100 protein-coding genes and 1 pseudogene (1 of these 101 only partly in view) are annotated in these 113,865 nt (G+C 67.2%); 40 read left to right on the top strand and 61 right to left on the bottom strand.

Features of this window, described 5'->3' with window-relative positions:
* The 8 genes and pseudogenes from AC3FJ6_RS21685 to AC3FJ6_RS21650 form a co-directional block, all read left to right on the top strand.
* Positions 1-1,208: the 3' portion of an efflux transporter outer membrane subunit gene (locus tag AC3FJ6_RS21685; RefSeq protein ID WP_153948801.1), read on the top strand. Its footprint begins 277 nt before the window's first position; 1,208 of the gene's 1,485 nt are visible here — the last part of the coding sequence; its start codon lies off the left edge, out of view; the stop codon is at positions 1,206-1,208.
* 148 nt (positions 1,209-1,356) lie between these two features.
* Positions 1,357-1,752, top strand: coding sequence for a hypothetical protein (locus tag AC3FJ6_RS21680; RefSeq protein ID WP_488773688.1), 396 nt, complete (start codon positions 1,357-1,359; stop codon positions 1,750-1,752).
* A 40-nt stretch (positions 1,753-1,792) separates the two neighbouring features.
* Positions 1,793-2,254, top strand: a complete 462-nt coding sequence (locus AC3FJ6_RS21675; RefSeq protein ID WP_488773687.1) for a DUF2127 domain-containing protein — start codon at positions 1,793-1,795, stop codon at positions 2,252-2,254.
* Positions 2,255-2,371: 117 nt separating this feature from the next.
* Positions 2,372-2,662, top strand: coding sequence for an antibiotic biosynthesis monooxygenase family protein (locus AC3FJ6_RS21670; RefSeq protein ID WP_488773686.1), 291 nt, complete (start codon positions 2,372-2,374; stop codon positions 2,660-2,662).
* Between the two features lie 69 nt (positions 2,663-2,731).
* Complete coding sequence (locus tag AC3FJ6_RS21665; RefSeq protein WP_400396852.1) at positions 2,732-3,370, top strand: CDP-alcohol phosphatidyltransferase family protein; 639 nt, start codon at positions 2,732-2,734, stop codon at positions 3,368-3,370.
* Between the two features lie 113 nt (positions 3,371-3,483).
* On the top strand, positions 3,484-4,998 hold the full coding sequence (locus tag AC3FJ6_RS21660; RefSeq protein ID WP_488773685.1) for a DUF1254 domain-containing protein: 1,515 nt from the start codon (positions 3,484-3,486) through the stop codon (positions 4,996-4,998).
* Between the two features lie 129 nt (positions 4,999-5,127).
* Positions 5,128-6,243, top strand: coding sequence for an NADH:flavin oxidoreductase/NADH oxidase (locus tag AC3FJ6_RS21655; RefSeq protein WP_488773684.1), 1,116 nt, complete (start codon positions 5,128-5,130; stop codon positions 6,241-6,243).
* Positions 6,244-6,417: 174 nt separating this feature from the next.
* Positions 6,418-7,461 (top strand): annotated as a pseudogene (locus AC3FJ6_RS21650) (MFS transporter); the annotation flags it as partial.
* A gap of 245 nt (positions 7,462-7,706) precedes the next feature.
* On the opposite strand, the gene AC3FJ6_RS21645 reads toward AC3FJ6_RS21650, so the two are convergent.
* Positions 7,707-8,189, bottom strand: coding sequence for a cupin domain-containing protein (locus tag AC3FJ6_RS21645; protein ID WP_488773683.1), 483 nt, complete (start codon positions 8,187-8,189; stop codon positions 7,707-7,709).
* 349 nt (positions 8,190-8,538) lie between these two features.
* Here AC3FJ6_RS21645 and AC3FJ6_RS21640 point away from each other — a divergent pair, with 349 nt between their 5' ends.
* Positions 8,539-8,706 carry a hypothetical protein gene (locus AC3FJ6_RS21640; protein WP_194946553.1) on the top strand — a complete coding sequence of 56 codons (168 nt, stop codon included), beginning with the start codon at positions 8,539-8,541 and terminating at the stop codon, positions 8,704-8,706.
* Between the two features lie 88 nt (positions 8,707-8,794).
* Here AC3FJ6_RS21640 and AC3FJ6_RS21635 read toward each other — a convergent pair whose 3' ends face one another.
* The 11 genes from AC3FJ6_RS21635 to AC3FJ6_RS21585 all read right to left on the bottom strand — a co-directional run bounded on the left by AC3FJ6_RS21635 (position 8,795) and on the right by AC3FJ6_RS21585 (position 20,426).
* Positions 8,795-10,246: an aldehyde dehydrogenase family protein gene (locus tag AC3FJ6_RS21635; protein WP_488773682.1), complete on the bottom strand. Its 1,452-nt coding sequence runs from the start codon at positions 10,244-10,246 to the stop codon at positions 8,795-8,797.
* Positions 10,247-10,476: 230 nt separating this feature from the next.
* Complete coding sequence (locus AC3FJ6_RS21630; RefSeq protein WP_488773681.1) at positions 10,477-12,234, bottom strand: ATP-binding response regulator; 1,758 nt, start codon at positions 12,232-12,234, stop codon at positions 10,477-10,479.
* A 35-nt stretch (positions 12,235-12,269) separates the two neighbouring features.
* Entirely contained in the window at positions 12,270-12,926 is a 657-nt protein-coding gene (locus tag AC3FJ6_RS21625) for a response regulator (RefSeq protein WP_488773680.1), read from the bottom strand.
* A 279-nt stretch (positions 12,927-13,205) separates the two neighbouring features.
* Positions 13,206-13,901, bottom strand: coding sequence for a dipeptidase PepE (pepE, locus tag AC3FJ6_RS21620; RefSeq protein WP_488773679.1), 696 nt, complete (start codon positions 13,899-13,901; stop codon positions 13,206-13,208).
* A gap of 111 nt (positions 13,902-14,012) precedes the next feature.
* Entirely contained in the window at positions 14,013-14,867 is an 855-nt protein-coding gene (locus AC3FJ6_RS21615) for a phosphodiesterase (RefSeq protein WP_488773678.1), read from the bottom strand.
* Positions 14,864-15,922, bottom strand: coding sequence for an ABC transporter ATP-binding protein (locus AC3FJ6_RS21610; protein WP_488773677.1), 1,059 nt, complete (start codon positions 15,920-15,922; stop codon positions 14,864-14,866). The genes AC3FJ6_RS21615 and AC3FJ6_RS21610 overlap by 4 nt, the downstream gene beginning before the upstream one ends.
* Positions 15,915-16,817 (bottom strand): ABC transporter permease, encoded by a 903-nt coding sequence (locus AC3FJ6_RS21605; protein ID WP_488773676.1) that lies wholly within the window; start codon positions 16,815-16,817, stop codon positions 15,915-15,917. The genes AC3FJ6_RS21610 and AC3FJ6_RS21605 overlap by 8 nt, the downstream gene beginning before the upstream one ends.
* 10 nt (positions 16,818-16,827) lie before the next feature.
* Positions 16,828-17,646, bottom strand: coding sequence for an ABC transporter permease (locus AC3FJ6_RS21600; protein ID WP_153948816.1), 819 nt, complete (start codon positions 17,644-17,646; stop codon positions 16,828-16,830).
* Positions 17,647-17,668: 22 nt separating this feature from the next.
* Complete coding sequence (locus AC3FJ6_RS21595) at positions 17,669-18,703, bottom strand: ABC transporter substrate-binding protein (RefSeq protein ID WP_488773675.1); 1,035 nt, start codon at positions 18,701-18,703, stop codon at positions 17,669-17,671.
* A gap of 47 nt (positions 18,704-18,750) precedes the next feature.
* The gene (locus AC3FJ6_RS21590) at positions 18,751-19,839 is read right to left on the bottom strand and encodes a substrate-binding domain-containing protein (protein WP_488773674.1); all 1,089 of its coding nucleotides are present in this window, start codon (positions 19,837-19,839) and stop codon (positions 18,751-18,753) included.
* A 203-nt stretch (positions 19,840-20,042) separates the two neighbouring features.
* Complete coding sequence (locus AC3FJ6_RS21585) at positions 20,043-20,426, bottom strand: nuclear transport factor 2 family protein (protein WP_066730839.1); 384 nt, start codon at positions 20,424-20,426, stop codon at positions 20,043-20,045.
* A 237-nt stretch (positions 20,427-20,663) separates the two neighbouring features.
* On the opposite strand from AC3FJ6_RS21585, the gene AC3FJ6_RS21580 reads away from it, so the two are divergent.
* The gene (locus tag AC3FJ6_RS21580; RefSeq protein WP_488773673.1) at positions 20,664-22,262 is read left to right on the top strand and encodes a DUF1800 domain-containing protein; all 1,599 of its coding nucleotides are present in this window, start codon (positions 20,664-20,666) and stop codon (positions 22,260-22,262) included.
* 36 nt (positions 22,263-22,298) lie between these two features.
* Entirely contained in the window at positions 22,299-23,603 is a 1,305-nt protein-coding gene (locus AC3FJ6_RS21575) for a DUF1501 domain-containing protein (protein ID WP_488773672.1), read from the top strand.
* Between the two features lie 18 nt (positions 23,604-23,621).
* Here the strand turns inward: AC3FJ6_RS21575 and AC3FJ6_RS21570 are convergent, their stop codons facing one another.
* Entirely contained in the window at positions 23,622-24,593 is a 972-nt protein-coding gene (locus tag AC3FJ6_RS21570; protein ID WP_488773671.1) for a bifunctional helix-turn-helix transcriptional regulator/GNAT family N-acetyltransferase, read from the bottom strand.
* 231 nt (positions 24,594-24,824) lie between these two features.
* Between AC3FJ6_RS21570 and AC3FJ6_RS21565 the strand changes: the two genes are divergently transcribed.
* Entirely contained in the window at positions 24,825-25,616 is a 792-nt protein-coding gene (locus tag AC3FJ6_RS21565; RefSeq protein WP_488773670.1) for an EAL domain-containing protein, read from the top strand.
* A gap of 65 nt (positions 25,617-25,681) precedes the next feature.
* Here AC3FJ6_RS21565 and AC3FJ6_RS21560 read toward each other — a convergent pair whose 3' ends face one another.
* The gene (locus tag AC3FJ6_RS21560) at positions 25,682-28,162 is read right to left on the bottom strand and encodes a penicillin-binding protein 1A (protein WP_488773669.1); all 2,481 of its coding nucleotides are present in this window, start codon (positions 28,160-28,162) and stop codon (positions 25,682-25,684) included.
* Positions 28,163-28,480: 318 nt separating this feature from the next.
* Here AC3FJ6_RS21560 and AC3FJ6_RS21555 point away from each other — a divergent pair, with 318 nt between their 5' ends.
* The gene (locus tag AC3FJ6_RS21555) at positions 28,481-29,560 is read left to right on the top strand and encodes a porin (RefSeq protein WP_488773668.1); all 1,080 of its coding nucleotides are present in this window, start codon (positions 28,481-28,483) and stop codon (positions 29,558-29,560) included.
* 117 nt (positions 29,561-29,677) lie between these two features.
* Here the strand turns inward: AC3FJ6_RS21555 and AC3FJ6_RS21550 are convergent, their stop codons facing one another.
* Positions 29,678-30,010 (bottom strand): hypothetical protein, encoded by a 333-nt coding sequence (locus tag AC3FJ6_RS21550; protein ID WP_488773667.1) that lies wholly within the window; start codon positions 30,008-30,010, stop codon positions 29,678-29,680.
* A gap of 817 nt (positions 30,011-30,827) precedes the next feature.
* On the opposite strand from AC3FJ6_RS21550, the gene katG reads away from it, so the two are divergent.
* Positions 30,828-33,038: a catalase/peroxidase HPI gene (gene katG, locus AC3FJ6_RS21545; protein WP_488773745.1), complete on the top strand. Its 2,211-nt coding sequence runs from the start codon at positions 30,828-30,830 to the stop codon at positions 33,036-33,038.
* A 146-nt stretch (positions 33,039-33,184) separates the two neighbouring features.
* Complete coding sequence (locus tag AC3FJ6_RS21540) at positions 33,185-33,364, top strand: hypothetical protein (RefSeq protein WP_153948055.1); 180 nt, start codon at positions 33,185-33,187, stop codon at positions 33,362-33,364.
* Here the strand turns inward: AC3FJ6_RS21540 and AC3FJ6_RS21535 are convergent.
* From AC3FJ6_RS21535 to AC3FJ6_RS21520, 4 genes are read right to left on the bottom strand one after another with little or no spacing between them, the layout of a single operon-like run.
* Entirely contained in the window at positions 33,361-34,071 is a 711-nt protein-coding gene (locus AC3FJ6_RS21535) for a DUF2459 domain-containing protein (protein ID WP_488773666.1), read from the bottom strand. The genes AC3FJ6_RS21540 and AC3FJ6_RS21535 overlap by 4 nt on opposite strands.
* Entirely contained in the window at positions 34,068-35,258 is a 1,191-nt protein-coding gene (chrA, locus tag AC3FJ6_RS21530) for a chromate efflux transporter (protein WP_488773665.1), read from the bottom strand. Before chrA ends, AC3FJ6_RS21535 begins: the two co-directional genes overlap by 4 nt.
* A complete protein-coding gene (locus tag AC3FJ6_RS21525) occupies positions 35,255-36,640 on the bottom strand; it encodes an ATP-binding protein (RefSeq protein ID WP_488773664.1) in 1,386 nt (461 codons plus the stop codon). Before AC3FJ6_RS21525 ends, chrA begins: the two co-directional genes overlap by 4 nt.
* Positions 36,637-37,356: a response regulator gene (locus AC3FJ6_RS21520; RefSeq protein WP_488773663.1), complete on the bottom strand. Its 720-nt coding sequence runs from the start codon at positions 37,354-37,356 to the stop codon at positions 36,637-36,639. Before AC3FJ6_RS21520 ends, AC3FJ6_RS21525 begins: the two co-directional genes overlap by 4 nt.
* Before the next feature lie 220 nt (positions 37,357-37,576).
* Between AC3FJ6_RS21520 and AC3FJ6_RS21515 the strand changes: the two genes are divergently transcribed.
* The 4 genes from AC3FJ6_RS21515 to mdtD all read left to right on the top strand — a co-directional run bounded on the left by AC3FJ6_RS21515 (position 37,577) and on the right by mdtD (position 44,268).
* Positions 37,577-39,340 (top strand): glycosyltransferase family 39 protein, encoded by a 1,764-nt coding sequence (locus AC3FJ6_RS21515; protein ID WP_488773662.1) that lies wholly within the window; start codon positions 37,577-37,579, stop codon positions 39,338-39,340.
* A 70-nt stretch (positions 39,341-39,410) separates the two neighbouring features.
* Entirely contained in the window at positions 39,411-40,469 is a 1,059-nt protein-coding gene (locus AC3FJ6_RS21510) for a bifunctional UDP-4-keto-pentose/UDP-xylose synthase (RefSeq protein WP_488773661.1), read from the top strand.
* Between the two features lie 142 nt (positions 40,470-40,611).
* Complete coding sequence (locus AC3FJ6_RS21505; protein ID WP_488773660.1) at positions 40,612-42,729, top strand: TonB-dependent receptor family protein; 2,118 nt, start codon at positions 40,612-40,614, stop codon at positions 42,727-42,729.
* A gap of 132 nt (positions 42,730-42,861) precedes the next feature.
* Complete coding sequence (mdtD, locus tag AC3FJ6_RS21500) at positions 42,862-44,268, top strand: multidrug transporter subunit MdtD (protein ID WP_488773659.1); 1,407 nt, start codon at positions 42,862-42,864, stop codon at positions 44,266-44,268.
* 100 nt (positions 44,269-44,368) lie between these two features.
* Here the strand turns inward: mdtD and AC3FJ6_RS21495 are convergent, their stop codons facing one another.
* The 9 genes from AC3FJ6_RS21495 to AC3FJ6_RS21455 form a co-directional block, all read right to left on the bottom strand.
* Positions 44,369-45,337, bottom strand: coding sequence for a threo-3-hydroxy-L-aspartate ammonia-lyase (locus tag AC3FJ6_RS21495; RefSeq protein WP_488773658.1), 969 nt, complete (start codon positions 45,335-45,337; stop codon positions 44,369-44,371).
* Positions 45,338-45,385: 48 nt separating this feature from the next.
* Entirely contained in the window at positions 45,386-46,363 is a 978-nt protein-coding gene (locus AC3FJ6_RS21490; protein WP_488773657.1) for an ornithine cyclodeaminase family protein, read from the bottom strand.
* Positions 46,353-46,979, bottom strand: coding sequence for a helix-turn-helix transcriptional regulator (locus AC3FJ6_RS21485; RefSeq protein ID WP_153948046.1), 627 nt, complete (start codon positions 46,977-46,979; stop codon positions 46,353-46,355). The genes AC3FJ6_RS21490 and AC3FJ6_RS21485 overlap by 11 nt, the downstream gene beginning before the upstream one ends.
* 152 nt (positions 46,980-47,131) lie before the next feature.
* Positions 47,132-49,879: a molybdopterin-dependent oxidoreductase gene (locus AC3FJ6_RS21480; protein WP_488773656.1), complete on the bottom strand. Its 2,748-nt coding sequence runs from the start codon at positions 49,877-49,879 to the stop codon at positions 47,132-47,134.
* Between the two features lie 46 nt (positions 49,880-49,925).
* Positions 49,926-51,185, bottom strand: a complete 1,260-nt coding sequence (locus AC3FJ6_RS21475) for an NAD(P)/FAD-dependent oxidoreductase (RefSeq protein WP_488773655.1) — start codon at positions 51,183-51,185, stop codon at positions 49,926-49,928.
* An 89-nt stretch (positions 51,186-51,274) separates the two neighbouring features.
* Positions 51,275-51,673, bottom strand: coding sequence for a nitrite reductase small subunit NirD (gene nirD, locus AC3FJ6_RS21470; RefSeq protein WP_488773654.1), 399 nt, complete (start codon positions 51,671-51,673; stop codon positions 51,275-51,277).
* A 15-nt stretch (positions 51,674-51,688) separates the two neighbouring features.
* Complete coding sequence (nirB, locus tag AC3FJ6_RS21465; RefSeq protein WP_488773653.1) at positions 51,689-54,250, bottom strand: nitrite reductase large subunit NirB; 2,562 nt, start codon at positions 54,248-54,250, stop codon at positions 51,689-51,691.
* Positions 54,251-54,297: 47 nt separating this feature from the next.
* A complete protein-coding gene (locus AC3FJ6_RS21460) occupies positions 54,298-55,611 on the bottom strand; it encodes an MFS transporter (RefSeq protein ID WP_488773652.1) in 1,314 nt (437 codons plus the stop codon).
* A gap of 336 nt (positions 55,612-55,947) precedes the next feature.
* Positions 55,948-56,433 (bottom strand): winged helix-turn-helix transcriptional regulator, encoded by a 486-nt coding sequence (locus AC3FJ6_RS21455; protein WP_488773651.1) that lies wholly within the window; start codon positions 56,431-56,433, stop codon positions 55,948-55,950.
* Positions 56,434-56,521: 88 nt separating this feature from the next.
* Between AC3FJ6_RS21455 and AC3FJ6_RS21450 the strand changes: the two genes are divergently transcribed.
* The gene (locus AC3FJ6_RS21450; RefSeq protein WP_488773650.1) at positions 56,522-57,145 is read left to right on the top strand and encodes a GNAT family N-acetyltransferase; all 624 of its coding nucleotides are present in this window, start codon (positions 56,522-56,524) and stop codon (positions 57,143-57,145) included.
* A 35-nt stretch (positions 57,146-57,180) separates the two neighbouring features.
* Here the strand turns inward: AC3FJ6_RS21450 and AC3FJ6_RS21445 are convergent, their stop codons facing one another.
* The gene (locus AC3FJ6_RS21445) at positions 57,181-58,047 is read right to left on the bottom strand and encodes an EamA family transporter (protein ID WP_488773649.1); all 867 of its coding nucleotides are present in this window, start codon (positions 58,045-58,047) and stop codon (positions 57,181-57,183) included.
* A gap of 205 nt (positions 58,048-58,252) precedes the next feature.
* Between AC3FJ6_RS21445 and AC3FJ6_RS21440 the strand changes: the two genes are divergently transcribed.
* Complete coding sequence (locus tag AC3FJ6_RS21440) at positions 58,253-58,972, top strand: SDR family NAD(P)-dependent oxidoreductase (RefSeq protein WP_488773648.1); 720 nt, start codon at positions 58,253-58,255, stop codon at positions 58,970-58,972.
* A gap of 14 nt (positions 58,973-58,986) precedes the next feature.
* Here AC3FJ6_RS21440 and AC3FJ6_RS21435 read toward each other — a convergent pair whose 3' ends face one another.
* The 6 genes from AC3FJ6_RS21435 to acpA all read right to left on the bottom strand — a co-directional run bounded on the left by AC3FJ6_RS21435 (position 58,987) and on the right by acpA (position 65,563).
* Positions 58,987-59,382: a type II toxin-antitoxin system VapC family toxin gene (locus AC3FJ6_RS21435; protein WP_488773647.1), complete on the bottom strand. Its 396-nt coding sequence runs from the start codon at positions 59,380-59,382 to the stop codon at positions 58,987-58,989.
* Positions 59,379-59,813 (bottom strand): hypothetical protein, encoded by a 435-nt coding sequence (locus AC3FJ6_RS21430; protein WP_488773646.1) that lies wholly within the window; start codon positions 59,811-59,813, stop codon positions 59,379-59,381. Before AC3FJ6_RS21430 ends, AC3FJ6_RS21435 begins: the two co-directional genes overlap by 4 nt.
* A gap of 126 nt (positions 59,814-59,939) precedes the next feature.
* Entirely contained in the window at positions 59,940-61,247 is a 1,308-nt protein-coding gene (locus AC3FJ6_RS21425) for a type II toxin-antitoxin system HipA family toxin (RefSeq protein ID WP_488773645.1), read from the bottom strand.
* On the bottom strand, positions 61,244-61,537 hold the full coding sequence (locus tag AC3FJ6_RS21420) for a helix-turn-helix domain-containing protein (RefSeq protein ID WP_488773644.1): 294 nt from the start codon (positions 61,535-61,537) through the stop codon (positions 61,244-61,246). The genes AC3FJ6_RS21425 and AC3FJ6_RS21420 overlap by 4 nt, the downstream gene beginning before the upstream one ends.
* Before the next feature lie 311 nt (positions 61,538-61,848).
* Positions 61,849-63,279 (bottom strand): MFS transporter, encoded by a 1,431-nt coding sequence (locus AC3FJ6_RS21415; protein ID WP_488773744.1) that lies wholly within the window; start codon positions 63,277-63,279, stop codon positions 61,849-61,851.
* Between the two features lie 160 nt (positions 63,280-63,439).
* The gene (gene acpA / locus AC3FJ6_RS21410) at positions 63,440-65,563 is read right to left on the bottom strand and encodes an acid phosphatase (RefSeq protein WP_488773643.1); all 2,124 of its coding nucleotides are present in this window, start codon (positions 65,561-65,563) and stop codon (positions 63,440-63,442) included.
* A gap of 252 nt (positions 65,564-65,815) precedes the next feature.
* On the opposite strand from acpA, the gene AC3FJ6_RS21405 reads away from it, so the two are divergent.
* Positions 65,816-67,171 (top strand): cytochrome-c peroxidase, encoded by a 1,356-nt coding sequence (locus AC3FJ6_RS21405; RefSeq protein ID WP_488773642.1) that lies wholly within the window; start codon positions 65,816-65,818, stop codon positions 67,169-67,171.
* Between the two features lie 67 nt (positions 67,172-67,238).
* Here AC3FJ6_RS21405 and AC3FJ6_RS21400 read toward each other — a convergent pair whose 3' ends face one another.
* From AC3FJ6_RS21400 to AC3FJ6_RS21380, 5 genes are all read right to left on the bottom strand, one after another.
* On the bottom strand, positions 67,239-67,463 hold the full coding sequence (locus AC3FJ6_RS21400; RefSeq protein WP_249641007.1) for a hypothetical protein: 225 nt from the start codon (positions 67,461-67,463) through the stop codon (positions 67,239-67,241).
* A gap of 292 nt (positions 67,464-67,755) precedes the next feature.
* Positions 67,756-69,345 (bottom strand): gamma-glutamyltransferase, encoded by a 1,590-nt coding sequence (gene ggt, locus AC3FJ6_RS21395; protein WP_488773641.1) that lies wholly within the window; start codon positions 69,343-69,345, stop codon positions 67,756-67,758.
* Positions 69,342-71,954 carry a branched-chain amino acid ABC transporter ATP-binding protein/permease gene (locus AC3FJ6_RS21390; protein ID WP_488773640.1) on the bottom strand — a complete coding sequence of 871 codons (2,613 nt, stop codon included), beginning with the start codon at positions 71,952-71,954 and terminating at the stop codon, positions 69,342-69,344. The genes ggt and AC3FJ6_RS21390 overlap by 4 nt, the downstream gene beginning before the upstream one ends.
* Positions 71,951-72,829, bottom strand: coding sequence for a branched-chain amino acid ABC transporter permease (locus AC3FJ6_RS21385; protein WP_153948031.1), 879 nt, complete (start codon positions 72,827-72,829; stop codon positions 71,951-71,953). Before AC3FJ6_RS21385 ends, AC3FJ6_RS21390 begins: the two co-directional genes overlap by 4 nt.
* 80 nt (positions 72,830-72,909) lie before the next feature.
* Positions 72,910-74,085 (bottom strand): ABC transporter substrate-binding protein, encoded by a 1,176-nt coding sequence (locus AC3FJ6_RS21380; RefSeq protein WP_488773639.1) that lies wholly within the window; start codon positions 74,083-74,085, stop codon positions 72,910-72,912.
* A 235-nt stretch (positions 74,086-74,320) separates the two neighbouring features.
* Between AC3FJ6_RS21380 and AC3FJ6_RS21375 the strand changes: the two genes are divergently transcribed.
* From AC3FJ6_RS21375 to AC3FJ6_RS21365, 3 genes are read left to right on the top strand one after another with little or no spacing between them, the layout of a single operon-like run.
* Positions 74,321-75,304 (top strand): polysaccharide deacetylase family protein, encoded by a 984-nt coding sequence (locus AC3FJ6_RS21375; RefSeq protein ID WP_488773638.1) that lies wholly within the window; start codon positions 74,321-74,323, stop codon positions 75,302-75,304.
* Between the two features lie 31 nt (positions 75,305-75,335).
* A complete protein-coding gene (locus tag AC3FJ6_RS21370) occupies positions 75,336-76,109 on the top strand; it encodes a GntR family transcriptional regulator (RefSeq protein WP_488773637.1) in 774 nt (257 codons plus the stop codon).
* Between the two features lie 21 nt (positions 76,110-76,130).
* Entirely contained in the window at positions 76,131-76,766 is a 636-nt protein-coding gene (locus tag AC3FJ6_RS21365; protein WP_488773635.1) for a flavin reductase family protein, read from the top strand.
* Positions 76,767-76,809: 43 nt separating this feature from the next.
* Here AC3FJ6_RS21365 and AC3FJ6_RS21360 read toward each other — a convergent pair whose 3' ends face one another.
* A complete protein-coding gene (locus tag AC3FJ6_RS21360) occupies positions 76,810-77,412 on the bottom strand; it encodes a helix-turn-helix domain-containing protein (RefSeq protein ID WP_488773634.1) in 603 nt (200 codons plus the stop codon).
* A 98-nt stretch (positions 77,413-77,510) separates the two neighbouring features.
* Between AC3FJ6_RS21360 and kbl the strand changes: the two genes are divergently transcribed.
* Together kbl and AC3FJ6_RS21350 are read left to right on the top strand one after the other, a co-directional pair.
* The gene (gene kbl / locus AC3FJ6_RS21355) at positions 77,511-78,713 is read left to right on the top strand and encodes a glycine C-acetyltransferase (protein ID WP_488773633.1); all 1,203 of its coding nucleotides are present in this window, start codon (positions 77,511-77,513) and stop codon (positions 78,711-78,713) included.
* The gene (locus AC3FJ6_RS21350; RefSeq protein WP_488773632.1) at positions 78,710-79,711 is read left to right on the top strand and encodes an L-threonine 3-dehydrogenase; all 1,002 of its coding nucleotides are present in this window, start codon (positions 78,710-78,712) and stop codon (positions 79,709-79,711) included. Before kbl ends, AC3FJ6_RS21350 begins: the two co-directional genes overlap by 4 nt.
* 13 nt (positions 79,712-79,724) lie before the next feature.
* Here the strand turns inward: AC3FJ6_RS21350 and AC3FJ6_RS21345 are convergent, their stop codons facing one another.
* The 12 genes from AC3FJ6_RS21345 to AC3FJ6_RS21290 form a co-directional block, all read right to left on the bottom strand.
* Positions 79,725-80,210, bottom strand: a complete 486-nt coding sequence (locus tag AC3FJ6_RS21345) for a type II secretion system protein (RefSeq protein WP_488773631.1) — start codon at positions 80,208-80,210, stop codon at positions 79,725-79,727.
* Positions 80,185-80,604, bottom strand: a complete 420-nt coding sequence (locus tag AC3FJ6_RS21340) for a type II secretion system protein (RefSeq protein ID WP_488773630.1) — start codon at positions 80,602-80,604, stop codon at positions 80,185-80,187. Before AC3FJ6_RS21340 ends, AC3FJ6_RS21345 begins: the two co-directional genes overlap by 26 nt.
* A complete protein-coding gene (locus AC3FJ6_RS21335; protein ID WP_488773629.1) occupies positions 80,605-81,111 on the bottom strand; it encodes a type II secretion system protein in 507 nt (168 codons plus the stop codon).
* Positions 81,108-82,928: a secretin N-terminal domain-containing protein gene (locus AC3FJ6_RS21330; RefSeq protein ID WP_488773628.1), complete on the bottom strand. Its 1,821-nt coding sequence runs from the start codon at positions 82,926-82,928 to the stop codon at positions 81,108-81,110. The genes AC3FJ6_RS21335 and AC3FJ6_RS21330 overlap by 4 nt, the downstream gene beginning before the upstream one ends.
* 27 nt (positions 82,929-82,955) lie before the next feature.
* Positions 82,956-83,483 carry a hypothetical protein gene (locus AC3FJ6_RS21325; protein WP_488773627.1) on the bottom strand — a complete coding sequence of 176 codons (528 nt, stop codon included), beginning with the start codon at positions 83,481-83,483 and terminating at the stop codon, positions 82,956-82,958.
* On the bottom strand, positions 83,480-84,001 hold the full coding sequence (locus tag AC3FJ6_RS21320; protein ID WP_488773626.1) for a hypothetical protein: 522 nt from the start codon (positions 83,999-84,001) through the stop codon (positions 83,480-83,482). Before AC3FJ6_RS21320 ends, AC3FJ6_RS21325 begins: the two co-directional genes overlap by 4 nt.
* Complete coding sequence (locus tag AC3FJ6_RS21315) at positions 83,998-84,516, bottom strand: hypothetical protein (RefSeq protein ID WP_488773625.1); 519 nt, start codon at positions 84,514-84,516, stop codon at positions 83,998-84,000. The genes AC3FJ6_RS21320 and AC3FJ6_RS21315 overlap by 4 nt, the downstream gene beginning before the upstream one ends.
* Entirely contained in the window at positions 84,513-85,283 is a 771-nt protein-coding gene (locus AC3FJ6_RS21310; RefSeq protein ID WP_488773624.1) for a hypothetical protein, read from the bottom strand. The genes AC3FJ6_RS21315 and AC3FJ6_RS21310 overlap by 4 nt, the downstream gene beginning before the upstream one ends.
* Complete coding sequence (locus tag AC3FJ6_RS21305; RefSeq protein WP_488773623.1) at positions 85,264-86,961, bottom strand: GspE/PulE family protein; 1,698 nt, start codon at positions 86,959-86,961, stop codon at positions 85,264-85,266. The genes AC3FJ6_RS21310 and AC3FJ6_RS21305 overlap by 20 nt, the downstream gene beginning before the upstream one ends.
* Positions 86,958-88,136 carry a type II secretion system F family protein gene (locus tag AC3FJ6_RS21300; RefSeq protein ID WP_488773622.1) on the bottom strand — a complete coding sequence of 393 codons (1,179 nt, stop codon included), beginning with the start codon at positions 88,134-88,136 and terminating at the stop codon, positions 86,958-86,960. Before AC3FJ6_RS21300 ends, AC3FJ6_RS21305 begins: the two co-directional genes overlap by 4 nt.
* Before the next feature lie 9 nt (positions 88,137-88,145).
* Complete coding sequence (gene gspG, locus AC3FJ6_RS21295; protein WP_488773621.1) at positions 88,146-88,586, bottom strand: type II secretion system major pseudopilin GspG; 441 nt, start codon at positions 88,584-88,586, stop codon at positions 88,146-88,148.
* A 107-nt stretch (positions 88,587-88,693) separates the two neighbouring features.
* Positions 88,694-91,444: a glycoside hydrolase family 18 protein gene (locus tag AC3FJ6_RS21290; RefSeq protein WP_488773620.1), complete on the bottom strand. Its 2,751-nt coding sequence runs from the start codon at positions 91,442-91,444 to the stop codon at positions 88,694-88,696.
* A gap of 268 nt (positions 91,445-91,712) precedes the next feature.
* Between AC3FJ6_RS21290 and AC3FJ6_RS21285 the strand changes: the two genes are divergently transcribed.
* From AC3FJ6_RS21285 to msuE, 7 genes are all read left to right on the top strand, one after another.
* A complete protein-coding gene (locus tag AC3FJ6_RS21285; protein ID WP_153948012.1) occupies positions 91,713-92,177 on the top strand; it encodes a MarR family winged helix-turn-helix transcriptional regulator in 465 nt (154 codons plus the stop codon).
* Between the two features lie 5 nt (positions 92,178-92,182).
* Positions 92,183-94,159, top strand: coding sequence for an FUSC family protein (locus tag AC3FJ6_RS21280; RefSeq protein WP_488773619.1), 1,977 nt, complete (start codon positions 92,183-92,185; stop codon positions 94,157-94,159).
* The gene (locus AC3FJ6_RS21275; protein WP_066740578.1) at positions 94,159-94,368 is read left to right on the top strand and encodes a DUF1656 domain-containing protein; all 210 of its coding nucleotides are present in this window, start codon (positions 94,159-94,161) and stop codon (positions 94,366-94,368) included. Before AC3FJ6_RS21280 ends, AC3FJ6_RS21275 begins: the two co-directional genes overlap by 1 nt.
* Positions 94,365-95,339 (top strand): efflux RND transporter periplasmic adaptor subunit, encoded by a 975-nt coding sequence (locus tag AC3FJ6_RS21270; protein WP_488773618.1) that lies wholly within the window; start codon positions 94,365-94,367, stop codon positions 95,337-95,339. The genes AC3FJ6_RS21275 and AC3FJ6_RS21270 overlap by 4 nt, the downstream gene beginning before the upstream one ends.
* Positions 95,336-96,829, top strand: coding sequence for an efflux transporter outer membrane subunit (locus AC3FJ6_RS21265; protein WP_488773617.1), 1,494 nt, complete (start codon positions 95,336-95,338; stop codon positions 96,827-96,829). Before AC3FJ6_RS21270 ends, AC3FJ6_RS21265 begins: the two co-directional genes overlap by 4 nt.
* 122 nt (positions 96,830-96,951) lie before the next feature.
* Positions 96,952-97,710, top strand: coding sequence for a MetQ/NlpA family ABC transporter substrate-binding protein (locus tag AC3FJ6_RS21260; protein WP_228770933.1), 759 nt, complete (start codon positions 96,952-96,954; stop codon positions 97,708-97,710).
* Positions 97,711-97,906: 196 nt separating this feature from the next.
* Positions 97,907-98,470, top strand: a complete 564-nt coding sequence (msuE, locus tag AC3FJ6_RS21255) for an FMN reductase (protein ID WP_488773616.1) — start codon at positions 97,907-97,909, stop codon at positions 98,468-98,470.
* A gap of 12 nt (positions 98,471-98,482) precedes the next feature.
* On the opposite strand, the gene AC3FJ6_RS21250 is transcribed toward msuE, so the two are convergent.
* The 5 genes from AC3FJ6_RS21250 to AC3FJ6_RS21230 all read right to left on the bottom strand — a co-directional run bounded on the left by AC3FJ6_RS21250 (position 98,483) and on the right by AC3FJ6_RS21230 (position 104,545).
* Positions 98,483-99,958, bottom strand: coding sequence for an amidase (locus tag AC3FJ6_RS21250; protein WP_488773615.1), 1,476 nt, complete (start codon positions 99,956-99,958; stop codon positions 98,483-98,485).
* 165 nt (positions 99,959-100,123) lie between these two features.
* Complete coding sequence (fghA, locus tag AC3FJ6_RS21245; protein ID WP_488773614.1) at positions 100,124-100,972, bottom strand: S-formylglutathione hydrolase; 849 nt, start codon at positions 100,970-100,972, stop codon at positions 100,124-100,126.
* A gap of 11 nt (positions 100,973-100,983) precedes the next feature.
* Positions 100,984-102,090, bottom strand: a complete 1,107-nt coding sequence (locus AC3FJ6_RS21240; RefSeq protein WP_488773613.1) for an S-(hydroxymethyl)glutathione dehydrogenase/class III alcohol dehydrogenase — start codon at positions 102,088-102,090, stop codon at positions 100,984-100,986.
* A gap of 124 nt (positions 102,091-102,214) precedes the next feature.
* A complete protein-coding gene (locus AC3FJ6_RS21235) occupies positions 102,215-103,594 on the bottom strand; it encodes an NTP/NDP exchange transporter (RefSeq protein WP_488773612.1) in 1,380 nt (459 codons plus the stop codon).
* A 27-nt stretch (positions 103,595-103,621) separates the two neighbouring features.
* Positions 103,622-104,545 carry an aldo/keto reductase gene (locus tag AC3FJ6_RS21230; RefSeq protein WP_488773611.1) on the bottom strand — a complete coding sequence of 308 codons (924 nt, stop codon included), beginning with the start codon at positions 104,543-104,545 and terminating at the stop codon, positions 103,622-103,624.
* Positions 104,546-104,797: 252 nt separating this feature from the next.
* Between AC3FJ6_RS21230 and AC3FJ6_RS21225 the strand changes: the two genes are divergently transcribed.
* The 5 genes from AC3FJ6_RS21225 to AC3FJ6_RS21205 all read left to right on the top strand — a co-directional run bounded on the left by AC3FJ6_RS21225 (position 104,798) and on the right by AC3FJ6_RS21205 (position 108,727).
* The gene (locus AC3FJ6_RS21225; protein ID WP_488773743.1) at positions 104,798-105,664 is read left to right on the top strand and encodes a branched-chain amino acid ABC transporter permease; all 867 of its coding nucleotides are present in this window, start codon (positions 104,798-104,800) and stop codon (positions 105,662-105,664) included.
* A complete protein-coding gene (locus AC3FJ6_RS21220) occupies positions 105,661-106,650 on the top strand; it encodes a branched-chain amino acid ABC transporter permease (protein ID WP_488773610.1) in 990 nt (329 codons plus the stop codon). The genes AC3FJ6_RS21225 and AC3FJ6_RS21220 overlap by 4 nt, the downstream gene beginning before the upstream one ends.
* Positions 106,647-107,399 (top strand): ABC transporter ATP-binding protein, encoded by a 753-nt coding sequence (locus AC3FJ6_RS21215; protein ID WP_488773609.1) that lies wholly within the window; start codon positions 106,647-106,649, stop codon positions 107,397-107,399. Before AC3FJ6_RS21220 ends, AC3FJ6_RS21215 begins: the two co-directional genes overlap by 4 nt.
* On the top strand, positions 107,392-108,111 hold the full coding sequence (locus tag AC3FJ6_RS21210; protein WP_488773608.1) for an ABC transporter ATP-binding protein: 720 nt from the start codon (positions 107,392-107,394) through the stop codon (positions 108,109-108,111). Before AC3FJ6_RS21215 ends, AC3FJ6_RS21210 begins: the two co-directional genes overlap by 8 nt.
* 115 nt (positions 108,112-108,226) lie before the next feature.
* Complete coding sequence (locus AC3FJ6_RS21205; protein ID WP_488773607.1) at positions 108,227-108,727, top strand: GNAT family N-acetyltransferase; 501 nt, start codon at positions 108,227-108,229, stop codon at positions 108,725-108,727.
* 41 nt (positions 108,728-108,768) lie between these two features.
* Here AC3FJ6_RS21205 and AC3FJ6_RS21200 read toward each other — a convergent pair whose 3' ends face one another.
* From AC3FJ6_RS21200 to AC3FJ6_RS21190, 3 genes are all read right to left on the bottom strand, one after another.
* Complete coding sequence (locus AC3FJ6_RS21200) at positions 108,769-109,092, bottom strand: c-type cytochrome (RefSeq protein ID WP_488773606.1); 324 nt, start codon at positions 109,090-109,092, stop codon at positions 108,769-108,771.
* A complete protein-coding gene (locus AC3FJ6_RS21195; RefSeq protein ID WP_488773604.1) occupies positions 109,089-110,348 on the bottom strand; it encodes a PQQ-dependent sugar dehydrogenase in 1,260 nt (419 codons plus the stop codon). The genes AC3FJ6_RS21200 and AC3FJ6_RS21195 overlap by 4 nt, the downstream gene beginning before the upstream one ends.
* Positions 110,349-110,500: 152 nt before the next feature.
* Entirely contained in the window at positions 110,501-111,682 is a 1,182-nt protein-coding gene (locus AC3FJ6_RS21190; RefSeq protein WP_488773603.1) for an ABC transporter substrate-binding protein, read from the bottom strand.
* A gap of 397 nt (positions 111,683-112,079) precedes the next feature.
* Between AC3FJ6_RS21190 and AC3FJ6_RS21185 the strand changes: the two genes are divergently transcribed.
* Positions 112,080-113,865, top strand: a 1,786-nt coding sequence (locus tag AC3FJ6_RS21185) for a phospholipase D-like domain-containing protein (RefSeq protein WP_488773602.1), incomplete at its 3' end; no start/stop codon positions are given.

Here is a 113,865-nt window from a genome sequence, read left to right as displayed (position 1 = left end):
CCGCAGCCGCAGCCCGCCTGAAGCAGGCGCGGGCGTTCACGGGCGCCACCGAGGCGGACATGTATCCGCAGCTGAGCGCGGGCTTCGACCCGACGCGTACGCAGCCGTCGGCCGCGTCGCAGGGCCTGCCCGATGGCACCCGCGTGTCGCCGCAGACCGTGTACAAGGCGCGACTGTTCGCCAACTACGAGCTCGACCTGTTCGGTCGCGTGGCCAGCAGCGTGAACGCTGCCCGCGCCGAAGAGAAGGGCGCAGAGGACCTGTACCGCTCGGTGCAGCTCGCGTTGCAGGCCGATGTGGCGCAGGCTTACTTTGCCCTGCGTACGCTCGACAGCGACCGTGAGCTGCTGAACGCGACGATCAAGTTGCGAGAGGATTCGCTGTCGCTGCTGCGCAAACGTTACGAGGCGGGCGAGACGACCGACCTGGACCCGGCCCGCGCCGAATCGGAACTGGGCACGGCGCGTGCCGACCTGGCCAGCATCGAGCGTCGCCGTGCCAATCAGGAGCATGCGTTGGCGGTGCTGACCGGCGTGGCCCCGTCGCAGTTCGGGCTGGCCGCCAGGCCGTTCGACACGGCGCCGGTGGCGGTGCCGGCGGGGCTGCCGTCGGAACTGCTGGAGCGCCGGCCCGACATCGCTGCGGCGGAGCGCCAGATGGCGGCCGCCAATGCGCGGATCGGCATTGCAAAGGCCGCGTTCTTCCCGCGCATTTCGCTGACGGCGCTGTTCGGCTTCGAGTCTTCGGACCTGTCGAACCTGTTCAAGTGGTCGTCGCGGACATGGATGCTCGGGCCGCTGGTGGGCACGACGGTGGCGCAAACCATCTTTGACGGTGGCCGCAACAGCTCGAACCTGGCCGGCGCCCGCGCCGCCCACGAGGAAAGCGTGGCGCGCTACCAGCAGACCGTGCTGGTGGCCTTCCGCGAGGTCGAAGACAGCCTGGCCGATGTGCGCTGGCTCAGCCAGCAGGCCACGGCGCTCGATGGCGCACTGGCTGGCGCCCGGCGTGCCCAGCGCATTTCGCGCAGCCGCTACGACGCGGGCGCCGTCGATTACCTGACGGTGATCGACGCGGACCGCACCGTGCTGCAATCGCAGCGCGATGCCAACGCGGTGGCCGGCCTGCGCGCGGCGGCGACGGTGGCGCTGGTGCGCAGCCTGGGCGGCGGCTGGGGCCCGTTGCCGGAGGCGGTGGCGAAGAACTGAGGCAGGTTCGCCTGCCGCCGTGGTGCCCACCCTCTCTCGCAAGCGGGAGAGGGTGGGCATCACAATCGGTCACAAACATTGCTGGCGCGATGTTTCCAGGTCACTACACTGGAAAGATCGCGCCAGTTCTGTTTTAGGGAGGGCCGATATGCGATTCCTTCGCCGGATGGCCGTCGCGATTGTCCTGCTCGGCACCTTGCTGCCCGTCGTCTGTGGCGCGCAGACCGTCACCGGCTCCATCGCCGTCGGCGGCTCGGCACGGGTGAAAGGGCCGGCCACGGTGAACGGCACCCTGAGCGTGGACGGCCATGTCTACGCCAACGGCCCGCTGACCGCTGCGTGGTTCGCGACGCCCGGCCGCGGGTATCCGCCGCCGATGGAGCGGTCGCTGCTCAAGGTCTTTCATGGGCCGTTGACCGTGCAGGGATCGATGGTGGTGCACGGCGATCTCTATGTCGACGGCCCGCTGACGGTGAACGGGCCGCTAGAAGCCGGCGGCGGCATCGATGCCAACGGGCCGATGGTGGAGCGTCAGGCACGTTGATGTTGCACAATGGCGACTTCGCTGATTTTCACGACCCGTCATGGCGCACGTCAGCCAAGGAATTGGCCTCAAGAGCATTGCCCTGTTCGAAGCCGCCAAGGGCGCCCTGGTGATCCTGGCCGGGCTGGGCCTGGTGGCGTTGCTGCACGCCGACGCCCAGGCGCTGGCCGAAGCCATTGTCGGCCGCTTCCACCTGAATCCGGCCAGCCACTATCCGAAGGTCTTCCTGGCACTGCTGTCGCATCCCAGCGACGGCCGGCTGTGGGCCATCGGCGGATCGGCCGCGGTGTACGCGCTGATGCGCTTCGCCGAGGCCTACGGACTGTGGTTTGGGCGTGCCTGGGGTAACTGGCTTGGCGTCTGGTCCGGCGGGATCTACATTCCGGTGGAAGTGTACGAGGCCGTGCGGCATCCCACGTGGATCCATGTGGGGCTGGCGGTGGCCAACGCGCTGGTGGTGGTCTACCTGGTGCAAAGCCTGGCGCGCCGCACGGTCAAGTAAGCCGGGCGGCTCAAATCTGCTAAGGTAGACACGCGATGCCGCGCGCCTGGCGTGCGGCCGCCCTGCCACGCGGTGCTGTCAGACAGCCACCGATATCAACCGCCCTAGAGACCCATCATGATTCACGAAATTGCACAGATCACGATCAAGCCCGGCATGGAAGCGCAGTTCGAGGCCAACGTGGCCAAGGCCAAGCCGCTGTTCCTGCGGTCCAGGGGCTGCCATGGCCTGAATCTGCAGCGGTCGATCGAACAGCCGTCGCAGTACGCGCTGGTGGTGGCCTGGGACACCGTGGAAGACCATATGGTCCATTTCCGCGAGTCGGACGAATTCCAGCAATGGCGCACCCTGGTCAGCGACTGCTTTGCCGCGCCGCCGGCCGTCCATCACGTCAACACGGTGCTCTGAGCGGCCCCGATCGCGACTGACCGCCCACGCACGTGACGCAGGCGCCGATGCGCCAAAGGAGCCCGCCGCATGTCGACCCCTCAGCAGCGCCCCCGGCATTTTTCGATGCTGCGCGACCTGCAGCTGGCGGATTTCTTCACGCTGGCCAATGCGGCATGCGGCATGGGCTCGGTGTTCTACGCGATGTATTTCGTTGCCGAGCCGTCGCTCAGGCATTTCTATATCGCGGCGGCGCTGGCGCCGGCCGCGTTTATCTTCGATGTGCTGGACGGCCGCATCGCCCGCTGGCGCCACGCCCATTCGGCGCTGGGCCGTGAGCTGGATTCTCTGTCGGACATCATCTCGTTCGGCGTCGGCCCGGCCACCCTGGCTTTCGCCGCCGGCATGCGCGGCGGCTGGGACCTGGCGGCGCTGATCTACTTCGTCTGCTGCGGCGTCAGCCGCCTGGCCCGCTTCAACGTCACGGCCGAGACCCTGGCCGAAGGCTCGGCCCTGGGCAAGGTCAAATACTTCGAAGGCACGCCCATTCCCACCAGCGTGGTACTCACCGGCATCCTGGCCTGGTGCGCCTCGCATGGGCTGATCGGCGATGCCCTGCCTGCGGGCGCGATGGCCATCGGCCCGGGCACGTTCCACCCGATGTCGCTGCTGTTCGTGCTGAGCGGCTCGCTGATGATCAGCAAGACGCTGCGGATTCCGAAGTTCTGAACAGGCGATTTCGCATCGAAATCTTTTAGATCGGCTGCGAAGACTTTGAATCGACGGCTTGAGGCGGCTGCGCTATGTTCGGCGCGTATCCGAACCCTCGAGGAGCCGTTTTCATGCCGAATTCCGTTGCCATCAGGCTGGGCAGCCTTGCGCTGCTTGCCGCCGGGCTTGCCGGTTGTGCGTCGCAGGCACCGTCTTCCTACAAGATGACCACGCCGATCCCGCCGGAGATCACCACGCCGGCGTCGGTCGATACCCGCATTGGCAGGCTGGAGTTTTTCGACGGTGTGCCGACGGCCGCGACGGCCCAGAAGGTCTTCGACAACATCGATTTCGCGCGCGGGGTCGAGGCGTTCCTGAATGGCGTGCCCGGGGCGTCGATGGTGGCCATCCGCACCGGCTTGCGCAGCGTGGGCGCGGTGGACAGCACCGTGGGCGTGTACGAGCAGCTGATGGATTCGAAGTCGATCTACCTGACGCCAAACAGCGAGACCATCTACTTCTGGAACTGGATGGATCTCAAGGACGGCCCGGTGGTGGTGGAAACCCCGCCGAACATCCTCGGCGTGGTCGACGATTTCTGGTTCCGCTATGTCACGGACATGGGCAACGCGGGGCCGGACAAGGGCAAGGGCGGCAAGTACCTGTTCGTGCCGCCCGGCTACACGGGCCAGCTGCCGGCCAGCGGCTACTACATCGTCAAAAGTCCAACGTACGGCAACCTGCTGTTCGGCCGGGCGTTCATGCAGCATGGCGACCCGCGTCCCGGCGTGGCCAGCCTGAAGGCCGGGCTCAGGGTCTACCGGCTGGCTGACGCGGCGCGCCCGCCGGAGACGAAGTTCATCAACCTGTCGGGCAAGGTCATGAACACGGTCCATGCCAACAACTTCCGGTTCTATGAAGAGGTCAACCAGATCATCCAGGAAGAGCCGGCCGGCGCGTACGGCCCCGACATGACCGGCATCTTCACGGCCATCGGCATGCAGAAGGGCAAGCCGTTCGCGCCCGATGCACGCATGAAGCAGATCCTGACCGACAGTGTGGCGGTGGGCAACGCAACGGCCCGTGCCATCGACTTCCGCAATCGTGACCCGCGTACGCTGATCTTCCAGGACCGCCGCTGGACCACGCCGTTCATCGGCGGCAGCTATGAATGGCTGGACAACGGCGCCCGCAATTTCGACGCGCGCACGCTGTTCTTCTACGCCGCCACGATCGACACGCCGGCGATGGCCGTGGCGATGCCGGGCATCGGCTCGCAGTACGCGGCATCGAACCTCGACGCCGCCGGCACCCCGCTGGATGGGGCCAAGACCTATCGGCTGCACGTGCCGCCCAACGTGCCGGTCAAGGACTTCTGGTCGGTGGTGGTGTACGACACGCAGACCCGCTCGATGCTGCAGACGGACCAGCAGTTCCCGAGCCTGTCCAGCGAGAAGTCGCTGGTCAAGAATGCCGACGGCTCCGCCGACCTGTACTTCGGTCCGCAGCCGCCAGCCGGCAAGCAGGCCAACTGGATCCAGACCATTCCGGGCAAGAGCTGGTTCACGATCTTCCGGCTCTACGGCCCGCTGCAGCCGTGGTTCGACAAGCAGTGGAAGCTCGACGACATCGTCGAGGCCTCGTGAACCCGGGCTGACAAGGCGGGAAAATCCACGATGGAGGCGGGGTCAGCAAGGTTTGCGGGCGGCGTCTACAATCCCCGGACGTTGCCCGCTCCCGCGCAGGGAGCCCCCTGGAATCCAAGGAAACTCCCCATGCCTCATCTCTTCGATCCGTACCAGATCGGCAATCTTGCGCTCGCCAACCGCATCGCCATTGCGCCCATGTGCCAGTACTCGGCGGAAGCGGGCTCGGCCACCGACTGGCACATGATCCACCTGGGCAGCCTGGCGCTGTCCGGTGCGGGCCTGATGATCGTGGAGGCCACGGCGGTGTCGCCGGAAGGCCGGATCTCGCCGGCCGACCTGGGCCTCTACAGCGATGCCAACGAAGCGGCGCTGGGCCGCGTGCTCGATGCGGTGCGCCGCTATTCGCCGATTGCCGTGGCGGTGCAGCTGGGCCACGCGGGCCGCAAGGCGTCCAGCCAGGCCCCGTGGGATGGCGGCGCGCAGATTCGTCCCGATGCCCCGACCGGCTGGCAGACCGTGGCGCCGTCGGCCGTTCCCCATGCCGCGGACGAGGTGCCGCCCACGGCGCTCGACCGCGCCGGCATGCAGAAGATCCGCGACGATTTCGTGGCCGCGGCAAAACGTGCGGCACGGATCGGCGTGCAGGGCATCGAGGTACACGGTGCGCATGGCTACCTGCTGCACCAGTTCCTGTCGCCGATCGCCAACCACCGCACCGACGAATACGGCGGCAGCCTGGAGAACCGCATGCGGTTTCCGCTGGAAGTGTTCGACGCCGTGCGCGAGGCGTTTCCGGCCGAGCATCCGGTGTGGATGCGTGTGTCGGCCACCGACTGGGTGCCGAACGGCTGGGATATCGACGGCACGATTGCGTTGTCGCAGGCGCTCAAGGCGCGCGGCTGCGCGGCCGTGCATGTGAGCACCGGCGGCGTGTCGCCGCAGCAGGCCATCAAGCTGGGGCCGGGCTACCAGGTGCCCTATGCCCAGCGCGTAAAGGCCGAAGTGGGCCTGCCGACGCTGGCCGTGGGCCTGATCACCGAACCGGAGCAGGCCGAGGCGATCATCGCCAATAACGAGGCCGACATGATCTCGATTGCGCGCGCCATGCTGTATGACCCGCGCTGGCCGTGGCATGCGGCGGCAAAGCTTGGCGCGCAGGTCGATGCGCCGAAGCAGTACTGGCGCTCGCAGCCGCGCGGGCTGGAGCACCTGTTCCGCAGCGCGCATTTCGGGCAGCGGTAAGCGCCACGCGGCGCGGGGCGAGGGGTCCCCGAGGTGTCCCCGAGGTGTCCCCGAGGTGTCCCCGAGGTGTCCCTTTCGCGAGGTTCGGCGCAGGAATCGCGAAAGCCGGCGGCTTCGGCATCCGGCAGACTACGGTGTTCAGAAGACCAACAACGAACCCGGGGGAGACACCCAATGAACACCGAGCTTTCGCCAGCGCCGACGGCTGAAAACGCCACCGAGGCACCCCAGGCCGCCCAGGCGGCCACCGATAACCACCCGCTGCGTGTGGTCCTGCTGCTCAATGTCGGCCACGCGCTGGACCACCTGTTCCTGCTGATCTTTGCCACGGCGGTGGGCACCATCGCTTCGGAATTCGGGTTCGCCCGCTGGGAAGACCTGATGCCTTACGGCGTGGGCGCGTTCTTCCTGTTTGGGCTCGGCTCGGTGCCTTCGGGCCGCCTGGGCGACATGTGGGGGCGCCGCCAGATGATGCTGGTGTTCTTCTTCGGGCTGGGCGTGGCGGCGCTGCTGACCGCGCTGGCGCAGGGCCCATGGCAACTGGCGGGCGGGCTGGCCCTGATTGGCCTGTTTGCGTCGATCTATCACCCGGTGGGCATTCCGATGCTCGTGCAGCGCGCGAGCCGGCCCGGTTCGGCCATCGGGCTCAACGGCCTCGCCGGCAACCTTGGCGTGGCCGGCGCCGCGCTGCTCACGGGGTTTCTGGTCCAGGCATTGGGCTGGCGGGCGGCGTTTGCCGTGCCCGGCGTCATCGCCATCATCTGCGGATTTGCCTTTGCGTGGCTCTGCGCGCCGCAAGGGCCGGCGCCGGGCCGCAGCCGCAAGCCGCCGCAGGTGGTCTTGCCGCCCCGGCTGCTGGCCCGGGCGCTGGTCGTGATGACGGCGGCCGCCGTGACCGGCAGCCTGCTGTTCAACTTCACCACCAATGGCAACACCCAGTTCCTCACCGAGCGGTTCGACGGGCGGATCGACGACCCGGTCATGATCGGCCTGCTGCTGGCCGTGATCTATGCGCTGGCGTCGTTCACGCAGGTGATCGTCGGCAAGCTGATCGACACGGTGCCGCTCAAGCGGCTGTACCTGGGCCTGGTGCTGGCGCAGATCCCCTGGCTGGTCCTTGCCGCCCATGCGCAGGGATGGTGGCTGTTCGTGGCGCTGCTGGGCGCCATGGTGTGCATCTTCGGCAGCATCCCGTTCACCGACGCGATGATCGTGCGCTACGTCGATGACAGCGTGCGATCGCGTGTCGCCGGCATGCGGCTGGCCGTGTCGTTCGGCATCAGCTCGCTCTGGCAGTGTGGCTGCTTGGCCCGGTGGTCAAGGCGTCGAGCTTTGCCTCGCTGTTTCTGGCGATGGCCTGCATCGCCGCCTGTACCGCGCTGGTGGTGCTGCTGCTGCCCGGCGAAGCCGCCGCAGGGCAGGGCGAGGCCCGCCGTTGATCCGGGCCCGGACCTGATCCGCTGTCAGGGCAGCAGGTGGGTATCGTTCGGGGCCTGCGGTGGCAGCTTGATGGCCAGCGACCGGAACTCGCCGCTGGTCGCGATCGAGCCTGCGTGCGCCGCACCTTTCGGAATGATGATGAGGTCGCCGGGCCCCACCTGGTGCTGTTCGTTGCCAAGCCAGAAGGTGCCGGTGCCCGCAATCACATACTGGATCTCGTCGGCGCTGGTGTGATAGTGCTTGGGCACATTGCCCGACTGCACGGCAATCGTGCCGCTTGGCGTGTTCACCAGCCCCTTGCTGCGTAGCGTGCCCATGTTGGGCACCTGCGGGCCGATGTCGTCGTTGCTCATCGCAGCCAGGTTCTTGATGATCTGCGGCGTCAGCGCGGACGGCGGCGTCTGCGCGTGGGCCAGCGGCAAGTCCACGTGAGCCGTCAGGAACCCGGCGGCAAACGTGGCAACGAAAGCGGCCGGGACGGCGGCAAGCACGGCAAGTCGATGCATGGTTGTCTCCCTTTCTTGTATTGGCGGTCATGGCACTGCGGCAACGCGGCTCGCCTGCCATGCCGCGCAGCATTGTCTCACCGGGATCGGCATCCCGCGCCAGGGTCCGGGCATCGGGACTTTCCTCCTTGACTTCCGCAGCCGGGCAAGGCGGTACCGGTATCGCCCGCAATCCCGCGCTGCAGCATCGTTCAAACGCCAATAACGAAGGGATTACCATGATTGCCGCGCCCCATCGATGGCGCGACCATCGGCGCAAATAGATTGCAGTGGGCAGTACCCGGGCGCCCCGAAAGCACGCCCGTCATCACAGAAGTAGTCGAAGAACGAACTCTGGGAGACACCAACCATGCAAGTCTATGACGGGCTCGTTTTTGCCTGCGCCATGATCCTTGTCTGCATGTACGCCTATCTGGGCGTGCAGTCGCAGAGCCTTGCGCTGAAATACGTGTCGCCAGCCATCGTGGGCGCATTGACGCTCGTGTATGCGCTGCTGCCGATGCGCATGATCGGCTGATCGCCGCCGCGCAAATGAAAACCCCGCCAGGCCTTGGCGGGGCATGCGCCGTTGCGCCGGCCGCCGTGGCGGCCATGTCCGTTGACGCCTAGCGCAGCGACAACCAGATCGCCTTCGGTTCCGTGAAGTTCTCGATGGCGGCGTCGCCATGTTCGCGCCCCAGGCCGGAGTCTCCCGCGCCGCCCCACGGCAGGCGCACGTCGGTGTACCCATAGGTGTTGATCCAGACCGTCCCGGCACGCAGCTCGCCGGCCACCTTGTGTACGCGCTGAATGTCCGCGCTCCACACGCCGGCGGCCAGGCTGAACGCGGTGCCGTTGGCAATGCGCACGGCGTCTTCCTCATCGTCGAACGGGATCACGCTGGCCACCGGGCCGAAGATCTCCTCCTGCGAAATGCGCATCTCGTGCGCCACGTTGGCAAACACGGTGGGCTCGACAAAGAAGCCGCGCTCGCCCACGCGCACGCCGCCCGTTACCGCGCTGGCGCCTTCCTGCCTGCCGATGGCGACGTAGTCGAGCACGGTCTTCATCTGCGCGGCCGATACCACCGGCCCCATGGTGGTGTCGGGTGCAGCCGGGTCGCCCACGCGGATGGCGCGGGCGCGCGCGGACAGCCGCTCCACCACCTCGTCATACACCTGGCGCTGCGCCAGGATGCGAGAGCCGGCCGAGCACACCTGCCCCGCGTTGAAGAAGATGCCCGAGGCGGCCGCGCGCGTGGCGGCGTCCAGGTTGGCATCGGCAAAGATCACGTTGGCCGACTTGCCGCCCAGTTCCAGCGTCACGCGCTTGAAGTTGGCCGCCGCGCCCTGCATGATGCCGCGGCCCACGCCGGGCGATCCGGTAAAGGTCACCTTGTCGATGCCCGGGTGCGCGACCATGGCGTTGCCCACCACGCTGCCCTTGCCGGTCACGACGTTGAACACGCCGGGCGGCACGCCCGCTTCGAGGGCCAGTTCGGCCACCCGCAGCGCGGTCAGCGGCGTGATCTCGGCGGGCTTCACGATCAGCGTGCAGCCGCAGGCCAGCGCCGGGGCGATCTTCCACATGCCGATCATCAGCGGGAAATTCCACGGCACGATGGCGGCTACCACGCCCACGGGTTCGCGCACCGTATAGGTCAGCGCGTCAGGGCGGGCCGGGATCACGCTGCCGTGGATCTTGTCGCACCAGCCCGCGTAGTAGCGCACCGTGTCGATCACGGCCGGCATGTCCTGGCGGCGTACGGAGGCCAGCGGCTTGCCGGCGTCCTGGCTTTCCAGCGTCACCAGTTCCTCGGCATGGGTTTCGAGCAGGTCGGCAAAGCGGTTCAGGATGCGTGCGCGGTCTGCCGCGCGCATGCCCGCCCAGCCTTTCAACGCCGTGCGGGCGGCCTTCACCGCGGTATCCACGTCGGCGGCGCTGCCTTGCGCCACCAGCGCAATGGGCGCTTCAGTGGCCGGATTGATGTCGGTGGAATACTCGCCAGTGCCGGGCGGCAGGCGCTTGCCGTCGATCAGCAGGTCATGCCGGGGCAGGTCGGGGCGTGAGGCGGTCATAACAGGCTCCTCGCTTGTGTCGTGGTTCTGGAATGACGGGCGCGGTGGCCGAAGCATCACAACAATCAGCCCGCTTTGTTTCTGGAGTGTGGGCGGGCGTCAGACCTAAGTCCAATTAATAGGAATGATTCATTCATACGATTAATGCATGAATGACGGATGTGCTTATCGTCCGGCGCCATGCCATCAGGTGTGCGAGCGCCCCCCAGCAGCGTGGCAGCCCGGCGCTTTCAGCCGGCGTCGTTGAGCAGGGCGCCGATGGCGGCGTGCAGTTCGCCCGGCACCACGGGCTTGTGCAGCAGGGCGGTGCCGCCGGCGTGGACGTTGCGCAGGCGATCGGCGGCAGTGTCGCCCGTGATGACGATGGCGGGCAGGTCGCGGCCCGTGCGCTCGCGGATGGCGGCAATCGCCTCCAGTCCCGTGCGGTGGCCGCGCAGGCGATAGTCGGCCAGGATCAGGTCCGGCGCGAATTCCGCAAGCAAGGCCAGCGCCTCTTCCTCGGTTTCGGCGGCGCGGTTCGGGCAGTTCCAGACCGTGAGCAGGCCGGACATGGCCTCGCGGATGGCCGGATCGTCGTCGATCACCAGCACGCGCAGCCCATCCAGCCGCGTGGCGGCACCGGGCAGGATCGATTCCTCGGGCGCCGTCCACGCCAGTGGCAGGCGCAGGCGGAACACCGAGCCCCGGTCCGGTACCGATGCCAGCGTCACCGAGGTGTGCATCGTCCTCGCCAGGCCGTCCACGATGGCCAGCCCCAGGCCCAGCCCCTTGCGCTGGTCGCGCTCGGGATTCCCCAGCTGATGGAACTCGCGGAAGATCGCCCGATGCTGGGTGGCCGGAATGCCGATGCCGGTATCCCAGACTTCGATCGACATATGGAAGCGCCGCTTGCGACACGCCACCAGCACGCCGCCCGTGCGCGTATAGCGGATGGCGTTGGCGATCAGGTTGCGCAGGATCAGTTCGGTCAGGGTGGGATCGCCAAAGGCTGTGGCCGTGGTATCGCGCGTGCGATAGACCAGTCCGCGCGCGTTGGCCTGCGGGGCGAACTCGTTTTCGAGCTTGTGCAGCAGCGGCTGTAGCCGGAAGGGCCGGGGCCGCGGCGTGACCACGCCGGCATCGAGCTTGGAAAAATCGAGCAGCGTGTTCAGCATTTCGCGCGCCGCGCCGGACGATGCCTCGATATGGTCCAGAAGCTGGCGCTGCCGCGCGTCCAGCGGCGTGCGGCCCAGCGACACCAGGAACAGCCCCAGCGCATGCAGCGGCTGGCGCAGGTCGTGGCTGGCCGACGCCAGGAACACCGATTTGGCCCGGTTGGCCTGCTCGGCCTCGCGCTGGGCCTGGCCGGCGCGCGCGGTCTGGTCGCGCAACTGCGAGATCAGCTCGACGTTCTCGAAGCGCAGCGTCAGCGAATGCCGCGCCATGCGGGAGTAGTTGCGCGCGAATACGATCAGCACGAACAGGTACAGTGGGGTGGCCAGGAACATCGGCAGGTAGGCGATATCGTGCGTGACGATGAAGGCCGCCCAGACCGGCACGATGGCCGGGATGAAAAAGCCCACCGCCACAGGCAGGCAAGCCGAGAACACGGCCAGCGCCGCCGCGCTCATGCCGGCAATCAGCGACAGCACGCAGATCACCACGGCGGGCGAGCGGATATCGAGATAGAGCCAGCCCGCCAGCCCCCACAGGCTGCCGATCAGCACCAGCATCGCGGTCATGCCGCGCGCATACAGGCCGGAGCGCGCCTCGGTCAGCCGGTCGCGCATGGCCAACCGGCCAAAGTGGGCGGCGGCGCAGACGACCGCCATCGCCGCTGCCCACGGCAGCGCGCCGGGGTGGCCATCGGTCAGCGACAGCCCGGTGCCCAGGATGATCGCCGCCAGCGCACAGCCCAGCATGGCCATGCCGAAGCTCTGGTCGATCAGCTCCATCTGCGCGGACAGCAGCCGCGGCTCGTCGTAGTGCGGAAGGAAGGGCAACGCCATGGTCGCGCGGCGGGCGGGGCGGGTCGAGATGGCGGTCAGCGATGCGTCTGCACTAGCCCGCGGCGCTGCGCTTCGAGGATGGCCTCCACGCGGCTGACCACGCCAAGGTGGTCGAGGATGGCCGCCACGTGCACGCGCACGGTGTTTTCGGACAGCCCCAGGTGGTAGGCAATGACCTTGTTCGATCGCCCCAGGCTCAATTGCGTCAGCACCTCCAGCTGGCGCGGCGTGAGCTGGCTCGGTTCATAGGCCGGGCCATCGCCGGCGGCGGGGCGGCCCGCGCCGGGGCCATAGCCGCTGCCATCGGCCGGGAAATGCGTGCCGCCCGACAGGCAACTGGCGATGGCGCGTTCGATGTCCACCGCATCGGCAGATTTCGGCAGGAAGCCGGCGATCTCGCGCCGCGATTCGGCCGGGATGGCGTCGATATGCGACGTGCCAGAGACGATCAGGATGCGCGCCGCGGCAAAGTGCCGGCGCAGCACCTTGATGCCTTCGATGCCGTTCAGGCCCGGCATCTGGATATCCAGCAGCAGGATGTCCACGGGCTGGCTGGCGTGGGCCTGCACGGCCTCCATGACCGATCCGGCCTCGATGATCGACGCCACGCTGGGGCTGTCGGCCAGCAGCAGCTTGAGCCCCGTGCGAAACAGGGTGTGGTCATCGATCAGCAGGAGTCGGGCACGCGACATGGAAACACGCACAAAGTGCAGGGGGCGACATGGGGATCGATTGGACTGGATTCGACGCGCGTTGTCCATCGCCAGCATTGGGGGCGCGCCGGGGGGGACGCCGGCGCCAGCCATGCCATGGATACCGGCCTCTAGTCCGGAAAGATTATTGGCAGCGTAGTGGTGCGATGCCAGCATGTTGCCGTGGACGAATTCCGCGACTTGTCCATACCACTTCTGATACCCGCTCCTCCCGGCTGCGGGTATTTTTTTGTCCGCATCCGGGCCCCGCGGCCGGCGTCAGACCGGGATCGACAGCGGCCCGGCCGTCACGTCCCAGGTCGTGGCATCGAGGAACCAGCGCGCCGCATGTGGACCATGCAGCACGTGGAGATCGCCCGACACACGCACCCAGTCGCCTTCGGGCAGGCCCAGCACCGGGGTATCCGGCGACAGCGTGGTGAATTCGGCCAGCCGCTGGTCGCGTGTCTCGCCCCGGAAGCCTTCGATTTCCAGGTTGTAGTAGTGCGGGTTGATCTGGAACGGCACCAGCCCGAGCGCGTCGAAGCCGCCCGGGTCCACCACCGGCATGTCGTTGGTCGTGCGGATGGTCGGCGTGGCCAGGTTGGACCCGGCGCTCCAGCCGATATAGCGCGCGGCGCCGCTGCGCACGCGGGCGGCCATCGGCGCCAGAAGGCCTTGCTGGCGCAGCACCTGCAGCAGGCGGAAGGTATTGCCGCCGCCCACCACGATCAACGTGGCGGCGTTGACCGCAGCCAGCGTATCGGCCTGCTCGTGCAGCGACCGTACCGCGATGCCGACCCGCGCGAAGGCCTCGCGTACCTGTGCGGCGTAGCTGTCCCAGTCGCGCGTCACGCCCGCGTAAGGCACGAACAGGGCGTCGGTACGGCCATCGGCCAGTTCGGCGATGGCGTGGGCAGCGTGAACGAGGTAGCCCTCGTCCGAGGTCGAGTTGCTGAGCAGAAGCAGGTCCATGTCGGGGTGTCGCGGAGTTCCGCCTTGCGGAACATCGGTCCATAAATCAAAAGAAACCGACAATGGTACGCCAATGGCAGCGGCACGCGCACCGGGCGTGTGCCGCTGCCGTCAGTCGATCAGCTTGCCGTCCGCGTCGAAGAACGGGTGCCGCGCCCCGTGGTCGCCAATGGCCGCCAGATGCGTGACCAGGCCGTGTTGCGGATGCCACCAGTGCAGCAGGTAGCCCGGCGGCTCCATGCGGAAGCACGACGGCGCTTGGGGGGCCAGGTCCAGCGCCACCTGGTGCGCCGGGCCGGGCGCGGTCATGGCGATGGTGCCGCCAAAGCGGCGCGTGATCTGCCGGTGCAGATGGCCGCAGATGACGCGTTCCACCTGCGGATGCCGGGCGATGACCGCTTCCAGGGCCGCCGCGTTGTCCAGCCCCTGCACGTCCATGTGGCCGATGCCGGTATGGAACGGCGGATGGTGCAGCATGACCAGCGTGGGTTGCTGGGGCGCGGCGGACAGCGCGGCATCGAGCCAGGCCAGCCCGTCGGGCTCGGCACGGCCTCCCGGCTTGCCGGGCACGGTGCAGTCCAAGCCCACCAGCCGCAGCGGGCCGGCATCGATGGCGTAGTGCACCGGCGCCTCGCCGTTGCCGTTGGCAAACAGATAGTCGTGATCGGCAAATACGCTGCGCAGCGACGTGCGGTGGTCGTGGTTGCCGGGCAGCAGCTTTACGGGCATCGGCAGGCGCTGCAGGATGTCGCGCAGGAAGCGGTATTCGTGGATATCGCCGAAGTCGACCAGGTCGCCGGTGACCACCACCAGATCGGGCAGTTGCGGGGCCGCCAGCAGCGTGTCGATGGCCGCGTGCAGCGCGCCGGCAGTGTCCACCATGCGGTAGGACAGCTTGCCGCCGGCCTTGATGTGCAGATCGGTCAGTTGCGCCACCAGGTAGGGCGCCGGGTTTGCGAGGGTCATACGGCTTGGCCAAGCGTGATCAGGTGTTGGGTGTCGATGCGCAGGCCCACGCGCGTGCCGGCCGCCCAGGCATCGCGCCGGGCGGTATCGACGATCAGCGGCGCGGTGGCGCCCACGTCCACCAGCAGGCGGGTGTGGTTGCCTAGGAACAGCGCCGTGACGACCGTGCCTTCCACATGTGCATCGTCGGCGTGCACCAGCGCCACGTCCTCGGGCCGGAACATCAGGCGCGCGGTCGCGGTCGTCGGCGCATCGTCGGGCGGCCCCATCGGCACGGTGCCGCCGGGCACGCGCCAGCGGCCTGCCTCGGCCGTGCCCGGCAGGTGGTTCATGGTGCCGATGAAGTCGGCCACGAACGCGTTGGCCGGGGCGCGGTAGATGTCCTGCGGCGTGCCGGCCTGGGCAATACGGCCCTTGTCCATCACGATGATGCGGTCGCCCAGCGCCATGGCCTCGGCCTGGTCGTGCGTGACGTACACGGCGGTGATATGCAGGCTGCGCAGCAGCTGGTTGATATCGGCACGCAGCGCATCGCGCAGCTTGGCATCGAGCGCGGTCAGCGGCTCGTCCAGCAGCAGCACGCGCGGCTGCACGGCGATGGCACGCGCCAGCGCCACACGCTGGCGCTGGCCGCCGGACAGCTGGTCGATGCGGCGGTCGGCAAACGGCTCCAGGTGCATCATCGCCAGCATCTCGTCCACGCGGCGGCGGCGCGCGGCGCTGTCCACGCGCCGTACGCGCAGACCATAGGCGATGTTCTCGGACACGCTCATGTTCGGAAACAGCGCGTAGTTCTGGAACACCATGCCCACCCCGCGCTGCTCGATGGGCTGGTCGGTCACGCGCGTGTCGCCAAACCAGACCTCGCCGCCGGCATCGGGCTGCTCCAGACCGGCGATGATGCGCAGCGTGGTGGTCTTGCCGCAGCCCGACGGCCCCAGCAGCACCACGGTTTCACCGGCGCCGATATCCAGGTCCAGCGGCTGCAGCGCCAGTGTGCCGTCTGCGAACGTCTTGGCGCACTGGCGCAGGCGGATGGGAGTGGGCTCATGCATGGCGGCTTCCTGGAACGGTGGAGGCGTTGGGGGTGGGGACGGTCTGTGGCAAGCCCACGGGCGCGTCCGGGGCAGGTTCGGCAACCGGTGCATGGCGGCGTGCGCGGGCCCCCAGCGCGCTGGCGGCCTGCATGACCACCAGCATCGGAATGATCATGACGAAGAACACGATGGTGTAGGCCGACCCGATTTCGAGCCGCATCGACGCGTAGCTGTCGGCCAGGCCCACGGGCAGCGTCTGCGTGGTGGGGGTGTGCAGCATCCAGGTCAGGTTGAACTCGCCCACGGACAGCGTCACCACCATCAGCGCGCCGGCCAGGATGCCCTGGCGGCAGTTCGGCAGCACCACGGTGAAGAAGCGCTGCAGGCGCGTGGCGCCCAGGCTGGCGGCGGCATCTTCCAGCGTGCGGATATCGATGGCCGCCAGGATGGCCAGCACCGCCCGCACCATGAACGGCAGCGTGAACACCACATGGCCGATCAGGATGAACACCCAGCTCGTGCGCAGGCCTTGCCAGCTGCCGTAGAGCAGGATCAGGCCCAGCGCCGTGGCCAGCCCGGGCAGCGCCACGGGCAGCATCAGCAGTTCCTCGATCAGGCGCGTCACGCGGTTGCGCCGCAGCGCCATGTAGTACGCGGCGGGCACGCCGATCACCAGCGTGCAGGCCAGGCAGGCCAGTGCGATGCCCAGCGACAGGAAGATGGTGTTGCGATAGAGCGACCAGACTTCTTCGAGCCAGCGCGTGGTCAGCCCGCTCGACAGGCCCACGAAGATGTTGTTGGTCAGGCCGGCCAGCACGGACAACACCACGGGCACGGTCATGAAGGCGCAGACCAGCAGGGTCAGCGTCAGTTGCAGCCAGTAGCCGGCGCGGCGGGGTTGGGTGGTGCGCATGCGGCGGTCCTCAGGCGGTGGCGGCGACGGTGTCGCCGGAGTACCAGCGCGCCAGCGCCAGCAAGGCCCAGGTGACCACGCCAAGCAGGATCGACAGCGCGGCGGCCATGCCGAAGTTGGCGTAGTTGGTGAACTCGTTGTAGATCGTCAGCGGCAGCACGTCGAGCTGCGTGGCCAGCGTGAAGGCGGTGCCGAACGCGCCCATGCTGGTGGCAAAGCAGATCGCCCCGCTGGACAGCATGGCCGGCATCAGCGCGGGCAGCATCACGTCACGCACCACGCGCCACGGGCTGGCGCCCAGCGAGCGCGCCGCTTCCTCCAGCGACGGGTCAAGCTTCTCCACGGCGGCCATCACGGTCAGGATCACGCGTGGAATCGAGAAATAGAGATAGCCGACGAACAGGCCGGCGAGCCCGTAGGCAAACGTCCATCGCTCGCCCGCCAGCACATCGCCGATGCTGGCCAGCAGGCCGTTGCGGCCCCCGAGCATGATGACCATGAAGCCGATCACCACGCCCGGGAACGCCAGCGGAAAGGTCAGCATGGCCACCAGCACCGGCTTGCCCGGCACCGGGTGCCGCTGCAGGAAGGTGCCCGCGATGCCGGCGATTGCCAGCGTGGCCAGCGTGACCAGCGCGGACAGCACCACGGTCACCATCAGGCTGTGCAGATAGCGGGCGCTGGTCAGCACGGTCCAGTAGACTCCCGCGCCGTCGCGGCCGGTCAGGCTGACTTCGATCAGCCGCGCCATCGGCAGGCAGAAGAACGCCAGGAACACGAGCAGCGCGGGCAGCGCGAACAGGAAGAGGGCGGGAGATCGCTGGGTCATGGTGCGGGCGCGGGCCGGTGGCTTAGCGCACTTCCTTCAGGTACTGGTCGCTGAAGGCCTTCTGCGACTGGGCCATCTTGCCGAAGTCCACCGGCCTGGCGCGGGCATAGTCGGCGGCGGGCAGGAAGCGCGACTGCACTTCGGCCGGCATCGGCACGTTGCGCACCGGACGCAGGTAGGCGTTGGCCCACAGCGCCTGGCCCTGGTCGGACAGCACGAAGTCCAGCACCTTGCGGCCTTCGGCGGCGTGCGGCGCGTTGTTGACCAGGCTCATCACGTAAGGCACCACCAGCGTGCCTTCCTTCGGAATCACGAAGGCCACGTTGGCGCGATCCTTGTACTTCGCGCGGTAGGCGTTGAAGTCGTAGTCCAGCAGGATGGGGATTTCGCCGGACAGCACGCGCGCATAGGCGGTCTGCTTCGGCACGATGGGCTGGTTCTTCTGCAGGTCGCGGAAGTACTTGAAGGCCGGGCCGAAGTTGTCCAGCGAGCCGCCCATGGCCTGGTTCACGGCCACGGCGCCCACATAGCCCACAAAGGCGCTGGCCGGATCGAGGTATCCCACCAGGCCCTTGTATTCGGGCTTGAGCAGGTCGGCCCACGACTGCGGCACGGGCTTGCCGCGCAGCGCATCGACGTTGACCATGAAGCCCAGCGTGCCGGAATGGATGGCGAACCAGTGGCCTTGCGGGTCTTTCAGGCCGTCGGGGATGTCGTTCCAGTGGGCGGGCTTGTATGGCTGGGTTACGCCGTCGGCCTTGGCCTGGATGCCGAAGGTCACGCCCAGGTAGGTCACGTCGGCCACCGGGGCGGCCTTTTCGGCCACCAGCTGCGCCAGCGACTGGCCCGAGTTCTTGTTGTCGAACGGCACGGTGACGCCGGTCTTTTCCTTGATCGCGCGGATCTGCGCGGCCCAGTCGGCCCATTCCGGCGGGCAGTTGTAGCAGATGGCGGTCTGGGCGGCGGCGCCCTGGCTGAAGGCGGCAAAGGTGGTGGCGACAGCGGCGGCGGTGGCCAGCCAGCGCAGCGGACGGCGCCAGAAGGATTGCGTCGACATGTAAGGCTCCCTGGTTAGGTCGGTCGGTCAGTCAGTCGGTGGTTGGATCAGGCAGGAACTGCGGGCGCGCTGACGGTGCCCTCGATACGTAATGCATGCGGCAGCAGCATGGCGTTGCCGTCGGCGCCCGCCGAGCCCACATCGAGCCGGTGCAGCAATTGCGCGACGGCCTGCCTGCCGATGTCGGCATTGGGCTGGACAACGGTGGCCAGCGGCGGCTCCACCAGCGCGCCAAGGGCGATACCGTCGTAGCCCAGGACCGAGACATCGCGCGGCACGCGCAGCCCCAGCCGCTTGAGATCGGAAATCACGCCGATGGCAAGCAGGTCGTTGGTGCAGAAGAACGCGGTGGGGGCGTCGGATTGGGCCATCAGCGCCTGGATCTGCGGCGCGTTGCTGGCCGTGTGGGACGGCAGGTTGACCGGGTCGCGTACCGGCAGGCCGTGGGCGCGCATGGCATCGGCATAGCCGGCAAAGCGTTGGCGGGCGCGGTCCGACGCGGTGAAGGCCCCCGAAATCACCGCGATGCGCCGATGGCCGGCCGCGATCAGCGCGTTGACGCCCTCGCAGGCGCTGGTCTGGTTGTCCACCGACACCGAATGCCGGCCGCGCTGCATGCCGTCGCCCGACACCTGGTTGTAAGCCAGCACGTAGGGCACCGATTCGCGGTCGAGCTGGTCCAGCACGGTGCTGTCGCAGGCGTCGGCCACGGTCAGCACCATGCCGTCGACGCGGTGACGCAACAGATATTCGATGCGCGCGCGTTCGCGGGCCGGATCGTAGTTGCTGGTGACCAGCATCAGGGAGTAGCCTGCCTCCATGGCCGATTCTTCAATTCCGCGCCAGCATTCGGCAAACACGGCGTTGTCCAGCGTGGGCAGCATGACGCCGACGATACGGGTGCGTTGCGCGCGCAGCTTGGCGCCCAGCAGGTTGGGGCGGAACGACAGCCGGCGCGCGGCCTCGTGCACGCGCTGGGCGGTGGCTTCGCGCACCAGCTGCGGATGGCTGAAGACGCGTGACGCAGTGGCCAGCGACACCTTGGCGGCCAGCGCCACGTCGGCCAGCGTGACCCCCTGGCCAGGTTCGGCAGAAGCCAGGCGGGGCGGCAGGACGGCGCGGCGGGATGTCGGCATGCATTCCTCATCGGATGGCGCACTTCAGGATGAAAACGTTTTCATTGAAGTGCCGGAAAATCAGGCGTCAAGGAATATTTGCGCTGCGCTGCCGCAAAGCGGGCAGCGCAGGCTCCCGCGCCTGTCATCGTCGCGCATTGTCACGGGCCTCTGTGACGCGACGATGACAGGCCGGCGGTGCGATCCGATCTGGCGGGGGTGCCTTACTTCGTCTTTGGCGCGGCGCTGAACGTCTTGTTGGCGATCTTCCACACGCCGTCGATCTGCAGCAGGTTCATGTAGTCGGTGAACGTCACCTCGGGATAGTCCAGCACGATCTTGGCCGTGGCGGCGTTGCCCACCACGTCGAAGCTGGCGATATGGCGGCGGCGCTGGGCCTCGTCGGGCTGCGGCTGGCCCTGGAAACGCTTCGAGAACTCGTCCACCGTCAGCGAATGCAGCGCGCCGTCGCGGAACGAAATGATGCGGGCGTCGGCGTGAAACGCCTGGAAGATGTACTCGGCCTTGCCGGTGCGATGGGCTTCCAGGTACTGCTCCAGCGGTGCCAGGGCGGGAATGTGCTGCGAAGTGGCGGCGTGTGCGGTCATGTCTGTCCTCCGTATGGATGCGGGTTGGGCTGGCCCGGAATCGTGCGCCCGGGCCGATGGGGCCGTTCATTGTATCCGTAAATTGTATGCAAAATGGATTTGGACTGTGCCTTGGTCCGGGGCAGGAAAATTTTCGTAACAGACTGCGTGGACGGCCCGGTCAACCAACCGGCGCGCCGGACGTCAAACCGGCATTCCGGCACGCGATGTGCGCACAGGACAAAGGAACGGGCGCCTATGGAACCCCCACGGATCAGCAGGCTGCGTCAATGGCGCATACCAGGTTGGACGGCCTTGCTGGCATGGCTGGCGCTATCGGCGGCGCTGGCCGCCTGTGCGTCGACGGCGGCCGATGATGCAACGCACCATGGCAAGCTGTCGGCGGCCGACCTGCGCTGGCTCAACACGATCAGCTTTGGCGCCGACCAGGCCAGCGTGCAGCGCCTGCAAGCGATCGGGCGGCAGCGCTATCTCGACGAGCAGATCCGGATGCCGCTGGCCGATCCGCCCCAGTTGGCCCAGGCCATTGCCGCATTGCCGCTCAGCCAGGGCGATGCCCTGCAGCGGACGCAGGCCGTGCGCGCCGAGCGGCAGCGTATCCAGGCGCTGACCGACGAGACCGAAAAGCAGCAGGCCCGCGAGGCGCTGAACCGCCAGGGGCGCGAGCTTGTGATCGATACCGGCCGCCGCCACCTGCTGCGCGCGCTCTATTCCCCGGCGCAACTGCGCGAGCAGATGACGTGGTTCTGGCTGAACCATTTCAACGTCTACGCCGAGAAAGGGCAGGTGCGCTACGCGCTGGCCGAATTCGAGGCACGCGCGATCCGGCCGCATGCGCTGGGCAAGTTCCGCGACCTGCTGATGGCTACGGTCACATCGCCGGCCATGCTCGAATATCTGGACAACGCCCAGAGCGCGGCCAATCGCATCAACGAGAACTACGCGCGCGAGCTGATGGAACTGCATACCCTGGGCGTGGCCGGCGGCCCGAGCGGGTCGCGCTATACCCAGCAGGACGTGCAGGAACTGGCGCGCGTGCTGACCGGACTCGGCATTAACGCGCGGGGCGAGCCGCCGCGGCTGTCGGCCGAACGCGCGGCCATGTACCGCAGCGACGGCCTGTTCGAGTTCAATCCCAACCGCCACGACTTCGGCGCCAAGACGCTGCTGGGCCAGACCATCGCGCCGCGCGGGTTTGCCGAGGTGGAGCAGGCCGTGTCGATCCTGGCGCGCGACCCGGCCACGGCGCGCTTCGTGTCGGCCAGGCTGGCCACGTACTTCGTGTCGGACAACCCGCCGCCGCAGCTGGTGACGCAGATGGCGGCCACGTTCACGCGCACCGACGGCGATATCGGCGCGGTGCTGCGCACGATGTTCCTGTCGCACTGGTTCGACCAGTCGGCTGCCGAGGGCGCGCGCAAGTTCAAGGACCCGATGGTCTTCGTGGTGTCCTCGATGCGGCTGGCCTACGATGGCCGGCCGGTGTCGAACCTGCGTCCGATGATCAACTGGCTGAACCAGCTTGGCGAGCCGCTGTATGGCCATGTAGCGCCCGACGGCTATCCGCTGACCGAGAGCGCATGGGCCAGTTCGGGGCAACTGGTCAAGCGTTTCGAGATCGCGCGCACGATCGGCAGCGGGCCGGCCGGGCTGTTCTCGGACGAGAGCGGTCAGCCGGCCGCGCAACGCGGATTCCCGATGCCGAACAACCGCATGTTCTACGACACCATCGAGGGCACGCTGGGCACGGCCACGCGCCAGGCGCTGGCCCAGGCGGGGTCGCAGCAGGAATGGAATGCCGTGCTGCTCAGTTCGCCGGAATGGATGCAGCGGTAGGGCACCGGCACCGGCCATCCAACGATAGGGGCAACCATGAATCGACGCCACTGGCTCAGGACGATGGGCGGCGCGGGGCTCGCGCTGACGCTGCCGACCGTGACATCGCGCGTGTTCGCGCTGCCGGCCCAGGCCGATGCGCGCTTCTTGCTGGTATTCCTGCGCGGCGGCTACGATGCGGCCAACGTGCTGGTGCCGTCCGGCAGCGATTTCTACTACGCGTCGCGACCCAATATCGCCATCCGGCCGCCGGTGGCGCAGGGTGCCGCGCCCGACCCGGCAGCCGCGCTGTCGCTGGGCGTCGATGGCTGGGCCCTGCATCCGGCGCTGGGCGCCACGATGCTGCCGATGTGGCAGCGCCAGCAGTTGGCGTGCGTGCCGTTCGCGGGCACCAGCGACATGTCGCGCAGTCACTTCGAAACCCAGGACGGTATCGAGGCGGGGCTGGCCGGCGACGGCCATGGCGCAGGCGCACCCAAAGGCAGCGGCTTCCTGAACCGGCTGACGCAGGCCATGGGCGGGCAGGCGGCGCCGGTGGCCTTCACCGATGGCCTGCCGATGGTGCTGTCCGGCGCGGCCAACGTGCCCAACGTGTCGCTCAAGGGCACCGGCCGCGCCCCATTCGATGCCCGCCAGACGCAAACACTGGCGCAGATGTACAAGGGCACGCGCTTCGAGTCGCTGATTGCGGAAGGTTTCGACCTGCGCCAGACCGTGGCCGAACAGGCCGAGGCGATGCGCAAGCACGAGGCGGCCATGCGCGCGGCCAGCGCGGGCGCGGCGGGCGAGACCATGTCAGGGCGCATGCAGGAAATGCAGGCAGCCAACCGGCGTGCGCTGACGGCACGCGGTTTCGAGCAGGAGGCGCGCCGCATGGCCGGGCTGATGCGCGATAAATTCAACCTCGGCTTTATCGACGTGGGCGGCTGGGACACGCACGTCAACCAGGGCGGCGCGCAAGGGCAACTGGCCAACCTGCTGGACAACCTGGGCCGCGGCATCGCCGGATTCTCGGAGGAAATGGGGCCGGCGTGGCGCAACACCACCGTGGTGGCCATCTCCGAATTCGGCCGCACCTTCCGCGAGAACGGCACGCGCGGCACCGACCACGGGCACGGCACGGTCTACTGGGTGGCCGGCGGCAACGTGCGGGGCGGGCGCATGGTGGGTGAACAGGTCGCGATTGCCCCGTCAACCTTGAACCAGAACCGCGACTATCCGGTGCTCAACGACTACCGGTCGGTGCTGGGCGGCCTGTTCCGCAGGCTATACGGGCTGGACGACAGCCGCCTGGCGCAGGTCTTTCCGGGTAGCCGGCCAAGCGATATCGGACTGGTGTAGGGCAGGGCGCGACGTCGATCAAGGCTTGCGACGGCTGAAGCGTTGCTCGGTCACCTCGCTGCCCCATTGGGTGCCGGCCGCCTCGCTGGTCAGCACAAAGCCGAACGACTCATAGAGATGCCGGGCCGAATCGAGGCCCTTGAAGGTCCAGAGCCAGGTCTCGTCAAACGCGTGCGCGTCCACGAACTGCATCGCGTGGGCCATCAGCTGCCGGCCCACGCCTAAACCGCGCAGCGCGTCGTCGACGATAAACCAGCGCAGATGGGCGGTCCCCAGCGCCGGGTCGCCGTCGATGGCCAGAGACGCCAGCGTGCGGCCGTCGTCGTGGTACAGCCACAGTGCCTTGCCCGGTGCCGGCAGCGTGGCGGCAAACTCGGCCAGTTCGGTGGCCACCCGCTTTTCGAAGAAGGCGCCAAATCCCCAGTGTTCGGCATAGAAGCGCCCGTGCAGGCTCGCGATATCGCCGATGCACCCGGGCCGGTAGCCTTCGACGATGGGCAGGCTGTCGGGCGTGCCTGCGGCGGCCCTGGCGGCGTTGTCCTGCGCCAGCGCGTCGGCATAGAGCGCCAGGGACCGCAGCAGCGCCTGCTGGTCGGACGGGAGCATGCGGCGCAACGCATTGGATACCTGGTCGGTCGCGAACTGGTCGATCTTCTCCCGCAGCTTTTTCCCTTTTGGCGTCAGGAACAGCTCCGTGGCACGTGCGTCCTCGCTGGAGATTCGGCGATGCAGGAACCCGGCGGCTTCCAGCCGCGCAACCTGCCGGCTGGTGTTCGATTTGTCCAGCCGCAGGATCTGGCCCAGGTCCTTGGCACTGATGCCGGGCGTCATGCCGATCTCCAGCACCGCGTGCACGGCTGAAGGCGCCAGGTCACTATCGGCCAGCGTGGCGCGCATGAAGCCCAGTTCGCGCACCAGGCGGCGCGAGAAATCACGCAGTTCGAGGATGGTCCCGTCGCGGGACTGGGCGGGTGCTTCGATCAGGTCCATGGTGGCCTCCGGCCGGCGGTCGAGGGGTCGCATTGGTTGCGATGTGCAAGCAATATTAGTTGCGATGCGCAACCTTGTCAAAGGTCTGAGGGGGTGGGGGTCACCCTCCCAAAGCAGTACGTGCCACGCCTCAAGTCGGTCCAGGAAGTGCCGTTATCTCAACAGTGGGCGTGGCACCTGCCCACCATATGATTCGTACAACACGATTCCTAGCCAGTTTGAGTGCAAGCCTTGTCGCGACCCCTGACGCCATCCATTGCCGATTGCATCGAGCAACACCTGCTGCGGCCGGTTTTCCAGCCGATCGGCTCGCTCGTCACGGGCGAGGTGTTTGGATACGAGGCACTGATCCGCGGCCCGATGGGCACGCCGCTGGAGAGCCCGATCGCGCTGTTCGCCGAAGCGGCACGCGAGGGCAAGCACGTGGAACTCGAACGGCTGGCCGCCCGCATCTCGATCCGGGCGTTCATGGAATTCGACCTGCCCGGCAAGCTGTTCCTGAACTACAGCGCCGATTCGCTGCGCAATATCGAGGACACGCGCGACGAGGTACGGACCTTTCTGCAGGCCCAGGGCCTGCAATCCGAACGCATTGTGCTGGAGCTGACCGAGCAGGCGCCGCTCGGGCCGCTGGATACGCTGGCCAAGGCCGTGTATTCGATTCGCAGCCGCGGCGCGCAATTCGCGCTGGACGACTACGGCACCGGCCACGCCGGCCTGGGGCAGTGGATTGCCCTGCAACCCGATTACGTGAAGATCGCGCGCGTCATCATTGACGGCGTGGCGTCGTCGCCGTTCCAGCGCGAGGCGCTGCAGGGGCTATGCAAGCTGGCCCGCACAGCGGGCACGCGGCTGATTGCCGAAGGCCTCGAACGCGTGGACGATCTGCTGGTGTGCCGCGACATGGGTATCGACCTGGCCCAGGGCTACCTGCTGGCCCGCCCGTCGCCGGAACCGCCACTGTCGCTGTCCGATGCAGCCCTGCGCGCCCTGCATCGCGGCCGGCTGAGGATTGCCAAGTAACAGGGTGCGGATGGTTTTCTGCGCGTCTCCGCTTTTCCGCTTGGCGTGCGGGGGAGTGGCGCAGGTCAGAGCGCCGCGGGCGCCGAGGCTGGCGCAGGCGCGGAGGATGGTGCCGGGATGGGTGCCGGCATCGGTGCCTGAGCTGGTGCCGGCATCGGTGCCTGAGCAGGCGCCGGCGGCGGCGCCGACGGTTCGCTCGATGCTGCCATCTCATGGCCGCCAGGGGGCACGGCCTCCACCACTTCACCGGGGTCCAGCGCCAGGCCGTTATCCGTCGATGCGGCCGTGGCGGGCGCCGAGGCTGGCGGCATGGCGTCGGCGTCCGTGGCCGGCAAGACCGGCCGGCGCGGTGCCGGGCGCGGCAGTGGCGCGCTGTCGTCCTTGCGGTCCGACGCAAACAGCTTCTGATACCAGCCGCGTACCGTAGCGGTCAGCCCCGAATACCAGGTTTTCTCGTCGACTTCGGCAAACCGCGCGCGTGCGTCTACGATGCGCGCGCGCAGGGCGCGCTGGTAGAAGTCGCCCACGATGGGCAGCGCGCTGTGCGCACCCTGGCCCCAGTAGTCGCTGCGCAGCGTCACGCGGCTGTCGTTGAAGCCTACCCAGGCACCGGCCACCAGTTGCGGATGCATCAGGATGAACCAGCCGTCGGCGTTGTCCTGGGTCGTGCCGGTCTTGCCGGCCACATCGGCGCGAATGCCGTAGCGCGTGCGGATGGCCGTGCCGGTGCCGCGATCGACCACGTCGCGCATCACGTCGAGCAGCGTTTCGTTGGCCGTGGCCGATAGCGCGCGCTCGGGCGACGCGGGCCGGAAGCGGGCCAGTTCCTTGCCGTCGCGGTCCGTGATGCGGGTGATCATCGACGGCGCGATGTACTGGCCGCCGTTGGCGATCGTGCCGTAGGCGCTGACCATCTCCTTGAGCGTGACGGGGCTCGTGCCCAGCGCCAGCGATGGCACTTCCTCCAGTTTGCTGTCGCGCACGCCCATGGCGCGGGCCAGTCTGGCCACGCGGTCGGCGCCCAGGTTCTGCACCAGTTGCGCCGTGATGGTGTTCTTGGAATAGACCAGGCCGTCGCGCAGGCTCATCGCGCGGCCGGTGGGCGCCGTTTCGTCGGTCGGCCGCCAGATTTCGCCGCCGGCCAGCTTGATTTCCACGGGCTGGTCGATGAACGTCTGGTCGGGGCTCTGCCCGCGCGCGAATGCGGCGCCGTAGACAAATGGCTTGAACGTGGAACCGGGCTGGCGGCGGGCCTGCGCCACGTGGTCGAACGCGTCCACGGTGAAATCGCGGCTGCCCACCCAGGCGCGGATTTCGCCGGTGGCCGGGTCCAGCGCCATGAAGCCGGCCTGCACGCGGGTCTTGGTCTGGCGCAGGTTCTGCATGAACGCGTTGTCGCGCATCAGGTGGTTCAGCGCATCGGCATCGGTCTGGCCGCCGGCCACGGCGGCGCGGTATTCGGGCGTTTCGCGCACGAACTGCTGCACCAGGCCCCGGCTTTCGGCCCAGCCCGCGCGCGGCGCCCAGGCGGCATTGGCAATCGACTGCAGCTGGTTGGCCTGGCGTGCCAGCGCCTGGTTGGCCATGGCCTGCAGGCGGGCATCGATCGTCGTATGGATGACCAGGCCGTCGGTATACAGGTTGTAGTCGTTGCTGTCGGCCCACGAGATCAGCCACTTGCGCAGCTGCTGCGCGAAGTGGGCGGCCGGGCCGGGTTCCTCGACCTGCCGCTCGAAATCGATGCGCAACGGGCGCCGGGTCAGCACCTCGTAGCGGGCGGCGTCGAGCTTGCCCCGCTTGACCATCTGCGCCAGCACGATATTGCGGCGTTCCAGCGCGCGCTGCGGGTTCAGTACCGGGTTGTAGTAGCTGTTTCCCTTGAGCATGCCGATCAGCGTGGCGGCTTCCAGCACGTCAAGCTGGCGGGCGGACTTGTCGAAATAGGTGCGCGCGGCCATCTCGATGCCGAACGCGTTGTAGAGGAACGGCACCGTGTTCAGGTACGTCTCCAGGATCTCGTCCTTGGAGTACAGCGCCTCGATCTTCAGCGCCGTGATGGCCTCCTTGAGCTTGCGCGTCAGCGTGGGGGCCCGGCCGATCTCGTCCGGATAGCGGTTGCGCGCCAGCTGCTGGGTGATGGTCGAGCCACCCTGGCGGTCGCCCGAGAACGTGTGCAGCGCCGCCGATGCCGTACGGCGCCAGTCCAGCCCGAAGTGCTGGTAGAAGCGGTGATCCTCGGTGGCGATCAGCGCGTTGACGACGTTGGGCGAAATGTCGGCCAGCTTGACCCAGTCGCGGTTGGCCCAGCGGTAGACGGCCAGTTCCTTGCCGTCGGCCGACAGCACCTGGGCCGGCTGCTCCGACTTGGCCTTGCGGATGTCGCTGATGCCGGGCGTAAACGGGATCAGCAGCAGCAGGTACAGCAGCAACAGCGCGGGAAGCGCGGCCAGGGCCAGCAGGACGGTGCGTCGGCTGGGCCGGCGCAGGCGCTGCCTGAGCTGGGCCAGCCGTGGGGCGATATAGGTCTTGTATGAATCCAGGCGCATTGACGCAAGGCGAGGCAGGGCCGGTGCGCACCGTCACGGACCTGTCAAATGCCTTTCACGGAAAAGTGTGCATCCTACCTGAAGGTGGGTGGGGAAAACCCGCATTCTTCGCTGCCATCCGCCAAATATCCCACAAAAGTGGGGTGTCCCCGCCCGTTGCCGGGCCGCAACAGACACATGGGTTTCATATTTCATTGAAACAATTCGCCTGCCCCCACGGGTCATCGTTTCGGAAAGCGGCAGTACGGATCTCGTCGCCCCGTTCTGAAATAGTGACGGGGAAGCATCTCAATGTCTTGATAAATACGAGAACTCACAGTGAAGAAAGCACTATTTGCGCTGGCGGCAGCGGGTACCTGCGCGATTTCCGGCGTTGCATCGGCCCAGTCCAACACCTCCGTGACGCTGTACGGCATTGCCGACGCCGGCATCGAATTCGCCAACCACTCGGGCACCGCACCGGCCGCCACGGGCAGCAAGGCGATGGTCAGCTCGGGCAACATGTCCGGCTCGCGCTGGGGCCTGCGAGGCGCCGAAGACCTCGGTGGCGGCCTCAAGGCCATTTTCACCCTGGAATCGGGCTTCGACATCGACACCGGCACGTCGGGCCAGGGCAGCCGCCTGTTCGGCCGCCAGGCGTTCGTTGGCCTGCAAGGCAATTTCGGCGCCGTCACCCTGGGTCGCCAGCAAAACGCGCTGTATGACCTGTTCGGTGCCTACGACCCGATGGGCGTGGGCCCGAAGTACTCGCTGAACTCGGTCGACTCGGCCTTCAACGGCCGCGCCGACAATGCCATCAAGTACACGGGCAAGTTCGGTGGCCTGACGGGTACGGCCTTCTACAGCACGGGCCGCGATTCGACCGTGTCGGGCAGCACGGAAGTGCCGGGCAACTATCGCATCGGCCGCAACTTCGGCGCTGGCCTGGCCTATACCGCCGGCGCGTTCTCGGTGGGCACCGCCTACGACCAGTACCAGGGCAATGCCGCCAACGTCGCCGACCGCGCCGTCAAGCGCCTGGCCGTGGGCGGTTCGTACGACCTGGGCGTGGCCAAGCTGTTCGCCGGTTACCGCTGGATGCGTGACGACGGCATCGCCTCGCCCACCACGGCTTCGGCGCGCAACAACGTGTACTGGCTGGGTGGCCTGTATCGCGTGACGCCGGCCTTGTCGCTGACGGGCGCCGCCTACTACCAGGACGCGCACAACAGCGGCAATGATCCGTGGATGTTCGTGCTGTCGGCCGACTACTCGTTCTCGAAGCGTACCGACGTCTACCTGAACGTCGCGTACACGAAGAATAAGGATGCGTCGGCACTGTCGATGAGCAGCTCGGCTCCGGTCACCCCAGGTGCCAACCAGACCGGCGCCGTGGTCGGTATCCGTCACCGCTTCTAAGCAGGGAGACAACCGGCAGACGGGGCCTTTCCCCCCGCGCCTGCCGGATAACAAACGCCCCTCACCCGGCTTGGCGGGAGGAGGGGCGTTCTGCTTCGGGGGTACCCCCCGCCCGCTTCAGGTCGCGGCGCCCTCGGCGGGGCGGTTTGCCCGGTCGGCCTGGGCATCGACCGAACGCAACCGGTCCAGCGCCCGTGTCAGCAAGGCGCCTTCCTCTGCATCGGCCGTGGCACGCAGCGTCTGCACGGCGTGGTGCAGGCGCTCGCGGTCCGGCGCCGAAAGCTTGTCGGTGTCCTCCATGGCTTCGATTTCCTTGTCCACGCGCTTGCACAGCTTGCGCACGAACTCGGGGTCCAGCTGGCCCTGGCTGGCGCCATGTGCGATGTGATAGATCAGGGCCGCCAGCCCCTCTGCCGTGGTCTCTGTTGCGACGGCTGGATCATGTTTCATGTCGGCTCCCCGTTGAGGTCGATTCATTCTAGTGATCGGCGGCGGTCCCGGAAGTTGCGCCTGCCTGGCCATTCCTTCAATTGTGCTGGCGGCGCCGCACCATCTTCTTATTCCCGAAATATTTCATGACGAGAATGTCATCTCGTCGGCCCGACTGAACACGTTGGGAACGCATATGCGACCGGAGGGTCGCCGCGGGCCGGCAGCCGCACCGTTCCAGCGGATCACATGGCAGTCCGCAGAGACACCAGTGAAGGAACGGCGGTGTTGCAGTGAAGTACGCGGGGATCCGAGCCGTCCAACAGGACGGCTCTATTTCTTTCCGGCCCCCCACCGGCGTCATCCCGCAGGCGCGGCGAAATTTGATTATCGTCAATATAACGACGGTATTTTAATTCGATGAGATTGCCATGCCGTCTCGTAAAGGCAAGGCATCCGGTATGTCCTGCACGCGCGCCCAACACATCCATTTCCCCGGAATGCTCGTGTTTATCGGGCCTCAGCATATTCAGCGGCCATGTGATTCGCATGGCGACGCGGTATTCCAATTGACTTGGCTAATCAAGCCAATTGAAACAATTGAATTTTCCCGGGATAACCGTCCACGTAGAGTGCAAAACGCTTGCTGCCGGCCGCGTCCGGCCGTATTCCCTGACAAGTGAATATTTGCCGAACGCGCGCAGGAAGCCCCGCGAGAAAGGCCGAGATATCCCCATTTTGCATTTCAATTCACTTGCATTACGGCAGCGGCTTTTGTAACCAACTACAAGGAGGTATTGATTCCATGAACATCGGAAAAACTTTAAAACTTTCCGTCATGGCGGTGGCCGTATCTGCCGCGCTGTACACCAATCCGCTGGTGGCGAGTACGGATGTGACGCCCAATAGTTTCTGGTGGCCAGAGCAACTTGACCTGCAGCCCCTGCGTTTCAATTCGGCGGAATCCGATCCCATGGGCAAGGCCTTCAATTATGCGGAGGCATTTAAGACGCTCGATATCGAGGCGGTCAAGCGGGACATCGCCGGGGTCATGAAGACTTCCCAGCCCTGGTGGCCAGCTGACTTCGGCAACTATGGGCCGTTCTTTATCCGCATGGCCTGGCACGGCGCGGGCGTCTATCGCGTCTTCGATGGCCGGGGCGGCGCTTCGGGCGCCCAGCAGCGGTTCGAACCGCTCAACAGCTGGCCGGACAACGTCGGCCTGGACAAGGCGCGACGCCTGCTGTGGCCGGTCAAGCAGAAGTACGGCCAGAAGATCTCGTGGGGCGACCTCATGGTCCTGGCAGGCAACGTGGCGCTGGAAGAAATGGGCTTCAAGACATTCGGCTACGCCGGCGGGCGCGTGGACGACTGGGAAGCCGAGATGGTGAACTGGGGCCCGGAAAAGAAGATGCTTGCCCATCAACGCCAGGATGCGAAGGGCGCCCTGAAGAAGCCCTACGCGGCAACCGAGATGGGGCTCATCTACGTCAATCCCGAAGGCCCCGCAGGCAAGCCCGACCCGCTGGCTTCGGCCAAGGAGATCCGCGAGACCTTTGGCCGCATGAGCATGGACGATGTGGACACGGTGGCGCTGATCGCCGGCGGACACACCTTCGGCAAGGCGCACGGCGCGCACAAGCCGGCCGGCTGCGTGGGCAAGGAGCCGGCTGCCGCCGGTCTGGAAGAGCAGGGGCTGGGCTGGGTCAGCAAATGTGGCACGGGACATGGCGTGGACACCGTCAACAGCGGCCTGGAAGGTGCTTGGTCGACCAATCCGACGCGTTGGACCCACGAATTCCTGACGTGGCTCTACAGCTTCGACTGGGAAACGACCAAGGGCCCGGGCGGCGCGATCCAGTGGGTGCCCAAGAACAACGCCAGCGCCAATTTCGTGCCCGATGCCCATGATCCGAAGAAGCGGCACAAGCTGATGATGTTCACCACGGACATCGCGCTGAAGATGGACCCCGAGTACCACAAGATCTCGAAGCGATTCCTCGAAAATCCGAAGGAATTCGAGGACGCGTTCGCCAGGGCGTGGTTCAAGCTCATGCATCGCGACCTGGGGCCGAAGTCGCGCTACCTCGGGCCCGATGTGCCCAAGGAAGACCTGATCTGGCAGGATCCGATTCCTCCGGTCGATCACAAGCTGGTGGACGACAAGGACGTGGCCAGCCTGAAGACCACCATCCTGTCGTCGGGCCTGACCATCCCCGAGCTGGTCCGCACCGCCTGGGCATCGGCCGCGACCTTCCGGGTGACGGATATGCGCGGTGGCGCCAACGGTGCGCGCATTCGCCTGGCGCCGCAGAAGGATTGGGGGGTCAACGACCCGGCCGAGCTTGCCAAGGTGCTGAATCGTCTCGAAGCCATCCAGAAGGACTTCAATGCGGCGCAGAAGGGCAGCGGCAAGAAGGTGTCGCTGGCCGACCTCATCGTGCTGGGCGGGACGGCGGCCGTGGAAGACGCGGCCAAAAAGGGCGGTTACAAGCTGAATGTGCCGTTCACGCCGGGCCGCATGGACGCCACGGCGGAACAGACCAGCGTGCAGTCCTTCGCCGTGCTTGAGCCGGTGGCCGACGGCTTCCGCAACTACTATGGCAAGCAGAGCCCCCGCTCGCCGGCGGACATGCTGGTCGAGCGCGCGAGCTACCTGAACCTGAGGGTTCCCGAGATGACCGTGCTGGTAGGCGGCATGCGGGCGCTGGGCGCCAATGCCGGCGGCACGCGCCACGGTGTGTTCACCGACCGGCCCGGCACGCTGAGCAACGACTTCTTTGTCAATCTGCTCGACATGTCCACCAAGTGGTCGAAGTCATCGACCGACCAGGGGATGTATGAGGGCCGCGACCGTGCGACCGGCAAGGTCAAGTGGCAGGCTACCCCGGTGGACCTGATCTTCGGGTCGAATGCGGAGCTGCGCGCCGTCGCGGAAGTCTATGGCTCTGACGACAGCAAGGAAAAGTTCGTGCAGGACTTTGCCAAGGCCTGGGTCAAGGTCATGAACCTCGATCGCTTCGACAAGGCGGCGGCGACCGGGCTCTGACCGGGCGCTGACCGGGCCCCCGAGGCGCCAACCGGGCGGGTCGCAACGGCCCGCCCGGCACGGACGCCTTGCGGCAGGTGTCGCAATCTGAACGTGGCTATCTATACTGGCTCTGTCGCGTGCCCGTGCACGCGGGGGAGCCAGCCATGACACCGAGCCGAATCGCCGCGATCGCCGTGATCGCCCGCATCGCCGTCCTCCTGCTGCCGGTCAGCCTTGCCGGCTGCGTATCGATCAGCAGCAGCGATCCCAACCCGCCGCAATCGTCCACCGTGGTCACGCCTGCCGGCAGTGCAACCACCGTCTGCAGCCCCGGCCCCTGCTAGGGCGCCGGCCGTGCGCCCTGTCGCGCGGCGGCCAGATCCCGCACCTGTCGCATGACGCCCTCGGCGAACAGCACCGGGCCGTGCATCGGGATGCCCGCTTCGCGCAACGCGTCGGCCGTCCAAGTATTGCAGGTATAGAAGCCGTTGTAGCGCGCCGTGGCGCCGAAGTAGAGACCGCCGGGATAGGGGCCGTTGCCCAGCCCCAGCGGCTCGCCGGCGTCGTTTTCCTGGATCGTCCGGTTCAGGAACGCACGCAGGCGGCCGATGCCGGCTTCGTCCAGTTCCAGGTCCACCACATTGCCCGCGCCGAACGCGGCGGCCGGGGTATCGCGCAGGATCGTCAGCAGGATGGCGCCATCGCCGGGCAGCAGGGCCGACAGCAGCGTCAGCGGACCGCGCTCGCCGGTGATCAGGTAGTGGCGGTCGCCAAAGCCAAAACAGAGATAGGTGGAACCGTCATAGCCCCGGGTCACGCGCAGGAGCCGCGCATCGGCATCGACGCTGCGGATGCAGATGTCGGTGTGCCAGTCGCGCTCGACCACCGAGATGGCGGTGACCGGTGGCGCTGCCACGGCCGCCGGTGCCGTGGCGCAGCCGTATATGAGCAGGGTGGTGGCCAGGGTGGTGGCCGCGTGGGTCAGGGCGATGCGCAGGCGGCCGGGCATGGTCACGCGGCCGCCACGGTGCGCCATCGATTCCGGTCTCATGCGATGCCGGCCGCCTGCAGCCCCCAGCCGGCCAGCGCGCACGCCAGCACCACGGCCCATGGCGGCACGCGCCAGACGGCCAGCGCAACCAGCGCCAGCAGGGCCAGCGCGAAATCCGCCGGAGCCAGCACGGCGCTGGTCCAGACCGGGTGATACAAGGCCGCCAGCAGCAGTCCCACCACCGCCGCGTTGACACCTGCCAGCGCGGCACGCGTGGCGCCATGGCGGCGCAGCCGTTCCCAGAAGGGCAGCGCGCCGAAGACCAGCAGGAACGACGGCGCGAAGATGGCCAACAGGCAGAGCGCGCCGCCGGCCCAGCCGTTGGGCGCCAGCGTACCGGCGGCGCCCAGGAAGGCGGCGAACGTGAAGAGCGGCCCGGGCACCGCCTGCGCCGCGCCGTAGCCGGCCAGGAACGTATCGTTGTCCACCCAGCCTGGCGGGACCACGGCGGCCTGCAGCAGCGGCAGCACGACGTGCCCGCCGCCGAAGACCAGCGCCCCGGCGCGGTAGAAGGCATCGAACAGGGCCACCGCGTGATCGCCGGAGGCGCGTGCGGCAAACGGCAATCCCACCAGCAACACCGCGAAGGCGACCAGGCACAGCAGCGCCACGCCATGGCCCACCGGCACGGACAGCGGCTCGTGCGGCACGGCCGCGCCACTGCGGAAGCGGCGCGCGCCAATCAGGCCGGCCACCACCATCACGCCGAGCTGGCACGCCGGCGACGGCACCAGGCTGACCGCCACGGCGGACAGCGCCATCAGCGTGATACGCGGGGCGTCGGGGCAGAGCGACCGGGCCATGCCCCAGACTGCCTGCGCCACCACGGCCACCGCCGCCCCCTTGAGCCCATGCAGCGCGCCGGCCGGCATGAGATTGCCATAGCGCGACAGGCCCAGCGCAAACAGGATCAGCGCCACGGCGGAAGGCAGCGTGAAGCCGATCCACGCCGCCAGCGCGCCCAGGTAGCCGGCGCGTGACAGGCCCACCACCATGCCCACCTGGCTACTGGCCGGGCCCGGCAGGAACTGGCACAGCGCCACGATATCGGCATAGGCGTGTTCGCTGAGCCAGCGGCGCTGCGCCACGAACGCCTCGCGAAAATACCCCAGGTGTGCCACCGGGCCCCCAAACGACGTCAGGCCCAGGCGCAGGAACACCACAAACACTTCCCACGCGGCGCTCATGCCTGGCTGGCCTTGGGGTTGTTCATGCGGATGGTCGCCACCAGCCCGGTGCCTTCCGACGCCGGCCGGTTGGCCAGGTCGATCGACAGTCCGTGCAGTTCGGCAATGCGCCGCGCGATGGAAATGCCGAGGCCGGTGCCCTGTTCATGCTGCGAGCCGCCCCGGAAGAAGCGGCTGCCCAGCCGCGCCAGCTGGTCCGGCTGCACGCCGGGGCCGCGGTCGGCCACCACGATGCAGTCGGGCCCGAAGGTCAGCGTGACGGTAGACCCCGCGGGGCTGTAGCGCAGCGCGTTGTCCATCAGGTTGCGCAGCATGGTGCCAAGCAGCGTGGGGTCGCCGCAAACGTCGATGGGTTTGACGTCGGGGCGCGGCCAGACGATCTCCATGTCGACATGGCGGCGTTCGGCCAGCAGGAGGCAGTCGGACAGCACATGCTGCGACACATCGCGCCAGTTCACCGCGCTGCACGAGGGCGGGCCGTTCTCGTCCTCCAGCCGGCTCATCGTCAGCAGTTGCGATACCAGATGGCTCAGGCGGTCGATGCCGGCTTCGACGTTGATGGCGGCCTGGGCACGCTCGGCCGGGTCGGCGGAGCGCCGGGCCACGTCCCACTGCGCCTTCAGCGCGGCCAGCGGCGTGCGCATTTCGTGCGCGGCATCGGCGGTCAGCCGGCGTTCGTGTTCGAGCAGCGCCGATACGCGGTCCAGCAGGCGGTTCATCGCTTGCACCAGCGGCGCCAGTTCGGGCGGCGCATCGTGCAGCGAGATCGGCGTGGGATCGCCCGGGGCCCGCGTGGCGATGGTGTGCGACAGCGCCAGCATCGGATGCAGCATCCGGCGGATGCCCCACACCAGCAGCGTGGTCAGCAGCGGCAGCCCCACCACCCAGGGCAGCACCTGCGCCTGCAGGTACGACCACACCAGTTCCTCGCGCTCGGCCATGATCTGGCCCACGCAGACGCGCCAGCCGGCCGCGGGACCATCCAGATAGTAAAGGCGCCATGGCACGCCATCGATCTGCCGGTCGGTAAAACCGCGCACGCCGGGCAGGCGCGGCAGGCGGTCGCCGTCGGGATCGATGCGGAAGGGCTGGCCGGTGCCGCGCCAGGTGGCGATCGCCATGTCGCCAAGCCCGGCGGCGCCCAGGTCGCCCAGGTCGGTATCGCCGGGCACCATGCCGTCTGGCTGCGGGTGCGGCGGTACCGCGCCGGTGCTGATCAACGGCAGCACCGCCTGCATCTGCTGCGCCATGCGGACCATGGCGGTGTCATAGAACTCGTTGATCTCCATGCGCGCGTTCAGGAAGATCATGACGCTGGTGAGGACCCAGGCAAATGCCACCGATGCCAGCACGACCAGTATCAGCCGCCGCTGCAGGGTCATGCATCGTCCCCGGTGCCGATGCCGCTGTCGCTGCCGGTCGAGGGAGTTTCCAGCGCGTCGAGCGTGCCCAGCGTGTAGCCGGCGCCGCGCAGCGTGCGCACGATGCCGGGATGGATCTTGCGCCGCAGGTGGTGGATATGCACTTCGAGCGTATTGCTCTCGGAGCCTTTTTCCCACTCGTAAAGCTTGTCGCGCAGGAATTCGCGCGTCAGCACGCGGTTGGGGTGCGCCAGCAGCAGTTCCAGCAGCATCGATTCGCGGCTGGTCAGGTCCACCGACTTGCCTTGCCAGACGGCCAGCCGCGCGGCTGGGTGGTATTCGAGCGGACCGTGGCGCCACACCGGCTCGGGCATGCCCGCCGACCGGCGTGTGACGGCGCGCAGGCGGGCCGCCAGTTCGTCCAGATCCACGGGTTTGATCAGGTAGTCGTCGGCGCCGGCATCCAGCCCGCCGATGCGGCTTTGCACCGCGTCGCGGGCGGTCAGCACCACCACCGGCGTCGGGCGGCCCTGGTTGCGCCAGCGCGAGAGCAGCGTCACGCCGTCCTGGTCGGGCAGGCCCAGATCCAGCAGCACCGCGTCGTAGTGCATGGCGGCAATGGCGCGGTCGGCATCGGCCCCGGTACGGAACCAGTCCACGGCGTGGCCCATCAACTTCAGGCCGCGTTGCATGCCATCGCCCAGCATGGGGTCGTCTTCAACGATAAGTATTCTCATGAGCGAACTGCTTGAAACGGCTGTTTATTGGTATCGAGTAAGACGGGACGCATGATGCACTTGGAGCGGTCCAAGCGTAGCATCGTGGCGGGCCAGGTGCACGCTTAATCTGAAGTTAAGGCAGATTCCCTAATCTGCGCGCTCGATGCTCCGAGAACAATACGCGTGCGGGACGAATAAGGCACAAACGCGATTTCGGCGGCCCCTATCCGGACACGACATGCACCTTCCTCCTAGTAAGCAACGCATCACGCACGATGCGGCTGACCGCGCCCGTACGGTTTCGCTGCCGGCTGGCTTGCGCGTGTCTGCCGTGGCCGGCTGGACGGCGCTGTTCGTGGCCGTGGCGCTGCTGGTGTGGTTCGGTACGCTGGGCCTGCGGCACCTGGTGGGCCCCGACGAAGGGCGATACGCGGAAATCTCGCGCGAGATGCTGGCCACGGGCGACTGGGTCACCATCCGCTACAACGCGCTGAAGTATTTCGAGAAGCCGCCATTCCATATGTGGGCGACCGCCGCGACCTACGCGCTGTTCGGCGTGGGCGAATGGCAGGCGCGCCTGACCGTGGCGCTGGCCGGCCTGCTGGGCATTGGCATGTCGATGCTGGCGACCTGGCGCTGGTTCGGCCCGCGCGCCGCCGCGTTCGCGGGGCTGGCACTGCTGGCGGCGCCGATGTGGAGCGTGGCCGCGCATTTCAACACGCTCGACATGACGCTGGCTGGCGTGATGTCGTGCATCCTGGCCTGCATGCTTGTGGCCCAGCATCCCGATGCTTCACGGGCCAGCCGGCTGGGCTGGATGGTCGCGTGCTGGGCGGCGATGGGTGTCGCCATCCTGACCAAGGGGCTGGTGGGCATCGCGTTGCCCGGCCTGGTGCTGGTGGTCTATACGCTGGTCACGCGCGACTGGGGATTGTGGCGCAGGCTGCACTTGATGGCCGGCGCGGTAACGATGCTGGTGGTCGCCGTGCCGTGGTTCTACCTGGTGTCCGAGCGCAATCCCGAGTTCCTGAACTTCTTCTTTATCCACGAGCACTGGCAGCGATACACGTCCGGCGTGCATTCGCGCGGCGGTCCCATCGTGTACTTCGTGCCGCTGGTGCTGGCGGGCTTCCTGCCCTGGGCGGGCCTTTTCCCCCGGCTGTGGACGGCCATGCGCAGCGCGGCCCCGGCCGAGGATGCCACCACGCGCGCACGTTTCCGTCCGGCGTTGATGGCCGGCATCTGGGCCATCGCCATCTTCGTGTTCTTCAGCCTGTCGCGCTCGAAGCTGCCCGGCTACATCGTGCCGGTATTCCCGGCGCTGGGCATCCTGGCCGGCGTGGCGCTCGACCGCATGGATGCGCGCGCCTGGGGCCGCCAGCTGCGGGCCATGGTCATTGTTGCGATCTGCGGATTGCTGGCCAGCCCGATCGTGGCCACGCTGAACGCCAACCACACGCCCAATGCGTTCTACCGCGCCTATGCCGTCTGGGTCGCCGTGGCCTTCGTGGTGATGCTGCTGGCGACGCTGGCGGCGCGCATGCTGCTGCAGCGCCGTGGCGTGCTGCCCAGCGTGGCCGTCTACGCGCTGGGCATGTACATGGGATTCACCGCCGCGCTGCTCGGCCACGAGACGGTGGGCGGCCCGGCATCGGGCGCCGACCTGGTGCCGCAGATCCACCCGCGGCTGACGCCGGGCATGAAGCTGTACGGCGTCAACATGCTCGATCACACACTGCCGTTCTACCTGGGCCATCCGCTGACGATGGTGGGGGCGGCGGACGAACTGACATTCGGCACCACGGTGGAACCGCAGCGATGGGTGCCCGACATGGCGGCCTTCGCAACGGTCTGGAAGCAGGGCGAGCCCGCGATGGCGGTCATGTCGCCCCAGACCTACCTGGAACTGTCGCCAGGCCTACCGCTCTACGTCGTGGCGCGCGACTGGCGCCGTGTGGTGGTGACCAACGTCCCGGCTGAGCCGCCGCCACAGGCGCGCTAGACCGACCTTCGAACTACCCGTTTTGGCCGACACCGCGCGGCCCTTTTTCGTTTTGAAAGATTCCCGATCCATGCACCAAAAGCGAGTCCTGATTCTTGGCGTCAACGGCTTCATCGGCCACCACCTGACGCGCCGCATCCTGGAAACCACGCAGTGGGAGGTCTACGGCATGGACATGTCGTCGGACCGCCTGGGCGATCTGGTGAACCATCCGCGCATGCACTTCTCCGAGGGTGACATCACCATCAACAAGGAGTGGGTGGAGTACAACATCCGCAAGTGCGACGTGATCCTGCCGCTGGTGGCCATCGCCACGCCGGCCACGTACGTGCGCAACCCGCTGCGCGTGTTCGAACTCGATTTCGAGGCTAACCTGCCGATCGTGCGCAGCGCCGTGAAGTACGGCAAGCACCTGGTGTTCCCGTCGACCTCGGAGGTCTACGGCATGTGCGCCGACGAGGAATTCGACCCCGAGGCCTCGCCGCTGATCTACGGGCCGATCAACAAGCCGCGCTGGATCTACGCCTGCTCCAAGCAGCTGATGGACCGCGTGATCCACGCCTACGGCATGGAGCAGGGCCTGAACTACACGCTGTTCCGCCCGTTCAACTGGATCGGCGCGGGGCTGGACTCGATCTTCGAATCGAAGGAAGGGTCGTCGCGCGTGGTGACGCAGTTCCTGGGCCATATCGTGCGCGGCGAGCCGATCAAGCTGGTCGATGGCGGCGCGCAGAAGCGCGCGTTTGCCGATATTTCGGACGGCATCTCGGCGCTGATGCAGATCATCGAGAACAAGGATGGCGTGGCCAGCGGCAAGATCTTCAACATCGGCAACCCGAAGAACATCCACTCGGTGCGCGAGCTGGCCGAGATGATGCTGAAGATGGCGGCCGATTATCCGGAGTACGCCGAGGAAGCGCGCAAGACGCAGATCGTGGAGACGTCGTCGGGCGAGTTCTACGGCAAGGGCTACCAGGACGTGCAGCACCGCGTGCCGAAGATCGACAACACGATCGACGAACTGGGCTGGAAGCCCGAGGTGACGATGGAACAGGCGCTGCGCCGCATCTTCGAGGCCTACCGCGACAAGGTGGTGGACGCCCGTACGCTGGTCGACAGCAACAACTGACCGTAGCCGGCCCCAACTGCCGACCCCCCCGGGGGCGGCGCTGTCGGAATCCGGCCGACGGCGGCGGCATGTCCACTGAGGGTAGACTAGGCGTCACGCGCGATTCGCGCGTGCGAGGTGTCTATCTTCGGGACGCGCCCCCATGCACGCTGCCGGCAGGACCCAGACTTCCGCCCGTTCCATTCTTCCGCGCCCCCGCGCAGCCGTCTGGCTCGTGGTGCCATGGGCCTTGGCGGCTGGTGCGCCGGCTGCCGCGGAAGAGGCCACCTTGCCCGACGTGGTGGTCAGCGCCAGCCGCAACGAGCAACGGCGCTTCGACGCCCCCGCGGCCATCGACAGCATCCCGGTCGATCCCTTCACGGCCACCTCGCCGCTGGTCAACCTGTCCGAACTGACCCTGACCAGCCCCGGCATCGCCGTGCGCGACCGCCAGAACTATTCCCAGGATTTGCAGATTGCCGTGCGCGGTTTTGGCAGCCGCTCGACCTTCGGCGTGCGCGGCGTGCGGCTGTTTATCGACGGCATTCCGGCGACCATGCCCGACGGCCAGGGCCAGGCATCGACCTTCGACCTGGCCAATGCCAGCCGCATCGAGGTACTGCGTGGGCCGTTCGCCCAGATGTACGGCAACGCGTCGGGCGGGGTGGTGCAGGTGTTCACGCCCGACCCGCCGAAGTCCGGCTTCACCGGACGGGCCTCGACCGGCTTTGGCTCGGACGGGCAGTGGCAGGCAGGCGTTTCGCTGGCCGGCGGCAACGACCGGCTGGGCGGCACGCTCGATGCCTGGACCTACCAGACCGACGGCTACCGCGACCACAGCGCGGCCAAACGCTACCAGCTCAACGCCAAGGTCGTGGCGCAGCCCAGCACGAGCACCAGGATCACGGGCCAGTTCAACTATTTCAACCAGCCGCTGGCCGAGGACCCGCTCGGCCTGACGCGCGCCCAGGCCGACGCCAACCCCCGCCAGGCGATTGCGGCGGCCACCCAGTTCAACACCGGCAAGGACGTGGAACAGACCCAGGCCGGCGTTGTGGTCGAACATCAGCTGACCGATCACGACAGCCTGAACTTCCGCCTGTACGGCGGTGGCCGGCAACTGACCCAGCGGCTGGGCTTCAGCGGGGCGGCGCCGGGTTCGGCGGGCGGCATTGTCGATCTGGATCGCACCTATGGCGGCGGCGCGCTATCCTGGACGCGCAAGACCACGGCCAACGGCCTGCCGCTGCAGTGGACGGCCGGGCTTGAAGTCAACGGCATGCGCGACGCGCGGCACGGCTATGTCAACGACAACGGGCAGCAGGGCGCGCTGCGGCGCGACGAAACCGACGAGGCGGCCGACTACGGCGCGTACGCGCAGTTCAACTGGACCGTGCATCCGGCCTGGGAAATCGTGGGCGGCCTGCGCGCCAGCATGGTGCGGCTGCGGATCGACGACCACTATGTGACGGCGGCCAGCCCCGACGACAGCGGCACGTCCACCTATCGCAACCTGAGCCCGGTGCTGGGCGTGGTCTGGCATGCGACGGAGACCCTCAACGTCTATGCCAACCTGGGCCGCGGCTTCGAGACGCCCACACTGACCGAGGTGGCCTACGGCCCGAACGGCGTCGGCGCCAACCTGGGGTTGCAGGCCTCGACCAGCCGGCAGGGCGAGATCGGCGTGAAATGGGAATCGGACGGCCAGCGGATCGATGCGGCACTGTTCGATGCGGACAGCCACAGCGAGATCGTGCCGCAGTCGAACAACAACGGCCGCACGGTCTACCAGAACGTGGACGGCGTACGCCGGCGCGGGCTGGAACTGGGCTGGCGCGGCGCATTCGGCCCGGCTCGCCGGCTGGCCGCCGGGCTCGCGTACACCTACCTCGATGCCTATTTCGGGGACGCCTTCGTCAACGCGCAGGGCGCCACCGTGTCGGCCGGCAACCGGCTGCCGGGCACGGCGCGCCACAGCTTCGGGGCAGAGCTGACCTACAAGCCGTGGGGCCAGTGGATGGTGGGCGTGGAGGCCAAGGCCGACAGCAAGGTCTACGCGGACGATCTGAATACGCAGGCCGCGCCGGGATATTTCGTCTTCAACCTGAAGACCGGCTACACGTTCAAGACCGGCGCCACGCAGTGGTACGTGTTCGGGCGCATCGACAACGTGGCCGACCGGCACTACATCGGATCGGTCATCGTCAATGAAGCGAACGGCAGGTACTACGAGCCAGCGCCGGGGCGACGGTTCTTCGTGGGCCTGCGCGCGTCGATGTGATGCCCCCGGATTGCGCGATCTGCGCCTGCCTGACTTGCCAACGCCGCGTCACACGCCTAAGGTGGCGGTTTTAGCCACGATCAGCGTGCCGCTGCCATGTCTCTCGCCACGCCTCCCGCCGAATCCGCCGCCATGCCCCAGGACCCCAAGCTGCGCATCATGCTTTGGGTGGTGGCGGTGGGATTCTTCATGCAGACGCTCGACTCCACGATCGTCAACACCGCCTTGCCGTCGATGGCGCGCAGCCTGGGCGAGAGCCCGCTGCGCATGCAGTCGGTGGTCATCGCCTATTCGCTGACGATGGCCGTGATCATTCCGGCGTCGGGCTGGCTGGCCGACCGCTTCGGCACGCGCACGATCTTCCAGACGGCCATCGGACTGTTCGTGCTGGGGTCGCTGCTGTGCGCCTGGGCCCCCACGCTGCCGATGCTGTCCGCCGCCCGCGTGGTGCAGGGGGCGGGCGGCGCGATGCTGCTGCCGGTGGGCCGGCTGTCGGTGCTGCGGACGTTTCCGCGCGAGCAGTATCTGCAGGCGCTGAGTTTCGTGGCGATCCCCGGCATGATCGGGCCGCTGATCGGCCCGACGCTGGGCGGCTGGATCACGCAGACGTTTTCCTGGCACTGGATCTTCCTGATCAACGTGCCGGTGGGTGTGATGGGCGCGATTGCCACGGTGAAGTACATGCCCAACGCGCGTCTGCCGGGCATGGGACGTTTCGATATCGCGGGCTATGCGTTCCTGGCCATCGCGATGGTGACGCTGTCCTTTTCGCTGGACGGGCTGGCCGGCATGGGGTTCCAGCACGCCACGGTGCTGATGCTGCTGATCGCCAGCATGGCGGCGCTGTCGGCCTACGTGCTGCATGCGCGGCGCAGCAAGATGCCGTTGTTTCCGCTCAAGCTGTTTGACATCCATAGCTTCAGCGTGGGCCTGCTGGGCAACCTGTTCGCGCGGATCGGCAACGGCGCCATGCCGTTCCTGATTCCGCTGACGCTGCAGGTCAGCCTGGGGTATTCGCCGTTCAATGCCGGCCTGATGATGGTGCCGGTGACGGTGGCCGGCATGGCGTCCAAGCGGCTGGCGACGCGGCTGATCGAGCAGTTCGGCTACCGCAAGGTGCTGGTCACCAATACGTTCCTGGTGGGGCTGGTGATGGCGTCGTTCGCGCTGATCTCGCCGGACCGGCCGCTGCCGATGGTGATCGTCCAGATGGCGATCTTCGGCGCGGTCAATTCCGTCCAGTTCACGGCCATGAACACCGTCACGCTCAAGGACCTGAGCGGGGTCAACGCCAGCAGCGGCAACAGCATGCTGTCGATGGTGCAGATGCTGTCGATGAGCCTGGCCGTGACTTCGGCCGGCGCGCTGCTGGCCACGTTCCAGGCCGGCATCGGCTCCCACCACTTCGACGTGCTGCCGGCCTTCCACGCCACCTTCATCTGCGTGGGGCTGATCACCTCGGCCTCGGCCTGGATCTTCATGCAGCTCGATCCCGAGAAGGTCGTGGTGGCCAGGGCGCAGCCATCGGAAGAGGTGTAGGAGGCAATGCCCCCGGTTTTCTCCCCTCTCCCACTTGTGGGAGAGGGGCGGGGGAGAGGGTCAGCCGTTCAAATGGCAACAAGTCGGCGCCATCGGTACGTCAACGCCCCATCAGCTCGCAGAACCATGAGATATCGACGTTGCCGCCGCTGATGAGGATGCCCACGCGCTTGCCCTTGAGCTGATCCTTGATCTGCAAGGCGGCCGCCAGGCCCAGGGCGCCCGTCGGCTCGACGATCATCTTCATGCGCTCGGCGAAGAAGCGCATGGCTTCCACCAGTTGCGCGTCCGACGCGGTCAGGATGTCGTTGACGTCGCGCCGGATGATCGGGAACGTGTAGTTGCCCAGGTGCTGCGTCTGCGCGCCGTCGGCAATGGTCTTGGGCGTGTCGATATGCACGATCGCACCGCTGTGGAACGACTGCTGGCCGTCGTTGCCGGCCTCGGGCTCCACGCCGTACAGCCGGCACTGCGGCGCCAGCGCGCGCGTGGCCAGTGCCGTGCCGGACAGCAGTCCGCCACCGCCCAGCGGGGCCAGCAGCACGTCGAGCGGACCCACTTCGTCGAACAGTTCCCGGGCGGCGGTGCCCTGGCCGGCCATCACATCGGGATGGTCGTACGGCGGAATCAGCGTCATGCCGTGCTTCTCGGCCAGGTCGCGGCCGATGGCCTCGCGGTCTTCCTTGTAGCGGTCGTACATCACCACCGTGGCGCCGTAGCCCTTGGTGGCGGCCACCTTCAACGCCGGCGCGTCCTGCGGCATCACGATGGTGGCCGGCATGCCCAGCAGCTTTGCCGACAGCGCGATGCCCTGCGCGTGGTTGCCCGACGAGAAGGCGACCACGCCGCCCTTGCGTTGCTCCGGCGTGAACTTCGACAGCGCGTTGAACGCGCCACGGAACTTGAAGGCGCCCATGCGCTGGAAGTTCTCGCACTTGAAGAACACTTTGGCGCCAAGCCGCTCGTCGAGCGTGCGCGAGGTGTTGACCGGGGTGCGGTTGGCGTAGCCTTCCAGCCGCTTGGCAGCGGCCTCGACGTCGGCGTAGGTGGGCAGTTGCAGGGTCGTCATGGTGGTATCGGGTGCGGGATGCAGGGTCTGGGAAGGAAGGGAAGGGGCTTACCAGGGCCAGGCCAGGCGCGTGCCGGTGCCATCGGCCACGGCCCGTTCATGCAGAAAGCGGGCGACGGTCAGGTCTTGCAGCGCCAGGCCGGTCATGTCGAATACGGTGATGTCTTCGGCCTGCCGCTGGAACGTGGCGGCGCCGGTCAGCACGTCGCCGATCTCGATGCAGTGCAGGTCGGGCGACCACTGGCACTCGCCGATGCTGCGCGCCTGTTGCAGGTCGTCGGCCACGATGCGGGCGCGTTCCAGCACGCCTTCGGGCAGTTCGCGCTTGCCGGTGGTGTCGGCGCCCACGCAGGTCAGGTGGGTGCCGGGTTGCACGGCGGCGGCGTCGAACAGGGCGCCGCCACCGGTCGTGGCCGTGATCACGACATCGCTCTGGGCCACGGCGGCATTGCGGTCGGTGGCCAGCGCGATCTGGCAGCGCCCGGCGAATTCGGCTTCGAAGCTGGCGCTGGGCGCGCCGCTGGCGCTGACATAGCGCACGTCGGTCAGCGATGGCAGCAGCGCCAGCGCATACGACAGCTGCACGCGCGCCTGTACGCCGGTGCCGAACACGCATACGCGGCGGCTGTCCGGGCGTGCCAGGGCCTTTAGCCCGATGCCGCCGGCGGCGCCGGTGCGCGCCGTGGTGATCGCGTTGCCATCGAGCATGCACAAGGGCCGTCCGGTCGCCGGATCGATCAGCACGATGGTAGCCTGGTGCGGCTCGCCGCCGCGTTCGCGGTTGCCAGGCCAGAATCCCGCAGCCTTGAAGCCGAGCAGATTCTGCCGACCGACGTCGCCGGCCTTGATGCCAAACACGCCGCCGGTCGCCAGCTTTTCGCGGATCAGCGGAAAGACGCGCCCCTCGCGATGGCTGTGCAGGATAAAGGCCTCGCGCACGGCGGCCAGGACATCGTCGGGGACCAGCGCCGCTTCCACGGCGTGCTTGTCGAGCAGTAGCAACTGCGCGGCGGAATTAGCGTGCATAGCTGTAGACGGTTGCGCGCGACACGCCTAGGTGTGCCGCGATGGTTTCCATGGCCCGGCGCACTTCCAGCAGGCCGGACGCCTTGAGTTCGGCCAGCAGCGCGCGCCGCTCGTCGGTCTTCAGCGCGCGGGGCGTGGTGGCCAGCCGCGCCGCGAAGGCGTCGATGCGCGAGCGCAGCACTTCGGTGCTGGCGGGGTCGAGCGTTTCCTCGGGTCCGTCGGCGGCGGTCTGCACGAACTGCCCCATGGCCATCTGCAGGCTGCGGAACAGCGTCAGGTCCACGTTCATGCACAGCGCGGCGATGTAGCGGCCGCTGCTGTCCTTGATGCCGATGGACGTGCTCTTGGCCAGGCGGCCATCGGCAAACTGGTTCGCGTAGTTGGCCAGCACCTGCGGATAGTCGGGGTCCGTGATGCGGGCTTCGCCCAGTTCCGTGGTGGGATCGCCCACGGCGCGACCCGACAGATTGTTGTGGATGGCCAGGATCGACTGGCCAGGCTCCAGCAGGTCATGCACCACGACCTCGCAGAACGGCGCCAGCGTCTGGCCCAGGCCATCGGCAATCTGCTTGAGCTGGTCCAGCAGCAGACGCTGCTCGGGCGTACGTTGCATCATCTCGGACGATGGAATTAGAGGAAATTCGATGCTGGACAGTTTGTATAGTGCTGGACTAAATGTCAAGAACCGGGCGTGAAAATGGCGCGGGAGCCGCATGGGCTGCCGCGCCATTTGCCGATTTCGCTGGTATCGCCGATTCGTGAACGCGCTCAGGCCGCTTCGGTGATCCGAATCTCCGCCAGCAGCTTGCGCAGTTCCGGCACGCACGACCCGCAGTTGCCGCCGGCCTTCACGCAGGCGGTGATGTCGGCCGGCGTCTTGAGATCGTGCCTGCGCACCGCGTCGCAGATCGTATTGCGGCCCACGCCGAAGCAGGCGCACACCGTGGGGCCGGCATCGGCGGTTTTCTCCATCGGCTGGCCCAGCAGCAGGCCGATACGGTCGGGGTCTTCCAGCCGATCCTGCCCGAACAGTTGCGAAAGCCAGGCGCGCGACGGCAGATCGGCCCGCGTGGACACGTAGACGCACGCTTCCAGCCGGTCGTTGACCACGAATCCCGCGTGATAGACCCCGGCCGAGCGGTCTTCGTATTCAAGCCAGTCCGCGTCGGGGTCGTGCACGCCCAGCAGCGCCCGCGCCCAGGCGGCGCGGTCAGCGACGGTTTCCCGGCCGGCGAATTCGTAACGCTGAAACTGCTTGCCCTGGATGCGCGTCCAGTAGGTCAGCGAATCGGCCGGCAGCGCGTTGCGGCTCAGCACGAAGCCGTGCCACGAGACTCGGAATTCCTCCACGCGCACCGGCGTGTGCTTGAACTCGGGCTCGCCCGAGACCGGATCGACCACCGGATTGACCACGGCACCCACGCGCGCATCGGAACTGAACTGATCGTTCCAGTGAATCGGCACGAACACGCTGCCCCGCGCAATGCCGCCGCCAAAGCGCACCCGGGCCACCATGGCGCCCCAGCGGCTGGTCACGCGGGCGAGCTTGCCTTCGCCCACGCCGCACAGCAGGGCGTCCTGCGGGTGCATGTCGACAAACGGCTCGGGCAGGTGGTCGGACAGCCGCGCCGCCTTGCCGGTGCGCGTCATGGTGTGCCACTGGTCGCGCACGCGGCCCGTGTTCAGGATCAGCGGGAATTCGTCGTCGGCCGCGTGGGCCGGCGCGCGGGCCGCGGTCGGCACGAAGCGGGCGCGGCCATCGGCAAAGGCATAGCGGCCGTCCTCGAACAGGCGCTCGGTACCACCCGGCGTGGCGGCGCGGTACGGCCATTGCACCGGCGCGAAGGCGTCGTATTCGTCCTGGGTCAGCCCGACCAGACCGCCAATATCGAACATGCGCGGCGCGTCGCGGTCGCTGGCATCGCCGTTTCGCCAGGCCGAGAGCCGTGCATGTTCGTCGAAGATCTCGTGCGGGGTCTGGTAGTCGAAGCCGGCGAAACCCATGCGGCGGGCCACGTCGCACAGGATGTCCCAGTCGGCGCGGGCCTCGCCGGGGGGCGGCAGGAAGGCGCGCTGGCGCGAAATGCGGCGCTCGGAGTTGGTGACCGTGCCGTCCTTCTCTCCCCAGCCCAGCGCGGGCAGCAGCACGTGCGCGGCGTCATTGGTATCGGTATGCGTGATGATGTCTGACGACACCACCAGTTCGCACCTGGCCAGCGCACGGCGTGCCTGGTCGGCGTCGGGCAGGCTGACCACCGGGTTGGTGGCGATGACCCACACGGCCTTGACCTGGCCGGCCTCGATGGCGTTGAACAGGTCCACGGCCTTGAGGCCGGGCTTGTCGGCCATGTGCGGCGACTGCCAGAAGTCCTGCACGATGTCGCGATGCACCGGGTTGGCCAGTTCCATGTGCGCGGCCAGCATATTGGCCAGCCCGCCCACTTCGCGCCCGCCCATGGCGTTGGGCTGCCCGGTCAGCGAGAACGGACCCATGCCCGGACGGCCGATGCGGCCGGTCAGCAGATGGCAGTTGATGATGCTGTTGACCTTGTCGGTGCCCGCCGACGACTGGTTCACGCCCATCGAGAACGCCGTGATGACCTTTTGCGTACCGGCGAACAGTGCGAAGAACGCTTGCAGGTCCTGCGGATCGAGCTTGCAGGCACGGGCGAGGGCGGTCAGATCCCCGGCATCGGAACCGTCGGCATCGGCCACGGCCAGTGCGTCTTCCAGGCCGGCCGTGTGGGCATCGACAAAGGCCGCGTCGGTGTGGCCGTGGCGCGCCAGGTAGCCGAGCAGGCCGTTGAACAGCCGTACGTCGGTGCCGGGGCGCAGCGGCAGGTGCAGGTCGGCCAGTTCGCAGGTGGCGGTGCGGCGCGGATCGATGGCCACGATCTTCATGTCGGGCCGCGCTTCCTTGGCGCGCGTCAGGCGCTGGAACAGGATCGGGTGGCACCAGGCCGTGTTCGAGCCCACCAGCACCACCAGATCGGCCTGTTCCAGGTCTTCGTAGCTGCACGGCACCAGGTCTTCGCCAAACGCGCGCTTGTGGCCGGCCACGGCCGACGACATGCACAGCCGCGAATTGGTGTCGATGTTGGCCGAGCCGATAAAGCCCTTCATCAGCTTGTTGGCGATGTAGTAGTCCTCGGTCAGGATCTGGCCCGACACGTACAGGGCCACGGCGTCGGGGCCGTGCCTGGCGATGACGTCGGCAAAGCCGCTGGCCACCTTGTCGAGCGCCTGGTCCCAGCTCACGCGATGCAGTGATCCGTCGGCATCGCGCAGTTGGGGATGGAGCAGGCGGCCGTCCAGGCTGACCGTGTCGCCCAGCGCCGAGCCCTTGACGCACAGGCGGCCATGGTTCGACGCGTGGTCGGCATCGCCTTGCACTTCCACCTGGCCGTCGGCGCGCGCGGTGGCGCGTACGCCGCAGCCCACGCCGCAGTAGGGGCAGGTGGTGGAGACCGTCTTGGTCGAGGTGGTGGCAACCACGGCAATATCGGACAGGTTCACGGCAGAATCTCTTCGGTCGGGGGCGGCGCGGGCCGGGGAGCTTGTGTCAGGCCGCCAGGGCCTCGCATTGCGCCTGGCCAAACAGCAGGCGCTGACGCAGCGCGGCCACGGGCTTGCCGGACTGGATCAGGTCGAAATACCACGGGCCATCCTTCACGTCGCCATACAGCACGGCGCCGACCAGCCGGCCGTCCTGCAGGACCAGGCGCTTGTAGACACCGCGGCGCGGATCGCGCAGGACGAGGTCCTCGCTGCCTTCGGCACCGATGAAATCGCCGGCCGAGTACAGGTCCACACCCGTCACCTTGAGCTTGGTGGCCGTGGCCTGCTGCACGTAGCGCCGATGCCCGGCGCCGGCCAGATGCGCGGCGCAGACGCGGGCCTGGTCCCAGATCGGGGCCACCAGGCCAAACGTGGCGTTGCGGTGCTGCACGCATTCGCCCACGGCGTAGATGCGTGGATCGAATGTCTGCAGCGTGTCGTCCACCACGATGGCGCGCTCGCAACGCAGGCCGGCGCCGGCGGCCAGCTCGATATTGGGGCGCACGCCGGCGGTCATCACCACCAGGTCGGCCGGAATCCGCGTGCCGTCCTTGAACAGGACGCCGGCCACGCGGTCCTGGCCAAGAATGCCGGCCGTCTGGGCGCTCAGCAGAAAGCGCAGGCCCTTGCGTTCGAGCGCCAGCTTGAGCAGGTCGGCGGCGGGTTTGTCCAGCTGGCGCTCCATCAGGCTGTCGGCCAGATGCACCACGGTGACATCCATGCCTTGCCGCATGAGGCCATTGGCGGCCTCCAGACCCAGCAGGCCGCCGCCGATCACCACCGCGTGGCGATGATTGCGGGCGGCGTGCAGCATGGTTTCCACGTCCTGGATGTCGCGGAAGGCGATCACGCCGTCCAGCGTATGACCCGGTACCGGAATGATGAACGGCCTGGAGCCCGTGGCCAGCAGCAGGCGGTCGTAGTGGACGGCCTTGCCGGAAGCCGAGCGCACGGTGCGGCGCGGCCGGTCGATGGCCACCACGGGGTCGCCGGCCAGCAGTTCGATGCCGTTCTCCGCGTACCAGTCGCGCGTGTTGAGCATGATGTCGTCGACGGTCTTCTCGCCGGCGAGCACCGGGCTCAGCAGGATGCGGTTGTAGTTGCCGTGCGGCTCGGCGCCGAACACCGTGATGTCGTACAGGTCCGGCGCGAGCTTCAGCAGTTCCTCGACCGTGCGCATGGCGGCCATGCCATTGCCAACCACCACCAGCCGTGGCTTGGCCAGGGTGGCGGGAGACGAGGCGGGGGGCGTCGTGGACATCATCTTCTGGGGGCCTGTTTGCGTAATGGCGTGTTGGCGTGTTGGCGTAATGGCGTGTTGGCTACGGGCGTGCTCGAAGACAGGGCTGCGGGTCAGGCGGCCATTTCTTCCTCTACCTTGCCCGCCTGGGCCTCGCGCTGGACGACCGAGGCCGCCACCCAGACCTTGCCGTCATAGACGCGCGCGGCGTAGGCGTTGACAGAGTGCTCGGGCGCCTCCAGGCACTCGCCGGTGCGCAGGTCGAAGTGGTGCTTGTAGATTGGCGACGCCACCACCACGCGCTCGCCGAGGCTGCCGACCAGCCCGCGCGACAGCACGTTGGCCTGCGAATTGGGGTCGAAATTGGCGATGGCATAGACCTCTTCGCCGCGGCCGACGCGGAAGACCGCCACCTGCTGCCCGTCGACCAGTGCGCAGACACCAGTATTGGGCACGATATCGCGCAAGGTGCAAATCGCGGTCCAGGTTTCGGGATGGTGGGTTTGGCTCATCACGTTCTCCTTGTGTCAGGCTGCTTTTGCGGGCACGGCGACCACGGGAATGTGGCTCAGGCGGGAACGCTGCAAGTTCCGTTCCTCCGGCGTGGCGGGGCGGATCTGGCCCCGTTCCTCCAGGAAGACCAGGTTGTCGTCGCGCATGTCGCTGTTGACGAAGTGGCGGAATCGCTTGCGGGTTTCCGGATCGGTGATGGCCTTCTTCCACTCGTCCTCGTAGGTGTCCACCACGTGCTGCATGTCGGCTTCCAGTTCGGCGCTGATGCCCAGCTTGTCGTCGATGACCACGGCCTTCAGGTAGTCCAGGCCGCCTTCGAGGTTGTCGCGCCAGGTGCTGGTGCGTTGCAGGCGGTCGGCGGTGCGCACGTAGAACATCAGGAAGCGGTCGACGTAGCGGATCAGCGTGTCGCGGTCCAGGTCGCCGGCCAGCAGTTCGGCGTGGCGCGGCTTCATGCCGCCGTTGCCGCAGACGTAGAGGTTCCAGCCCTTTTCGGTGGCGATGATGCCCACGTCCTTGCCCTGGGCTTCGGCGCACTCGCGGGTGCAGCCCGACACGCCAAACTTGATCTTGTGCGGCGCGCGCAGGCCCTTGTAGCGGTTTTCGATGTCGATGGCCAGGCCAACCGAGTCGTCCACGCCGTAGCGGCACCACGTGGAGCCCACGCACGACTTGACGGTGCGCAGCGACTTGCCGTAGGCGTGGCCGGATTCGAACCCGGCCGCCACCAGTTCTTCCCAGATCAGCGGCAGTTCTTCCAGGCGGGCGCCGAACATGTCCACCCGCGCGCCGCCGGTGATCTTGGTGTACAGGCCGTATTTCTTGGCCACCTGGCCCACGGCGATCAGGCCGTCGGGCGTGACTTCGCCGCCGGGCATGCGCGGCACCACGGAGTACGTGCCGTCCTTCTGGATATTGGCCAGGAAGTAGTCGTTCGAATCCTGCAGGCTGGCATGTTCTTCCTTGAGCACGAATTCGTTCCAGCACGATGCCAGGATGCTGCCCACGGTGGGCTTGCAGATGTCGCAGCCCAGCCCCTTGCCATGCGTGGCCAGCAGGTCATCGAAGGTCTTGATCTTGCCCACGCGCACCAGGTGGTACAGCTCCTGGCGCGAGTACGGGAAGTGCTCGCAGACATGGTTGTTCACGGCCATGCCCTGCTTCTTCATTTCCGCCTTCATGATCTGCGTGACCAGTGGCACGCAGCCGCCGCAGGCCGTGCCGGCCTTGGTGCACGACTTCAGCGCGCCGATGCTGGTGGCGCCATCGGTCACGGCCGCGCAGATCTGGCCCTTGCTGACGTTGTTGCACGAGCAGATCTGGGCCGTGTCGGGTAGCGCGTCGGCACCCAGTGCCGGCCGGGCCTGTCCGTCCGACGACGGCAGGATCAGGAATTCCGGCGATTCGGGCAGTTCGATGCGGTTCAGCATCATCTGCAGCAGCGTGCCGTACTCGGCGGCATCGCCCACCAGCACGCCACCGAGCAGGTACTTGCCGCAGTCGGACACCACCAGCTTCTTGTAGACCTGCTTGCGCTCGTCGGTGAACTGGTACGAGCGGCTGCCCGGCGCATTGCCGTGCGGGTCGCCGATGCTGGCTACGTCCACGCCCATCAGCTTGAGCTTGGTGCTCATGTCGGCGCCGGTGAACCGGGCGGCCTCGCCCCGCAGATGGCGGGCGGCCACGCGGGCCATATCGTAGCCCGGGGCCACCAGGCCGTAGATCTTGCCCTCCCACAGCGCGCATTCGCCGATGGCGTAGATGTCCGGGTGCGAGGTCAGGCAGTTGTCGTCGATCACGATGCCGCCGCGCGGGCCGATGGCCAGGCCGCTGTCGCGGGCCAGTTCGTCGCGCGGACGAATCCCGGCCGAGAACACGATCATGTCGGTGTCCAGATGCGTGCCATCGGTAAAGTTCATGCGGTGCGTGCCGTCCACGCCATCGACGATCTCCACGGTGTTCTTGCCCGTGTGCGCCTTCACGCCGAGGTCTTCAATCTTCTGGCGCAGCATGCGGCCGCCGCCGTCGTCGACCTGTACGGCCATCAGGCGCGGGGCGAACTCCACCACGTGGGTGTCCAGGTTCATGTCGCGCAGCGCCTTGGCGCACTCCAGGCCCAGCAGGCCGCCGCCGATGACCACGCCCGACCTGGCGCGGCGGCCGCATTCCAGCATCGCCTTCAGGTCTTCGATGGTGCGGTAGACGAAGGTGTCCTTGCGGTCCTTGCCCGGCAGCGGCGGCACGAACGGGTACGAGCCGGTGGCCAGCACCAGCTTGTCGTAGGCCAGCGTCTCCCCGGTAGACGTGGTGACCGTCTTGGCGGCCGTATCGATGGCCGTGGCCCTGGCATTCAGGCGCAGCAGCATGTTGTTGTGCTGGTCGAAGAAGCCCGCCGGCACCAGCGACAGGTCATCGGCCGACTTGCCGGCGAAGAATTCCGACAGGTGGACGCGATCGTAGGCGGGGCGCGGCTCCTCGCAGAGCACCGTCACTTCCAGGTCTTGTGCGCCGGCCTCTGCCAGGCATTCCAGGAACTTGTGGCCGACCATGCCGTGCCCGACGATGATGATCTTCATGATGCTTTCCTTGTCCGGAGAGTCGTAACGTGGTTTGTTGGCGTCGATCAGTTGGCCAGCGCGCTGTCGTACAGGGCTTGTTCCTGCGCCTTGTGCTCGGCGCTGAAGCGCACGGCGATGGCGCACAGCGCGGCCAGCGTGGCGGCCACGCCCAGGTACGTCAGCGTCTGCTGCAGGTCGCCCAGGCCTTTCATCAGGAAGCCCGCGGCCACCGCGCCGACGTTGCCGCCAGCGCCGATGATCCCGGCCACGCCGCCCAGCGCCTTGCGGTCGATGAACGGCACCAGCGCGTAGGTGGCGCCGCAGGCCATGTGCGTGAACAGGCCGAACGTCAGCATGGCGGCGACGGCGGTGACCACGCCCGCGGCATGCGCAAACGCCAGCAGGCCCAGGCCTTCGCCCAGAATGAAGACGAACAGCACGATCGACCGCGCGTCGAGGCCACGGCGGCGGGCCACGCGATCCGACACGTAGCCGCCCAACGCCCGGGCGAACAGCGCCAGCAGGCCGAAGCTGGCGGCGGCCATGCCGGCGGCGGACAGCGACAGGCCGAAGTGGTCGACGTAGTAGGTGGCGGCCACGTTGTGGATGAAAATTTCCACGCCGAAGCATGCGCCGTACGTGATGAACAGCAGCCAGACGCGGTAGTTGGCGCTGGCCGCACGGAAGCTTGCCCAGCCGCCACCGCCCTTGCCGCCGCTCACGGCGATGCCGCGGGCGCGCAGGTCCGAGAAGTTGCCTTCGGGGCAGTCCTGCGTGAAGCGCCAGTAGACAACGGCCATGATCAGCATCAGCACGCCCGGCACGATCAGCGCCACGCGCCAGCCCATGGCGTGGTCCACGCCCAGGAACAGCACGGCGGCCAGCAGCAGCGGCATCGCGCCCTGCGCGGCGCCGCCGCCAGCGTTACCCCAACCGGCCGACGCCGCATTGGCGGTACCCACCACGTTCGGCGCGAACATCACCGACGTGTGGTACTGCGTGATGACGAAGCTTGCGCCCACCGCCCCGATCAGCAGGCGAAAAAACAGGAAGGTCTCGTAGTTCTGGGCAAACGCCACGCCGATCACCGGCATCGCACCGATGGCCAGCAGGCCGGTGTACGTCTTGCGCGGACCGAAGCGGTCGCACATCGGGCCGATCACCAGACGTACCAGGATGGTCACGGCCACGGCGGCGATATTGATATTGGCAATCTGGCCGGGGGTCAGGCCAAACTCGCCCTTGAGCACCGGCATCAGCGGCGCGCAGGCAAACCACGCGAAGAAACAGACGAAGAACGCCATCCAGGTCAGGTGGAAGGCGCGCATCTGCGGGGTCTTCAGACTTAGCAGATCGATCCGGGTGGCTTTGCCGTTCATTCTTGGGCTCCAAAAACAAAAGGCGTCCCGAGAGGCTGGCGCTGATGAGCCAGTTCTGGGGACGCCGTTGTCCTGACGGCTGCTACCTACGGATAGCAGTCGTGCTGTGTGGGGTGGGCAGATCGCCGTTGACCGGCCCACGCTTCCTATCGCAAGCGGTGTGCCAGCCCCACCAAGTGGTGGAGTGGAGACTTCGAGAAGGGGGGAATGTCCTAAATAGTGCCGTATGGAGCACTAATCCACATCATGGTGCGGCGCCAGAGTTGGGCGGGCGCACCGCTATGGTGCGGTGCAATGTGCGGCGCCGGTGCGTGCGCAGGCCGCAGGCCCCTGCGGTCAGTCGTCCTTTTCGGCCTGCGGCAGCAGGGAAATCAGCTGCATGTCGGAGGGGGAGACCGGCTGATCGGCTTCGTCGATCAGTGCCGCGCGCACCTTGAGCCCGTTGACCCGTGAGCGGATCTCCGCCGGCCCCTGGCCATCGGCCTTCATATGGGCATCGCCCCACTGCATCAGGCCGACGATCACCGGCAGCAGCTCCACGGCGGCACGGGTAGGGCGGTAGGCAAAGCGTTCGCGCTCGCCTGGCGCCTTGTAGCTGACCTTGCGCAGCAGCCCCGCTTCCGTGAGCGTCTTCAGCCGCGCCGACAGCACGGCGGGCGAGCACTGGAGCCGCTCCAGAAAGTCATCGAAACGTTGGACGCCCGAAAACACGTCGCGCAAGATAAGAATTGTCCACTTTTCGCCAATCAGCGATAGCGTGGCCGCGATCGAGCATTGCGCGAAGGCTTCGGGCGACACAGGAGGCGGCAGTGACGTATTCATGATTTGAGGATAGCACTCTAACTTCATTTGAAAAAGTCAGGGTTTCGACTATAGTCCTGCCTACAGAAGATGAAGTCAGGGGTGGGCCATGAACGATGGCGACGACGCAGGCGACGGCAGTACGGGTTCGCGGATTGCGGAAGAACGGTGGACAGCACGCGGTGGCCAACAGGTGACGGTGCGTGCGGTTCGGGCGGCGGATCAGGCGGGGCTGCGCGCGTTTGTCGATGGCCTGTCGCGTGAGAGCCGTTACTACCGGTTTCTGACCGGAGGCCGGGTGACGGATGACATCATCCAGGGCTTTGTCGCCCACCATCCCCAGCGGGACGCCGCCATGGTGGTGACCGTGCGCGGCGAGGATGGTGGCGAATCGATCGTCGCCAACGCCGAATACGTGGTGAACGCCGACAACGTGGCGGAACTGGCCGTGGTGGTGGCGGACGACTGGCAAGGGCAGGGGTTGGGCCGGCGGTTGATCCAACGGCTGCAACAGATGGCGAGGACCAGCCGGCTGCAGGGTATGCGTGGCGACGTGCTGAGCGAGAACCGGCGCATGCTTGCCATCATGCGCGATTGCGGATTTGCCGCACGTCGCAATCCGGAGGACACCTTTCTGCATGAGGTCAGCCTGTCGCTGGTCGAGGCGCAGGACCGCGCGCCCCGGCCACAACGCGCGCATTGGCTGCCGCGCGACTGGTTCGCGGACAACTAACCCGCGTTCGCGCCCACGATGGGCGGTTTGACAGGTCAGTGCTTGCCGCGCGATGTCGCCGTACAGCCAATCGACGCGGTGATGATGGCGGCAATGGCCACCCACTGGATGGCCGTGAGCTGTTCGTGCAGGAATGCCAGGCCCGCCAGGGCACCCATGGCCGGTTCCAGACTCAGCAGAATGCCAAACGTCCTGCGCGGCAGCCGCTTCAGTGCGACCATCTCCAGCGAATAGGGAATCGCGCTCGACATCAGGCCGACCGCCAGACCGGAAAGCAGCAGCCCGGGGCTGAAGATCTGCGTACCGGCATGGCCAAGGCCGAAAGGCAGCGCCACCAGCGCCGCCATGGTCATGCCCAGCGAAGTCGCCTGCCCGCCATGCGCGTTGCCTGCCATCTGGCCGAACACAATATAGAGCGCCCAGCCCACGCCGGCCGCCAACGCATAGCCAATACCCACCGGATCGAGATGGGTGGAGGTCTCGCCCAGCGGCAGCAGCAGGACAAGGCCAGCCACAGCGCAGGCAATCCAGAGAAAATCGATGGCCTTGCGGGACGACAACACCGCAACGGCCAGTGGACCGGTGAATTCGATGGCGATCGCCAACCCCAGCGGGATGGTGCGCAGCGACATATAGAACAGCAGGTTCGTGGCTCCCAGCGCCGCCCCATATAGCGCAATGGCGCGGGCATGCTTGCCCGACAACGGGAAGCGCCACGGCCGCCAGACCGCGATCAGGATCAACGCCGCAAAGCCGACGCGCAGCGCAACCGTGCCCTGGGCGCCAATGGCGCCGAACAGGCTCTTGGCAAACGATGTCCCGACGCATAGCGACGCCATGGAGGCGATCAGGGCCAGCACGGCCAGCAGGGTTTCGCTCTGCTTGATGCGGGTGAGGGGCACTTCCTTGTCCTGGTACGGTAGGCCCGGCTAGGGGCGGTGCGGCATCTTGCCCGAACATCAGCGGGGCGGCCATACACAGATGCCGGTGCCGCTTGCTGTACAGTTGGGCGCGCCGGGCCGGGATGCGAGCCAGCGCCCGGACCGGCGCTGGCGGAGTCCCGGTCAAGGCACTATGGTGGAAGGACCGTTTTTGCCGGAGTTCACCATGGAAGCCAAGGCACCCCGTCGTCATGTCGTCATTACCGGCGCCGCCGGCGCGCTGGGTCGCGCCGTAGCCAGCCGGTTCGCCGGAGAGGGCGCACGGCTGGCGCTGATCGACCACAACCTGCAGCACCTGCAGAGCGTGTTTGCGCACCCCGAGCCCGACCACGGCGGCACGCTGCTGCATGCGGCCGACGTGACGTCCGACACGGCGATGGCCCCCGTGGCTGCCGCCATCCTCGACGCGTTCGGCACGGTCGACGTGCTAGTGCACGTGGCCGGCGGCTTCGAGATGGGCGAGTCCACCCACGCCTTGAGCCGCGAATCCTGGCAGCGCATGATGGACCTGAACGCCTGGTCGTTCGTCGCCGTCACGGGCCACTTCATTCCGGCCATGATGTTTCAGCGCAGCGGCAAGGTCGTGGCCGTTTCCGCGCGCGGCGCCGCCAGTGGCGCGGCCGCGATGGGCGCCTATACCGCTTCCAAGAGCGCGCTGCAGCGGCTCGTGGAAAGCCTGTCGCACGAGGTCAGAAGCTCGGGCATCAACGTCAACAGCATTGCCCCCAGCATTCTCGATACGCCCGCCAACCGCCACGCCATGCCGTCGGCCGATCCGGCGCAGTGGGTATCCACCGGCGCCGCCGCGCGGGCGGTGGCATTCCTGGCATCGGACGGGGCGGAGGCCATACACGGACAGCATCTGGTGCTGGACGGCCTGAGTTGAGCGTCCGCGATGCCTCATAGCGCCAGCCTCATGCCGATGACACGGGCGGCCTTGCGGTCGAAGGTGGCCGTGTGATGGCAGCCGGCGCTCTGGCAGGTCCGCTGGATCAGGCAGTCGGGGAAATCTGCGGACGTCTCCCTGAATAGGAGAAACGCCGACTCCACGATGGCATGGGACTCGATGACCAACTCCCGGCTTTTCAACAGCCATTCGAGAACGCGGGCCACTTCTGATCGCGTTGCTCCACGGATTCTCCTCATGACACGGATCAGTTCCACCAGTACAGCAATGGCAACGTAACCCGGAGCGTTTCGTGAAAGCGACGCCATCAACATGTCTGCTTTGGCAGTCAGGATGGGATCGTCCCGGGTAAAGAACCGGACGAGAATGTTGGTATCCAGCCCGATCATGCAAAGCTCCGGAGATACCTTGCACAGACTTCGGCATCAATGGCCGCTTCGATTTCGTCGTCCGTCAGGGGCGAGCCCTGCCTGCGGCCCGCCAGGCATCCTTTCAAGTCCATGATGGAGCAGGTTTGCCCCGGAGCGAGAGGGGGCAGGCCAAGTGTCGTTGTTGGGTCGGCATCGTGCATGTCAGGTGACTCGGCGTCGTCCACGGCTTGCGCGATGTCTTGCCGGCTTGGCGGGGGCCTGCGGCCAGCAAGGCACCCCTTCAAATCCATGATCGAGCAGGTTTCGCCGGGTGCCAGTTTCCGTAGTCCCAATGTGGTTGCCGGATCGGCGTCCTTCTCTATTTCACGCGACTGCGCGTCGTGCGGGTAGTCCGTCGTCACAGCCCCCACGTCCTTCAACGCAACATGCTGCTCTGCTTGATATTGCATGAGATTGACCCCTCTATTGTCTGGTTAAGCCGGCGCGATTCGCGCCCGACGAAACCATTCTGGGCCGCCGTCAAGCAGAAAAAAATGGGACGTGTCTCAAAATGCGTCCCGCATTGTGGTACCCGGTTATCGCCGGCGCAGCAATGCCAGCGGCAGGGTGCGCAGTCGTTCGAGCACCACGGATTTCATCGCCACTGGCGCCGGCAGCGAATCGAGCAGCGCGGGCCACCGTTCCTGGGCCATGGTCACGGCGTCCTTCACGGCTGCGACGGCGATGCGCTCGGCAATCCGGGCTTCGCGCGCGAAGTCCCGGTAGGTTTCGAGTGTCTGGCTGCGTTGCAGAAGATCGATGGCGACGTTCTGTCCGAAAGCCGCGAAGCCCGGCAGGGCGGCCACGCTGACGATGTCATAGGCCGGCGACAGCTCGGGCATCGTGCCATTGCGATAGAGGAACGAGAAGTTCTTCAGGTGAGCGTCGCTGTTGCCCAGCAGCGTATGGACGGCTTGCCGCATGAAAAATTGCCGGACGTCCTCGATGCCGCGTACGCTCAGCCGGTCCAGCAGCCGGACGATGGCCACGTAGGCGTCGTTGCCGGCGTACTTGCGTGCCGGCATGCGCGTCAGGATCTGGCAGCCGTCCTCGGCATGGACCCGGCCGCCGGGCTCGCGATCGAAGCGGTCCACTGCCAGGAAGTGCAGGTCCGCGCCCAACGCATCGGCCAGGCCCGGCACATCGATGGCCGCCAGCGGCTGCGGCCGGCACACGGCCACCGCCACGCCGGCTGCCTGGGCCAGTTGCATCGACACGTATTCGTTATAGATCTGGCTGTCGTCGTTGCGTGCCGGCAGCTTGGCGATCAGGTCGGACAGCCGCCCGTGGGTGGGCATGGTGTAGCGCCGGCCTGCGTGCGCGGTAGACAGCGCCAGCTTGTTCTGCACGCCGGACACCGAGGCGGCACCTTCGGTCGCGCCTTCCACGACGGCGATCTCGAGGTTGTCCGCGCCGCCCGTCACGCCGATGGTGCGGACATGATCGGGCAGGGTGTCCAGATTGGCCGGGCGCACGGTCAAGGCACCGGGCAGATCTTCGCCGGCCGCCGCCAGCACGCCGAAGTCGTCGCGATCATCGGGATGGTGACGCGTGGCCTCCAGCCGCTTGCGCAGTTCGCCCTCGGGCAGCAGCCCGGCAAAGTAGGGGGGAAGTTCGCCGCCGACGTTGTAGACCGCAGGGTGGAACGGATTCGACAGGATGGTGCCAGTCAACGGTTCGTTGCCGGGGATGGTCAGCGAGAGGCTAAGCGTCGGCCGGCCGGGATCGCCGCGAAATTGCTCGCCAGGCACGAAGCGCGTGGTTCGCCCGGCTTCGCAGAGGTAGCCGCAGAGTACGCCGTGCAAGTGCACGGACAGATAGCGCGGCCGGAGTTCGTCGCTCATGCCTCATCCCCGAGCAGCAAATCGACGGAAGTCGGGGCGCCCCTGTCAGGTCCGGCAGCCTTGCCGGCCAGCGTCTGCCGAACCTCCGCCAGATGCTCCTTGGGCACCAGCACCCACTCGGCGTCCAGCGCAGAGGCAATCGCATCGAGTGTCGAAGCGCGCACATCCTGCTTGCCGCTCAGGGCGACGGAGAGGTTGGAACTGGCCATGCCGATCAATCGGCCCACCTCCATTAGAGAGAGTTTCCGGAGCTTCCGAAGCGCGCGCAGTTGGTGGTCGAAATCGGACATGAGGCGAGTCGCAGGCCTGTTCTATTTATTAACATAGCATACGAGAGAGATTTATGTGTAAACATAAATATTTACACGATCTTATGTATTAAGATAAGGACGCAGCAGGCGGAAGCCGGCACTGGCCGATCCTTTCCTTGGCCGGCTGGGTCGGCTCGGTGGACTCGGTACTGAGGGCGGCCTGGCCCGGATGCGGGGTCTGCATGGCGATCTCCTGTGTCTGGCCGCACGGGATTGCGCGGTCAAGGGACAGTCTGCAGTCCGGATACCGTCATGGAAATGGGACGGTTCTCAAAAATTCCGGGGCGTCGTCAATCGCGTTCCGCCCCCAACGGCGGCGCGATATCCTCCAGCGCACGCCTCTCGGCATCGACGCCGAAGCGCAGCGCCAGCAGGCCGGCCACGATCACGAGCGCGGCGCCGATGCCGTAGCCAATGGCCACCGCGCCCCGGCTGCCGGTTTCGATCAGCATGCCGAACAGCACGGGTGCGACGAAGCCGCCCGTGCCCGTGCCCACGGCGTAGAACACCGAAATCGCCAGGGCGCGCATTTCCAGCGGGAAGACTTCGCTGGCGGTCAGATAGGCGGAGCTTGCCGCGGCCGACGCCAGGAAGAACACGGCGGACCAGCACAGGGCCTGGGCGCGTGCATCGAGCCAGCCCTGCATGAACGCCCAGCCGGTGGCGGCCAGGCCGACGCCCGACAGCACATAGGTGACGGCGATCATCCTGCGCCGTCCGATCCGGTCGAACAGGGGGCCGAGCACCAGCGGGCCCAGCGCGTTGCCCAGCGCGAACGGGAAGATATAGAGCGCCACGCGTTCCTCGGGCACGCCCTGGAACCGGGTCAGTACCAGCGAGTAGGTGAAAAAAATCGCGTTGTAGAAGAACGCCTGCGCCACCATCAGCGCGAACGTGACGACGCTTCGCGTGCGGTAGCGGCGCAGCAGCAGGCGCATGATCTCGCCCAGCGTCGGAATGGGTTTGCCGGCGTAGGCCACCGTGGCGGCTGTGTCCACGGCCGGCAACCCGCCATGCCGCCGCGCCACTTCCGATTCGATGCTGTCAATCACGCGCGCGGCTTCGTCGTGACGGCCATGCGTCGTCAGCCAGCGCGGGCTTTCCGGCACATGCCGCCGGATCAGGACGATCGCCACGGCCAGTACCGCGCCCAGCGCAAAGCAGACGCGCCAGCCCCATACCGGGCCGAATACGCGCGGGTCCAGCAGCACCAGGCTCAGGCCGGCGCCCAGTGCCGCGCCAATCCAGAAGCTGCCGTTGATGGCCAGGTTCACACGCCCGCGCACGCGGGCCGGTATCAGTTCGTCGATGGCCGAGTTGATGGCCGCGTATTCGCCGCCGATGCCCAGTCCGGTCAGGAACCGGCAGACGGCGAAGAACGCGAAATTGGGAGAGAAGGCCGTGGCCAGGGTGGCCGCCATATAGACCGCCAGTGTGGCCAGGAACAGTTTCTTGCGGCCCAGCCGGTCGGCCAGGCGGCCAAACAGCAGCGCGCCGATGACCGCCCCGGATATATAGATGGAGCCGGACCAGCCTACCTGCGTCGCATCGAGCCCGAGGGTGTCGGGCCGCGACAGGACAGCGCCGACGGCGCCCACCAGGGTCACCTCCAGGCCGTCGAGCACCCAGGCGATGCCCAGGGCGATGGCGACGCGCCAGTGCCAGGCGGACCACGGCAGGCGGTCCAGGCGGGCGGGGATATCGGAATGCCAGGCGGCGATGACGGGCTCCTTGGCGCTGGGATGGCACTCACAAGACTATAGCCACTCCGGAATCGGCTGCCTGTCAGCGATCCGCCGACGCCGCCCCGCCAGCGTCCGCCACGAAAAAAGGGGCGACCCCTTGCGCGGGCCGCCCCCAAGCCGTCGGCGGATGCCTGTCTTACTGCGCCGGGAACGACAGCGCGTTGGTCAGGTCGCCCATGGCCGGCTTGCCGTTGGCCACCAGCGCGTCGTCACGCAGCTTCAGGCCCGGCAGCGTCGGCAGGGCGAAGCGGCGCGTGATAAAGCGCAGGATCGATGCCGTGTCGTACTGCGTATGGTCCACGAAGCCTTTCCTGGCGAACGGCGACACGATAATCGCCGGGATACGCGTGCCCGGACCCCAGCGGTCGGCGCTCGGCACCGGTGCGTGGTCGTAAAAGCCGCCGTTTTCGTCGTAGGTCACCACGATCAGCATGTTCTTGTACTGCGGGCTCTTCTGCAGCTGCTGGATCACGTCGACGATGTGGGCGTCGCCGTCGGCCACGTTGGCGTAACCGGCGTGCTGGTTCAGGTTGCCCTGCGGCTTGTAGAACGTCACGGCCGGCAGCTTGCCTGCGGCGGCATCGGCCAGGAACTGGCTGTCGAAATCCTTCAGGTGGGCCGTGCGGTAGTCGGCATGGTCAACCGGGCTGAACGCAGCAAAGAAGTTGAACGGCTGGTGGTGGGCCTGGAAGTTCGGCGTCGTGTTGTTGTAGATCTTGGTGCGATCGGCCGATACGGTCTTCCATGCGCCCGCGTACCAGGCCCAGTCCACGCCGCGCTTGTCGAGGTAGGTGGCGATGGTGTCCTGGGTTTGCGGCGGCAGGGTGCTGGCGGCGTTCGGGTCGGCCAGGAGCTTGGTGGCATCGGTCGAGGCCGGCGCGTTGCCGCTTGGCTGGAAGGCCGGCTGCATCGTGTTCACGGCGTAGAACAGGCCGGTGGCCGGGTCCTTCGGCGTAATGGCGCCGTCGTTCACGTACGAAGCACGGGCGGACAGGATGCTCGGGGAGCTGGTACCGGTCAGCTGCAGGCTCTTGCCGTCAGCGGCCACGGCCGCGATCGATTTCGCTGCCACTGACGTATCGGCGTTCGGGTAGGTCGGCACGCAGGCGCAGACCAGGTACTGGTGGTTCAGGAACGAACCACCGAACGCGCCCATGAAGAAGTTGTCGGCCAGCACGAAATCCTTGGCTACCTTCCACATCGCCATGCTGCTGCCGTCGTAGTAGCCCATGGTGAGGCCGCCGGCGTCGGAGAAGGCCGCGAACTTGTCGTTCTTGCCGCCATTGATCTGCATCTGGTTCTGGTAGAACTTGTGGACCAGGTCGCGGGTGACCACGTTCTGGTTCACCACCACGCCCGTAGCATTGACGCCCAGCGGATCGTCGATGCGGAACGGCTTGTTGGCCCAGCCCACCGTATTGACTTCAGGCAGCGTCACGGACTGGCCCGCAGCAGTGAAACCACCCCAGGTCGGCGGCAGCGACGCCAGCGTCGAATTGTCGAAATCCTTCTGCGGGGTCACAGTGCCGACGGCGCTCGGGTTCACACCCGGAATGCCATTGGCGCCGGGAAACAGGCCGTAGAGGTTGTCGAAGCCGCGGTTTTCGGCGTAGATCACCACCACGGTCTTGATGTTGTTCATGGCCACGCGCTGGGCCACGCCGTTCTTGACGGCTGTGGCGATGTTGCCGCCGGCGGCCACCGCGTTGGCGATCAGGTCGATGGCCTGCTCGATCTCGCCCTGCAGCGCGGCCTTGATCTTGCCGTCCGTTTCCTTGTTGTGGTCTTCCAGCAGCTTGTCCGCGGCCACACCAAGGCGATCCGCCAGCTGGCTGCGCGCGGCGTCGAGGTTGCCGCCGTTGCCGTCCATCAGCGCGGCCAGTTCGGTGGAGATGGCGCTGACCACGCCATTGGCGCTGGCCGGCGCGCGGAACACCAGCTTGCGCGTCACGGCGGCATGGCCACCGGCGTCGTCGTTACGGAACGCATCCGTGCCGATTTCGGCCACAACGGGGCCCTGGCCATTCACGGTAAAGGCGCCCTTGGCGTCGGTGAAGGCCGAGGCCTCGCTGCTGTCGCACGCGCCGTTGTTGTTGGCGTCGATACAGACCTTGGCGTGCTCGAAGTAGCTGCCAGTGACGACGCCCGACGTGGTGGCGGCGGGGGTGGCGGTGCTGCTGCCGGAATCGTTGCCGCCACAGGCGGACAGGCATGCGGCGGCCAATGCGGCCAGCGGCCACAGACGGGTATTACAGCTCATGGCTTTCCTCTTTCTTATATGTGGGATGACTGCGGTGCTGCGATGAAGCTTGTGGGTACTGCCTGGGTGCGCCGCGAGTGTGGGCCTGCCATGTGTCAGATTGATGATGAGGCGTAGGGAAATCCGATACACCTGTACCGCGCCGCGTTGTCAGGGGCCGGCGTGTCGTTTTCGTGAAGTGTCACGTGGATGTCATGCATCCGGCATAGCCTCTTGCGCCATCCATCGTCATCCCGCCGCCATCATTCCGTCATGAGCTTGCCGCCGCTGTTGTGGAACGCCGCGTTCCCGTCGCTCTTCACCTGGTTGCGCGTGGCGGGCAGCCTGCTGATCGTGCTGCTGGCCGGCCTGATGACGGGGTGTGGGCAACAGGATGCCGCGCCGGCAACGGCCATCGGAAAGACCCCGCCCCCGCCGCCGGCAATGGCCAGCGTGCCTGGGGCCGCAGGCCCGAAGCCGTTCTACGCGATGATGGCCGAGCGGCATCCCGACATCGCGCGGCTCAATGCGCTGGGCAAGGCGTTGTTCTTCGATCCGGCGCTGTCGGCATCGGGCAAGCAGTCGTGTGCCACTTGCCACAGCCCCGCGCATGCCTATGGGCCGCCGAACAACCTGTCGGTGCAGCTGGGCGGTGCGGACATGGCGCGCACCGGCGTGCGGGCGGCGCCGTCGCTGCGCTATGTGCAGAACGTCCCGGCCTATACCGACCACTATCACGAGAACGACGGCAACGACGCCGAGGACCAGGGCCCGACCGGCGGCCACAACTGGGACGGCCGCGCCGGATCGACGCACGATCAGGCCCGCATCCCGCTGCTGTCCGCGCACGAGATGGCCAACGGCGAGCCACGGGTGGTGGTCGAGCGCATCCGCAACGGACCGCACGCCGAAACCTTCCGCAAGGTGCTGGGCCAGGACGTGCTGGACGACGAGGACACCGCGTTCAGCGCGGTGCTGATGGCGCTGGAGGCCTTCCAGCAGACGCCCTCGGAGTTCTATCCCTATACCAGCAAGTACGATGCGGTGCTGCGCGGCCAGGCAAAGCTCGATGCGGCGGAACTGCGCGGCCTGCGCGTGTTCAACGATCCGAACAAGGGCAACTGCGCCGCCTGCCACCCGGGCGATGTCCGGGAAGGCGCATTCCCCGCGTTCTCGGATTTCGGCTTTATCGCCGTGGGCGTGCCGCGCAATCGCAAGCTGGCGGGCAATGCCGACCCGGCATTCTTCGACATGGGGCTGTGCGGCCCGGACCGGACCGACCTCAAGGACCGTGCCGACTACTGCGGCCTGTTCCGTACCCCGTCATTGCGCAACGTGGCATTGCGCCACGCCTTTTTCCACAACGGCATCTTCCACTCGCTGGACGAGGTGCTGCACTTCTACGCCGAGCGTGATGTAAAGCCCCAGAAGTGGTATCTGCGCGGCGCGGACGGCAGGGTGCGGAAGTTCGACGACCTGCCGGCGCAGTATCACGCGAACATCAACATGGAAGCGCCGTTTGGCGGCAAGCCGGGCGACAAGCCGCTGATGACCGAGGGGGAAATGCGCGACGTGATCGCGTTCCTGAAGACGCTGACCGATGGCTATCAGCCCCCGGCGCAACCCTGAAGATGGCGGCCTCACGCGATACATCACACCGCATCGGCGGCGGGCAGCAATGGAAGGGAGGGGGCCGCTAGTTCAGGCGGCCCACCGCGGCCAGCATCGAGCGGCCATGCGCGGTGATTTGCGGGCAGGGACGTTTGCCCTGTTCGGATTCCAGGATCACCAGTTGCCGGGTGATCAGTGCATCGAGATCGACGGGGTCGATTTCGCGTGCGGCGATGCTTGACGTATCGTCGCGGGTATGTGGACCATTGCCGATCAACATCAGCGTGGCAAGTTCATGTGGGCTCAGCACGGTGTTCTCCTTGGCGAGAGGGGAGCGGTTGCTGGGGGACATGGGGAACGCGGGGCCGCTGGGACCGGTGCGTTCCTCCGACGGGATTGTGGACCATCGCGCCGGCGCTTGCACGCTGCATCGCATCGTGACGGCCAGTCGACAGTTAAGGCATTGGACGGGCATGCGCGGCAGGGGTTCCTGCCCGATACAAAACCGCTACAGAACGCAGGGCCTTCATGTGCGCGTCACGCGGGGCGTTGCCGTTTTCTCCCGGATGCCCAGATGATGCCTGACGTTTCCGATCCCGTGTCTATGCCCCTTGCAGCCCCATGGCGATGCCGTCGCTGCGCGGATCGTGCGCGCCTGCGCAACTTCCGTCGTCGTACAACGCGATGGCGCCCGGATGGCCCGCCAACGGGCTCTGCGCGTCGATCACGCTGACTTCGTGACCGCGGGTTGACAGCGTGGCGATCACATCGTCGCCCGCATCGGCCTCGATTTTGAGGCTGTCACGCGTGTCGGAGAACGTGCGTCCGAGCAGAAACCGGGGCCGGGACAGCGCCTGCATCGGATCCATCCCATAGTCGCTCAGCCGTGTCAGCACGGCCGCCAGCGTCTGGGGCTGGCCGTCGGCACCTTGTGTGCCATACGTCAGCCGCGGCTTGCCGTCGCGCAGATACATGCCCGGATTCAGCGTATGGAAAGGGCGCTTGCCCGGTTGAATCGCGTTGTGATGGGTGGGATCGGTGCTGAATGCGGCGCCCCGGTTGTGCCACAGGATGCCGGTGTCGCCCGCCACCACGCCGCTGCCCCAATCGAAATACACGGTCTGCAGCACGCTCACGCAGCGGCCCTGACGATCGACAGCCGAAAGAAAGACCGTATCGCCATGCTGATAGACATGCGGCCAGGGCATCGCGTGACGCATATCGATATGCGCGGCCAACGCCGACAGCCGCGCCGGCGACAGCATCGCATCGGCGAGCACGGCGGCGAACTCGGGGTCCGCCACGTGCCGGTTGCGCTCGATAAACGCCTGTTTCACGGCTTCCACCAGCAGGTGGTAGTAGTCCGCGCTGCCTTCGGGGATGCCGGCCACGTCGAAGCGTTCCAGGATGCCCATGATCTGCAGCGTGGTCACGCCCTGCGTCGGTGGTGCCAGGCTCAGCAGTTCGCCGCCGCGATATGGCACGCGCAGTGGCGCTTCGTCGCGCGCCGCGGTGCGGGCCAGGTCCTGCAGCCTGAGTGGCGACCCGGCGGCACGCAGCCCGGCGACGATGCGCTCGGCCAGTTCGCCTTCGTAGAATTCGCGCGAACCGAAGTTCGCGATGCGATCAAGGCTGCGGGCCAGGGCGGGCTGCCGCAGGCGGTCGCCCTGCCGGGGCAGGCGTCCGTCGGGCATGAAGATGTCGGCAAAGCCGGGCCAGTCCGATAGTTCCGCGCGCCGGAAGGCCTGCCAGAATCGCTGCGACGGCGTGACGTCGAAGCCTTCCTGCGCCAGCGCGATGGCGCGCTGGAACAGCTGCTTCCACGATTGCTGGCCGCCCCACTGGTCGCGGCTGATGGCGAACGCACGGTCCCAGGTGTCGACCGTGGCCGCCGACGTGATGGCCGACGCGGCGCCGCGCGTGGGGATCGCGTCGCCGTAGTCGGGCAGTGTGGCCGCGGCCTGTCCGATGCCGGAGAGCGCGCGCACGTTGCCAGCCTGATCGCTGACGATCCAGAAGGCGTCGCCGCCCAGGCCCGTGAAGTGCGGATAGGTGACGGACAGCGTGGCGCCGATGGCGATGGCGGCCTCGATGGCATTGCCGCCGGCGCGCAGGATCTCCAGGCCGGCTTCGCTTGCCAATGCATGCGGGCTGGTGACCATGCCCGCGCTGGAAGTGGCCAGATGCTTCATGCGTGCTGCCCGCCCAGGTAGGCCTGTACCAGCGCCGGGTCCTGGGCCAGCGCCTCGGCATCGCCGCTGGCCACCACGCGGCCTTCTTCGAGCACGTAGGCGCGGTCGGCCAGCGACAGGGCCAGCGCCGCCATCTGGTCCACCAGCAGGATGGTGATCGATGCCTCGCGCAGCGCGTCCAGCGATGCGAACAGTTCCTCGATCACCTTCGGCGCCAGGCCCAGCGACGGCTCGTCGAGCAGCAGCACCGACGGATTCGACATCAGTCCGCGCGCCACGGCCAGCATCTGCTGCTCGCCGCCGGACAGCAGGCCCGCACGCTGGTGCTGGCGCTCGCGCAGGCGGGGCCAGCGCGCGAACATGGTCTCGATGCGGCGCATGGTTTCGGCACGCGAGATGCGGCCCGAAGGGAAGGCGCCCAGCCGCAGGTTGTCGAGCACCGACAGCTCGGGGAATACCTGCCGGCCTTCCGGCACCAGTACCACGCCCATTTCGGCAATTTTCGCCGCGTCGAGCCGGGCCAGATCGGTGCCGTCGAACGTCATGCCGCCCTGTACGGGACGATGCAGCCCCGACAGCGCACGCATCAGGGTGGATTTGCCCGCGCCATTGGCGCCCAGCAGCGCCACCATCTCGCCTTCGCGGACTTGCAGGTCCACATCGTGCAGCACCGGCGCCGCGCCGTAGCCGGCACGCAGGGCGCTGACGCCCAGCACTTCCGCTGGCACGGCGTTGTCCACCGACCGGCCGCGCCGCCGTACCGGGGCGCCCGACGCCTCGCCCAGATAGGCGCGGCGCACGGCCGGATCGGCACGCACTGCGTCGGGCGTACCGGCGCACAGGTGCTGACCCGCGTCGATCACGACGATGCTGTCGGACACATCCATCACCAGCGACATGTCATGCTCGACCAGGCCGACCGCGATGCCACTGTCGGCAATCCGCCGCAACAGCCGGCCCAGCGTGGCCTTGTCCTCGCGGGACAGTCCCGCTGCGGGTTCGTCCAGCAGCAGCACGGCCGGCCGCGTGGCCAGCGCCCGGGCAATTTCCACCAGGCGGCGATCCACGTGGGCCAGGTCGGCCGCGCTGGCATCGGGGTCGCCGGTATAGCCGCAGGCGGCCAGCAAGGCGCGCGCTTCGTTGCGCACGGCCGGGGCCGTGAAGCCCGCGATGCCGAGCAGCGTGCCGAGCCTGCCGCGCGTGAGCGCGATGGCCACGTTGTCGGCCGCGCTCATGCCGGTGAACAGCTGCGTGGTCTGGTAGGTGCGCGAGATGCCATGGCGCGCGCTGTGGCACGCGCCGCGCGCGGGCAGCGCGTCCGCGCCCAGTCGGCGGCCGCCGGAGCGCGGGCGGTAGTAGCCGGACAGCATGTTGAGCACGGTCGATTTGCCGGCGCCGTTCGGCCCGATCAGGCTGGTCACCTGGCCCGGCGGCAAGTCGAACGACAGATCGTCAACGGCGCGCACGCCGCCGAACACCATCGACAGGCCCAGCGCCGACAGCCCCCGGCGCTGCGCGGCCTCGCGCTGCGGCAGCATGGCGCCAGCCACGGCGTCGTGGCCGGCCGGCCTGGCAGGATGCAGGCGGCGGAACGCCGACGTCACCACCCCCACCATGCCGCTTGGCGCGACCCAGAGCACCACCAGCAGCAGCACGCCAAAACAGAGCAGGCGCAGGTTTTCCAGGCTGGACAGGATTTCAGGCAGCAGGCCCACCACGACCGCGCCCGCGACGGGCCCGGCCACCGTGCCGGCACCGCCGATCATCACCACGAGCACGAACAGGATCGACTGCAGGAACGAGAACATGCCCGGCGTGACCATGCCCTGCAGCGGCGCGAACAGGCCGCCCGCCAGGCCGGCCAGCGCCGCCGAGAACGCAAAGCCGACCGTCTTCACGACCAGCGGGTTGACGCCGATCGACGCGGCCGCGGTCTCGCTGTCGCGCACCGCGCGCATGGCGGCGCCCCAGCTGCCGCGCGCAATGCGCGCATAGGCGGCCAGCGCGAGCCCGAGTACCGCGATGGCGATCAGCGCCAGCGCACGCTCGCCGCCGTCCACACCGGGCAGCGACGGTTGCGCGATGCCCATCAGGCCGTTCTGGCCGCCCGTCAGGCCACGCCACTCCACGGCGCCGTGCTCGACGATGAAGCCGAAGGCGATCGTTACCATCGCCAGCCCGGGGCCCTTGACGCGTAGCGCGGGCAGCGCCAGCAGGCCGCCCAGCGCGGCGGCCACCAGAGCGCCCACCGGCCATGCGGACCAGAAGCTCCAGCCCGCCTGGCCGGTCAGGATGGCTACCGCGTAGGCCCCGATCGCATAGAAGCCAACGTGGCCGAACGACACCTGGCCGGTCAGCCCGAGCAGCAGGTTCAGGCCTACGCCGCAGATGGCCAGCATTGCCACGCCGGCGATCACGAATACGAAATAGCCGTTCAGCGTCAGGGTCAGGCCTGCGGCCGCGGCCAGCACCGCGCACATGGCGGCAATCTGCAGCGGCGTACCCAGGCCCAGCCATGGCGCGGCGGGGCGTGCCGGGTTGGCCGGCGGTGCGGTGGATACCGTGGATGGCATGGTCTTGCTCATGCCCTGGCTTGTTCCTTCGCTCATACCTTGCGTACCTCCGCGCGTCCGAACAGCCCATCGGGGCGCAGCGCCAGCAGCGCGATGACCAGGGCAAAGGTGATGATCTGCGTGTAGCTGGAACCGAGCGATGCGGTCACCAGTGCCTCGGCCACGCCGAAGATCAGGCCGGCCACCATCACGCCCCAGGCGCTGGACAGCCCGCCAAGAATGGCCACGGCGAACGCCTTGAGACCGAAGACGGTGCCCATGTCGGCCTGCACATTGAACAGCGGGGCAATCAGCACGCCGGCGATACCGGCCAGCAGCGTCGACAGCGCGAACGCGCCGGCTATGGTGCGACGGATCGGAATGCCCATCAGGCGTGCCGCATCGCGGTTCTGTACCACGGCGAGCATGGCCACGCCCCAGCGCGACTTGCGCAGGACCACGTGCAGCACGGCGGCCAGCACCAGCCCGACCACCGGAATCACCAGCTGCAGCGGATATACGCCAACGCCCGAGCTGCCCAGCTGTACCGACTGCGCGGCCAGTGGCGACGGCAGGCTGCGCGGCTCGGTGCCGAACCACAGCATCACCACGTTATCGAGCACGATGCCCAGTGCCACGGTGGCCATCAGCCAGGCGTTCGAGCCCCGGCTGGCAAACGGCCGCACGGCCAGGAATTCCACGGCCAGGCCGTACAGCGCGCACAGCGCCAGTGCCAGCACGATGGCCAGCGGCATCGGCCAGCCCAGCGTCTGCGCAAACGTGTACGTGAGCACGGCGCCCAGCATCATCGAGCTGCCCTGCGCGAAGTTGACCGTGGCAGAGACTGCGTAGGTGATGTGAAACCCCAGCGCCATCAGCCCGTACATGCTGCCCAGGCCCAGCCCGCTGATGAGGGCGGATATCCATAACATGGTGATGTCCTTCTATTTACGTTCTGGCCCCGCTGCCGCATGGCGGAAGCGGGGCGCAACCATCGCCCGGCAACGCGCGTTTACGGCTTCACGGGCACGATCCGGTTGTCGATGAACTGGGCCCAGACGTAGTCGTTCTCGGTCAGCGCGTCATGCTGCTGGGGCGAGAACGGCTTCACGTAGGTCTTGATCAGGCCCTCGTAGCGGTCGATCTTGTAGAAGCCCTCGCGCACCGCGTCGCCCTTGGTGCTGCCGGCCTTGGCAATGGCCAGCGCGGCCAGCTGCGTGGCGTCGTAGGCGTTGGCCACGCCCACGGCCGGCGTGATGTCGTCCGGGCCCTTCACGTCGCTGTACCTGGCCTTCAGGTCGTTGACCACGCGCGTGCTGACCGGCGACGGCGTGCCGAAGAAGCTGTAGGTCTGCACGAAGTGGACGTTCTTCGCGTTCGGTCCCGCCAGTTCCGTGAAGCGGCCGCCGGCCGGGCCCCAATGCGACACCACCGGCACCTTCCAGCCCATGCGGTCGAGCGACTTGACCACCTGTGCCGACGGGCCGACGTTGCCCACCATCAGCAGCACGTCGGCGCCGGCAGCCTTCAGGCGGCCGAGCTGGGGCACCACATCCACGTCGTTGGCCTCGAATTTCTCGACGCCCACCGGCTTGCCGCCCTTGGCGGCCATCGCGGCCACGATGCCTTTCTCGTTCGATTCGCCCCACGGGTTATTCACCAGGATCAGGCCCGGCTTGCTGGCGTTGAACGCCTTCTGTGCGTACTGCAGCATCGCCTTGTCCACCACCTCGTCCACGGCCGAGACGCGGAACGCAAAGTTCGGATTCGCGCCGTTGTGGGTGATCGGCGTACCGGCGGCCCACGGGCCCATGAACGGCACCTTCTCCTGATTGGCGATCGGCACGATGGCCATCGAGACCGGCGTGTCCAGCCCGCCGAACAGCACGGCCACCTTCTCCTTGTAGATCAGTTCGCGCGCGGCCAGCACGCCCTTGGCCGGGTTGCCTTCGTCGTCGCGGCGCACCAGCTCGAGCTTGCGGCCGCCCAGCAGGCCGCCCCTGGCATTGATTTCGTCGATGGCGATGGTCATGCCGCGCGTCAGCGATTCGCCGGCCCGGGCAGACTGGCCCGACAGCGCCGTGATCAGGCCGATCTTGATGGTGTCGGCGGCATGCGCGGGCAGGGCGGTCATGGCGCAGGCGGCCGCAGCGGCAGCGATCAGTGCACGGCGTTGGGGACGAAACATGGCAGATCTCCGGATGGGTGGGTGTCGGCGGGCTGTCTCGCAAGAGCCGTGCCACCGCGTTGACGAATCACCCGGAAAGTCCCGGACAACCGGCATTTCCATACGTAGACGATCTGGCCCGCAATTTGCGAACGATTACGTGACATCCATGCATACGATCGGAATCGGGCATCGCGCACGAAGGCGGTGCCGGTTCCGGGGGCGGATGCACCAACCAGAAGAAAGGCACGCGTTCATGACCTTCAATCCGAGTCCGCTGGCGGCGGCGCAGGCGGCGGCGCCGTCGTTCGGTCCGTTGCGCCATCACGGCCGTTTTCCGTACCGCCCGATCACCGACGCCGATGGGTTCCGCTGGCCCAATGGCGCGCGCCTAACCGTCTATCTCGGCTTCAATATCGAGCACTTCGCGTTTGGCGAGGGGCTGGGCGCAAACCTGGGCCCGGTATCGCCGCAGCCCGACGTGCTGAACTACAGCTGGCGCGAGTACGGCAACCGGGTGGGGGTATGGCGCTGCCTGGAACTGTTCGATCAGCTCGATATGCCCACCGGCGTGATCCTGAACACGGCCATCTACGATCATTGCCCGGCGGTGCTCGATGCGTGCCTGGCGCGTGGCGACGAACTGATCGGCCATGGCCATACGAATGCCCACCGCCAGAGCGAATTCGACGAGGCTGGCGAGCGTGCGCTGCTGGTGCACTGCCGCGACCGCATCCGCGAACACAGCGGTCGTGCACCGGGTGGCTGGCTGTCGCCCTGGATTTCCGAAACGCTGGTCACGCCGGACCTGCTCGCCGAAGCCGGCTACCGGTACACGCTGAACTGGGCCCACGACGACCGGCCGGTGCGCATGCAGACGCGCAACGGCGGGGCGCTCTGGTCGATCCCGTACCCGCAGGAGCTCAACGACATTCCGATGATCATCGCCCGCCAGCTTGACGGCGCGGCATTCGCCGACATGATCATCGACCAGTTCGATGAAATGCTGCTGCAGGCCAACCATCCGCAGCACCCGCAACCGCTGGTGATGGGCATCGCGCTGCATCCGTATCTGGTGGGGCAGCCGTACCGGCTCAGGCACCTGCGCCGGGCGCTGGCACACATTGCCGCGCGGCGGTCGCACGGCGAGGTCTGGCTGACGACACCAGGCGCGATCTGCGACGCCATGGACGCCCAGGTACCCCTGGCGCTGGATAGCGCCAGTGCCGCCGCGCGCTAACATCATGGGCATTGTTTCCCTGACCGACGCCATGTCATCCAAAGCTGCAAGGAAAGCCGCCCCGAGGGCGGAGGAACCGCGTCCACCGGCGACTTCGGCCGCCCCGGACGCACCGGACGCACCGGACGAGCGGCAGGACGCCGACACCCGCATCTACCAGGCGATCTTCGACGGCGTGCTGAACCACCGGCTGACCCCGGGCACCAAGCTGCCCGAACCAGAGCTATGCACGCTGTTTGGCGTGGGCCGGGCCGTGGTGCGGCGTGTGCTGGAAAAGCTCGCGCACGACGGCATCGTGGCGCTGCGGCCCAACAAGGGCGCGGTGATCGCCGAGCCGACGCCCGAGGAAACCAGCCAGATTTTCGAGGCGCGGCGGGCGATGGAGCGGGTGCTGGTGGAACTGGCCGTCGAGCGCGTGACGCCGGACGATCTGCGTGAACTGCGCCGGCAGCTGGCCGACGAGCACGACGCGATGCACCGCTTTGACCAGCCTTCGTGGGCGCGGCTGGCCAGTGGCTTCCATCTGCGGATTGCCGCGCTGGCACGCAACCCGGTGCTGCAACGCTACCTGACCGAACTGGTTTCGCGCTGCTCCCTGATCGTGGGGCTTTACGAGCCACCGGGCCACGCACCCTGCGAGCACGACGAGCACGCCGCCATCGTCGCCTGCATCGAGGCGCGTGACGCCGTGGGTGCGGTGACGCTGATGGAGGCGCACCTGCGCGAACTGGAACAGCGCATCGAAACGTCGCGCATGCAGGGCGAAAAGAGCCTGGCGCAAATGCTGGGCCTGGCCCGGCGTTAGGCCGGAATACCAAGGAACACGATGGAAATTGACTTCACCGCGATCACCGAATATCAGCGTTACAAGCTCATGGCCAGCCTGATCGTGCCGCGACCGATCGCGCTGGTCACCACGCTGGGCCCCGACGGCACGGCCAATGCGGCGCCGTTCTCGATGTTCAACATGCTGGGCGAGGAGCCGCCGATCGTGATGATCAGCGTGAACCGCCTGGGCGACGGCTCGCTGAAGGATACGGCGGCCAATATCGTGCGGACGCAGGAATTCGTCGTGCACCTGAGCGACGAGGCGATGGCCGAGAAAATGCATCGCTGTGGCGAACGCCTGCCGCCGGACATGAGCGAACTGGCCCACGTGGGGCTGACGGCCGCTGCCTGCACCGACGTGGCCCCCCCGCGCATCGCCGAGGCGCCGGTGGCGTTCGAATGCCGGCTCTGGGAAACGCTGGAGACGGAAAGCCGCCAGATCTTTATCGGCCGCGTGCTGCGCCTGCATGCGCGCGACGGGCTGATCGATACCGACCGCTGGCGCGTGCGGCTGCAGGAATATTTCCCCGTGGGCCGCTTCGGCGCCAGCTTCTATGTGACCACGCGCGATCGCTTCTCGCTGGAGAAGGACGCCGGCGTGGTGACTGCGTCAACCGCGATCGACGAGATGTGATCCCGGCGGCACCACCTGATCGACGACTTCTACCCCCCGCCGCTTAGCCCGGATGCACGACGACCAGCAGTGCCGTCGCCACGCTCTTGCCCGGGTTGGCAATGGCATGGGTCACATCGGCGCCGTAGCGCGCGGTTTCGCCATGCTTCAGTTTCTTTTCATCGCCGGCTGACCGCACGGTCATGGCCCCGCCCAGCACCGACAAGTGCTCTTGCGTGCCTGTCTCGTGCGGTTCGGACGCCAGCACGCCCCCGGGCTGGATCGTCAGTTCATACCATTCAAAGCGTCCGGCCAGGTCGATCGGACCCAGGATGCGCAGTTCGCAACGCCCGTCGGGGCTCTTCAGCGCCGGCACCGCGTGCGCCTGAACCACCGTCACGGCGGGCGCCGGGGCCGATTCCGACCCCTGGGCGAGAAACTCCGTCAGGCTCACACCAAGCGCATTGGCCAGCCGCCACAGCACCGCCACCGTGGGATTGGCCAGGTTCCGTTCGATCTGCGACAGCATAGACTTGGAGACACCGGCGCGGCGCGACAGGTCGTCCAGCGAGAGTTGCTGGCTTTGCCGCAGCGCCTGCAGGGCGCTGCCTACCGCCGGCGGGCCATCGACGGCGGCGGGCGGCTTGGCGGGTGAGGGTTGCGTCATCGACATCTGTTCGTTATAGTACACAGTACGTTCGATATATAGAACACGTTCGATTTATCGATCGAACGATCCGAGACACTACCACCGGGAGTCTGGCCATGTCGAGTGCCGAGGCTTTTTATGCATCGATCCGCGCCGAAGTCGATGCCATCCGCGCCGCGGGCCTGTACAAGCGCGAGCGCGTCATTGCCACGCCGCAGGGCGCCACCATCCGCACGGCGGACGGGCGCGAAGTCATCAACCTGTGCGCCAACAACTATCTTGGGTTGTCGTCACACCCGAAGGTGATGGAGGCCGCCCACGCCGCGTTGCGCACGCATGGCTACGGGCTGTCGTCGGTGCGCTTCATCTGCGGCACGCAGGACCTGCACAAGGAATTGGAACGCCGCCTGGCCAGTTTTCTGGGCACCGAGGACACGATCCTCTACGGTTCGGCCTTCGATGCCAACGGCGGCTTGTTCGAAACGCTGCTGGGCCCCGAAGACGCCGTGATCAGCGACGAACTGAACCATGCGTCGATCATCGACGGCATCCGCCTGTCGAAGGCGCGCCGTTACCGCTACAGGCACAACGACCTGGACGACCTGCGCGCGCAACTGAAGCAGGCCGACGCCGAGGGCGCGCGCTTCAAGCTCGTGTTCAGCGACGGCGTCTTTTCGATGGACGGCACGGTGGCGCGCCTGGACGAGATCCGCAAGATCTGCGACGAGCACGGCGCGCTGCTGGGCATCGACGAATGCCACGCCACCGGCTTCATGGGCCAGCGCGGCCGCGGCACGCACGAGGCGCGCGGCGTGTTCGGCAAGATCGACATCATCACCGGCACGCTGGGCAAGGCGCTGGGCGGGGCATCGGGCGGCTTTACGTCCGGCCGCAAGGAAGTGATCGAGCTGCTGCGCCAGCGTTCCCGGCCGTACCTGTTCTCGAATACCGTCGCGCCAGCCATCGTGGGCGGCAGCATCGCCGTGCTGGACCTGCTCGAAGCCAGCACCGAACTGCGCGACAGGCTGGAGCAGAACACGAAGTTCTTCCGCGAAGGCATCGTCAAGCTTGGCTACGACATCAAGCCCGGCGACCATCCGATCGTGCCGATCATGGTGTACGACGCCGAAAAGGCCCAGAAGCTGGCCGACCGCCTGCTGGAACTGGGCGTCTACGTGGTGGGCTTCTTCTACCCCGTGGTGCCGAAGGGGCAGGCGCGCATCCGCGTGCAGATGAGCGCCATCCACGATGAAAGCACCTTGCGTCCGGCACTGGACGCATTTGCCCAGGCCGGGCGCGAGCTGGGACTGATTCCATGACCGATGCCGCAAACAACGCGGTGCCGAAGATCCTGATCATCGGCGCCAACGGGCAACTGGGTTCGGAACTGGCGCTGGCCCTGGCCGAGCGTTACGGCCGCGAGCAGGTGGTGACGTCCGATGTGGTGCCCACGGGGCGCCACGTGCACATCGCCCACGAAATGCTCAATGTCACCGACCGGGGCGAGCTGACCACGGTGATCGAGCGACACGGCATCACGCAGATCTACCTGCTGGCGGCGGCGCTGTCCGCCACGGGCGAAAAGGCGCCGCAATGGGCCTGGAACCTGAACATGACGGGCCTGCTGAACGTGCTGGAGGCCGCGCGCCATCATGGTATCCAGCGCGTGTTCTGGCCCAGTTCGATTGCCGCGTTCGGGCCCACCACGCCGCGGGTGAATACCCCGCAGAAGACCGTGATGGAGCCCACCACGGTCTACGGGATCTCGAAGCAGGCCGGCGAGGGCTGGTGCCGCTGGTACTTCGAAAATCACGGCGTGGACGTGCGCAGCGTGCGCTATCCGGGCCTGATCTCGCACAAGACGCCGCCCGGCGGCGGCACCACCGACTATGCGGTGGACATCTTCCACTACGCCGCGCGCGGCGAGCCCTACACGTGCTTTCTCAATGCCGACGAACGCCTGCCGATGATGTACATGCCCGACGCCATCCGCGCCACGCTGGAGCTGATGGAAGCCCCGCGCGAAGCGGTACGCGAGCGCGGCAGCTACAACCTTGCCGGCATGAGCTTCACGCCGGCCGAGATTGCCGAAGCCATCCGCAAGCGCGAACCGGGCTTCGAGATCCGCTACGAAGCCGATTACCGGCAGGCCATCGCGCAGGGCTGGCCCGATTCGATCGATGACAGCGCCGCCCGGCAGGATTGGGGCTGGCAGCCGCATTACGGCCTGCAGGAGATGGTCGACGACATGCTTCGGAACCTGCGGGCAACGGCCGGGGCGGGGGCCGTGGCGGCGGCTGCGGCGGCTGCAGGATAAGGGGCGGGCGGGTTCAGTCGCTGCCCGACTGTCCCGGCCACCAGGCGAAACGCCAGTCCGCATAGCTGCCGGCCTGGGCAAAGGCGGCTTCCTCGGCCACATGGCTGTACTGCCTGAGCGGGCGAAGCGGCGACGTGCTGTGGACACCCAGGAAGCCGTCGCCGGGCGCGGGGAGATATTGCCAGTCGCCGCCGGTCATGGGGTCGCGCCAGGCGCGACGCAGCCATCGGCGTGGCTCGCTGCCGCGCTGATCGTCCACGAGGTCGTCGAGCGTACGCGGATAGCTGCCGTCGCCGTTCTCGACATATCGCCGGATGGCCACCTGGATCTCCCGCCCAACGTGGCGCAGCTCGAACTCCCGCTCGCGCTGGGCGCGGGTCTGCCAGACATCGCCGATTTTCATCAGGTAGATGCCGGTCACTGCCACGGCCGCCAGGCACAACACCAATGCAAAACCGGCCGGGCGGCCGATGCTAGAGTTCCTCGAACGGCGTGCCATCGCGGGTCTGGCCGGGCGCGGTGCTGCGAACATCGAAAACGCCTTCGGGTGCCGGGCGGCCGTAGGCCGTGCTGTCCGACATCGGCGGCGGAACCACCCGCCAGGCCGTGGTACTGCGCAGGATGGGATCTACCGGAATCTGGCGCAGATATGACTGCGCCACCAATGCCTCCAGCGACGGCGGGTAATCGCCGTGATCGGCGTGGAACCGATCGATCGCCTCGCGCATCGCCAGCAGGTTGTGCCGCAGCACCACCTCTTCGGCGCGGTCGGTCTGGGTGGCATAGCGCGGCACGACCAGCGTCATCAACGCGGCCATGATGGCCAGCACTACCAGCAGTTCGATCAGCGTAAAGCCGGCCCGGCGTTGGTTGGCGAAAATACGACGTCCCATCTACCAGTCCTTGTAACGCACGCCGTTGGTGCCGACATCCATCGATGTCGAATAGACGTCGAAGACGTCGTCACCGGCTTCGGGAGCATCGGGCGGGCTTGCGTAGGCGCGCAGGCCCCAGGTATCTGCGTCGGGGGTGCCGGGGCAGGCGCACATCGGATCGCGCGGAATGCGGCGCAGGAAATAGAGTTTGGCGCCGGCCGGGTTGCGGATGTCAGTCACGCCTTCGACCAGCGCGGCCAGCGTGGGTGGATAACCGCTGGCCCCGACCATGCGCGTCAGGCGGCCGCCGTCCATGGCAGCCTTGTGGGCGTCGATTGCCTCACGGATCTGCCACAACGCCCGGCGCAGTTCGGCCTCCCGATTCTGCTGCGCGGCAATGCGGGCGAGCGGCCACGCGATCATGGCCAGCGTGGCCAGCAGGGTCAGCGTCACCAGCACTTCGATCAGCGTGAAGCCTGCGCTCCCGCGCGCCGCTGCGCCCAGGCGTGTTGTGGCGCATCTCATTGACTGAAGTCCAAGGATGGCCCCGGCTTGGCGGGCACGCGCGCGGGCTGCGCGGCGGCGGGCGCAGGCTGCAGCACCAGCGGGGCGGTGGTGATTGCGCCCTGGGGCCCGCTATTGAACTCGGTGACGTGCGCGGCCGGCACGGGAAGATTGCGCACGATGCGCGGTGTGATCAGCAGCACCAGTTCGGTGGTGGTCGTCTTGGTCTCGCGGGTGCCAAAGACACGATCGAGAATCGGAATATCGCCAAGTCCCGGGATGGCGTGACCGCGCGACTGCGCATTGCGGTTGAGCAGTCCGGCCAGCACCTGGGTTTCGCCGTCCCGGGCGGTCATGTTGGTCTCGGCCTTGCGCGTGCCGATCTGGTAGGCCATCAGCCCGGTCTGGGTCTTGATCGTGCTGACGACATTCGACACTTCCAGCGCCACCTTGACACTGATCTCGCCGTCCTGCGACAGCGTCGGCGTGACATCGAGCTGCAGGCCCACGTCCTGGTAGCTGACCGATTCGGTGACCACGCCATTGCCGTTGACCGTCGTTACCACGGGCAGCCGGTCGCCAATCATGATCTTGGCTTTTTCCCGATTCTTGACGCGAATGCGAGGATTGGCCAGCAATTGCCCCTGGCCTGTCTCGCGCGCCAGGTTGGCCGTGACCACCGGATCGCCGAGATTGACACCGACCTTGTCGCCGTTCAGATGCCGCAGTTCGTTCCAGGTCAGCGTGCCGGCCTTGCCGGCGGCGCCCGCAACCGATGCGGAGATGCTCGACGGATAGCGAATGCCAAGGTTCAGGGCATCGGCGTTGTTGACCTCCAGAATCTGCACATCGAACATCACCTCGGATTGCGGCAGGTCATGGGCGATCACCAGCCGCTCGGCCACTTCCACGGCTTCAGGCGTGTCCCGGACCACCAGCATGCCTAGCCGTTCGTCCACATAGACGTCTTTCGTCTTCACGATCTGCTTGATCATGCTCATTACCTGCTTGGGATCGGCGTTGCTCAGGTAGAACGTGCGCGTGGTCAGATCGCGGTATTGCTGCTGCTTGTCGGCCACCTTGGGGTAGATCAGCAGCGTTGTGTCGTTGAGAATCTTTTTGTCGAGGTGGTTGGTGGACAGCACCAGGTCAACGATGGCCTCCACCGAGGTGTCGTTGGCGGACACCGTGGCACGCAGGTCCTGCGGCACGTCCTTGTCCAGCACAAAGTTGAGCTTCGACAGCGTGGAGATGGTGGTCAGCACCGTGGCCAGTGGCTGGTCGCGGAACTGTACGGAAATGGGCTGGCGCAGCGACGCGGCCAGTGTGCGCGCCGGGCGGCCCCGCTGGCGTTCCTGCGTCACCACCAGTGCGTCGCGCAAGGCGCGTGCCTGGGCGTGCCGGCCGTCGGTGGCCAGCGCGTCGTCCAGCGTGTCGATGGCGCCGGCCGGGTTGGCGTCTGCCTGTGCCCGTGCCGCTGCGACCGCTGCAGCCATGGGCCGTGCGCTGGCGGCACGCCGGGCGCCCTCCAGCGCACGCGCGTTGGCAGGATCGATGGACAGCGCTTCGGCAAACGATGCGGCCGCGGCATCCACGTTCCCGAGATCGAGCTGCACGGCGCCTTGCTGCACGAGCGTCCAGATGCGCTGTTCGCGCTCCACGCGAAAGCGAAGCTGGCTCGCGACATCGTCTGGCGCCGCGGCGGCGTCGGCGGCGGCCTTTTCGAGCGACGCGCCGGGGTTCGGTGCGGCACCTGGCGCCCGGCCGGGCAAGGCCGCGCAGCCGCTGAGCAAGAGCGCGCTGACGGCTATGGCGCTCAACTGCATGGGGACATTCAAGGTAAGACTCTCCTGGTGTCTGGGGCGTCAGGTGGGTACGCCCAGATGCAAGCGGTTTCCTGTCGACAAATCGGTCACGGTGGCACCCGACGCGTCGATGGCGTCGAGCCGGTATCCCTTCCATCGTTCGCCGGGACGTAGCCGGCCGGGTGTCGCGCACTGCTCGCAGGCGATGCGGGTGTCCTGGCCAAGCGTGAGCACGACCATCACCCCCCTGGTGTCGCGCCAGATTGCGCTGGCTTCGAGGGCGGCACGCGCCGTGACGCGCGCCGATTCCGCCGCCCGCGCCGGGTCGGCTTCGGCATATGGCTCCAGCGAAGGGGTCATCGCGCCAAGTCGCCACGCTGGCGGCGCGAACAGGTCCACCGAGCGGCGCTGTTCTGGCGTTTCGGCTATGTGTTTGGACGGCGTTGCCGGGGCGCTTGCCGGTAGTGGCTGGCGTATTCCGGCATCCGTCGTGCTCGCAGCGTCGTCGGACCGGCCGATCCAGGCGGCGTAGAGCGATGCGCAGACCGTGGCCACCAGCAGGTACTGCAGGGATCGGGAAATCTTCATGGTCCGGTCTCCACTAGGTAGCTGATCTGCACCAGCGCGTTGACCGTCCGGCTGGCGTCGGACTGGCGCAGGAACGATATCGATTCGATCCGCACGCCAGCGATCTCCTCCAACGTTGCGAGGTAGTCGCGCAGTTCGGGGTAGCGGCCTTCGATGGTGTAGCGCATCGTATGGCGCAGCAGCCGCTGGCCGGCTTCGGCGCGGGAGGTGTAGTCGATCTCCGTCAGGGCGATCGAGCGGGCCGTGGCCAATGCCGCGTGGGCGCGCAGGAATTCGGTGTACGTGGAGGCGTCGGGCAGGGTGTGCTGGCGAGCCGGCATCGCCCTGACCGCCAGTTCGCGCTTCAACGCGGCCACTTGCCCGGTCTGCTGCTGCAATGCAGCCGTTTGCGCCAGGCGCTCCGGCCGGATATGCGTGACGACAGCCACGACACTCCCCAGGGCAAGTGCGATGCCGGCCGCGCCCAGCCATCCCAAGGTGTGCCGCCAGCGGCGGAGCATCCAGATGATGCGGTTCATCGCGCGGTCTCCTGCCTATCCTGCCAACGCAGCCGAAGCTCGGCCTCGACGGCGTGGTCGCCTTGCCGCTGGCGGGTCAGCGATACGGGGCCGACGGCAGGCGTGGCCGACAGGCGGTCGACCAGCGTCAGCAGTGCATCGGCATGCTCGGCTTCCAGTTCGATCCGCTGCGTGCGCGCCGCGCCGTCCACGTCAAGGCGGGCGATCGCCACGTCTTCGGCCCAGCTCTGCTCCAGCCAGGCCAACGTCGGCACCAGCTTTTCCGCCTGTCTGGCGGCGACGTCAGTCTGCTGGGCGGCTTTGGCAGGGGGCCGGCCAGCCAGCTTGCGGCGCAGCGTGGCGCTTTCGGCCTCGATGGCAACCCGTTCGGCGCGCAGCGACGCGAGGGCGCGGTGTTCGTACGTCGCCCAGATAGCAACGCCGATGCCGATTGCGAGCAGGCCGGCGCCGAGCGACGCCCGGTGTAACCCGCCGCACCGCGTTGCAGCCAGAAGATTCGGCGGTCGCGCCATCATGCCGAGCCGCCTTCGCCGATGGCGCACAGATGGTCGCCCAGCCAGTGGATGCGGTCGTCCGGCGCCGCTGCGTCGCCAATCAGGGCGACCGTGTCGGGCGCCGGCGCCGACGCCGACAGCGCCAGGCAGCGCAGCACGGCATGGATCTGTGGCGATACATCGGCCTGCGCGGCCACCGTGGTCATTGCCGTGATCGAAGGTCCGTCTCGCAACGCGCATGTCAGCGTGCCGCGTTCATGCATCGCCAGCGCGCAGCCGGTGCCCGGCAGCTCGCGTCGATAACGGTGCAGCGCATAGGCGAAGGTTGACGTTGCGGCGGCTAGGTGCACGCGATGCGATTGGCACTGCGCCATCAGGGCGTCCATTAGTGGCGTACTGCCAATGATGGCCAGGCGCGGCGCGCCATGGCGGGCTGGCGTCAAGGCGATATGCGCCGGTTTGTCGCGGCCGTCGCCAGGATGCGTGCCCGCCTCGCCACCCGGTTCTTCGCTGGCCGCGCCTGCCCATGCCATCCATTCGGCTTCGGAAACCAGGCGCGGATGCCAGGGCACGACGACATGCCGGGTCCACGGAAAGCCCAGCCGTACCGTGACACGGTGGCCCGACAGCGGCGCAAGCAGCGCGTCGGTGGCCTGCAGAGCGTCTTCGATGCCGGCCGTTTCGCGGTAGAGGGCCGGTGCTTGATGCATGGCGTTGCCACCTTCGGCGCGCAGGAAGACGGCGTCACGCAGAATCCAGAGCCCGTGCTTATTCGACGAACGTGACACGGTTTGCCTCCTGTAGGGTGGTGACCCCCTGAGCCACCAGGGCCAGCGTGGACTGTCGCAGCGAGGCAAAGCCGCCCGCTCGCGCCAGGGCACGTTGTTCGCCCGAGGGCGCCTGCCCGAGGATTGCGTCGCGCAGGGCATCGTCGATGCGCAAGACTTCGGCCACCGCGCGGCGCCCGCGATATCCGGTGCCGTGGCAGGCGTCACAGCCCCGGCCGGCGCGCAGGCGCCAACTGGCCACCGATGCAGCCACCAGACCCGAGCGCGCCAGCAGTTCGGCGCCCGGGCGGAAGGATTCCCCGCAATCGGGGCAGATCGTCCGGATTAGTTGCTGGGCCACGATGCCGATCAGCGATTCCACCAGGCTGTGTGGCGGGATGCCCATGTGCAGGAATCGGTCGACCACCGAGAACGCGCCATTGGCGTGGACGCTGGTCAGTACCAGGTGGCCGGTCAGCGCGGCCTGGACGGCGATGCTGGCGGTTTCCCCATCGCGGATCTCGCCCACGAGGATCTTGTCGGGGTCGTGCCGCAGGATCGAGCGCAGCCCGCGCGCGAAGGTCAGGCCCTTGCGGTCGTTGACCGGAATCTGCAGCACGCCCGGCAGTTCATACTCGACGGGGTCCTCGATCGTGATGATCTTTTCCGCGCCCGTGTCCAATTCGGACAGCGTGGCGTAGAGCGTGGTGGACTTGCCCGAACCCGTGGGGCCCGTCACCAGCAGCAGGCCGTGCGGCATGGCGGCCAGCGCACGGATGGCAGCCACGGCCTGGGCGTCATGGCCGAGCCGGTCCAGGCTCAGGCGGCCGCCTGCCGTGTTGCCGCCCCGCTTGTCGAGCACACGCAGCACGGCATCCTCGCCGTGGATCGACGGCATGATTGACACGCGGAAATCGATCTCGCGGCCGTCCACGGTTGCCTTGAAGCGGCCATCCTGCGGAACGCGGCGCTCGGCGATGTCCAGCTCTGCCATGACCTTGAGGCGGGATATGGCCTGTTCTGCGACTTCGATGCCGGCCGCGGTGGCGGCATCGAGCAGCACCCCGTCGATGCGATATCTGACGGCCAGCGCGTCTTGCCGGGTTTCGAGGTGAATGTCCGACGCGGCCATGCGCAATGCATCGTAAAGCGTGGAGTTGACCAGCCGGACCACCGGGCTGGTGTCCTGCGCCAGGCTGGTCAGCGAGATGCCGGCGTCGGGCAACGCGTCCGCATGCGGCCCGGGCGCCGTGGCGACATGATCCAGCGCCCGCTGGCGTTCGCCATGGCTGTCGAGCATCGCGCGCACGAGATCTGTGGCGCCCAGGCATTCGGCGCAGGACAGGCCGGCGAGCGCCAGTCGCCGGGCGACATGCTGACGCACGGCCAGGCGCGTGGGGTCGGTCAGGACCAATGTCAGGGCGGGCGACGCCGGTTCGAGTTGTGCCAGCACGCAGCCGCCCGCGACGGCATCGGCATAGGGAAACAGGTCGAAGCGTGGCACGGCGGCGGCCAGGGCCACGGCATCGACCAGCGGCAAGCCGAGCAGGGCGGCGACGTGCGCGGCGCAGGCGTCCGGCGGCAGGCCGCTGGCTTGAGCCACCACGTCCTGCAGGTCGCGTCCGGGCTCGGCATCGCGCAGCGCCTGTAGCGCCTGCAGCGTTGGCACGGGTGGGGAGGCTGGCGCGTGCGCTGTCATTGCATGCTCCCGGCAAGCTCGAAGATCGGCATGTAAAGCAGGAAGACGATGCCGCCGACCAGGGCGCCAACCGCAAGCATCAGCACCGGTTCCACCAGTTTGGTGGCGGTGTCGATGGCCCGGTCGATGGCCTCGTCGCAGAATTGCGCCGCGCGTTCGCACATCTCGGGCAGTTCGCCGCTGCGTTCGCCTACGCGCAGCAGCCGTTCGGCCACGGGTGTGGTCAACCCGTGCCGGGCCAGGGTGTCGGCCATCGGCTTGCCGGCCTCGATCTCGGCAATGGCCTGCGACATGGCGCCGTGCAAGTGCCGCGGCAGAAGCGGGGCGGCCAGCCGCAGCGCGGGGATGGCCGCCATGCCGCCCCCCAGCAGCAGGCCGGTGGTCCGGTACAGCCGGGTCAGCGCCAGCAGGTGCTGGAACGCGTGGAGGCGGGGGACGTGCCAGCTCAGTGCGGCAATGCGGCGCACCAGTCGTACTTGCCGGGCGCCGGCAACCAGCAGCAGGGCCGACACCACCATCCCCAGCGCCATCGTGCCGCCGTGCGCATCGACGGTCTGGCCCCACCACAGGAGCCAGCGTGCGGTCGCGGGCAGTTCACGCATCGATGCGTAGACCTGGCTGAAGCGCGGAATCACGAAGAACAGCAGAAACGCCATGATGCCCGCACCGATCGCTATGACCACGGCGGGGTAGATCAAGGCGCTGGCGACCTTCCGGCGGACAGCGCCCAGGCGTGCCTGGTAGTGGTGATAGCGCGCCAGCGCGTCGGCAAGATGGCCGGTGCGCTCGGCCGACGCGACCGTGGCCACGTACAGCGTCGGGAAGTGGCCGGGCATGCCTGCCAGCACGCCGGAAAGCGGCAAGCCCCGATAGAGGCCGGCGACGATCTGATCGAGCACGGTGCGGGTGGCGGTCTCCGACGCGCCGCCGGTCTTGTCCCGCAAGGCCTCCACGGACTCGACCAGCGACAGCCCAGCACGCAGCAGGGCGATCAGTTCCTGCGTGAACAGGGCGATGCCGAAGGGCGCTTGGCGGCGCAGCATCACGATGCGGCGGCATGCCAGCACGTGGCCGCCATCCGTCTGCGCTTGCCGCCGGGCATCGGCGGCGGAGGGCGCGAATATCCGGAGGTCGTGGATCTGGCCGCTACGGGCGACGGTAAGACGGTACTGCATCGGACACCCTCACCAGACAATGTCGCTGGCGTAGCCGGTGCCGCCGGGCTTGCCATCGGCGCCATGGGAAAACAGGTCGTAGTCCTTGCCATCGGTGCCGGGCTGCCGGTATTGGTAGGGCTGTCCCCACGGATCGGCGGGGATGTCGCGGGTCAGGTAGGGCCCGTGCCAGCGGTTGCCGGCATCCGCCGGCGGTTCGATGAGCGCGGTCAGGCCGGCTTCCGTCGAGGGGAAATGTCCGGTGTCGAGCCGGTAGCGATCGAGCGCGTCGCCCAGCGCCTTCAGTTGCCCGGACGCGGTCTTGACCTTGGCCTTGTCGAGTTCGCGGAACAGCCTGGGGCCGACGAAGCCCGCCAGCATGGCGATGATCAGCAGGACCACCAGCAGTTCCAGGAGCGTGAAGCCACCCTGTGGGCGGCGGCGGGATGCGATATGCGAAAGCGAGGACATGGACAACTCGGAAGAATCGGGGCGCCGCCGAGGCCATGTATTGGGACGTCCACGGCGGCGGGTGAGGCGAACCGCTTGTGGCGATTCGCCTCGGGCAATACGCCGGATCAGCGTTTGATGGGTTCCATGGCGTTGATCAGCTCGGCCTTGTCGTCCGCGCCAAGGTCGCTGGCATACATGCCGGCAGCCCTGGTCTTGCGAACGGCTTCGACCTTGGCCTTGACGATGGCCGGCGTGTCGTAGGACCAGAAGGTCCAGCCGTCATAGCGCCAGGCGGCCTGGGACGCGGCATCCGAGAACAGCTTGCCGTTCGGCATGCGCTTGATGTCGCGATAGTCGCGCTGGCCCTGTCCGTTGCGGACCGGCGCACCGGCCATCCACAGGCCGTTGCGGCGTCCCGGCTTGACCGACGTCCAGCCGTGGCCATGGAATGGCACGCCGAAGACCTGTTTTTCCTGCGGGATGTCGAACTCGTATGCGTCCCAGATGGTGCCCATCAGGCTGCGCTGCTTCATGCCCTGGACCCGGGTCCAGGGCGAGTCGCGACCGACCTGCAGCGCGGCGGCGTGGCCTGTGCTGGCATCCCATCCGCCGGTGAAGTCATAGGCCTGAATGTTGACCCAGTTCAACTCGGCAGCGATGGCGACGGCCGTCCTGGCGTCCGGCGCGCCTTCGGCCAGGTTCATGGTGGACGTCAGCAAATGCCTGCTGTCCTCGCGTTCGAGCGCGTCGCGGAACGCCCTGACCAGCGCCAGGTAGTTGCCCCAGTCCATGGCACTGGCCTGGCCGTCACGCACTTGCGCCGCGCGCGGGGCCAGCCATTCCAGGTTGATGCCGTCGAAGACGCCCTTGGCCAGCCCCTTGCCGCCCGCGCTGGACCGGCTGGCGGCGAGGTTGCCCTTGATATAGACGTCCACGCAACTTTCGGCGAGCGCGTTGCGGCCTGCCTCGGTCCGGGCAGCCTGGGCGAAGCGGTCGCCCAGGCCTGGGCCGCCAATCGAGATCAGCGTCTTGACCGGATAGGTCTGCTTCAGCTTGAGGATCTGGTTGAAGTTGCCGCGCAGCACGTGCTTGCCCGCCGGGTCGGCCTTGCCGTCCACCGATTCCGTGGCGCTGAATCGCTTGCCATAGTCGGCAAACGGGTCGCTCGGGCCGCGTGTGTCGCCGCTCTGGCAGCGGTAGAGGCCATCCTCGCCGCGATGCAGGTTGGCGCTGCCGTAGTTCAGGTACGTCAGCTTGCGGGCCGCGCCGGACCGCGCCACATCGCGGATCAGGTAGTTGCGCTGGTAGATGCTGGCTTGCGTGTAGGTGCCGCCAAGTTGGCCGACCTTGGGTGCCGGCACTGCCGGGCGCGGCGTGACGTCGGGTCCGTCCGCGGGATCGGCTGGCTTGGCGGGGTCACCTGGCTCGCCGGGATCGGTGGGGTCTGCGGGATCGGTCGGATCAGGGTCGGCAGGGTCGGTGGGGCCTATCGGGTCGGTGGGGTCGGTGGGGTCGGTGGGGTCGGTCGGATCGGTCGGGTCCTTCGGGTCCACCGGGGTCTTCGGTTCGACCGGGTCCTTCGGGTCCTTCGGTTCCTTCGGGTCGACAGTGGGCGGGACGGCCTCCACCTTTTCGACGGTCATGTCGAGCTTGATGTCGAGCGTCTGGTAGGACTGGTCGGCGTCCTGTCCCGCGGCGTTGCGCACGGCAATCCGGTACGGGAACGCGTTGCGGATCCGGTTGCCCACCGACGTCGAGAAGAGCGTCGGGTTGTCTTCGGGGCGAAGCTCGAACACCAGCGATTCGGTGCCCGTGGTGCTGGGCAGGCGGCAGGCGACCGTCGTGCCCGTGCCGGTGCCGTCCGCGTTGGCGGCCTTGTGGGCGCGCAACATCACCGGGAACGGTACGTTGTTCTCGTCAACCGCCGCCACGCGGAAGATATCGCTGGCGTTCTCGGGACAATGGCCCGTGCCGTGCTCGCGCCCCGTGGTCTGCTCATGCGTCGTGGCATACCAGGCGCTGCGGCCCTGGTCGGTCCGCAGAGGCAGGACAAAACGTGCCTGCTTGCCGTCGAACTGCACGGTGGTTGCCTTCGGCGCGCGATGCACGATATCGATGCCGAGGCTGAAGGTCTTCAGCACCGGCCGATTCGGCAGGTCGTTGCCCACGGCCTGCACGTTCACGCGATGCATCGCCGGCGTGCGGTAGCGCGTGCCCGGTGTCAGGCGCGGATTGTCTGCGGGTTCGTACCAGACCACCAGCGTGCCGGGGCCGGCAGGGCCGCCGTTGCCGTCGATCTGTACGCGCTTTCCGTCATAGCCCGTGCCGGTCATATTGCGCTGGGCGCGCAGCCGGACGGGCGCCAGCCGGCCCGGCATCGACACGTCTTCGGCCATGACGTCGATGATAGAAAACTCGCCTTCGAGGGCCGGCCGGTTGCTGTGGCGCGTATTGCCGTGCAGCGGCGTCACGAAATGCACGCTGGTCTTTTCCTTGTTCGGCACGACGTAGACCACGGGCTTGCCCGGCTCGGCGCCCTGGATCGACACGAGCAGGTCCGGCGTGGCGGACGGCGGCACGTATTCACCGATATCGAACCACAGCTGTGCGGTGGGACTGCGGTGCGCGCCGAAGTAGATCGCATGATCCACGCCGGGGCGTTGGCCGGGGTGCGCGAAGCGGTCGTTCGCCCAGACGCGTTTTCCGTACGTCACGCAGCTTTCGGGCGGATAGCGATCGAAGCCGGTCCATTCCGAAATCGTGCGACAGGCATCCGGGGTCGTTGGCCGGGCGGCGTCGGCGCCGCCTGCGGTGGTTAGCAGCAAGGCGAAGGCGGCAGACGGAATGGCTGCGCGCCGCAGGGATGTGCTTTTCATGTCCATGGTCCTTGAAAAGTTGTTTTCGGGTCGCCGGAACCGGTTCGGCGACCAGACTGTGGGCCATGGACGAGAGGCCGGAAATCGTCGTTTGCTGAAATTGAGTGCCGATTGCGCGCAATAGGCTGCAATGAGACGTTTCTGGGAACAATGCAGGAAGGGGTGGCCACCTCGACTTCGCGTTATGCGCCTGACGCAGCACGTGTGGCGAACTAATTCGCAAAGAAATCATTTGCATCCTAATTAATTCACGTCTATCATTCGGCCCATGCCACATATCGATGCGCTCCGATTCGCCTTCACCGGCCAGGTCATGCTCTCCGGTCGTCAATGGCGACAGATCAGCCAGGCCGCTGTGACCGCCCACGGCATTTCCGCCGCGGCCGCCGCGCCTTTGCTGTTTATCCGTCGCCTGGGCGGCGGTGTACGCCAGGTCACGCTGGCCGACTACGTGGGCGTGGAAGGTGCCACGCTGGTGCGGCTGGTGGATCAGCTTTGCGCGGCCGATCTGGTACGCCGCGAGGTGGACCCCAGCGACCGCCGCGCCAATGTGCTGTCGCTGACCGATGCCGGCGAGCGCATGGCCGAGCGCATCGAGGCAGAACTCAAGCAACTGCGCGCCAAGGTGTTCGCAGACGTCAGCGAAGCCGACATGGCCGCCGCGCTGCGGGTGCTGGACGCGCTGTCGCGCGCCGCCGCGGCCGCTTCGGCATCGGGCAAGCAGGAGTCCTGAGCGCCATGATGAGTTGGCCGTCCGCCAGGGACTGGGTGTTCTCCTTCAAGGCGTTCATCGCCGCGATGCTGGCGCTTTACATTGCGATGTACCTGGGGCTGCCCCGGCCGTACTGGGCGATGGGCTCCGTCTATATCGTGGCGCACCCGCTCACGGGCGCCACACGCTCCAAGGCGCTGTACCGCGTGCTTGGCACGCTACTTGGCGCCGCTGCCGCCATCGCCATGGTGCCGCCGCTGGTGAATTCGCCACCGTTGCTGATGGGCGCCGTGGCCATCTGGGTGGCCTGCCTGCTCTACGTGGCGTTGATGCACCGCACGCCGCGCAGCTACGTGTTCATGCTGGCCGCCTATACGCTGCCGCTGGTGGCACTGCCGTCGGTCGATAATCCGACGGGGATCTTCGACCTGGCCGTGGCCCGTTCCGAGGAAATCTGCCTGGGCATCCTGTGCGCGGCCGTGGTGGGTGCCGTCATCATGCCGGCCAGCGTGGCCAACGTGCTGCGCGACAAATCCCGCCAGTGGATGGCCGACGCCACGCTGTGGGCCACGGACATGTTGTCGCCGGCGCCCGGTGCATCGGTGTCGCGTCATCACAGCCGCCATCGCCTGGCCGCCGACATCCTGGCGCTGGACCAGCTGATCAGCCAGTTGAGCTACGACGCCGAAAGCGCCGCCCGGGTGCGTGCCGCGCGCGAACTGCGTGGCCGCATGACCATGCTGCTGCCGGTGATGGCGTCGTTCGCGACCATCGTCGAATCGCTGCAGGCCGCTGGCGGCCTGCCCGCGCCGCTGGCCGCCCAGATGCAGGCCGTGAAGGGCTGGATCCAGGCGGGCGCCGCCGCCGACGCGCGGCCGGTGCTTTCGGCATCGCCCGTGCAGGCGGGCTGGGACGCCGCGCTGGTGACGGCGGCGGAAGACCGGCTCCAGCAGATGCTGGCGCTGTGGCACGACTGTGTGGCGCTGTGCCGGCGCCTGGGCGAAAAGCACATCGAAGGGCAATGGGTGCCCGAATTCCTGCGCTGGGAAGTGGGCCGTGCGCGCCACTACGACCACGGCATGCTGCTGTTTTCGGTCGTGACCGTCGCCATGGCGATCTACGCGATGGGCATGGTGTGGATCCACACCGGCTGGGCCGATGGGGCGGGCGCGGTGGCACTGGGTGCGATTTCCTGCTGCTTCTTCGCCGCGCTGGACGAACCTGCGCCGATGATCCGGTCGTTCTTCAACTGGAACGTGGTCTGCCTGCTGATCTCGCTGGTGATGCTGTTTGCGGTGCTGCCCGTCGCGCATGACTTCGAGATGCTGGTGCTGATGTTCGCCGTGCCCTACCTGATCATCGGCCTGCTGGTGGCGCAGCCGCGCCTGGCGATGATCGGCATGCCGCTGGCGGTGGTCACGGCCAACGACATCGGCATCCAGGGCGCGTACAGCGCCAATTTCCAGTCGTTCTTCAACAGCAACGTGGCCGGCATCGCGGGTATCGCATTCGCGCTGGTGTGGACGCTGGTGATGCGTCCGTTCGGTACCCGGGCCGCCACGCGCCGTCTGGTGCGGGCCGGCTGGAGCGATATCGCCGAGAACGCGCTGGGCAAGCACCCCGATTCGCACACCGTGCTGCGCGCCCGCATGCTGGACCGCCTGGCACAGCTGGTGCCGCGGCTGGCCGCCAGCGACAGCGAAGTCTCGACCGACGGCTTCAGCGAAGTGCGCGTGGAACTGACCGCGCTGGCCCTGCAGCGCGAGATGGCCGATATGCCGGCTGACGAACAGCATGCCGTGCGCCGCGTGCTTCGTAGCATTTCCACGTACTACAAGGCGCGGCTCGATGGCTCGGCCGATGCGCCGCCCGCCGCGCTGCGCACGCGCCTGGCCAACGCGCAGGACAAGGTGCGTTCGCGCGTGGCGCTGGCCGCGCTGGTCGACATGCAGGTGGCCCTGTTTCCGCCGGCGCTGCCGGCAACCGTTTCCGGAAAAGCATGATGCCCGGTGAAATCAGTATCTATGGCGTGTTCATCCCCAGCCTGCTGGTGTGGATGCTCGCGGCCTTTCTCATCACGAGTGCCGCACGCGCGGTGTTGTCGCGCGTGGGCTTCTACCGGCTCGTGTGGCACCGATCCCTCTTCAATCTGGCGCTGTACGCGATCATCCTCGGTGGGGTGGTTGCCATGGTGCCGTGGCTGCAATCATGAAACTCAGACTCTCTTCGCTCGGGCCGGTCGTGTTGACGCTGGCCGTCACTGCCGCTGGCGCGGTCGTTGTCAAACACCTGTGGGACTACTACACGGTGGCCCCGTGGACCCGCGACGGGCACATCCGTGCCGACGTGGTGCAGGTGGCGCCTGACGTTTCGGGGCTGGTCACGCGCATTGCCGTCAAGGACAACCAGCACGTGAAGGCCGGCGACGTCCTGTTCGAAATCGACCACGAACGCTATGCGCTGGCGCTGCGCCAGGCCGAAGCCACCGCCGCGGCGGTGCGCGCCACCCTGTCCCAGGCGCGCCGCGAGGCGTCGCGCAGCCAGAAGCTGTCGGACGTGGTGTCGAAGGAAATCATCGAAGAGGGCCTGGCCAAGGTGCAGCAGGGCGAAGCTCAATTGGCCCAGGCTGACGCGGCCATCGGCGTGGCCAGGCTGAACCTTGAGCGCACGAAGGTCCTGAGCCCGGTGGAGGGCTACGTCAACGACCGCCTGCCGCGTCTGGGCGATTACGTGGTGACCGGCAAGCCGGTGCTGTCGATGGTGGACGCGAACTCGTTCCACGTGGAAGGCTATTTCGAGGAAACCAAGCTGCAGGGCATCCATATCGGCAGCACGGTCGACATCCGCATCATGGGCGAGAAGCGCGTGCTGCAGGGTCATGTGCAAAGCATCGCGGCCGGTATCGAGGATCGCGACCGTACCAACGGATCGAACCTGCTGCCGAACGTGAACCCGACGTTCAACTGGGTGCGCCTGGCCCAGCGCGTGCCGGTGCGCATCCAGTTCGACCAGATGCCCGAGGACGTGCGCCTGGTGGCGGGCCGTACCGCCACGGTGTCCGTGAAGGCGGATGGCCAGTCGAACGACAAGCCTGCCACGCCGGCGGCGGCTGACAAGAGTGCCTCGCATGACAAGGTCGCGCTGGCCGGCAAGGGCGCGTCCACAACCGGAGTGCTGCAGTGAAACGCTTTGCCCGTGCCACGCTGGCGGCGATGTTGCCGCTGGCGCTGGCCGCCTGCATGACGGTCGGCCCCGACCACAAGGTGCCCGACGACGCGGCCGTGAAGTCTGCGGCGGCCAACGGCCCGTTCGCTCACAGCGACAGCGACGCCGTGTCCATTGCCGACGTGCCGAACGACTGGTGGCGCCTGTACGACGATCCGCATATCGACGACCTCGTGCAGCAGGCGCTGGTTGCCAACACCGATCTGCGCGTGGCGGCGGCCAATCTCAAGCGGTCGATCGCGGTCTACCACGAGGTGGAAGCCGAGAACCTGCCCGAGGCCAAGTTCAAGGCCAGCGCCGAGCGCGGCCAGATTGCCGGCGAGCCGCTGCTGCACGAAGAAAAGATCCCGGCGATGAACTTTGGCGACATCGGTTTCCAGGTGTCGTACCTGATTGATTTCTGGGGCAAGCTCAAGCGCGCCGACGAGGCCGCGCTGGCGGCCGCCCAGGCCAGCCACGCCGCACTGGACCAGGCCCGCGTGGGCGTGGTGGCCGAGACCGTGCGTGCCTATGTGCAAGGCTGCACAGCCACGCACGAACTGCATGTGGCCCAGCATCAGCTGGAGCTGCAGGAACGCGGGGCGCAGCTGGCGCAGAAGCTGGTCGATGCCGGCCGTGGCCAGCCAACCGATGTGCTGCGTGCCCAGGCTCAGGCCGACACGCTGCGGGCCGTGCTGCCGAAGTATCGTGCCGAGCAGGAAGGCGCAGCATACCGACTGGCCGTGATGCTGGGCAAGCCGCCGATGGCACTCGATGTGAAGAGCGTGGCCTGCGAACACGTGCCCGCGCTGAAGCAGCCGCTGCCCGTGGGCGACGGCACGGCGCTGCTCAAGCGTCGCCCGGACGTGCGGCAGGCCGAGCGCGAACTGGCGTCCGCCACGGCCAAGATCGGCGTGGCCACGGCCGACCTGTTTCCGCAGATCCGCATTGGCGCATCAGCCGGCTTCACCGGTATTCTCGACCACCTGGGCCAGGCGCCGACCGCGCACTGGGGCTGGGGTCCCGCGCTGTCGTGGACGATTCCGACCAGCGGCACGCGGGCGCGTATCCACAACACCGAATACGGTGCCGAAGGCGCGCTGGCGCATTTCGATGGCGTGGTGCTGAAGGCGCTGCGCGAGACGCAGACGGCGTTGTCGGCGTATACGCATGAACTGGAGCGCAACCAGTCGCTGCGCGCGGCGCGCGACAAGGCCGACGAGGCCGCGCGCCAGAACCGCCTGCTGTGGCAGGCCGGCCGGTCGCCCTATCTGCAGAGCCTGGATGCCGACCGCACGCTGGCCAATACCGACGCCGCCCTGGCCGCGTCGGACGCGCAGGTTGCCATGGATCAGGTGAACCTGTTCCTGGCGCTCGGCGGCGGCTGGCAGAATGCGCCGGCCATCGCCAGCCATCCGGTGGGCAAGGAAGCGGGCGCTGCGGCCGGGCATCAACCGGAAGCGCATTGAGGTAAGCTTGCGCCTCGGCCGCGCCTACCCGGTGCGGCCGTTCCTCGATTCCCAGGATAACCATACCTATGAAGATGCTCTCGATCACGAAGACCCTGGCTGCCGCTACCGTGGCACTGGGCATGGCAGCTGCCGGCAGCGCGGCGGCGCAGGAACAGACGGTCCGCGTGGGCACCGTCAGCGGCCCGGACGCCGAAGTCTGGCAAGTCGTGCAGAAGGTGGCCAAGAAGAATGGCCTGAACGTGAAGGTCGTGGAATTCAACGACTACGTGCAGCCGAATGCCGCACTCGATGCCGGCGACCTGGACGCCAACAGCTTCCAGCACCAGCCGTATCTGGACAGCCAGATCAAGCAGCGCGGCTACAAGATGGTCAGCGTCGGCTACACGTACATTTCGCCGCTGGGCATCTATTCGAAGAACCTGAAGTCGCCGAAGGACCTGCCGCAAGGCGCCAAGGTGGCCGTGCCCAACGATCCGTCGAACGAGAACCGTGCGCTGCTGCTGCTGGCCGCCCAGGGTGCGATCAAGCTGAAGCCGGGCGTCGGCACGAATGGCGTGAACGCCACGCCGCTGGATATCGCCGAGAACCCGAAGAAGCTCAAGATCGTAGAACTGGACGCCGCCCAGCTGGCCCGCGCGCTGCCTGACGTGGCGGCCGCCGTGATCAACACCAACTACGCGCTGGCCGCCGGCCTGCAGCCGACCACGAACGCCATCGCGCTGGAAGACATCCACAGCCCGTATGCGAACATCATCGTGGTGCGTACGCAGGACAAGGACAAGCCGTGGGTGAAGAAGCTGGTAGCCGCCTATCAGTCCGATGAAGTGCGCCAGTTCATGAAGGCCCAGTTCAAGGGCGCCATGGTGCCGTCGTTCTAAGCCGGTTCGTGCCATTTGCCCCGTTTGCGCAGTTTGCGCAACAGCGAACGGCATGGCTGCGGCAAGCGAAACGGCAGCCCGGCTTCACGCCCGGGCTGCCGTTTTCGCATCTATGCATATTTGAATTGGTTCGTTCGCATCGTCGGACGACGGCGCTAAGGTACGAGGAATGCCTTTTCGCCCCCGGAGATAGATTGTGTCCACGCCGCTGAAAGTTGTCGCCGTCAATGGCAGCGCCCATCAACCGTCACGCACGCTGGTGCTGATCCAGGCGCTGCTGGCCGAACTGGAGCAGCGGCTCGTGCTCGATTCCCGGATCGTTGACCTGAGCGAGATCGCCCGCCCGCTCGGTGCCGCGCTGACGCGCCAGGAGCTGCCGGCGGACATCGAGGCGCAGGTCGCGGCCATCGAGTCGGCCGATCTGGTAATTGCCGCGGCGCCCGTGTATCGCGGCTCGTTCCCGGGCCATTTCAAGCATCTGTTCGACCTGGTGGGTATGGATGCCCTGGTCGACAAGCCGGTCCTGCTGGCGGCCACCGGCGGCAGTGACCGTCACGCGCTGGTGCTGGAGCACCAGCTCCGGCCGCTGTTCAGCTTCCTGCAGGCGCTGACGCTGCCGATCGGCGTGTACGCGTCGACAGGCGATTTCGACGGCTACCAGGTGGGCAGCGGCGCGCTGGCCGATCGCATCAAGCTGGCCGCCGATCGTGCCGCGCCATTGTTTGGCGCGTCGGCACGGCAACTGCGGCGCGTGGCCTGACGCGTTCCCGTCTTACCCGTCGATGGCCGGCGGCAGCCGGTCGTTGACCCAGTCGCGCGTGCGCTCGTAGGCCGCTGCCAGGCGCAGCACGCTCAGGTCATCGCGCGGACGGCCGATCAGTTGCATGCCCATCGGCAGGCCTTCCGCGCTGAATCCCACAGGCACGCTGATCACCGGACAGCCCGACAGCGTCCACGCCACCACCACTTCCATCCAGCGGTGATAGGTGTCCATCTGGCGCCCGGCGATGGCCTTCGGCCAATGCTGGTCGACATCGAACGGAAACACCTGCGCGGTCGGTACGGCGATGTAGTCGAACGTCTCGAAGGTGCGCAGCAGCGCCTGATACCAGGCACTGCGCTGCGTGCTGGCTGCGTAGAGGTCGCTGGCCTTGAGGTCGAGCGAACCCTCGATTTCCCAGATCGCCTCGGGCTTCAGCTGCGCGCGCGTTGACGGGTTGTTGTAGAGCGCCAGCCGCGCGTTGCCCGTCAGGAAGTGACGATGCACAAGCCAGGTCTGCCAGATTTTCTCGGGCGGGTAGGGCGGTTGGATCGCGTCTACCGTCACGCCGAAATCGGGGAAGAAGCGCAGCGCCTGTTCGCACAGCGACAGGATGCCGTCTTCCATCGGCAGGTATCCGCCCCAATCGCCGAGCCACGCCACGCGCTTGCCCGACATGTCTGCATCGAGCACGTTGACCACGTTTTGCGGCGTCAGCGTGGCCAGCGTGGGGTCTTGGGGCAGCGCCTGCGGCGTGCGGGCGTCCGGGCCGGACTGGGTGGCCAGCAGCAGCGCCAGGTCTGCCACATTGCGGGCCATCGGCCCCTCGCAGCCCAGTTGCGGCAGGAACAGCTCCGGCGCCGGGCCATAGGGCACGCGGCCCGCCGAGGGCCGGAATCCGAAGACGTTGCAGTACGCGGCCGGATTGCGCAGCGAGCCACCAAAGTCGCTGCCATCGGCAACGGGCAGCATGCGCAGCGCCAGCGCGGCTGCTGCGCCGCCACTGCTGCCGCCCGCCGACCGTGCGGGATCGTACGGGTTGCGCGTGGCACCGTAGACCGGGTTGAACGTGTGCGACCCGAGCCCGAACTCCGGCGTGTTGGTCTTGCCGATCAGGATCGCCCCGGCCTGGCGCATGCGTTCCACGATCACCGAATCGCTGGCCGGCACGTTGTCCTTGAAGATCGGCGAACCGTACGTCGTGCGGATGCCGCGCGTCATCGCTAGATCCTTCGGCGCCTGCGGCATGCCGTGCATCCAGCCCTTTGATTCCCCACGTGCCAGCGCATCGTCGGCTGCCTGCGCGGCCTGCATCAGCGCGGCCTCGTCCTGCTGCGCCACGATGGCGTTGCATGCCGGATTCACGGTAGCGATATGCGCCAGATAAGCCGCCATGACTTCACGGCTCGATACCTGCTTCGCGTGGATCGCCTCGGAAAGCTGCCGGGCGGTCAGCATGACGATGGGGTGGGGGCGGTAGTTGGTCATGGCGAAGGGATTGTGTTTTCCCCTCTCCCGCATGCGGGAGAGGGGCAGGGGAGAGGGTCGGATGGTTCTGTTTGCGACAGGCCGCAATTTGAACCTCGGCGCCCTCTCCCCCGACCCCTCTCCCATTTCATGGGAGAGTGGAGCCGATTGGAGCCGTGTCCGTGCTCAAAGCCGCTCCGCGTGATGCCGGATATGGTCGGCGATAAACGTCGAGATGAAGTAGTAGCCGTGGTCGTAGCCCGCGTGCCGGCGTAGCGTCAGCGGCTGGCCGGCTTTCTCGCAGGCCGCCTCGAACGCTTCGGGGTGGAGCTGTTCGGCCATGAATTTGTCGGCCAGGCCCTGGTCCACGAGGATGCCGGCCGGGAACGGCGCCGATGCCTGTCCGGCCATCAGTGCGCTGGCGTCGTGCTGCGCCCAGCGGCTGCGGTCCTCACCCAGGTAGCCCGTGAATGCCTTGATGCCCCACGGACACTGCGAAGGCGCGGCGATTGGCGCGAACGCCGAGACCGAACGGAACCGCTGCGGGTAGCGTTGCGCCAGCACCAGCGCGCCATGCCCGCCCATCGAATGGCCGAAGATGCCGACGCGTGCAGCGTCGGCGGGCAGTTCGCTGGTGACCAGGTGGAACAGTTCGTCCGCCACGTAGCTTTCCATGCGCCAGTGCATGCGCCACGGCGCCTCGATGGCATCGACATAGAAGCCGGCGCCAACCCCGAAGTCCCAGGCATCGGCCTCGCCGGGCACGTGTGCCCCGCGCGGGCTGGTATCGGGCGCCACCAGGATCAGGCCGTGCTGCGCCGCGTACTGCTGCGCGCCAGCCTTGATCATGAACGTTTCCTCGGTGCTGGTCAGGCCAGCGAGGTAGAACAGGGTCGGCAGCGGCTTCGCGTTGGCGGCAAGCGCCTGCGGCGGCAGGAAGACCGAGAACCGCATCGGCAGCCCGATGGCCGCCGACTGGTGCTGGTAGAAACGCTGGACGCCGCCGTGGCAGCCGTGTTCAGACAGCAGTTCCATGGGCCGTTGCCTCAGTAAAGGACGACCGAGCGGATCGACTCGCCGCGCTTCATCAGGTCGAAACCCTCGTTGATGCGGTCGAGCGGCAGCGTGTGCGTGATCAGGTCGTCGATGTTGAGCTTGCCTTCCATGTACCAGTCGACGATTTTCGGCACGTCGGTGCGGCCGCGCGCGCCGCCGAAGGCCGAACCCTTCCACTCGCGGCCCGTCACCAGCTGGAACGGGCGCGTCGAGATCTCCGCGCCGGCCTCGGCCACGCCGATGATGATCGACTTGCCCCAGCCCTTGTGGCAGCACTCCAGCGCCTGGCGCATGACCTGCGTATTGCCGATGCACTCGAACGAGTAGTCGGCGCCGCCATCGGTCAGTTGCACGATGTGGTCCACCACGTTTTCGACGTCCTTCGGATTGATGAAATGGGTCATGCCGAACTTGCGGGCCATGGCTTCGCGGCCCGGGTTCAGGTCGACGCCGATGATCTTGTCGGCGCCCACCATCCTTGCCGCCTGGATCACGTTGAGGCCGATGCCGCCGAGCCCGAACACCACCACGTTGGCGCCCGCTTCGACCTTGGCCGTGAACAGCACCGCGCCCACACCCGTGGTCACGCCGCAGCCGATGTAGCAGACCTTGTCGAACGGTGAATCCGGACGGATCCTGGCCAGCGCGATTTCCGGCACCACGATGTGGTTGGCGAACGTCGACGTGCCCATGTAGTGGAAGATCGGCTTGCCGTCGATCGAGAAGCGCGAGGTGCCGTCGGGCATCAGGCCCTTGCCCTGGGTCGAGCGGATGGCCTGGCACAGGTTGGTCTTGCGCGACAGGCAGAACTTGCACTGGCGGCATTCCGGCGTGTACAGGGGGATCACATGGTCGCCGGGCTTCAGCGACGTCACGCCCGGGCCCACGTCGGTGACGATGCCCGCGCCTTCGTGGCCCAGGATGGCCGGGAAGATGCCCTCGGGGTCGGCGCCGGACAGCGTGTAGTAGTCGGTATGGCAGATGCCCGTGGCCTTGATTTCGACAAGGACCTCACCGGCGCGCGGACCGTCGAGATCCACCTCTTCGACGGTGAGCGGGGCGCCGGCTTTCCAGGCGATGGCGGCTTTGGTCTTCATGAGGCAACTCCTGTACGAATGGGGTAGGGCGGCATGTGCCGCCAGCACGGCAAGCACTATACGGGCATCGGTGCAATGCGGCCAGACCGGCGCGCGATTATCGGCTGGCCTTGTGGGGTGGCGGTCATTGACCTTCCTTTGCCGGCCGGGCCAGTACCGTTGGCGCGGTGCCGGCTTGCGCCGCGGTCAACTGGCCTTCATGCCGCCGCCCCAGCCACAGCCCGAGCCATGCCCAGCCGATGGCCAGTGCGGCGCCGGCCAGCGCCACAGTGGCCGGATGGCCGGACAAGGCATCGATGGCGGTGCGCACCCACGCGCTGACCGCGTCGCCGGCGCGATAGATCGCGGTGTCGATCACGTTTTTGGCCTTGTACTTGGTCTCGGGGTCGACCACCGTAAACAGCATTTCGCGGCCCGGCCGCAGCATCGCGTATTCGCCCACGCGCCGCACGATCATCGCCGCGGCCAGCACGCCGAATGTGGGCCACAACGCCAGCAGCAGAAAGCCGCCGGTCACGGCCAGCGGCACGGCCGTCAGCAGCGCCGTCACGCCGTAGCGCCGCGCCAGACGGCCCGAGAAGAAGATCTGCACGAGGATGGTCAGCGCCTGCACCGTGGCATCGAGCGCGCTGAACACCTGCGTCTGCTGCGCCCGGGTGGGAAAGGCCGCCGCCACCAGGCGGGCCTGCTCGAAATACAGGAACGTGCTCGACGTGGCCAGCAGGATCACGAACAGGCTGATGCCGAGCAGATAGCGCGAGCCCAGCACCATCGACAACCCGGCCCATAGTCCCCCGCCGACCGGCTGTGCGGGGTCCTGCGCGGCCGGTCCACCGTGCGCCATGCCGTCGGCCACACCCGCCCCCAGCCTGCGCCGCCATGCGAACAGATAGCCCACCATGGGCAGCGTCGCGGCCAGCAGCGCCGCCGACAGCAGCATCAGGCCGGTCAGGCCGATGCGGCCCACCAGCCAGCCGCCCATGACCGGCCCGGCCAGTCCGCCGGCACTGGCGCCTGCCGCGATCAGCGCGAACAGCCGCCGCGCCTGCTCGGGACGGAACACGTCGGCCATCAGGCTCCAGGCCACCGACACCACGAACAGGTTGAACACCGACAGCCACACGTAGAACACGCGCGCCAGCCAGACGCTGTCCGGCAGTGCGCGCGTGACCGCAGCAAACGCCAGCAGGTTGGCGATGAAGAACGCGTAGACCCACGGCACAAAGCGCCGGCGTGGCAGCCACTTGCAGCAGGCGCCGTAGAACGGGATGGCTACCAGCATCACCACGAACGTGGCCGTGAACAGCCATTGCAGGTTTTGCACGCCGCCTGCGATGCCCATCGTCTCGCGCACGGGCCGCAGCATGAAGTAGCTGGCGAACAGGCAGAAGAAGAATACGAAGCCGGCCACGACGGCGGCGCGTTCGCCGGCGCGCAGCCCCAGCACGGTGCCCTCTGGCGGTTCGCCGGGTCCGGTGTCGGGGGACGGGGCCGGTGTATGCATGCGCCGATCGGGGCCGGGCGTCCGCAGTCAGGCCAGCGCCGCGGCGATGCGCGCGCGTTCGCGGGTGTCGGGCATGCGCCCGAACGCCGCGCCCAGGTTGTCGGCCATGTTCTTCGGCTTGGATGTGGCAGGAATGGCGGCCGTCACGGCGGGATGGCTGACAATGAATTTCAGGAACAGCTGGGCCCAGGACGTGCAGTCCACCTCGCCGGCCCACTCGGGCACCGGCTTGCCGCGCACTGCCGAAAACAACCGGCCGTCCTGAAACGGGCGATTGACCAGCACGGCCACGCCGCGTTCCTCGCACAGCGGCAGCAGCGTCTTTTCGGCGTTGCGCTCGCCCAGCGAATAGTTCACCTGCAGGAAGTCGAGCTTTTCGCTGCGCAGAATCTGCGCCAGTTCGGCGTGCGCATCGTCGCGGTAGTGGGTGATGCCGATATAGCGCGTCTTGCCCTGTTCCTTCCACTGCCGCAGCAGCTTCAGGTTGTCGCGCCAGTCGATCAGGTTGTGCACCTGCAGCAGATCGACGCTGTCCGAATGCAGTTCTGCGCGGGATCGCGTGAACTGCGCCATGGCGTTGGCGGCACTGGTGGATATCTTGGTGGCGACGAACACCTTGCCGCGCGCGCCGGCGTCCTGCAGCAGGTCGCCGGTCACGGCCTCCGCGCTGCCGTAGCTGGGCGCGGTGTCGATCACGGGCTTGGGAATGCGCTGCAGCAGCTCGGCCAGGACTTCGGTCAGCGCCGCGCGGTCGTCGCTGTCCCGACCTACGTTGAACGTGTCGGCCGTGCCCATGCCGATTACCGGCAGCGCCTCGCCCGAGGCCGGCACCTTGCGGCGCATCGGCGCTTCCACGGTGGCGGCTCGCGCGGCGGCGGCCAGCGCGGGCCCGGCCGGCAGCGCGGCCAGCCCGGCGGACATCCCCAGAAAGGTGCGGCGGTCGATTGGCATGACGGTTCGTCCCTTGGCGGCGGTCCGAATGACCTTAGCGCGTGCGGCAGTCGATGTAAACCCGACAACGCTCCGGGCACCGGGGGCGCAACCGTCGGCCCAACCCTTGTTGCGCCCGGTGCGGGGCTGGCGCCGCCCGGGTCCGGCCCGATTGCAAAAAAGCGGCGCCCACTGAACAATCGGCGCGGTATTTCCACCAGCCACAGCAGCGGCCATCCAACCCCATCCACCCTTACCGAGGACCGGATCGTGATTTCGAGTTTGCCCGGCGTGCTGTTCGACGGCGTGACATATGGCAGCCTGCTGTTCCTGATCAGCATCGGCCTGTCCGTGACGATGGGGCTGATGAACTTCGTCAACCTGGCGCACGGCGCGTTTGCCATGCTGGGCGGCTACGTGGCAGTCGTGCTGATGAACCGGCTCGGCGTGCCGTTCCTGGCGGCGCTGCCCGCAGCGTTCCTGGGCGCCGCGATGGCCGGCTGGGTGCTGGAGCGCACGCTCTATCGGCGGCTGTATCGGGCCAGTCATCTCGACCAGGTGCTGTTCTCGATCGGCCTGACCTTCATGGTGATGGCTGGCGCCACCTGGGGCTTCGGCCCCGGCCAGCAGCCGGTGGCGCTGCCGGCCTTCCTGATCGGGCAGGTCAGGGTGGCCGGCCTGGACCTGGGCGCCTATCGCCTGTTCCTGCTGGCGGTGGTGATCGTGATCACGCTGGCGCTGGGCTGGCTGGTGGCCCGCACCCGTTTTGGCGCGCAGGTGCGCGCGGCGGTGGATAACCAGCAGGCCGCCAGCGGCCTGGGCATCGACGTGGGGCGCGTGTTCAGCCTGACCTTTGCGTTGGGTTCCGGTCTGGCGGGCCTGGGTGGCGGCCTGGGCATCGATGTGCTGGGGCTCGACCCGTCGTTTCCGCTCAAGTACATGGTCTACTTCCTGCTGGTGGTTGCCGTGGGCGGCGCGGGCAGCATTCGCGGGTCGCTGGTGGCGGCGATGGTGCTGGGCGTGGCCGACGTGGCCGGCAAGTACTACGTGCCCGCGGTGGGCGCCTTCGTGATCTACGCGATGATGGTGCTGCTGCTGGTGGCGTTTCCGGCCGGCCTGTACGGGAGGCGCGCCGCATGATCCGTCATCGCCTGGCAGACGGCCGCTGGCACCCGGCCGAAATCGTCTTCTGGCTGATGCCGGTGGCCGTGTTCTTCCTGCTGCCCGACTACCTGATTCTGGGTAGTCAGATTCTGATTACCGGGCTTTTCGCGCTGTCGCTCGACTTGATCCTGGGCTATGCGGGCATCGTGTCGCTGGGCCATGCCGCGTTCTTTGGGCTGGGCGCCTACACGGCCGGGCTGCTGGGTGCACATGGCTGGGGCGAGCCGGTCTCCGGCCTGCTGGCTGCCGCGACGGTGGCGGCGTTCGCCGGCTGGCTCTGCAGCTTCCTGGTGGTGCGCGGCGGTGATCTGACGCGGCTGATGGTCACGCTCGGCATCGGTCTGATGCTGTTCGAGGCGGCCAACAAGGCGGCCTTCCTGACCGGCGGTGTCGATGGGCTGTCTGGCGTGAGCATGCGTCCGCTGCTGGGGATGTTCGCGTTCGATCTGTACGGCAAGACGGCCTACGTCTATAGCCTGGCGGTGCTGTTCGGGGTATTTGTGCTGGTGCGGCGCATCGTGGCGTCGCCGTTCGGCTTGTCGCTGCGCGGCGTGCGCGAAGGCGCGCGGCGCATGCCCGCGCTGGGCACCAATGTGCCCCGGCGCCTGCGTGCGGCCTTCACCGTGTCGGCGGCCATTGCCGGCGTGGCCGGCGGCCTGCTGGCCCAGACCACGCAGTTCGTGGGCATGGACGTGCTGGGCTTTCCGCGCTCGGCGGAGTTGCTGGTCATGCTGGTGCTGGGCGGCGCGGGGCGTCTCTACGGTGCGCTGATCGGCGCGGCGCTGTTCATGATCGCGCAGGACGTGCTGGCCGGGATCAACCCCGTGTACTGGCAGTTCTGGATCGGCCTGCTGCTGGTGCTGATGGTGCTGTATGCGCGGGGCGGAGTGATGGGGGCCATAGGCGCCTGGACGGCGCGTCGCCGGGCAACTGCCGCGCACGAACGGGGAGCCGACGCATGACCGCCACGCTGCGCACGGACGGGCTCTGCAAGTCCTGGGGCGCGTTTGCCGCCAATACCGATATCTCGCTGACCTTCGCGCCCGGCGCGCGGCATGCCTTGATCGGGCCCAATGGCGCGGGCAAGACCACGTTCATCAACCTGCTGACGGGGGCCTTGCCGCCGTCGGCCGGACGCATCTGGCTGGGCGAGCGCGATATCACGTCGCTGCCGCAGCACGCTCGCGTGAAGCTGGGCATGACGCGCACGTTCCAGATCAATACGCTGTTTCCGGGGCTGACGGTGCTGGAGTCGGTGGTGCTGGCGGTGGCGGAGCGCACCGGCGCATCGCGGATGTGGGCCCGCACGGTGGCGTCGCAGGCGGCGCTGGCGGACGAGGCCATGTCGGTGCTGGCGCTGCTGCGGCTGGAGCGCGACGCCGATACCGAGACGCGCCAGCTGCCGTACGGCAAGCAGCGGCTGCTGGAAATGGCACTGGCGCTGGCCACGCGGCCGTCGATCCTGCTGCTGGACGAACCGGCGGCGGGCATCCCCGCAGGCGAGAGCGCCGAACTGTTTGCGGTGATTGCGGCCCTGCCGCGCGACATCACGATTGTCTTTATCGAGCACGACATGGACCTGGTGTTCCGCTTTGCCGAACGCATTTCGGTGCTGGTGGGCGGGCGGGTGCTGACGGAGGGCACGCCGGCCGAGATTGCCGCCGACGCACGCGTGAAGGAGGTGTATCTGGGAGAGGCCGCCCATGCGTGAACTGCTGCGGGTTGCGGGACTGAGCGCCGGTTACGGCGATGCCATCGTGCTCGAACAGATCGACCTGACGCTGGCCGCCGGCGACAGCCTGGCGCTGCTGGGCCGCAACGGCGTGGGCAAGACCACGCTGCTGGCCACACTGATGGGCATGACGCGCGTGCGCGGCGGCCAGCTAAGCTGGCGGGGCGGCGATCTGGCGAAAATGCCATCGCATCGGCGCGCGCAGGCGGGCATCGGCTGGGTGCCGCAAGAACGCTGGATCTTTCCGTCGCTGACCGTGGAAGAGCACCTGACCGCGGTGGCGCGGCCCGGGCCTTGGGATATCGCCGGTATCTATCGGGAATTTCCGAGGCTGGAAGAGCGGCGCCGCAACCTGGGCAACCAGCTCTCGGGCGGCGAGCAGCAGATGCTGGCGATGGCCCGCGCGCTGATGGTGAATCCGGCCCTGCTGTTGCTGGACGAGCCGATGGAAGGCCTGGCGCCCATCATCGTGCAGGAGTTGCAGCGCGTGATCGCGCGGCTGATTGCCGATAGCGGGATGGCCGTGATCGTGGTGGAGCAGCATGCCAGGATGGCGCTGGCGATGACCGGCCAGGCGATGGTGCTGGATCGCGGCAGGGTCGTGCATCGATCGGACAGTGCCAGCCTGCTGGCCAACGGGGCGCTGCTCGACCGTCTGGTGACAGTGCGCCACGGCGATGGATCACGCTAGAAATCGCCCAATTTCTTTCAGATTCGTCTTATTTCGATGGAAGGTGGTGCCAGGCACAATGTCTGCCCCGGCGTGATATCCGAACTTCCCCCCGAACCATCAACAGATCACTGACATGGAAATACGCGCGATCGAGCCCGACGACCTGGAACTGATTTGCCACCATCGCGAGTCCATGTTCCTGGAGGCGGGCTTTGCCCCAGACACCCTGCGCACGATGACGCGGCATTTTCGCGACTGGCTGCGTCCCCGGTTGGCCAATGACACGTATTTTGGCCTGCTGGCGCTGGACGGCGGCAGGCCGGTGGCCGGCGTCGGGCTGATGCTGATCGACTGGCCACCCCATCCCGCGCATCCGGATCAGGACAAGCGCGGCTATGTCTTGAATGTCTATGTGGAGCCGACCCACCGCAAGCGCGGACTGGCCCGGCAACTGATGTCGCTGGGCGAGGACGAACTGGCGCGGCGCGGTGCCACCTTCACGATCCTGCATGCCACGGAGGCGGGCCGGCCGCTGTACCAGCAGGAGGGCTGGCGCCAGACGTCCGAAATGTCGAAGGTCATCGCCGGCACCGTGCCGCCGCCAGCGGGCGGGCGCGCGCCTTCCGGCACCTGATCGTGCCCGAAGGCCGCCGGAATACGACAGGGCGAAGGCCGCTACGGCTTGAGACCGCTGTAGAAGGCTGCCAGGTTGGCGATGTCCGCGTCGCTGAGCGGCTTGGCCATCATTGTCATCATCTCGTCCTTGCGGGCGCCGGTCTTGTAGTCCTTGAGCGCCTTGACCAGGTACTGCTCGACCTGGCCGGCCAGGTGGGGTGCCTCGGGCAGTTTCGACTTGCCGTCGAGCCCGTGGCAGGCCTGGCACTGCATGGCCTTGGTCCGGCCGGCCTGGGCGTCGGCGGCCAGCGCGGGGATGCTGGCCGACACCAGAAGCCAGCCCGACAGCAGCACCAGCGTGCCAATACGGAGTCTGCCGGTCATTTCGTGCCCGAGTACGAGATCCGGTAGATCGCGCCGGCGAAGTCGTCCGAGACCAGCAGCGAGCCGTCCTGCAGTTGCTGCACGTCTACCGGGCGGCCCATGTACTCGCCATTCGGCGTGAGCCAGCCTTCGGCAAAGATCTCGGTCTCGCCAACGGTGCCGTCCGACTTCACCGAGGTGTAGACGATCCGCGCGCCGATGGGCTTGGTGCGATTCCAGGAGCCATGCTCGGCCGCGAAGACGCCGCCGTGGTACTTGGCCGGGAACATCTTGCCGGTGTAGAACGACATGCCCAGGTCGGCCGCATGGGGCGCGTATTCCACCACCGGGAAGACCACGTCCTTGGGTGGCTGCTGGTCCTTGTACTCCACGGTGCGCACCTTGCCGCCGCCATACCACGGAAAGCCAAAGTTCTGGCCCGCCTTGGTGGCGCGGTTCAGCTCGCCGGGCGGCTGGTCGTCGCCCATGCCGTCCACCTGGTTGTCGGTGAACCAGAGCGTCTTGTCGGCCGGATTGAAGTCGAGCCCGACCGAGTTGCGCACGCCGTGGGCATAGACCTCGCGGTTCTTGCCGTCCTGGCCGATGCGGATGATGCCGGCCAGGCCGTTCTTGTCCATCGCGGCCAGCTTGTCCTTGGGCGGTACGTTCCACGGCTGGCCCAGCGCAATATAGACCTTGCCGTCGGGGCCCACCCGGCACGCCCGCGCGCCGTGGTTGAAGCTCTCGAATTCGGTCGGGATCAGCTTGCCCTGGGGCACCACCACGGCAGCGGCCACGTCGGGCCCGCCTTCGCCAAAGAACTGGGCGGCCGGGAAGGCCAGCACGCGGTTCTGCTCGGCCACATAGAGTACGCCGTCCGGCGAGAAGCACACGCCATTGGGCACCTTGAAGCTGATGGCGCTGGCGAACTGGACCACGTCGTCGGCCACGCGGCGCTTGGTGCGGTCGGTCACCTGCCAGACGCGGTTCTTGCGCGTGCCGACGAACACCACGCCCGTGGACGGCTCGATGGCCATGTGGCGCGCCTCGGGCACGACGGCATATAACTCGATCTTGAAGCCCGGCGGCAGCTTGATGGCCTTCAGGTTCTCGCGCAGCGCGTCGGCATGCTTGCCGTCCTGGGCGATTTTCTCGGCGGGCGCGGCCCCGGTCTGCTTGAAATCCTGAAGCTTCTGCAGGTTGTCGGCGGGCGCTGCGAGCAAGGGTGAAGCGGCCACGACCAGCGACGCGGCCAGGGCAACGGCTGAGCTCTTCATCGGGATGTCTCCAGAGTCCTTGTTATGTGACGGCATGGGCAGGCGCCGCCAGACAAGGTTAGGTCAGCTTTTCCCGCAAGGGAATTGCACAATCCTGTCTTCGCGATGAAAGATTTCGACAGGGGCGGGCGTCCCCGGCCTGCGCTGCCTGCCTATTTGCCCGAGTCCTTGACGCCCTCGAACTTGTCGAATTCGACGTTGTAAAGCTCGCCGCCGACTTTTTCCACCTTGCGGATATAGACGGTCTGGATCACATCGCGCGTGGCCGGGTCGATCATGATCGCGCCGCGCGGGCTCTGGATCTTCATGCCCTTCAGGGCCGCCAGGAACTTGTCGCCGTGGGTGGCGCCGCCGGTCTTCCTGAGTGCGTCGTAGATGGCGGCCATGCCGTCGTACGCGGCCACGGCCATGAAATTCGGACGGCCGGCGCCTGGGTTGGCATCGGCGAAGGCCTTCAGGAAGGCCTTGTTTTCCTTCGAATCGTGCGCCGCCGAGTAATGGAACGACGTGATCACGCCCAGCGTGGCGTCGCCCATGGCCGGCAGCACGTGGTCGTCGGTCAGGTCGCCGGTGGCGATCACGCGGATGCCGGCATCGGCCAGCCCCCGCTCGCGGAAGCCCTTCATGAACGCCACGCCCTGTTCGCCGGCCGGCAGAAACAGAAACACCGCTTCTGGGCGGGCGTCTTTGATGCGCTGGATGAATGGCGCGAACTCGGGGTTGCGCAGCGGCACGCGGATCGATTCGACGATCTGGCCGCCACCGCCCAGGAAATTGGTCTTGAACGCGGTCTCGGCGTCGATGCCGGGCGCGTAGTCGGCCACCAGCGTCACCACCTTCCTGACGTTGTTGCGCACCGCCCAGGTGGCCATGGGGGCGGAAATCTGCGGCAGCGTCATCGACACGCGCGCGATGTAGTTCGACTTGGTGGTGATGACTGACGAGGCCGCGTTGAAGATCACCATCGGCTTTTTGGCCTGCTCGGCGATCGGCGCCACGGCCAGCGCCTCCGGCGTCAGGCCGAAGCCGGCCAGGATGTCCACCTTGTCGCGTACCACCAGTTCCTGAGCCAGCCGCTTGGCCACCTCGGGGACCGGGCCGGAGGTGTCCTTCACGATGATCTGGACCTTGCGGCCCGCCACGGTGTCGCCGTTCAGCTTCTGCCAGGCCTTGATGCCGCCTTCCATCTGCTTGCCATAGTCGGCAAAGCTGCCCGAGAACGGCGCAATCAGCCCGATCTTTACCGGCTCGGCGGCGTGGGACAGCGGGGAATGCATAAGGACGGCAACGGCGCCGCACGCCATCATGGCGCGGCGCAGCAGACTGAACGTCATGGAGGTCTCCCGAAAGTGCAGCATCGGACGGCTGCATCGATCAGGGAGTGTAGGAGGGGCGCGGGGATTGTGCTACCCGGGTTTTTTCTCCCCCCTCCCTCCGCTTCCGCGCATTCAACGTGATCTCCCCTTCCGATTTGTCCGAGAGCCGTGGCAAGTAGTCTTGTCCGGGGTCGATCGCCTCAGTTTCATCAATCGTATTTCGACGAAAAGCGTCGGCCATTGCGTCGAGTTAATTCCTGGCTTTGTCAGCAACTTCCCGAGGCGTAGTCGGTGTAGGGTGCCTCGCGTCCCAGCCTCTCACCGACAAGGAGCCGCCAGCATGAGTCGGAATCCCATCACGACCCCGATTGCGCTGTCGCGCACGCGCACTGCCACGATCGCCTTGAAGTGGTTTGTGGAACGTTCGGAATATGACCCGGCGCAATGCACGTTCAAGCCGCTTGTGAACGGCGAAGAGGCGTTCGGCGAGGTTTACGACGCCATCCTGGCCGCACGGCGTTCGGTGGACATCATCTGCTGGGGTTTCCAGCCCTCGATGTACTTCAAGCGCGGCCATGCGGATGTCATGACCATCGGCGAGTTGCTGGCGCACAAGGGCGCCCAAGGCGTGAAGGTTCGTCTGCTTTGCTGGCAGGACGACCTCGCCATGGCGGCCTGGAGCGAAAACAACGCACCGGGCAACAACCTGGCAACGTACGTCAAGCCGCACTTGCCTGACTGGATGGTGTCGGGCATGGCGCAGCGCGACTACCAGAGCAAATTCCAGCGCGAGTTCGACCGTGCATGGTATGCGCGCGCCAATGGAACCAACGTGACGCGAGGGGGCAGTCTGGACGAGGAAGCGGCGCGCCGGGTGCTGCGCCAGATGGCCCGCGCAGCGGGCACGACGTTCCCCGGCATCGAATTCGCGACCCGCGGCTTCTCGCTTTGGGACCGTGCGGAGATTGCCTACCGGACCTTGCTGCAGGGCGATCACAAGGAGAGCGACGGGCGTACCAAAGCGAAAAACGCGGCCGTCATGACCGCCATTCCCACGCATCACCAGAAGATGGTGGTGATCGATTATGAGGAGCCCGAGCATGCCGTGGGCTTCGTCATGGGCCACAACATGCTCGATACCTACTGGGACCGGGACGACCACAGCTTCCATCGACAGCACCCGAGACTGGGCCGGAACGGTCTGCACCCCCGGCAGGACATTTCTGCCCGCGTCGCAGGCCCGGTGCTGAAATACCTCAACAAGAACTTTTGCGAAGCGTGGGATGGCGCGACGGGCCAGCGGCTGATGGAGGCAAGGCGGCCGCTCGCCAGTCGTCTCACGTTGCGGCGCGACGGCAACACGCCGGTGGTGGGGCAGCTGTTGCGGACCAATCCCCAGGGAAACCGGTTCGATATCGAGTCCCTGTACCTGCAGGCGGTGAACAACGTCACGCGATTCATCTATATCGAGAACCAGTATTTCCGGCTGCCGATGCTTGCCGAGAAGATCAAGCAGGCGGTGGCCGCCCAACTGCGCGGCGGCCGCGACCTGAAGAAGCATGGCCCCATCTACCTGTTCGTGGTGACCAATTCGAGCGACGAAGGGATGGGTCCGGGGGCACTGAAGACATACCGGATGCTGGAGGCGCTGGGCAAGGCCGACGCGATGCCGGCCGTGGCGAAGCTGGAACGCGAGGACGCGCGCCAGGCCGATCTGCGCCGCCAGCACAAGGAGGCAGGCGCGCAAGCCAGGGCCGCTAAACAGGATATGGACGAGGCGAATGACCTGGCGCATATCGACAAGGCATTCGCCATCAAGAGGCTGCACGAGGCGCGGGAACGCTTTGGCAAGGCGCGCCAGAAACAGGCCGATCTGGAAGCGGAAATGGCCAAGCCCGCCGAGGAAGTTGGACCGCCACCCGAAATCGAAGGACTCAAGTTGCATGTCTGCACGCTGGTGGCACCCGATTCTCCGCCCGGTAAATGGGATTACGTCTACGTGCATTCCAAACTGATGATCGTCGACGACGTATTCATGACGTTGGGCTCCGCCAATATCAATACCCGCAGCATGATCGGCGATAGCGAATTGAATATCTGCCACGAACATTCTGGGGTGACCACGCCATTACGCAGACGGTTATGGGAGATTCATACGAAGGGGATGGGGGCGCAGGAGGATGTGGAGGAGGCATTTGAGG

It is taken from the genome of Cupriavidus sp. 94F1, assembly GCF_057798875.1.
The sequence above is the reverse complement of the archived record's forward strand: the minus strand, read 5'-3'. Positions and strand labels throughout refer to the sequence as shown.

Bases quoted from the DNA above. Each gene is read 5' to 3' on its own strand.
- AC3FJ6_RS21680 (WP_488773688.1), top strand. From the start codon at position 1,357: ATGCGATTCCTTCGCCGGATGGCCGTCGCGATTGTCCTGCTCGGCACC.
- AC3FJ6_RS21675 (WP_488773687.1), top strand. From the start codon at position 1,793: ATGGCGCACGTCAGCCAAGGAATTGGCCTCAAGAGCATTGCCCTGTTC.
- AC3FJ6_RS21670 (WP_488773686.1), top strand. From the start codon at position 2,372: ATGATTCACGAAATTGCACAGATCACGATCAAGCCCGGCATGGAAGCG.
- AC3FJ6_RS21665 (WP_400396852.1), top strand. From the start codon at position 2,732: ATGTCGACCCCTCAGCAGCGCCCCCGGCATTTTTCGATGCTGCGCGAC.
- AC3FJ6_RS21660 (WP_488773685.1), top strand. From the start codon at position 3,484: ATGCCGAATTCCGTTGCCATCAGGCTGGGCAGCCTTGCGCTGCTTGCC.
- AC3FJ6_RS21655 (WP_488773684.1), top strand. From the start codon at position 5,128: ATGCCTCATCTCTTCGATCCGTACCAGATCGGCAATCTTGCGCTCGCC.
- AC3FJ6_RS21645 (WP_488773683.1), bottom strand. From the start codon at position 8,189: ATGCATCGACTTGCCGTGCTTGCCGCCGTCCCGGCCGCTTTCGTTGCC.
- AC3FJ6_RS21640 (WP_194946553.1), top strand. From the start codon at position 8,539: ATGCAAGTCTATGACGGGCTCGTTTTTGCCTGCGCCATGATCCTTGTC.
- AC3FJ6_RS21635 (WP_488773682.1), bottom strand. From the start codon at position 10,246: ATGACCGCCTCACGCCCCGACCTGCCCCGGCATGACCTGCTGATCGAC.
- AC3FJ6_RS21630 (WP_488773681.1), bottom strand. From the start codon at position 12,234: ATGGCGTTGCCCTTCCTTCCGCACTACGACGAGCCGCGGCTGCTGTCC.
- AC3FJ6_RS21625 (WP_488773680.1), bottom strand. From the start codon at position 12,926: ATGTCGCGTGCCCGACTCCTGCTGATCGATGACCACACCCTGTTTCGC.
- pepE (WP_488773679.1), bottom strand. From the start codon at position 13,901: ATGGACCTGCTTCTGCTCAGCAACTCGACCTCGGACGAGGGCTACCTC.
- AC3FJ6_RS21615 (WP_488773678.1), bottom strand. From the start codon at position 14,867: ATGACCCTCGCAAACCCGGCGCCCTACCTGGTGGCGCAACTGACCGAT.
- AC3FJ6_RS21610 (WP_488773677.1), bottom strand. From the start codon at position 15,922: ATGCATGAGCCCACTCCCATCCGCCTGCGCCAGTGCGCCAAGACGTTC.
- AC3FJ6_RS21605 (WP_488773676.1), bottom strand. From the start codon at position 16,817: ATGCGCACCACCCAACCCCGCCGCGCCGGCTACTGGCTGCAACTGACG.
- AC3FJ6_RS21600 (WP_153948816.1), bottom strand. From the start codon at position 17,646: ATGACCCAGCGATCTCCCGCCCTCTTCCTGTTCGCGCTGCCCGCGCTG.
- AC3FJ6_RS21595 (WP_488773675.1), bottom strand. From the start codon at position 18,703: ATGTCGACGCAATCCTTCTGGCGCCGTCCGCTGCGCTGGCTGGCCACC.
- AC3FJ6_RS21590 (WP_488773674.1), bottom strand. From the start codon at position 19,839: ATGCCGACATCCCGCCGCGCCGTCCTGCCGCCCCGCCTGGCTTCTGCC.
- AC3FJ6_RS21585 (WP_066730839.1), bottom strand. From the start codon at position 20,426: ATGACCGCACACGCCGCCACTTCGCAGCACATTCCCGCCCTGGCACCG.
- AC3FJ6_RS21580 (WP_488773673.1), top strand. From the start codon at position 20,664: ATGGAACCCCCACGGATCAGCAGGCTGCGTCAATGGCGCATACCAGGT.
- AC3FJ6_RS21575 (WP_488773672.1), top strand. From the start codon at position 22,299: ATGAATCGACGCCACTGGCTCAGGACGATGGGCGGCGCGGGGCTCGCG.
- AC3FJ6_RS21570 (WP_488773671.1), bottom strand. From the start codon at position 24,593: ATGGACCTGATCGAAGCACCCGCCCAGTCCCGCGACGGGACCATCCTC.
- AC3FJ6_RS21560 (WP_488773669.1), bottom strand. From the start codon at position 28,162: ATGCGCCTGGATTCATACAAGACCTATATCGCCCCACGGCTGGCCCAG.
- AC3FJ6_RS21550 (WP_488773667.1), bottom strand. From the start codon at position 30,010: ATGAAACATGATCCAGCCGTCGCAACAGAGACCACGGCAGAGGGGCTG.
- katG (WP_488773745.1), top strand. From the start codon at position 30,828: ATGGCGGTGGCCGTATCTGCCGCGCTGTACACCAATCCGCTGGTGGCG.
- AC3FJ6_RS21540 (WP_153948055.1), top strand. From the start codon at position 33,185: ATGACACCGAGCCGAATCGCCGCGATCGCCGTGATCGCCCGCATCGCC.
- AC3FJ6_RS21535 (WP_488773666.1), bottom strand. From the start codon at position 34,071: ATGAGACCGGAATCGATGGCGCACCGTGGCGGCCGCGTGACCATGCCC.
- chrA (WP_488773665.1), bottom strand. From the start codon at position 35,258: ATGAGCGCCGCGTGGGAAGTGTTTGTGGTGTTCCTGCGCCTGGGCCTG.
- AC3FJ6_RS21525 (WP_488773664.1), bottom strand. From the start codon at position 36,640: ATGACCCTGCAGCGGCGGCTGATACTGGTCGTGCTGGCATCGGTGGCA.
- AC3FJ6_RS21520 (WP_488773663.1), bottom strand. From the start codon at position 37,356: ATGAGAATACTTATCGTTGAAGACGACCCCATGCTGGGCGATGGCATG.
- AC3FJ6_RS21515 (WP_488773662.1), top strand. From the start codon at position 37,577: ATGCACCTTCCTCCTAGTAAGCAACGCATCACGCACGATGCGGCTGAC.
- AC3FJ6_RS21510 (WP_488773661.1), top strand. From the start codon at position 39,411: ATGCACCAAAAGCGAGTCCTGATTCTTGGCGTCAACGGCTTCATCGGC.
- AC3FJ6_RS21505 (WP_488773660.1), top strand. From the start codon at position 40,612: ATGCACGCTGCCGGCAGGACCCAGACTTCCGCCCGTTCCATTCTTCCG.
- mdtD (WP_488773659.1), top strand. From the start codon at position 42,862: ATGCCCCAGGACCCCAAGCTGCGCATCATGCTTTGGGTGGTGGCGGTG.
- AC3FJ6_RS21495 (WP_488773658.1), bottom strand. From the start codon at position 45,337: ATGACGACCCTGCAACTGCCCACCTACGCCGACGTCGAGGCCGCTGCC.
- AC3FJ6_RS21490 (WP_488773657.1), bottom strand. From the start codon at position 46,363: ATGCACGCTAATTCCGCCGCGCAGTTGCTACTGCTCGACAAGCACGCC.
- AC3FJ6_RS21485 (WP_153948046.1), bottom strand. From the start codon at position 46,979: ATGATGCAACGTACGCCCGAGCAGCGTCTGCTGCTGGACCAGCTCAAG.
- AC3FJ6_RS21475 (WP_488773655.1), bottom strand. From the start codon at position 51,185: ATGATGTCCACGACGCCCCCCGCCTCGTCTCCCGCCACCCTGGCCAAG.
- nirD (WP_488773654.1), bottom strand. From the start codon at position 51,673: ATGAGCCAAACCCACCATCCCGAAACCTGGACCGCGATTTGCACCTTG.
- nirB (WP_488773653.1), bottom strand. From the start codon at position 54,250: ATGAAGATCATCATCGTCGGGCACGGCATGGTCGGCCACAAGTTCCTG.
- AC3FJ6_RS21460 (WP_488773652.1), bottom strand. From the start codon at position 55,611: ATGAACGGCAAAGCCACCCGGATCGATCTGCTAAGTCTGAAGACCCCG.
- AC3FJ6_RS21455 (WP_488773651.1), bottom strand. From the start codon at position 56,433: ATGAATACGTCACTGCCGCCTCCTGTGTCGCCCGAAGCCTTCGCGCAA.
- AC3FJ6_RS21450 (WP_488773650.1), top strand. From the start codon at position 56,522: ATGAACGATGGCGACGACGCAGGCGACGGCAGTACGGGTTCGCGGATT.
- AC3FJ6_RS21440 (WP_488773648.1), top strand. From the start codon at position 58,253: ATGGAAGCCAAGGCACCCCGTCGTCATGTCGTCATTACCGGCGCCGCC.
- AC3FJ6_RS21435 (WP_488773647.1), bottom strand. From the start codon at position 59,382: ATGATCGGGCTGGATACCAACATTCTCGTCCGGTTCTTTACCCGGGAC.
- AC3FJ6_RS21430 (WP_488773646.1), bottom strand. From the start codon at position 59,813: ATGCAATATCAAGCAGAGCAGCATGTTGCGTTGAAGGACGTGGGGGCT.
- AC3FJ6_RS21425 (WP_488773645.1), bottom strand. From the start codon at position 61,247: ATGAGCGACGAACTCCGGCCGCGCTATCTGTCCGTGCACTTGCACGGC.
- AC3FJ6_RS21420 (WP_488773644.1), bottom strand. From the start codon at position 61,537: ATGTCCGATTTCGACCACCAACTGCGCGCGCTTCGGAAGCTCCGGAAA.
- acpA (WP_488773643.1), bottom strand. From the start codon at position 65,563: ATGAGCTGTAATACCCGTCTGTGGCCGCTGGCCGCATTGGCCGCCGCA.
- AC3FJ6_RS21405 (WP_488773642.1), top strand. From the start codon at position 65,816: ATGAGCTTGCCGCCGCTGTTGTGGAACGCCGCGTTCCCGTCGCTCTTC.
- ggt (WP_488773641.1), bottom strand. From the start codon at position 69,345: ATGAAGCATCTGGCCACTTCCAGCGCGGGCATGGTCACCAGCCCGCAT.
- AC3FJ6_RS21390 (WP_488773640.1), bottom strand. From the start codon at position 71,954: ATGAGCGAAGGAACAAGCCAGGGCATGAGCAAGACCATGCCATCCACG.
- AC3FJ6_RS21385 (WP_153948031.1), bottom strand. From the start codon at position 72,829: ATGTTATGGATATCCGCCCTCATCAGCGGGCTGGGCCTGGGCAGCATG.
- AC3FJ6_RS21380 (WP_488773639.1), bottom strand. From the start codon at position 74,085: ATGTTTCGTCCCCAACGCCGTGCACTGATCGCTGCCGCTGCGGCCGCC.
- AC3FJ6_RS21375 (WP_488773638.1), top strand. From the start codon at position 74,321: ATGACCTTCAATCCGAGTCCGCTGGCGGCGGCGCAGGCGGCGGCGCCG.
- AC3FJ6_RS21370 (WP_488773637.1), top strand. From the start codon at position 75,336: ATGTCATCCAAAGCTGCAAGGAAAGCCGCCCCGAGGGCGGAGGAACCG.
- AC3FJ6_RS21365 (WP_488773635.1), top strand. From the start codon at position 76,131: ATGGAAATTGACTTCACCGCGATCACCGAATATCAGCGTTACAAGCTC.
- AC3FJ6_RS21360 (WP_488773634.1), bottom strand. From the start codon at position 77,412: ATGACGCAACCCTCACCCGCCAAGCCGCCCGCCGCCGTCGATGGCCCG.
- kbl (WP_488773633.1), top strand. From the start codon at position 77,511: ATGTCGAGTGCCGAGGCTTTTTATGCATCGATCCGCGCCGAAGTCGAT.
- AC3FJ6_RS21350 (WP_488773632.1), top strand. From the start codon at position 78,710: ATGACCGATGCCGCAAACAACGCGGTGCCGAAGATCCTGATCATCGGC.
- AC3FJ6_RS21345 (WP_488773631.1), bottom strand. From the start codon at position 80,210: ATGGCACGCCGTTCGAGGAACTCTAGCATCGGCCGCCCGGCCGGTTTT.
- AC3FJ6_RS21340 (WP_488773630.1), bottom strand. From the start codon at position 80,604: ATGGGACGTCGTATTTTCGCCAACCAACGCCGGGCCGGCTTTACGCTG.
- AC3FJ6_RS21335 (WP_488773629.1), bottom strand. From the start codon at position 81,111: ATGAGATGCGCCACAACACGCCTGGGCGCAGCGGCGCGCGGGAGCGCA.
- AC3FJ6_RS21325 (WP_488773627.1), bottom strand. From the start codon at position 83,483: ATGAAGATTTCCCGATCCCTGCAGTACCTGCTGGTGGCCACGGTCTGC.
- AC3FJ6_RS21320 (WP_488773626.1), bottom strand. From the start codon at position 84,001: ATGAACCGCATCATCTGGATGCTCCGCCGCTGGCGGCACACCTTGGGA.
- AC3FJ6_RS21315 (WP_488773625.1), bottom strand. From the start codon at position 84,516: ATGATGGCGCGACCGCCGAATCTTCTGGCTGCAACGCGGTGCGGCGGG.
- AC3FJ6_RS21305 (WP_488773623.1), bottom strand. From the start codon at position 86,961: ATGACAGCGCACGCGCCAGCCTCCCCACCCGTGCCAACGCTGCAGGCG.
- AC3FJ6_RS21300 (WP_488773622.1), bottom strand. From the start codon at position 88,136: ATGCAGTACCGTCTTACCGTCGCCCGTAGCGGCCAGATCCACGACCTC.
- gspG (WP_488773621.1), bottom strand. From the start codon at position 88,586: ATGTCCTCGCTTTCGCATATCGCATCCCGCCGCCGCCCACAGGGTGGC.
- AC3FJ6_RS21290 (WP_488773620.1), bottom strand. From the start codon at position 91,444: ATGAAAAGCACATCCCTGCGGCGCGCAGCCATTCCGTCTGCCGCCTTC.
- AC3FJ6_RS21285 (WP_153948012.1), top strand. From the start codon at position 91,713: ATGCCACATATCGATGCGCTCCGATTCGCCTTCACCGGCCAGGTCATG.
- AC3FJ6_RS21280 (WP_488773619.1), top strand. From the start codon at position 92,183: ATGATGAGTTGGCCGTCCGCCAGGGACTGGGTGTTCTCCTTCAAGGCG.
- AC3FJ6_RS21275 (WP_066740578.1), top strand. From the start codon at position 94,159: ATGCCCGGTGAAATCAGTATCTATGGCGTGTTCATCCCCAGCCTGCTG.
- AC3FJ6_RS21270 (WP_488773618.1), top strand. From the start codon at position 94,365: ATGAAACTCAGACTCTCTTCGCTCGGGCCGGTCGTGTTGACGCTGGCC.
- AC3FJ6_RS21260 (WP_228770933.1), top strand. From the start codon at position 96,952: ATGGCAGCTGCCGGCAGCGCGGCGGCGCAGGAACAGACGGTCCGCGTG.
- AC3FJ6_RS21250 (WP_488773615.1), bottom strand. From the start codon at position 99,958: ATGACCAACTACCGCCCCCACCCCATCGTCATGCTGACCGCCCGGCAG.
- fghA (WP_488773614.1), bottom strand. From the start codon at position 100,972: ATGGAACTGCTGTCTGAACACGGCTGCCACGGCGGCGTCCAGCGTTTC.
- AC3FJ6_RS21240 (WP_488773613.1), bottom strand. From the start codon at position 102,090: ATGAAGACCAAAGCCGCCATCGCCTGGAAAGCCGGCGCCCCGCTCACC.
- AC3FJ6_RS21235 (WP_488773612.1), bottom strand. From the start codon at position 103,594: ATGCATACACCGGCCCCGTCCCCCGACACCGGACCCGGCGAACCGCCA.
- AC3FJ6_RS21230 (WP_488773611.1), bottom strand. From the start codon at position 104,545: ATGCCAATCGACCGCCGCACCTTTCTGGGGATGTCCGCCGGGCTGGCC.
- AC3FJ6_RS21220 (WP_488773610.1), top strand. From the start codon at position 105,661: ATGATCCGTCATCGCCTGGCAGACGGCCGCTGGCACCCGGCCGAAATC.
- AC3FJ6_RS21215 (WP_488773609.1), top strand. From the start codon at position 106,647: ATGACCGCCACGCTGCGCACGGACGGGCTCTGCAAGTCCTGGGGCGCG.
- AC3FJ6_RS21210 (WP_488773608.1), top strand. From the start codon at position 107,392: ATGCGTGAACTGCTGCGGGTTGCGGGACTGAGCGCCGGTTACGGCGAT.
- AC3FJ6_RS21205 (WP_488773607.1), top strand. From the start codon at position 108,227: ATGGAAATACGCGCGATCGAGCCCGACGACCTGGAACTGATTTGCCAC.
- AC3FJ6_RS21200 (WP_488773606.1), bottom strand. From the start codon at position 109,092: ATGACCGGCAGACTCCGTATTGGCACGCTGGTGCTGCTGTCGGGCTGG.
- AC3FJ6_RS21195 (WP_488773604.1), bottom strand. From the start codon at position 110,348: ATGAAGAGCTCAGCCGTTGCCCTGGCCGCGTCGCTGGTCGTGGCCGCT.
- AC3FJ6_RS21190 (WP_488773603.1), bottom strand. From the start codon at position 111,682: ATGACGTTCAGTCTGCTGCGCCGCGCCATGATGGCGTGCGGCGCCGTT.